Annotated in this window: 77 protein-coding genes and 1 tRNA gene (1 of these 78 running past the window's edge); 17 read left to right on the top strand and 61 right to left on the bottom strand. The window is 67.9% G+C overall.

Annotation, left to right across the window (positions count from 1 at the left end; all coding sequences use genetic code 11):
- Together ASG95_RS22400 and ASG95_RS20855 are read right to left on the bottom strand one after the other, a co-directional pair.
- A partial coding sequence (locus tag ASG95_RS22400) for a methyltransferase domain-containing protein (RefSeq protein ID WP_200961968.1) occupies window positions 1-150 on the bottom strand: 150 nt, incomplete at its 3' end.
- Between the two features lie 50 nt (window positions 151-200).
- Window positions 201-1,094: HAD family hydrolase (locus ASG95_RS20855; protein WP_157582468.1), on the bottom strand; the 894-nt coding region annotated here is incomplete at its 3' end.
- 148 nt (window positions 1,095-1,242) lie between these two features.
- Between ASG95_RS20855 and ASG95_RS09955 the strand changes: the two genes are divergently transcribed.
- Both ASG95_RS09955 and ASG95_RS09950 read left to right on the top strand, forming a co-directional pair.
- Window positions 1,243-1,707, top strand: coding sequence for a cupin domain-containing protein (locus tag ASG95_RS09955; RefSeq protein WP_057377350.1), 465 nt, complete (start codon window positions 1,243-1,245; stop codon window positions 1,705-1,707).
- A gap of 167 nt (window positions 1,708-1,874) precedes the next feature.
- Window positions 1,875-3,191 carry an NTP transferase domain-containing protein gene (locus ASG95_RS09950; protein WP_082592471.1) on the top strand — a complete coding sequence of 439 codons (1,317 nt, stop codon included), beginning with the start codon at window positions 1,875-1,877 and terminating at the stop codon, window positions 3,189-3,191.
- A gap of 140 nt (window positions 3,192-3,331) precedes the next feature.
- Here the strand turns inward: ASG95_RS09950 and ASG95_RS09945 are convergent, their stop codons facing one another.
- Window positions 3,332-4,795 (bottom strand): phospholipase D-like domain-containing protein, encoded by a 1,464-nt coding sequence (locus tag ASG95_RS09945; protein ID WP_057377348.1) that lies wholly within the window; start codon window positions 4,793-4,795, stop codon window positions 3,332-3,334.
- Window positions 4,796-4,977: 182 nt separating this feature from the next.
- Here ASG95_RS09945 and ASG95_RS09940 point away from each other — a divergent pair, with 182 nt between their 5' ends.
- Window positions 4,978-5,394, top strand: a complete 417-nt coding sequence (locus tag ASG95_RS09940) for a hypothetical protein (RefSeq protein WP_157581912.1) — start codon at window positions 4,978-4,980, stop codon at window positions 5,392-5,394.
- A 358-nt stretch (window positions 5,395-5,752) separates the two neighbouring features.
- Here ASG95_RS09940 and ASG95_RS09930 read toward each other — a convergent pair whose 3' ends face one another.
- The 4 genes from ASG95_RS09930 to ASG95_RS09915 form a co-directional block, all read right to left on the bottom strand.
- Complete coding sequence (locus ASG95_RS09930) at window positions 5,753-7,357, bottom strand: SulP family inorganic anion transporter (RefSeq protein WP_235543718.1); 1,605 nt, start codon at window positions 7,355-7,357, stop codon at window positions 5,753-5,755.
- A 101-nt stretch (window positions 7,358-7,458) separates the two neighbouring features.
- Complete coding sequence (locus ASG95_RS09925) at window positions 7,459-7,794, bottom strand: helix-turn-helix transcriptional regulator (RefSeq protein WP_057377344.1); 336 nt, start codon at window positions 7,792-7,794, stop codon at window positions 7,459-7,461.
- A gap of 565 nt (window positions 7,795-8,359) precedes the next feature.
- Window positions 8,360-8,776, bottom strand: a complete 417-nt coding sequence (locus ASG95_RS09920) for a hypothetical protein (protein ID WP_157581910.1) — start codon at window positions 8,774-8,776, stop codon at window positions 8,360-8,362.
- A 155-nt stretch (window positions 8,777-8,931) separates the two neighbouring features.
- Window positions 8,932-9,090 (bottom strand): hypothetical protein, encoded by a 159-nt coding sequence (locus ASG95_RS09915; protein ID WP_157581907.1) that lies wholly within the window; start codon window positions 9,088-9,090, stop codon window positions 8,932-8,934.
- A gap of 71 nt (window positions 9,091-9,161) precedes the next feature.
- On the opposite strand from ASG95_RS09915, the gene ASG95_RS09910 reads away from it, so the two are divergent.
- On the top strand, window positions 9,162-9,446 hold the full coding sequence (locus ASG95_RS09910; protein WP_157581904.1) for a hypothetical protein: 285 nt from the start codon (window positions 9,162-9,164) through the stop codon (window positions 9,444-9,446).
- A gap of 166 nt (window positions 9,447-9,612) precedes the next feature.
- Here ASG95_RS09910 and ASG95_RS09905 read toward each other — a convergent pair whose 3' ends face one another.
- The 5 genes from ASG95_RS09905 to ASG95_RS09880 all read right to left on the bottom strand — a co-directional run bounded on the left by ASG95_RS09905 (window position 9,613) and on the right by ASG95_RS09880 (window position 24,920).
- Window positions 9,613-11,115 carry a hypothetical protein gene (locus tag ASG95_RS09905; RefSeq protein WP_057377340.1) on the bottom strand — a complete coding sequence of 501 codons (1,503 nt, stop codon included), beginning with the start codon at window positions 11,113-11,115 and terminating at the stop codon, window positions 9,613-9,615.
- A 643-nt stretch (window positions 11,116-11,758) separates the two neighbouring features.
- On the bottom strand, window positions 11,759-14,203 hold the full coding sequence (locus ASG95_RS09895) for an AAA family ATPase (protein WP_057377339.1): 2,445 nt from the start codon (window positions 14,201-14,203) through the stop codon (window positions 11,759-11,761).
- Window positions 14,204-14,360: 157 nt separating this feature from the next.
- On the bottom strand, window positions 14,361-22,259 hold the full coding sequence (locus ASG95_RS09890) for an AAA domain-containing protein (protein ID WP_162259387.1): 7,899 nt from the start codon (window positions 22,257-22,259) through the stop codon (window positions 14,361-14,363).
- A 505-nt stretch (window positions 22,260-22,764) separates the two neighbouring features.
- Window positions 22,765-23,619 (bottom strand): hypothetical protein, encoded by an 855-nt coding sequence (locus tag ASG95_RS09885; protein ID WP_057377337.1) that lies wholly within the window; start codon window positions 23,617-23,619, stop codon window positions 22,765-22,767.
- A complete protein-coding gene (locus ASG95_RS09880) occupies window positions 23,616-24,920 on the bottom strand; it encodes a hypothetical protein (RefSeq protein WP_157581901.1) in 1,305 nt (434 codons plus the stop codon). The genes ASG95_RS09885 and ASG95_RS09880 overlap by 4 nt, the downstream gene beginning before the upstream one ends.
- A 147-nt stretch (window positions 24,921-25,067) precedes the next feature.
- Between ASG95_RS09880 and ASG95_RS09875 the strand changes: the two genes are divergently transcribed.
- The gene (locus ASG95_RS09875) at window positions 25,068-27,431 is read left to right on the top strand and encodes a hypothetical protein (RefSeq protein ID WP_057377335.1); all 2,364 of its coding nucleotides are present in this window, start codon (window positions 25,068-25,070) and stop codon (window positions 27,429-27,431) included.
- 533 nt (window positions 27,432-27,964) lie between these two features.
- Here the strand turns inward: ASG95_RS09875 and ASG95_RS20850 are convergent.
- The 6 genes from ASG95_RS20850 to ASG95_RS09845 form a co-directional block, all read right to left on the bottom strand.
- Window positions 27,965-29,590 carry a serine/threonine-protein kinase gene (locus tag ASG95_RS20850; protein WP_162259386.1) on the bottom strand — a complete coding sequence of 542 codons (1,626 nt, stop codon included), beginning with the start codon at window positions 29,588-29,590 and terminating at the stop codon, window positions 27,965-27,967.
- Window positions 29,591-30,067: 477 nt separating this feature from the next.
- The gene (locus ASG95_RS09865) at window positions 30,068-34,279 is read right to left on the bottom strand and encodes a sacsin N-terminal ATP-binding-like domain-containing protein (RefSeq protein ID WP_057377333.1); all 4,212 of its coding nucleotides are present in this window, start codon (window positions 34,277-34,279) and stop codon (window positions 30,068-30,070) included.
- A gap of 93 nt (window positions 34,280-34,372) precedes the next feature.
- On the bottom strand, window positions 34,373-35,428 hold the full coding sequence (locus ASG95_RS09860) for an endonuclease NucS (RefSeq protein ID WP_057377332.1): 1,056 nt from the start codon (window positions 35,426-35,428) through the stop codon (window positions 34,373-34,375).
- Between the two features lie 337 nt (window positions 35,429-35,765).
- Window positions 35,766-37,016, bottom strand: a complete 1,251-nt coding sequence (locus tag ASG95_RS09855) for a hypothetical protein (protein WP_057377331.1) — start codon at window positions 37,014-37,016, stop codon at window positions 35,766-35,768.
- Window positions 37,013-38,902, bottom strand: coding sequence for a sigma factor-like helix-turn-helix DNA-binding protein (locus ASG95_RS09850; RefSeq protein ID WP_057377330.1), 1,890 nt, complete (start codon window positions 38,900-38,902; stop codon window positions 37,013-37,015). Before ASG95_RS09850 ends, ASG95_RS09855 begins: the two co-directional genes overlap by 4 nt.
- Window positions 38,903-39,003: 101 nt before the next feature.
- Complete coding sequence (locus ASG95_RS09845; RefSeq protein WP_200961898.1) at window positions 39,004-43,860, bottom strand: type ISP restriction/modification enzyme; 4,857 nt, start codon at window positions 43,858-43,860, stop codon at window positions 39,004-39,006.
- A 235-nt stretch (window positions 43,861-44,095) separates the two neighbouring features.
- On the opposite strand from ASG95_RS09845, the gene ASG95_RS09840 reads away from it, so the two are divergent.
- Entirely contained in the window at window positions 44,096-46,768 is a 2,673-nt protein-coding gene (locus tag ASG95_RS09840) for a hypothetical protein (protein ID WP_235543709.1), read from the top strand.
- A gap of 6 nt (window positions 46,769-46,774) precedes the next feature.
- Window positions 46,775-48,292, top strand: a complete 1,518-nt coding sequence (locus tag ASG95_RS09835) for a hypothetical protein (protein ID WP_057377328.1) — start codon at window positions 46,775-46,777, stop codon at window positions 48,290-48,292.
- An 887-nt stretch (window positions 48,293-49,179) separates the two neighbouring features.
- Here the strand turns inward: ASG95_RS09835 and ASG95_RS22395 are convergent.
- The 8 genes from ASG95_RS22395 to ASG95_RS09800 form a co-directional block, all read right to left on the bottom strand.
- Window positions 49,180-49,614 carry an HNH endonuclease signature motif containing protein gene (locus ASG95_RS22395; RefSeq protein WP_157582467.1) on the bottom strand — a complete coding sequence of 145 codons (435 nt, stop codon included), beginning with the start codon at window positions 49,612-49,614 and terminating at the stop codon, window positions 49,180-49,182.
- 64 nt (window positions 49,615-49,678) lie between these two features.
- Entirely contained in the window at window positions 49,679-50,212 is a 534-nt protein-coding gene (locus ASG95_RS09830; RefSeq protein ID WP_057377327.1) for a DnaB-like helicase C-terminal domain-containing protein, read from the bottom strand.
- A gap of 11 nt (window positions 50,213-50,223) precedes the next feature.
- Window positions 50,224-51,438 carry a hypothetical protein gene (locus ASG95_RS09825; protein ID WP_057377326.1) on the bottom strand — a complete coding sequence of 405 codons (1,215 nt, stop codon included), beginning with the start codon at window positions 51,436-51,438 and terminating at the stop codon, window positions 50,224-50,226.
- 85 nt (window positions 51,439-51,523) lie between these two features.
- A complete protein-coding gene (locus ASG95_RS22390) occupies window positions 51,524-52,237 on the bottom strand; it encodes a recombinase family protein (RefSeq protein ID WP_157581898.1) in 714 nt (237 codons plus the stop codon).
- A gap of 195 nt (window positions 52,238-52,432) precedes the next feature.
- Complete coding sequence (locus ASG95_RS09815; protein ID WP_057377324.1) at window positions 52,433-52,702, bottom strand: hypothetical protein; 270 nt, start codon at window positions 52,700-52,702, stop codon at window positions 52,433-52,435.
- Between the two features lie 95 nt (window positions 52,703-52,797).
- Window positions 52,798-53,067, bottom strand: coding sequence for a hypothetical protein (locus tag ASG95_RS09810; protein WP_057377323.1), 270 nt, complete (start codon window positions 53,065-53,067; stop codon window positions 52,798-52,800).
- Window positions 53,068-53,595: 528 nt separating this feature from the next.
- Complete coding sequence (locus ASG95_RS09805; protein ID WP_157581895.1) at window positions 53,596-54,045, bottom strand: hypothetical protein; 450 nt, start codon at window positions 54,043-54,045, stop codon at window positions 53,596-53,598.
- Window positions 54,042-54,224, bottom strand: a complete 183-nt coding sequence (locus tag ASG95_RS09800) for a hypothetical protein (RefSeq protein WP_057377321.1) — start codon at window positions 54,222-54,224, stop codon at window positions 54,042-54,044. The genes ASG95_RS09805 and ASG95_RS09800 overlap by 4 nt, the downstream gene beginning before the upstream one ends.
- A gap of 765 nt (window positions 54,225-54,989) precedes the next feature.
- Here ASG95_RS09800 and ASG95_RS21605 point away from each other — a divergent pair.
- Window positions 54,990-55,424, top strand: coding sequence for a hypothetical protein (locus ASG95_RS21605; protein ID WP_162259384.1), 435 nt, complete (start codon window positions 54,990-54,992; stop codon window positions 55,422-55,424).
- Window positions 55,417-55,713: a helix-turn-helix domain-containing protein gene (locus ASG95_RS22385; protein ID WP_369820373.1), complete on the top strand. Its 297-nt coding sequence runs from the start codon at window positions 55,417-55,419 to the stop codon at window positions 55,711-55,713. Before ASG95_RS21605 ends, ASG95_RS22385 begins: the two co-directional genes overlap by 8 nt.
- Window positions 55,714-55,841: 128 nt before the next feature.
- On the opposite strand, the gene ASG95_RS09795 is transcribed toward ASG95_RS22385, so the two are convergent.
- The 23 genes from ASG95_RS09795 to ASG95_RS21595 all read right to left on the bottom strand — a co-directional run bounded on the left by ASG95_RS09795 (window position 55,842) and on the right by ASG95_RS21595 (window position 79,603).
- Complete coding sequence (locus ASG95_RS09795) at window positions 55,842-56,720, bottom strand: hypothetical protein (RefSeq protein ID WP_157581892.1); 879 nt, start codon at window positions 56,718-56,720, stop codon at window positions 55,842-55,844.
- A 24-nt stretch (window positions 56,721-56,744) separates the two neighbouring features.
- The gene (locus tag ASG95_RS09790; RefSeq protein ID WP_057377319.1) at window positions 56,745-58,013 is read right to left on the bottom strand and encodes a site-specific integrase; all 1,269 of its coding nucleotides are present in this window, start codon (window positions 58,011-58,013) and stop codon (window positions 56,745-56,747) included.
- Between the two features lie 151 nt (window positions 58,014-58,164).
- A tRNA-Leu gene (locus ASG95_RS09785) sits at window positions 58,165-58,247 on the bottom strand.
- A 69-nt stretch (window positions 58,248-58,316) separates the two neighbouring features.
- The gene (locus tag ASG95_RS09780; protein ID WP_057377318.1) at window positions 58,317-58,883 is read right to left on the bottom strand and encodes a hypothetical protein; all 567 of its coding nucleotides are present in this window, start codon (window positions 58,881-58,883) and stop codon (window positions 58,317-58,319) included.
- 7 nt (window positions 58,884-58,890) lie between these two features.
- Window positions 58,891-60,117 carry a hypothetical protein gene (locus tag ASG95_RS09775; protein WP_057377317.1) on the bottom strand — a complete coding sequence of 409 codons (1,227 nt, stop codon included), beginning with the start codon at window positions 60,115-60,117 and terminating at the stop codon, window positions 58,891-58,893.
- The gene (locus tag ASG95_RS09770; RefSeq protein ID WP_162259382.1) at window positions 60,114-60,854 is read right to left on the bottom strand and encodes an ATP-binding cassette domain-containing protein; all 741 of its coding nucleotides are present in this window, start codon (window positions 60,852-60,854) and stop codon (window positions 60,114-60,116) included. Before ASG95_RS09770 ends, ASG95_RS09775 begins: the two co-directional genes overlap by 4 nt.
- A complete protein-coding gene (locus tag ASG95_RS09765) occupies window positions 60,851-61,297 on the bottom strand; it encodes a hypothetical protein (RefSeq protein WP_057377315.1) in 447 nt (148 codons plus the stop codon). The genes ASG95_RS09770 and ASG95_RS09765 overlap by 4 nt, the downstream gene beginning before the upstream one ends.
- A gap of 252 nt (window positions 61,298-61,549) precedes the next feature.
- A complete protein-coding gene (pyk, locus tag ASG95_RS09760; protein ID WP_056923297.1) occupies window positions 61,550-63,001 on the bottom strand; it encodes a pyruvate kinase in 1,452 nt (483 codons plus the stop codon).
- Window positions 63,002-63,095: 94 nt separating this feature from the next.
- Window positions 63,096-64,550: a glutamate synthase subunit beta gene (locus tag ASG95_RS09755; RefSeq protein WP_056923298.1), complete on the bottom strand. Its 1,455-nt coding sequence runs from the start codon at window positions 64,548-64,550 to the stop codon at window positions 63,096-63,098.
- Window positions 64,543-69,117, bottom strand: a complete 4,575-nt coding sequence (gltB, locus tag ASG95_RS09750) for a glutamate synthase large subunit (RefSeq protein ID WP_369820372.1) — start codon at window positions 69,115-69,117, stop codon at window positions 64,543-64,545. Before gltB ends, ASG95_RS09755 begins: the two co-directional genes overlap by 8 nt.
- Before the next feature lie 110 nt (window positions 69,118-69,227).
- On the bottom strand, window positions 69,228-70,115 hold the full coding sequence (lgt, locus tag ASG95_RS09745; RefSeq protein WP_235543706.1) for a prolipoprotein diacylglyceryl transferase: 888 nt from the start codon (window positions 70,113-70,115) through the stop codon (window positions 69,228-69,230).
- Window positions 70,112-70,891: a thioredoxin domain-containing protein gene (locus ASG95_RS09740; protein WP_057377313.1), complete on the bottom strand. Its 780-nt coding sequence runs from the start codon at window positions 70,889-70,891 to the stop codon at window positions 70,112-70,114. Before ASG95_RS09740 ends, lgt begins: the two co-directional genes overlap by 4 nt.
- The gene (locus ASG95_RS09735; RefSeq protein ID WP_235543691.1) at window positions 70,888-71,400 is read right to left on the bottom strand and encodes a DoxX family protein; all 513 of its coding nucleotides are present in this window, start codon (window positions 71,398-71,400) and stop codon (window positions 70,888-70,890) included. Before ASG95_RS09735 ends, ASG95_RS09740 begins: the two co-directional genes overlap by 4 nt.
- A gap of 1 nt (window position 71,401) precedes the next feature.
- Window positions 71,402-72,220: a tryptophan synthase subunit alpha gene (gene trpA / locus ASG95_RS09730; protein WP_369820371.1), complete on the bottom strand. Its 819-nt coding sequence runs from the start codon at window positions 72,218-72,220 to the stop codon at window positions 71,402-71,404.
- Entirely contained in the window at window positions 72,217-73,488 is a 1,272-nt protein-coding gene (gene trpB / locus ASG95_RS09725; RefSeq protein ID WP_057377312.1) for a tryptophan synthase subunit beta, read from the bottom strand. Before trpB ends, trpA begins: the two co-directional genes overlap by 4 nt.
- A complete protein-coding gene (gene trpC / locus ASG95_RS09720; protein ID WP_057377311.1) occupies window positions 73,485-74,276 on the bottom strand; it encodes an indole-3-glycerol phosphate synthase TrpC in 792 nt (263 codons plus the stop codon). Before trpC ends, trpB begins: the two co-directional genes overlap by 4 nt.
- 108 nt (window positions 74,277-74,384) lie before the next feature.
- On the bottom strand, window positions 74,385-74,645 hold the full coding sequence (locus ASG95_RS09715) for an HGxxPAAW family protein (protein ID WP_200961328.1): 261 nt from the start codon (window positions 74,643-74,645) through the stop codon (window positions 74,385-74,387).
- An 82-nt stretch (window positions 74,646-74,727) separates the two neighbouring features.
- Window positions 74,728-75,327 carry a Trp biosynthesis-associated membrane protein gene (locus ASG95_RS09710; protein WP_057377310.1) on the bottom strand — a complete coding sequence of 200 codons (600 nt, stop codon included), beginning with the start codon at window positions 75,325-75,327 and terminating at the stop codon, window positions 74,728-74,730.
- Window positions 75,324-76,877, bottom strand: a complete 1,554-nt coding sequence (locus ASG95_RS09705; protein ID WP_057377309.1) for an anthranilate synthase component I — start codon at window positions 76,875-76,877, stop codon at window positions 75,324-75,326. Before ASG95_RS09705 ends, ASG95_RS09710 begins: the two co-directional genes overlap by 4 nt.
- A complete protein-coding gene (hisI, locus tag ASG95_RS09700) occupies window positions 76,874-77,239 on the bottom strand; it encodes a phosphoribosyl-AMP cyclohydrolase (RefSeq protein WP_056923306.1) in 366 nt (121 codons plus the stop codon). The genes ASG95_RS09705 and hisI overlap by 4 nt, the downstream gene beginning before the upstream one ends.
- 94 nt (window positions 77,240-77,333) lie before the next feature.
- On the bottom strand, window positions 77,334-77,906 hold the full coding sequence (locus ASG95_RS09695) for a hypothetical protein (protein WP_057377308.1): 573 nt from the start codon (window positions 77,904-77,906) through the stop codon (window positions 77,334-77,336).
- The gene (locus ASG95_RS09690) at window positions 77,890-78,531 is read right to left on the bottom strand and encodes a CDP-alcohol phosphatidyltransferase family protein (RefSeq protein ID WP_057377307.1); all 642 of its coding nucleotides are present in this window, start codon (window positions 78,529-78,531) and stop codon (window positions 77,890-77,892) included. The genes ASG95_RS09695 and ASG95_RS09690 overlap by 17 nt, the downstream gene beginning before the upstream one ends.
- Window positions 78,518-79,603 (bottom strand): hypothetical protein, encoded by a 1,086-nt coding sequence (locus tag ASG95_RS21595; RefSeq protein ID WP_057377306.1) that lies wholly within the window; start codon window positions 79,601-79,603, stop codon window positions 78,518-78,520. Before ASG95_RS21595 ends, ASG95_RS09690 begins: the two co-directional genes overlap by 14 nt.
- A 166-nt stretch (window positions 79,604-79,769) precedes the next feature.
- Between ASG95_RS21595 and ASG95_RS09680 the strand changes: the two genes are divergently transcribed.
- Together ASG95_RS09680 and ASG95_RS09675 are read left to right on the top strand one after the other, a co-directional pair.
- Window positions 79,770-80,915 carry a sensor histidine kinase gene (locus ASG95_RS09680; protein WP_057377305.1) on the top strand — a complete coding sequence of 382 codons (1,146 nt, stop codon included), beginning with the start codon at window positions 79,770-79,772 and terminating at the stop codon, window positions 80,913-80,915.
- Complete coding sequence (locus tag ASG95_RS09675; protein WP_057377304.1) at window positions 80,912-81,550, top strand: response regulator transcription factor; 639 nt, start codon at window positions 80,912-80,914, stop codon at window positions 81,548-81,550. Before ASG95_RS09680 ends, ASG95_RS09675 begins: the two co-directional genes overlap by 4 nt.
- A gap of 70 nt (window positions 81,551-81,620) precedes the next feature.
- Here the strand turns inward: ASG95_RS09675 and ASG95_RS09670 are convergent, their stop codons facing one another.
- The 6 genes from ASG95_RS09670 to ASG95_RS09645 all read right to left on the bottom strand — a co-directional run bounded on the left by ASG95_RS09670 (window position 81,621) and on the right by ASG95_RS09645 (window position 89,584).
- The gene (locus ASG95_RS09670) at window positions 81,621-82,052 is read right to left on the bottom strand and encodes a phage baseplate assembly protein V (RefSeq protein WP_057377303.1); all 432 of its coding nucleotides are present in this window, start codon (window positions 82,050-82,052) and stop codon (window positions 81,621-81,623) included.
- Window positions 82,053-82,155: 103 nt separating this feature from the next.
- Window positions 82,156-84,228 carry a methyltransferase domain-containing protein gene (locus tag ASG95_RS09665; protein ID WP_082592460.1) on the bottom strand — a complete coding sequence of 691 codons (2,073 nt, stop codon included), beginning with the start codon at window positions 84,226-84,228 and terminating at the stop codon, window positions 82,156-82,158.
- A gap of 58 nt (window positions 84,229-84,286) precedes the next feature.
- The gene (locus tag ASG95_RS09660; RefSeq protein ID WP_057377302.1) at window positions 84,287-85,099 is read right to left on the bottom strand and encodes an LLM class flavin-dependent oxidoreductase; all 813 of its coding nucleotides are present in this window, start codon (window positions 85,097-85,099) and stop codon (window positions 84,287-84,289) included.
- Window positions 85,100-85,234: 135 nt separating this feature from the next.
- Window positions 85,235-85,831, bottom strand: a complete 597-nt coding sequence (locus ASG95_RS09655; protein ID WP_057377301.1) for a DUF6529 family protein — start codon at window positions 85,829-85,831, stop codon at window positions 85,235-85,237.
- A 136-nt stretch (window positions 85,832-85,967) separates the two neighbouring features.
- The gene (locus ASG95_RS09650) at window positions 85,968-87,749 is read right to left on the bottom strand and encodes an ABC transporter ATP-binding protein (RefSeq protein ID WP_057377300.1); all 1,782 of its coding nucleotides are present in this window, start codon (window positions 87,747-87,749) and stop codon (window positions 85,968-85,970) included.
- Complete coding sequence (locus ASG95_RS09645; protein ID WP_057377299.1) at window positions 87,746-89,584, bottom strand: ABC transporter ATP-binding protein; 1,839 nt, start codon at window positions 89,582-89,584, stop codon at window positions 87,746-87,748. Before ASG95_RS09645 ends, ASG95_RS09650 begins: the two co-directional genes overlap by 4 nt.
- 63 nt (window positions 89,585-89,647) lie before the next feature.
- Between ASG95_RS09645 and ASG95_RS09640 the strand changes: the two genes are divergently transcribed.
- Both ASG95_RS09640 and ASG95_RS09635 read left to right on the top strand, forming a co-directional pair.
- Window positions 89,648-90,292 (top strand): TIGR03085 family metal-binding protein, encoded by a 645-nt coding sequence (locus tag ASG95_RS09640; protein ID WP_056923317.1) that lies wholly within the window; start codon window positions 89,648-89,650, stop codon window positions 90,290-90,292.
- 48 nt (window positions 90,293-90,340) lie between these two features.
- Window positions 90,341-90,634: a DUF1905 domain-containing protein gene (locus ASG95_RS09635; RefSeq protein WP_235543689.1), complete on the top strand. Its 294-nt coding sequence runs from the start codon at window positions 90,341-90,343 to the stop codon at window positions 90,632-90,634.
- A 46-nt stretch (window positions 90,635-90,680) separates the two neighbouring features.
- Here the strand turns inward: ASG95_RS09635 and hisF are convergent, their stop codons facing one another.
- Entirely contained in the window at window positions 90,681-91,454 is a 774-nt protein-coding gene (hisF, locus tag ASG95_RS09630; RefSeq protein ID WP_057377297.1) for an imidazole glycerol phosphate synthase subunit HisF, read from the bottom strand.
- A gap of 55 nt (window positions 91,455-91,509) precedes the next feature.
- Here hisF and ASG95_RS09625 point away from each other — a divergent pair, with 55 nt between their 5' ends.
- The 4 genes from ASG95_RS09625 (at window position 91,510) to ASG95_RS09610 (ending at window position 95,151) form a co-directional block, all read left to right on the top strand.
- On the top strand, window positions 91,510-92,073 hold the full coding sequence (locus ASG95_RS09625; RefSeq protein WP_057378839.1) for a hypothetical protein: 564 nt from the start codon (window positions 91,510-91,512) through the stop codon (window positions 92,071-92,073).
- A 162-nt stretch (window positions 92,074-92,235) separates the two neighbouring features.
- A complete protein-coding gene (locus ASG95_RS09620; protein WP_057377296.1) occupies window positions 92,236-92,811 on the top strand; it encodes a DUF5655 domain-containing protein in 576 nt (191 codons plus the stop codon).
- Between the two features lies 1 nt (window position 92,812).
- Complete coding sequence (locus ASG95_RS09615; protein WP_057377295.1) at window positions 92,813-93,931, top strand: aromatic acid exporter family protein; 1,119 nt, start codon at window positions 92,813-92,815, stop codon at window positions 93,929-93,931.
- Between the two features lie 23 nt (window positions 93,932-93,954).
- On the top strand, window positions 93,955-95,151 hold the full coding sequence (locus ASG95_RS09610; protein WP_235543687.1) for a CynX/NimT family MFS transporter: 1,197 nt from the start codon (window positions 93,955-93,957) through the stop codon (window positions 95,149-95,151).
- A 36-nt stretch (window positions 95,152-95,187) separates the two neighbouring features.
- On the opposite strand, the gene ASG95_RS09605 is transcribed toward ASG95_RS09610, so the two are convergent.
- The 5 genes from ASG95_RS09605 to ASG95_RS09585 all read right to left on the bottom strand — a co-directional run.
- A complete protein-coding gene (locus ASG95_RS09605; protein WP_235543685.1) occupies window positions 95,188-95,712 on the bottom strand; it encodes a PH domain-containing protein in 525 nt (174 codons plus the stop codon).
- Window positions 95,709-96,554: an ATP phosphoribosyltransferase gene (gene hisG / locus ASG95_RS09600; protein WP_056923322.1), complete on the bottom strand. Its 846-nt coding sequence runs from the start codon at window positions 96,552-96,554 to the stop codon at window positions 95,709-95,711. Before hisG ends, ASG95_RS09605 begins: the two co-directional genes overlap by 4 nt.
- A gap of 72 nt (window positions 96,555-96,626) precedes the next feature.
- The gene (locus ASG95_RS09595; protein WP_057377293.1) at window positions 96,627-96,890 is read right to left on the bottom strand and encodes a phosphoribosyl-ATP diphosphatase; all 264 of its coding nucleotides are present in this window, start codon (window positions 96,888-96,890) and stop codon (window positions 96,627-96,629) included.
- A complete protein-coding gene (ribH, locus tag ASG95_RS09590; RefSeq protein ID WP_056923324.1) occupies window positions 96,887-97,372 on the bottom strand; it encodes a 6,7-dimethyl-8-ribityllumazine synthase in 486 nt (161 codons plus the stop codon). The genes ASG95_RS09595 and ribH overlap by 4 nt, the downstream gene beginning before the upstream one ends.
- A protein-coding gene (locus tag ASG95_RS09585; protein ID WP_200961897.1) for a bifunctional 3,4-dihydroxy-2-butanone-4-phosphate synthase/GTP cyclohydrolase II crosses the window boundary here: on the bottom strand, window positions 97,369-98,267 show its 3' portion. It continues 328 nt past the right edge of the window; only the last 899 of its 1,227 coding nucleotides appear in the window; the start codon falls outside the window, past its right edge; it ends in the stop codon at window positions 97,369-97,371. The genes ribH and ASG95_RS09585 overlap by 4 nt, the downstream gene beginning before the upstream one ends.

Here is a 98,267-nt window from a genome sequence, read left to right as displayed (position 1 = left end):
CGCTGCAGCGATCGCGGTCGGCGCGAAGTCGAACCCGGTGGTGCGATATCCCAGCGAGGCAAGATACTCGGCGTCAGCTCCGTAGCCACACCCGACGACCAGTGCCTCGCGGCCACCCCCGGCCAGGTTCTGCGCCTCAGCCCACGCCACCAGCTGTGGACGAGGGGCGCCGTAGTCCCAGGGCGGCTTGGCCCCGCCTNCCGGCGTACATCCCCTCGAACATGCCGAATGGCTCGCTCGTCACCGCTCGAGACTACCGACCATGTTGTTTCAAGGCACCAGTACAGCCAGAGAGGAGGCATGAGGGACTGATCCACCAATCGGTGTCGACTCGTGAATGTTCCATACCGCCGCGAGTGCGCGGCGGACTGTGCGAACCGCCACAGGAACGCGCATTGGGTGCTGCCGGACGGCAGCCCACATTCGCTGCTCAGCGGCTTGGGGCGAGCCAGGGGTGTGCCATCCAGGGCGTTGCGGAAGGCCACCAGCGAGTCGAAGACCTGCATCACGCCGGCTTCTTGGAGTTCACCGACCGAGAAGCCGCCGGTGCGTACGCCGAGGGTAGGGATGTTGAGTTTCGCTGCCGCCTGTGCGTCGTAGATCGAGTCGCCCACCATGATGCCGCTTGCGCCCTTCACCTTGGCCAGCGCCGCCGCCACGATGTCCGGCTCAGGCTTGCTCTTCTGCACGTCGTCGGAAGTGGTCCAGGCATCGGCGAGGGACTTGCCGTCGATGAGGTCGAGGAAGGCTTCTACGTGCTCGGTCTTGCCCGAGCTGGCGAGAACAAGGCGGAAGCCGCGCTCCTTGACTTCGGCCAGCAGCTCGTGCGCGCCTTCGAAGGGTTGAATCTCACCGACGAGCTGGTCGAACTCCTCGGCCCACGCGTCGCGCAGGTCGTCCCCGTGCGCTTCCTCGACGTCTCGGCCCGCGATCGCGGAGACGAACAGGTCACCACCCATCCCGATGCCGCGGTGGATGCGCCACATCGGCCGGGTGATGTCATGACGGCGGAAGGCACGGAACCAGGCCAAGGCGTGCTGGTAGTTGGTGTCCACGAGGGTTCCGTCGACGTCGAAGATCGCCGTGTCTGCCATGGCCTCTTCCTACCCCGGCTGAGCGCTGCCACACCCGGTGGGTGGTTCCTACGAACCGAAGTCTCAGCCTTCGGCGTTACGCCGATCCGGTCTCTGGCCTCAGAGGTTGAGCATTCCGACGGGGGCAGAGCGGGGCTACGGTCAAAACATGAGCATCACAGACATCGGCCCCCGTCCCCAGGCGTTCGACCTCGAGACCGAAACGCTTGAGAACCCGAACTACCGCACCGTGGCCTGGAGCGGCACGTACCTGCAGGTCACCCTCATGTCGATTCCGGTCAACGGCGACATCGGACTGGAAAAGCACCCTGACACCGACCAGTTCATTCGACTCGACCGCGGCCGGGGTCGCGCCCAGATGGGCCCCGCCAAGGACGAACTGACTTTCGACCAAGAGGTCACCGATGGCTGGTGCGTCCTCGTTCCTGCCGGGAGCTGGCACAACGTCACCAACATCGGCGATGAGCCGATGCAGGTCTACACCGTCTACGCACCTCAACACCACAAGCCTGGCAAGGTGCACCAGACCAAGACGGTCGCCGACACCGACACCGACGACGAACCCGCCGAATGGTCTGTTCAACCACGCGCGGCGGCGGACGAGCACGCCTAGCCTGAGCTGCCGCGATGGGCGGATCTTTCCGCCGCCTCTGCACGTCACGCAGCGAGCTGCCCACTTGTGCAGCGCCCCATACGGCGTCTCGCCTGCGGCTGTAGAGGCGGGGATCTCCCCGCACCCGGCCCCGTCGCGCACCTGCGTGCTGCTGCATACTGCGAGCCATGCACCCGCGCCCGGCGACCGATCCCCAACCACGGGCGACGACCGCGGTCGTGATAGCCGCGGAGTCGAGGCACCGGTCCGGCGCACTCCAGCCGACAGTATTGCGGCGGGTAGGCGGCGTGACTCTGCTCGACCGCACGGTCAAGGTTCTGCGCGAGGCAGGATTGACCCGGATCGTGGTGGTGGCCGGCCACCGGAGCGAGGACGTGGCGGCGACCATCTCCTCCCATGGCCTCCCGGTCGAATTGATAGTCAACCCGGACTGGCAGCAGGGCACGTCGACCTCGGTGCTGGCTGGCCTCCAGCAGGTCGACGAGGAGCGGTGCCTGGTCGTCATGGGCGACCACGTGTTCGAGGCCGACGACGTACGGCGATTGATGGCCGCACCGGGTCGCAACGTGCTGGCCGTCGACCGTGACCCCCAGCGCCAGGTGGGTGGCCTGGGAGGGGTGGCGCCCGTCCGGGTGCGGACCGCGGCCGACGGCCGACTGCTCGAGCTGGCAGCCGACCTGAAGGAGTATGCCGCGGTCGACGCCGGCCTCAGCTGCGTCCACGTCGCCGACGTCATGGCCGTGATCGCCGACGCACCGGCGATGCCGTGGGCCACCGTGCGGCGGCGGATGCTTGACGACGGATTCGAGATGACCACCTGCGACTTCACCGGGCTCTGGGCGGCCGTCGATACACCCGATGGAGTGCGGGCCCTGGAACGGGTGATGTGGCGCCGGTACGGCCCCAAGCCGACCGACCAGATCATCGCCCGAACCGTCAACCGGCGGATCTCGGGACCCCTGACCCGCCAACTGCTGCGGACCGGACTCAGCCCGCATATGGCCACGTTGCTGGCCTTCGCCACCACGCTTCTCGCGTCCGGCCTGATTGCGGTCGGCGACCGGTGGGCGATGGCCGCGGGCGGGCTCGGCGTCCTGCTCGGCTCCGCCCTTGACGGCGTCGACGGGGAGCTCGCGCGAGTCAGCGGTCGGGCCTCGCGCCGCGGCGCCGCGCTCGACACGCTGCTGGACCGCTATGCCGACCTCGCCGTCGTGGTCGGCCTGGTCATCGGCGCCGGCCACACCGAGACCGCCTGGGCCTGGGGGTTCGCCGCCGGGTGCGGCTGCCTGCTGATCTCCTACGTCCACGCGGTGGGTCGAGACACCGAGGTGCGGTTGCTCTTCCGGCGCGAGGTCCGGTTGCTGGTCTTCGCTCTGGCGGCGATCAGCGGCCTACCTCTTTGGGGGCTGGCGGTCGTCGCCGTCGCGGCCAACCTCGACACGGCGCGCGGCGTGGTGCTCCTCCTGCGCGCGATGCACACCTGACAGCGTCGACCTCAAGGGCGGACTTGGACGTGTGTGTATCCGTCGAGAGTCAGAGCAGGTTCCCTGGCTACGGCAGACTCGGGTCGCCTGTTGAGAAGGGCGTCGGCGTGATGCCCATTCCGCGGTGTGTCGAGGTCCAGTCAGAACTTGTCGGTAGCGCGCAGCCCCTTCGGACGACCGTCGGGGTCGAAGAGGAACCGGTACGCCGGATCGGCCCACAATCGGACAGCCCGGCGTACCGGCGTGAGGACGTGGGGCCGGATGCGGGCGCCTGGCTCTGCGGCACGCCCCGCCCAGAGGCTCGTGGCGTGATCCACGTCGAGGAGCCGAGGGTCGTCCGGAGGTATACCGAGGTGCTCGGCCCACAATGTCGCACGGAACTCGCGCGGCAGGCGGCCTTCGGTGTCAACGACGGCGCAGGTGACTTCGGAGTCGTGGGTCCAGGAGCGCAGGTTGAGGTTGTCGGACCCGCAAGTCATCCATTCGTCGTCGACGATGCAGACCTTCGCGTGCACGTAGACGGGCGTGCCTACGGCGTTCTGGAGGTCATACATGGCGAACCGCGCTCCGCCCACCTCGTGGAGTAGGTCCTTGGCACGTTGCTGGCCAAGGCGCGTCGGTGTGCCGCTCGTCGCGTTGTCCTGTTCGGGGAACCGCGGGACCACGGCGATCACCTGGAGTGCGGGTTCGCGGCGGAGAGCGTCGGCGAGCGTGCTGGTCACGACTGAGGACCAGAAGTACTGGTCCTCGACATAGATGAGGCGTCGCGCGCGGGCAAAGGCGTGTTCGTAGGCCTGGGCGATCGTCCGTTCGCCATCCGGGGCGAACGGAAAGGGTGGTCGCTTCGCGGGATAGGTGCGTACGACCTGCACCAGGTGCGGACCGCAATCGGGTGGGGGGTCCCAGCGTTCCGGCAGGGGCTCTGGGTGCCTCGGCATCCGGGCTGCCTTCTGGATCAGCGCGCGGTACGGGTTGCGATGATCCAGCGGCGTGGGGTCGTCCCAGCGCTCGGAGAAGACGTCGAGCACATGGCTGACCGCAGGACCACGTATCTCCAGGGCGGCGTCGTGCCAGGGTGGGTGCGGACCGTAGCGGTCGTCGAGTGGAGCCGGCTGCGGATCGCCCAGATGCTCGGTGTCGTCTCGCCGCTCGTGACACAGGTCGATCCCGCCGACGAAGGCCACGTCCTCATGCGAGCGACCCTGACGGCGCACGACGAACAGCTTCTGGTGGTGCGACCCGCCACGACGTACCCGCTCGTCGAAGAGCGCTTCGCCACCCGCCTCGTTGATGACTGCGCCGAGATGGCGGTTCTCCTGCGCGTTGAAGCGAATCTTGTCGCTGTGCGAGCGCCACAGGAGAGCGCGCACCTCGACACCACGGCTGGCGGCGTCGGTCAGCAGGTCGCCGATCGTCGGGCCACCTTCCGCCAGCAGCTCGTCGGCGTCGCCTCGCCAGTCGGTGAAGAAGATCCGGTCCCCTTCGCGCGTGGCCACGACGACCTCGACCAGACGCGCGAAGTATTCGGCGCCGTGCACGCGCGGCACCACGAGGTTCCCGGCCGTCCACGGGCGATCCCGCTCCGGCAGGAACCAGTCGCTCATCCCTACAGGCTGCCACCCAGACTCCGTGCGAACCAGCGCCGAGATCGGGCCCGCGCAAGCTCCTCTCATCCGAGATGGCGCGATGTCTGACGCGTGTCATATCGCCGCCTGTTGGCCGCCACGGACCGCCCTCTCATGCCGATGAGCGGACGGCTGCACAGGCCGTGTGGGATTGTGTGGCCGTGGACGAGGGCCAAAGCACCTACGGGTTGCCGACGGCCGTGCTGATGACCGCGAGTTCCCTTCTGCTCGTCGCCAGTTGCTCGCTGCTTCGTGGTGACCCCGTCCAAGAACAGTGGCAGGAACGGTCGGCGCTGCCCAGTTGCGGCGAGTTCACGCTTGAGGTGGGTGAACGACTAGAAGCGAGCAGCCGAGCCGAGGTGGCATGCCTTGCTGATGCATGGGCAGCCGGTGATGGTGCAGAACTGCTCGTTCGCTACGGCACTGTTGAAGGCGACCCCATCACGGAGTACTACCGCGTCGTTCCGGGGGGCGGAGCGGAAGTGTTCATCGACGCGACGCAAGACAAGTTCGGCAGCCAACGCTGGGAGTTCAGTCGCTGCGACACCCCAACCTCTGCCCTGGACGTGAGCTGCTAGCGCGAGCCAACGACCGCTCATGCCGCGGAGAGTGGAGTTGCATTGTGCCGATGCGCGCTGGCGCTATGGCTCGGCACGTCGCCGTCCCTCGAACTTCTCGAGCACCCGCGTTGCCCAAACGACCAAGCCCAGCCAGACGACCATCCCCGCGAAGACGCCGATACCCATCCCGATTGCCGGGTCACCTGTCAACAGCCACCCGAGTAAGCCACCCACTGCTGCGCCCCCGACGCAGATCGCAAAGGCGTAACCGTGGTAACTCCCGTACGTCGCCGTGACGACCCACCAGTCTCTCTGGCCGCCGGTCATCGTTGAGACACTCGACGGCCTCGGCCTCGGCCTCGACATCGCGCCCGTCTCAGGACGGACCGTTCGGGCTGTGCATCACCCGGGCGGCGTGCAGGCGCGCATGCGCGATCGCGTCGGACGTTGTAGCGAACAGGTGCCTCTCGTGGGCGAGGTGGCCGTAGACGCCGAGCTCGTGCAGCACCCGCTCGTGCTGCGGCTGGACCCCCGACAACAACACGGTCACGTGGCGCCTCTCGAGGCGGCTGATCGTGTCGGCCAGGATACTGGCGCCCGTGGCGTCGATGGCCGTCACGCGGGACATTCTGAGCACCACGACGCGCACGGTCGTGACCTCGGCGAGCTCCAGCAGGAAGTCGTGGGCGGCGGCGAAGAAGAGTGGGCCGTCGATCCGGTAGGCGATGATGTGCTCGTCGAGCAGCCGGCGCTCCTCATCGGTGTGGTCACCCTCGTCCAGGGGGACCTCCTCCACCCGCGCCGCCCGGGCCGCCTGCTGCAGTGCGAAGAAGCCCGCCACCACCAGGCCGACCAGCACGGCGGTGACGAGGTCGAAGATGACCGTCGCCAAGGCCGTGAGCACGAGGACGACGCAGTCTCCGCGAGTGGATCGCAGGAGTGCGTGCAGGCTGGACACCTTGACCATCTGGACCGCGGTGGCAATGAGCACGCCAGCGAGTGCGGCCAACGGGATCTGGGCGACCCAGCGGGCGGCGACGAGGATGACGAAGAGCAGTACGAGGGCGTGCGTGAGCGACGCCAGCCGGGATGTCGCGCCGGAGCGGACGTTGACGGCGGTGCGCGCGATGGCCGCAGTGGCCGGGATCCCGCCGAACAGCGGTGATGCGAGGTTGGCCAGTCCTTGGCCGAAGAGCTCGCGATTGGGATCGTGTCGTCGCCCGACGCTCATGCCGTCGGCGACGGTGGCGGAGAGCAGGCTCTCGAGGGCTGCCAGCGCGGCGACCGCGATGGCGGGCAGGACCAGCGCGCCCAGGTCACCCAGGGGCACGCCCGGCAGCGACGGCACGGGCAGGTTCGACGGGATGCTGCCGATGGGTGTGACCCGCCAGCCGAGGACGGCGTTCCCGACCGTGGCGCCGACCACCGCGATGAGCGAACCGGGGAGCGAGGGCCGGATCCGTGACAGCAGGAGGACGACCATCCCGACACCGGCGGCCACGAGCAGCGGTGCCCACACCGGGGACCTGGCCCACTCGGCGATGGCGTGTGCGGCCACGACGAGCACCTTGTCCGCGTCGACTCGCACGCCGAGAGCGGACGGGACCTGTTGGAGGGCGATGATGACGGCGATGCCGAGGGTGAAGCCCTCGACCACCGGGATGGGCACGTACCGGATGAAGCGCCCGGCACCGAGGTAGCCGAGCCCGATGAGGACTGCTCCAGCGAGCAGGCCGACCACCAGAACCCCGTCGGCTCCGTGGGTGGCAACAATGGGGACGAGGACGACAGTCATGGCGCCGGTCGGGCCACTGACCTGGACCCGGCTCCCACCGAACACCGCCGCGACGGCCCCCGCGACGATGGCGGTGACCAACCCGGCGCTTGCGCCCAGTCCCGAGTTGGCACCGAAACCGAGGGCCAGCGGCAGGGCCACCAGTCCGACCATGAGGCCCGCGGTCAGGTCACGCCCCGGTCGCACGCCCGACCAGTCCGCCTTGCGTGGAAATAGCTGGCCCGACCTGGCCGAGAACTGGCGCAAGGTTGTCGTGAGAGACGCCGGCCCCCCGGGGTCCGGGGCGCTCACGGACGGGTGGACGGAGAAAGTTCGGCCTCCAGCGCGCCCTGTGACGCGATGACGCCGGAGAGGATGCGGCGAGCCGCCAGGAGCAGGTCTCGAACCTCCGGCACGCTGATCGAGTAGACGACCTCCCCAGCGCGCCGGAGAGACACGACCAGACCCGCCCGGCGCAGGACGGCCAGCTGCTGGCTGAGGTTGCTGGGCTCGATCACGATCAGCTCGAGCAGCTCGTGCACAGCGTGGTCACGCTCGGAGAGCAATTCCAGGATGCGGATCCGCGCGGGGTGACCAAGTGTCTTGAAGAACTCTGCCTTCGCTTGGTACAGCGGAACGCTCATCGAGCCTGCCCCTCATTTCCGATCGTCGCGAACTGGCGCCTTCAGGCGTCCACATGAAGGTTACATCAATTGCTAACTTCTTCATGCAATGTCGCGCCCACGCATCTGGCCACGGTGCGGATGCGCGGCTTGAGCCGGCGACGGGTGTGGACGGCGCCTGGAGGCCGCCCCCCACAGGGGGTCGTTTCCTCAGGTCAGTTGGGTGCCGAAGGCGGGACTTGAACCAGTAGGAATGCTGCTCAGATGCCTGACCAGCGACACACAGTATGGCTCAATATGGGCCCACATCGGCGTAGCCGTGGACATGTGCACGCGCTGGCACCGGCGCCATCGCTTGGTGCAGGAACCAAGCCGCGCATCCCGCTGCCGCCTCGCGGCTTTCGCCCAGAAGGACACTTCTCCGCTGTGCCCAACTGCGTCGACGTCGGTGAGCCCAACGAAGTCTGGATGCCCCCCGTCCAGTACACCAAAGGCACATCTTATGCCGTCCACCTGCCGGTACGTGCCAATGCCGCTGCTAGACAATGGAATTGGCTTCCGATTTCCGCCTAGCGGCCTCGGCTCGCTAGGAGTTGAGGTAGTCCTCGTACCTAGCGGCTTCTCGCATTAGCTCGTCGTCGGTAACAAACGAGTCGTCAGGGAGGAGGTAGGGGCGATCTCTGCTCACTCCGTCAGTGCAGAGAACGTCGTCGTGCCAGTCGTTGTTCATCGTGGGGTCATACGAGCAGACCCACGTAGCCGGCATGTCGTGGTCGTCATACCTGTCCGGGTACTCGTCCGAAAGATCTGGAGTCGGGTCGGGAGGGTCGTAGTGACCCTGGCCACTGCTAGGAGGGGTGTACCGGAAGGCGTCCACCATCGGCCCGATCATCACGAACCAGACCATCGCCGCGACGACCGCAACCACGATCGCGCCGCCGAAGAGGGCCGCGAAGAATCCACCCCATTCCACGCCTTCGCGATCGCGATCGGAGACGCCCATGCTCCGCAGGCTACGGGTCGGCATGGCTAGGTGGTGTCGGTTCGGCGTATCAGGACAACCGTGTTAGTCAAAGTTGTCTAGGAAGGGCCGGACCAACCGTGCCTGATCCAGAGCACCCGGGCGAGACTCATAGCCACACCCGGTCCGGACGGCGTTCAGATCCGGTCGGTCACCGGGCGCAGGTGGCCCCGCGCCGTGTGCTTGACCGGCCGTCGCACCGCTCCCCACGCGGGCAGGGTGGGCGGGAAGTCGTCGGCCAGCAGACCCGCAGCCGGTGCCTTTTCGTCGCCGTGGTTGTGCGCGACGAACTCCACGACGGCACGCTCCCGGGTGCTGGGACCGACTGAGCCGGTCAGCCGAAGGCATCGGTGCATGGCGGGCAGGTGTGGCCGCAACCACTCGCGGCGAAGAGGGACCACCGAGCGAGGTCGCGGGGGTGGTGATCCGCTCCCACACCGAAGACGTGGCAGCGCCGCGCCCATCCCGTCGGGAGACCTCGATCGCGGCCATGTTCACCGAGCCGACGCCGCAGAGCAGGCAGCCCCGGCTCGGGCAGGCCAGCGCCACCGGCGGCTTCTGCGGCAAGCCCGAGCCCGACGACCTCGGCCTGCTGCTGCCCCGCATGTATGCCGCCGGGGCTGGCGTCCGGTTCCGCAGCCCCTCGCCCTGACCCGCGACCTGTGGCTCTCTGGCTCCGTTGGCTGCTCCCCCCCGACCCACCCTCCCGAGGGGTGGAGACTCTGGGCGACTAGTTCGTGCCGCTCTTTCACTGCGGAACGAGAAGGCCCAGGCAGGTATCGATGCACGTGTCCAAGGGACGTCACTCTGGGAGAAACTCAGAAGCCAAACAGTTTACCGAGCGCTGAAAAGACGGCGTCGAACGTCTTTGCAATCGGAGTGCTGGGTCCGTCAGCGCTGGACTTCTGCCAGAAGAACGGGTGGAGGCCAAGGAACTCGTCGTCGACCAGTGGGGTTGTGCGCCGCAGGTACGGCCAGAACACTTCGGTCCGATTGACACCTACGGTCAAGCGAGAGTCGAACCCCATCACCAGGTTCTGTTCCATCCTGGTGGACCCGCCCCCGGGGTTGGTCGCCACAACATCTCCGCTGCCCTGAACGATCAGACTGCCGGTGCCAACGAACATGATGTAGCGCACCTGCCACGTCGCCAAGGCTTGGATGCCCCACCGCCAGCGCGTCTGCAACTCCGGCGCACCGATGACGCCCACAACGTGCTTCGGATGCATCACGAGCCCCGGGTGGTCCTTGAAGTCGATGCGCATCAGGTACGAGTTGGGGTCATCGGGCGTTGCCAGCGTCGCCGAGCTGCCGCGCTCGTCGCCGATGATCCGGCTCAGTCCGTGAAGCCCGGCCGCGAAGCTGATGAACGGCGACGTCCAGTCGTACAGAAGTTGGCTGCGTATCTTTCCTTGCACCGGACGGACGTGCTCCGACCTCGCGGACAACATTTCACCGGCGCCAAGCTTGATCGTCAGGGTCCGCTGCGCATCCGTGGTGCGAAGGTCGGCAGCCGCGTTCTCAGACCCCGCTGCCAGATGGATTGGCGCGTGCATCCGCTTCACCATCGGCATCAGCAGGAAGTAGCTGACGATTCGCAGGGCTACGGGCAGGACTAGTGCGAGCAGCGCAATGCCTGCCAGCCACTTCCACGACTCGGCCCACCGGTTTACCACCCATCCCAGACCGGATGCCTGGGCTTTCTTCAAGCTCTCCTCTTCGGCCTTCTTCTGGACCAGCTCCGATTCCTCGTTGTCGATCTCTCTCTCAACCGGTGCCTGGTCTGCGCCGCCACCGAGTTGACTGAGCTTTTCCTGATTGGTCAGGTCAGGGTCGCGAAGGACAGCGGCGTCCTTCTCAGCCTGGCCCAGGCTTCGTTCGAGGGTGTCCAGTGCTTCGTCCGCCTTCTTGACCGCCATTTCAGCGGTTTCACACGCGCTGCCGGGTGTCACCAAATCAATGAGATCGCGAACAAAGCCGCAGACGTCTTGCTGATCGTCACGCAGACGCTCGATTTCCGCCCTCTTCTCGGTGACGTTGCGGCGCCCCTTCTCGATCTCAGCGTTGATCTCTTGCTCAAGAGACGCGATCGCTGTGCTCTGGCCTTGCGCGGCTGCGCTCTTCAGTTGCGCCAGGTTCTCCTCAAGAGCCGCTCGCTCCTCAGCCACCTGTTGCAGTCGATCCCGGTCCGCAACGGCTTCCCGGAGGCTTGGGATGACGGCTTGCATGACCAGAGAGACGAGAAACAAGGACAGCACCAGCGCCACAAGCAGACCCAACTTCCTCAGCACGAAGCCGAGAACTGACGACATCAGACGCATGCGCGCGATCCTAGGCCCCGCGGCTCCGCCGGCACTCGCTCACGCCACTCGACCGCAGATGAAAACAACCGCCGACCTCTTGCACGAGCGGTGCGCGCCTCGCCCGCGCCCAACCACTCCGATGCGCGGAGGTCGAGGTGTTCCGCGCGCCGATGTGTACGACTCGGCGAGGTGGGATCCGCTGGTGCAGTTGCGGTGGATTACCTCAGCCACGCTGTTGGTCACCAATTCTCCTGAGGCGGACGGGGCCGAATGTAGAACAACCCTCACAGAGCTGGGCGGTGACACCCAGCTGACGTTCAGGTCGTCTTGGTGGCCACGCGGCGGACCGCGTCGATGAGGCGCTGTGCTTCGATGGCTGTCGGACCCAACTCAAACGCGTGTTGGTGACATGCATTCGACAAGCCGGCCCAGGAGTACTCTGCGTCGTCTACGAGGAGGGGATCGTCGCTGTATGCGACCTCGAAACAGGTAAGCAGGCTTCGCATCGCCCCCGATCCCGGTGGCCGGCCCTTGACGGCAAGGCGAGCGCGTACCGCCTCCTCCAAGGCGGCTCGCGCGATCCAGCAGGCCATCCGGTTCCGTGCCGAAGAGGCGCCATCGAGGACCGCCTGTGCTTGATCGAGCAGAGCTACCGCGGCCACTACTTGATACCCATCCTGAGGTCCTTCACCAGGTTCTCCACGGCGCGGCACGCGTCGGTGGCGGTGGCTGCGTCCTTCAGCCCATCGTGCATGGCTGTGGTCGCGACACCCAGACCGAACTTGCGGTATCCCCGCACCAGCCAAGGATCGAGACTGCGGACCTCGTCGTATAGGGCGAGGCTCACCCGCTGACGAGTGGCGTGAGCGCTTGACCATGCCTCCTCGACGTTCGCCAGAGTCTCGCCGCGAGACAAACGCCTCTCGAAGAGGGCGTCTCGCGCAGCCGACTCAATAGCGAATCGAAGCATCCCAGGAAGGGTTCGGCGCATGGACTCTTCGGGTAGCCCTTCGTCCTGCGTCAACGCGTAAGCGTCGTTCAAGTACCGCTGGGCGGGGTCGATGCTGGTGGCGATTCGAACTGATGAGCCCGTGCCGCGTGAAAGTTCGAGGATTCGAGCACCTACCCGAGCTCGACGAGCGGCGGCAGGAAGGCGATCATCGTGCGACAGCACGATGACCTGTCGGGACTTCGCCAACCGTGCGAGAAGCTGCAGCAGCCCGTCCACTTTGGCCGGGTCCATCGCTTGCACTGGGTCGTCCAAGATGACAAAGCGGAACGGCGATTCGGGCAATGACGCCCTCGGCAAGAAGAGGGCCAAGGCGAGCGCGTGAAGCTCGCCCTGGCTCATCACTGCCAGCGCGCCCGCATCCTTGCCGTCGACAGTGGACTCTATGCTGACACGGCGCCTGGTTGCGCTGCCTTCCAACGTGAGGGTGCCGAGGTCGACGTTGCTTTCCTGCCGCATTAGCGCCCAGGCTTCGCGGGCGCCATCGCTGATCGGTGCCAGGCGCTCGTTCTTCAGGCGAATGTCGTTGGCCTTTAGCCACTTCACGGCTGTAGCCAATTCGTCGACGATCCCCTTCGTCGACATCCACCGGTCCCAGTCATCGCAGAAGGCGACGGCCCGTGTAGCGATCGGGGTCCAGACGTCATGACGTGATTGGAGTTCCGCAGTGACGGCCGCTCGCAGTGTCGCCAATGCCGCGTCGAAGGGCGGCCAGTGCCGTTGCAGGTGATCTGCGACATCCAGGTCATCGTCTGGGGCTGCAGCCCAGGCGTCCCAGGCGTCACGGGCGGTACGTACGACGGCGTTGAGTTCGGGCATGGGCGAACTGTCCAAGGCGGCTGGGCGTGGCGTCAGCAGACGGTGTGCGTTCGTACGGGCCCGTCCGAGGCCGTCACGCGCGGACTGAAGCTCCGCCATGTGACGCGATCGTCGGCTGATGTCTTGGCGGGCTGACTCGGCCCAAGCGTGATCAAGATGGGCGCCAGCGCAGACAGGACAGATCATGTCACCGAACTGTTCGTGCACTCGTACTGCTTGGCGGCGGACATCCAGCCTGGCGGCGTCGCGCGCTAGCTCGGCCTCTCCTGCCTTCGCCATGTCCGCGACGGCTCGTCTCAGTGCCTCGGATGCTTGGATCGCGTCGGCCTGCGCCGGTGCTCGCAAGCTTTCGAGCACCCGCAGGTGACTAAGTGGGCCGCCGTCGGTGAGGACCAAGCCCATGACGAGGGCCCTGATCGCGGTCGTGTCGGGGTGCGTCTTCAGCAGGAGTGCCGAGAGCGTCGCGGCTCGCTCGTCGTCGATGACCGTCGCGTCTGAGTGCAGTGATTTACGGCTAGCTGCCAGTGCGTCCCCCGGCGCTTTCAGCGTTTTGTGCTGAGTCTCGAGACGGCGGATGCCATCGGCGATCTGTTCGACGCCTAGGGCTCGGGAGAGTGCGTCGTACAGCGCGCTGGGCACGGCTTCCAGCATGCCGCCGAGCTCGTCGTAAGACATCATCGGCCGGAAGGTTTCCAATGCGCCCGACCAGCCCAGAGCGCCCGTTCCCACCAAGCGTTTTTGGCCGGGGCGCTGGACCCAGGACGATACGGCGCCGACGTCGGTCGTTGTTTCGGGCCACAAGCACTCGATGGTCGTTACGCCCTGACCCTCTTCAGCGACCTTGACAAGAATTCGTGATCTTGTCGCATGGTGCAGGTTGCGCCATTGCTCCTTCCACTGCACCGACTTGTTCTTCCATCGATAGGTAGAGCCAGTGAGTGCTACCTCAAACGCCTCGGCCAAGCTCGACTTCCCTGATCCATTCCGCCCCGCGATGATTGTCAGGCCCGGTTGGGGGGAGAACTCGACTACAGCGGGAGCACCGATTCCGCGAAACCCCTCGACCTCAATCGACTTCACAAAGATCCCGACCGTGGGTGCTGCGGGAACGGATCGGGTGTCCTCAAATACCTGTGGCGTGGAGGTCTCGCCGGTAAGTGCCTCAACCAGGGCGCCATCGCTCTCCAAGGCGGCCAAAACGAGCAACCCGGCCTCGGTCGACAGCGCCGTATCAGCATCGATTCGATCAGCCACAAGGCCAGCGAGATCCTGGGTCATAACGCGCACAGTATCTGCGCCAGTCTCAAACACACGTGATCCGCACTGGCCATGCCATCTTGGTGGATGACGCTGGGACGACTGCGTGGCGCCCATGCAGTTGCGCCGCGCGCGGTGTTCAGAGGTCCCAAGAAACTACGTTGGCGAACCGATCGAGTCATTGGAGTGACGGAGCCAGATCGGTGAGGATCGGGTCGTCTGGGCCCAATAGGACGTCTTTGCGATTCTCCCGTTCGATGCGGTCCATGACCGATGTAGAGACCCCCAGCATGCGCGAAATGGAGGCTCGCGTCTGACCCTGCGCCGCCAATCTCCGGACAGCGGTGGCGTAGCGCGCCTCCCGCTTGAGACCCAAGTCCTCCCCCTCGAACCGAGACATCCAGTAGACGACGAATCGTCGCCGGCTCTCCTTGACGTGCGAGATGTACGGCTCGGCCAACTGAAGGCGCTTGGCGTTCCTACTCGTGAAGCCGTACATGTCCCGATCGAGAGGTGACATGGCACGAAGGGCCATTCGCGCCTCGCGTTGCAATTCCTCCTCGACCTTCGCGATGAGGCCACTTTCGTAGGCGTACTGGTTGAGTTGCTGCTGAACAAGTGCCACGAGTCCGGGCCTTGTGCCTGTCATCCGGCTAGCTACGAAGTCGCTGATGTCTGCTTCCCAAGGAAGCGGATCGAACTCGGGGTCCGCGGCCAGGTGAGTGACCAGCATCTTTGTTACCCGGTCAAGCGCTTTTCCTACGGTCTCGCGCCACACCATCCGCGCTGCGTAGCCGACCGACTCGGCGTCTTCGGCCGACAGGTGGGCAGTTCGTGCGTCCGCAACAGGGCTGGGGTTGCGCCCGTCGTAGTCCGGGTCCAGCACCAGTTGATCGACCAAGCTCTTCAGGTCGCGCCCAAGCTCTCGGTCACGGGCGTAGTCGTAGTAGAGGTAGGCCTCGACCCTGCCCAGGTCCGGCCGAATGGTCTCGGCTTCTCGTGCAAGCTGCTGAACGACCGGGTCGGGTGGTCGAGCGACAGGTACCTCCGGAGTCGGCGTCGATATCGGCCCTACATGCGGCTGCTGAGGAGTTGCCCGCTCAGGCCCAGTGTCAGCAGCCGGCGCGGGTACATGGCGACCGGGTGGCTCAGCCACTGGGGCGGTCGCCAACGCGGCGGGTGCGTCCGATGGAAGCATTTTGTAGACGGCGTCGAGCCGCGAACGGACGTTTGCACCAAGGCGGAGGATGCCGAAAAACTCTGCGGTCCGACGAAGGATGTCTTCGCCGCTCGCACCCGGGTACTCCGCCCGCACCGCGAGCATTGCATTGGCGATCTCCTCCGGGGCTACCTCGTCCAGGGAACGAGTGGCATCGGCGTCGACGTAGCGGATTCCGGTCCATGTCGCGGGGTCGAGGTTCGCCGGCCACGCGAATGAGCCCAGACGCCCCTTCCTGAGTTGCGCCCTGGGGACGAGGCGGGCAATGTCGTCCGCCCGAGCCGCCCGCACTGCATTGAGGCCGAATCTCCGTGCGACTATGCGTGTGAGCCTCGCCAACTCAATCGGGCCCTCAGCCTCGATCACGTCCAGGAGCTGCTCCCCAACGATGGCTGCCGCTGCCCGATCGGGCAGTGCGTCCAGAACCAGGCGGGCCCCGACGACGTTGGCGTGGGCGGCCACGAACTCACTGATCGACCCAGCATCGTCCGCTGCTGAGTGACTCCCGCCCGACGGACGCTGATCACGCTCACTGGCGCGGACGGGCGACTCGGACTCGACTGGTGGCGCGACACTGGCAGTTGCTGTCCCCTGTGCCTGCTCCAGCGGCGGCTCGAGGGCGCTCGGAGACTCAACGGATGGTTGCGGCGCAGCAACATCCACTGGAGAGGGAACCACCTCCAGCTCAGATTCAAAGGACTTTGCACCGGACGTAGCCGCGACCATCAACGACCTGTCCTGACCTTCCGGGCCAAGGGTCGCGGCCTCCGACGCCGAGATGGCCTCGGGAGGGCCATCCTGCCCCGGTTTGGCGACCCCGCCCTTCAGTGCGATTTCTGCCCTGTCCACTTCGGCAAGGATGCGAGCGAGTACCTCTTCGCGGTTCTGCAGCCACATCGGCCACCAGATGCGAGCAACTGTCGGCCAGCCCATGAGGTTCTCAAGCACCTCCACCGGAAGGACGTCACGATCGGAGACCGTGTTGCGCTTCATCCAGCTCTCACCGTCCAGCAGAACGGGGAGGATCGGCCGCTGCGGGTTCTCGGGTCGCGCGAGAACGAGGTCGAGCCTGAAGTTGGACATGCCGACATCTGACATCACGTGAAGGCCCGCGTCTCGCAGTGCCGCCGCGATGTCGTCACGGTGCCGATCCCGTATTGCGATGCGGTGCGCGATCTCGGCCCCGTTGCCCTGAGAGCCCGCTGCCTGCGCGTCCATCAAGAACTGCTTGAGGTCCTTCGGTCCTTGGTAGGTCGATCCGGTGACGTCGAGCTCGTTAGAGGCTGGGTTGAAGGAGCAGAACACGACGTTCTTGCGGCGCGCGCGTGTGACGGCGACGTTCAGCCGTCGCTCACCACCGGCATTCGAGAGCGGGCCGAAGTTGGTGGGGACCTTGCCGTTCGCCTGCTTGGAGAACGCGATGGAGAAGATCACGATGTCGCGCTCGTCGCCTTGGACCTGTTCCAGGGCCTTCACGAAGAGGGCCTCGCCTCGGCCCATCTTGGACTCGTCGAGGACGTCGGCCACCTTGGGATCACCATCGGCGAGAAGGAGATCCTCGATGAGCTGCCTTTGCTGCTCGTTGAACGTCACGATGCCGACCGAGGGCAGGGTCGGCGCTGCATGGACGAGGTCGCGAACGTACTTCACGATCTCGGCTGCCTCGAATGGGTTGGTGTTGGAGCCCGCAACGATCCCATTTCCGAGGTCAACCTTCGGGGCGCCCGCACGGAGGTACATGCCCTTGTCGCCGTTCTCCGTCCAGCGCACCGGACGGAACTCAAGACCCGTCTCGGACGAGAGCAGCGTGGGTGTCGGGAAACTGCTCAGGTCGCCTCGGTAGTACGTGCGGTTGCTGAAGGCAATGAGGGCCTCGTCCTGGCTGCGGTAGTGCCAGTTGAGACTGAGCGTGGGAACGCGAGCGAGCTCGCACTCGCTGAGGATCGACTCCTGGTCCTCGAGGATCTCCTCCGCATCCGGGTCGTCGATCTCGTCGTCGTCGACTGAGCCACCGCCGACCTTGCGGGTGGGCGGCATCTGCTTGCTGTCACCAACGACGATCGCGGCGCGGGCCCGACCAAGCGCTCCAACTGCTTCGGGGACAGTGATCTGCGAAGCCTCGTCGAAGATGACGAGGTCGAACTCCATGACACCCGGTTCGATGAGGTCGACGACAGACGACGGGCTGCAGAGCACGAGGGGCGTGAGTTCCTGGACAGCTTCGCCGTACTTCCGCAGGATGGGGCGGGTTCCGAGCTTCCTTGTGGTCTTCTCCAGTTCCCGAGCGAGTCCTCCAGTGCGCGAACCAAGGCCGCCGCCACCCCTGCGTGCCATGATCCGCGCCGGCCCGTCGGTGACCCATTGGTTGCGCACCTGCGTTTGGGACTCGGAGTAGGACGAAACGCGTTGGTCATGCGCAACAGCGTCGAAACGGTCGAGTCCCTCGGTGGTGATGCGTTCGGCGAGCGACGCCCGTGCGACACCGCGCGCGAGCGCATCTTCAGCGGTGTAGGCCGGCAGAGCGCCTTCGAGGATCTCGACTCTCGCTTGGTCGAGGCCGGCGGACCTCATCGGCTCAAGTTTGCGTACGAGAGTGCACCACCGCTGTAGCGGCACGAGCCGCTCGTGGTCCACATCTCGCCGCCAGGTCTCCTCGACCCGGCCCACTGCCGAGATCAGCGTCGCATCGTTTCGCCAAGCCTCGAAGTCGGCGACCTGGATGGCCAGTTCGGTCCAAAGGTCGCTCCACGCGGCCGCATAAGCGACCAAGGCCTCGGACTGCCCAGCCAAGTGGCCAGCAACTGCAAGGTCGTTGACACGTTGCGTCCACTCGCCCCCATCACGGAGGCTGGCAGTCGCATGAGTGAGTTCCTCGACCGCTACGCGAGCGGCCGCGAGCGCACCGGGCATGAACGCGTTTGTCGGCACAGTCCCCGACAGGCCCGGCGTGGCGGCGATCGCGGTCCGGACTTGTTCGCCCGCATCCATCGCAGCAACGAGGTCGGCCAAGAGCGCCCGAGCGTTGGCCGGGTTGAGGTCCATGCCTGCGGGGGCCACGGCTGCGAGTGGAGCGATGGCTGCTGTCTGGCGGCCCTTGCGTCCCATGAAGCCCGACCCCGTGGCGGCGTCGAACTGCTGTGCGACGCTGCGCAGGTCGAGCCCGAGTACGTCAGGAGCGAACCCGCTCAGCTTGCGGGTCCAACCTTCGACTGCTCGCTCACAGGCAGCGAGCGTTTCGGCGGAGCGTGCCGGCCAGCTCGAGTCGAGCACTCCGACCAACTCATCCCCAGATGGGAAGGTGGGGTTGGCTGCTGCCGCCAGAGTGTTGAGTTGTGCGGGCCGGGTCACCGAGTCGAGGGCCTCGCGCAATGCCCCGGTGTGCGAAGCTGACCACGATACGCCCGTGAGGATGCCGCGGACTGCGCCACTTACGCGCTCAAGGTCAAACGGGTCGCCCTCCCCAACCCCGGCGAGCCGCCAGGGATGGTCGGGACGAACGCCCGCTGCCGCGGTCCACCGTTGGAGGTTCTCGAAGAGGCTCTTGAGCGCGCCGATCTGCTCGGCGTTGTGTGCGACGAGGGTCGTTGGAATCGGCATCGACGGGCCGTCTTGGAGCACGAGCAACTCATCGTGCGCGCTGTAGGCCGAGAGTCCTGCTGCGTTGGGCTTGTGGAGTTGTTGCGGGTACTGGGTCAGCTCGAAGCGCGCGTTCCTTAGCTGACGACGAGCACTCTCCATTGCCAGGTTGTCTGGAATGACCGTTGCCGTCAGCGAGCGCTTGAGCTGGGCGCGTACCTCGCCTGCGTTGGAGCCCTCGTGGTGAAGGTTCAACGTAAAGGGGCCGAGACCAATTGCGTCCAATCGCCGCTGCACCACGGCCAAGGCGGTGCCCTTCTCAGCCACGAAGAGAACACGGAGACCGGTGAGTAGGCATTCGGCCACAATGTTTGTGATGGTCTGCGATTTGCCGGTTCCGGGGGGCCCTTGGAGGACGAAGGTGCGCCCTTGCCTCGCCCAGAGGACGGCTCGCTTCTGAGTGGAGTCGGCCGGGATGGGGGCTTCCAGCCGCTCCAGCTCATCGTCGAAGGCATCGTCATGGGCAGCGTCGCCAGCCGCCTCGATCGCGGGGTCCTCGAAGGTCTCGGTGGGCGTGTGGACGAGGTGCTTCACGAGGGGGCGTTCGAAGAAGTGGTCCGCATTGACGTTGAGGTCCTGCCACATGCGGAACGCAGAAAGATCCAGCGTGGCGAGGCGAGCCTCCGCTGCGACATCGAATGGTAGGCCGCGATCGGCAACGGCCTTCCGCACCTCTGCTAGGACGCCGTCTACGTCGATACCGGCGCGGTCAGCCAGGGGCTCAGCGAGTCCGGGGATCGTGAGTCCGTGCTCCCGCCGCAGCCACTCGATCAGAGCCGCGTTTGGAGTGGTCTGCTGAGAGGAATCGAGTGAGAGCGTGAACTCCTGACGCCCTCGAGAGGCGGCGATGTTCACCGGAATAAGGATCAGCGGCGCTTCGGCGAAAACACCCGCCTTGTAGGGCCAACGGAGGAGTCCGATGCAGAGGAAGAGGGGGTTCATCCCTCGCTCATCGCGAGCAGTCTTGGCGCTGTGCGCCATTGACCGGATCTCCTTTGCGAAGGTCGCCGAGCCGAGGGGCCCGAACTCGCCTCGCACACGGCCGAACCTCTGAACGAAGATCTTCCGATTGCCGAGCTGCGCGACGAGCTCTCGCCGGTCGTCCGTCTCCCCCGACTCCACGAGTTGCAGGGCGTTGGCTATGTCTCTTGCACGCCATACCTCAGGGACGTCGTAGCCGCTGTGCAGGCTGAAGGAGACGTCCTGATTGAGCTTGTCCTCTAGGAGGCCGAGCGCCTCGCGCGGGAGCACGAGGGGCTGGACGCGCGCGTTACTGCCGAGGTTGAGGAGTGAGTTGGTGGCGTTGAGGCTGAAGAGTGATGACTTCCATGTGCGGTATCGCGCGGGGTGGCTGTCTACCTGGCGCTCGGGGAGGACTGCGTCGAGGGAATCGGTGGCGACCTCCGTCACCGCAGGCGCACCGCCAGCCCGGTATTCGATGATCTCTGTGACGCCATCCGTGCGCTCATTGATGGCAGGGAGCGGCGAGACTCCCTCACGCCTCGCAGCGGCCACGTCCACAAGCCCGATGAACCCCGCTTGGAGCCCCCTCGCCAGGTTTTCGTAGCGAGCACGGCTGCGCGCATCTCCAGCAGACACGTTATTCCCAGCGGTGAATGTCGTCGTTTCGATGATGCCAAGCCAGCCGCCCTCTACGAGGGCCATCACCATTCCTGGGTTCGAGACGACTGGCGTCCCCGGGTACCACTCCGGCTTGGAGCCTCGCCGCTCGAGCTGCGGGTCCCGCCGCCAGTAGCCGGCGAAGATGTGCCCCGGGATGAAGACAAGGACCGGGTGGAGGCCGACCTGTTCGATAACCGCTGCCATGAGCACGGTCGTATCCATGCAGGTGCCAAGTCCGGCCTTCGCAACCTCACCGTGGTCCCGGATGCGTTGACCCGCAGTTGTGTAGTCCCACCCAGGCGGCGGCTCCGAATAGGAGATGGAACGAGCTTGGAGCGCTTCATAGATGGCCGCCACCGTCGCGTCGGCACGTTCCTCTGCCTGGGCGATGTCTTCTATCTGGAACGCATGAAAGGAAGAGTCGCCAGTGGCTTTCCCGAGGAAGTCGGCAGCCTCACGCGAAACGGCCGAGATCTCGGGGTGATTTGGCCGTACGAACGAGGCCAGCAACGACTCGCCTAGACTGGTCCGGCCCTCACGGACGTTGATGGCGTGCTTGAGCGCCTCAAGCTCCTCGAGCATGTCCGCGATGTCGGGATGCTCAGGATCCTCCTGGACGAGCCCCACGAGTTCACCAAACCGGCGCTCCATACGCACCCGCTGGTCTGAACGACGCGGATCACCCTGCCAGAACCAAAGGTCCCGCGGCTGGATGTCTAGCTCCTCGTCATATCGAGCAAGCACACGACCGGAGCCGGCGTCGTCGAGGGTGATGACGCACTCGGCACCCCGCCGCTCCTCCACCTGCGACATGACCCGAGCGGAGAGTGGCACATGGACACTGCCAAGGACGGAGGTGCCTGCGTTCAGCGAGCCCTCGAAGGCGAGCTTCGTGCCGAACTGCACGTCCGCGTCGCGCACTACAACGCTGATTCGAGCGTGCTCGATTGGCTCTACGACAGCGACGGTTAGATCCGAGATCTGCGGGATGCGTGCGGCGGACGACGCCCACGACCATTGATCGCTGATATCCGCGCGAAGGCGCACTTCTACAGTCCGGACGACCTCAGCCGTGGATTCGTCGGCCGGTGCATCGATCGCCTCTTCGGAGAAATCGACCTCCGCTGTCTCGTGTGCCGCTATTGGCTCTTCGACAACCGGAGCTGCCGCGGCTGCAGGTGCCGGGGTGTCGGCGGACTTGGTCCAGTAGTCCAACGCCGCGCGCATCAAGTCGATGACTTGGCCGCGGTCGGCGTGGCTGTGCAGGGCTGACACATCAGCCACCAGCTCGCGCTCACCATCGAGCCACGATGGCCTGATCTCATTGACGAAGGAACGCCCCCGAATCGCCTCCGAGTCCCCTACGAACGGAACGATGCGGAGTTCGGTTCCCTCGGCCTCGACGAATGTGATCGTGCTGGACGTCTCTTCGACCGCGAGCCAGCTTTGGTTGTCTCCGCGCACGATCTCGGCGCGCGACCCAGCGTCACGCGCAAGCGCCTCTGCGAGGTCCGTGACCAGAGGGTGCAAAGTGGCGCGGGCCTCTGAGGTCCGGTCGGTGGCCATTGCATACCCCTCGTTCGTCTTGATCCCCGTCATCCAGACCTTGTATACCAATCGGGCCGACATAGCGCGTGGAGAGCACCAACTCAAGCACACGGTTTCCGCCGCGAGACATGTAGGCCGTGAGAACTTTCGACCGGATGAGGACCGCTCGCCATTGTGACGGAGACATCGCTGCGTTGCCCCGGTTTCGGATGCGTTGACACGCCACCCACCGGACATTTCGCCGTGCGACAGCGCCGTAATGGACGGATACGCTCGCTGTCCAGAGCCGAGCGTGAGCGGGATCGCGGATACCTAGGACCCATTGTGGAGGGGCGCTATCGCCTTACTGGGGGCCGACCAGGCCGAGGATCGCTCCTAGTCTGACAGGCGACTGCTTGACTGCCCACGATCGTTTGTCAGACGGCGGCCGTCGCGGTTGGTTTAGGAGTGGGACGGAGTATGTGGACGGGTCCTGCCGGCACGGTTCGCCAGGCCTAGCCGGCACAAGCGACGCCAATAACGAGTGTCGATCTCGCATGTCGGGTCAGGGCTTCGCTCATCGTCTGATGTTGCGGTCGCTCAAAGCCAGGATGTATTTGCCTGCGAATGCTGTCCCGCCGTCGGGGTGCTGTCGGGCGACGGTCTCGGCTCGCAATTCTCGAATAGTGACGGACTTCGTGTCGCTGAATACGGCTCGAAACTCGGCGAACCGTCGCCACATCGCCTCGTGCTGGACCGGCGCGCACAACGCGAAGACGATCTCGTCCGCTTCCCCCTCAGCGACCAGCATGTGCGCCAGGGCAAGGTTCCGCATTGGCTGGCTGCGGCCAGCGCGCACCCAGCACCCACCGTCATCGGCGCGTGGGGAGGGTGGGACGAGCTCGACCCCCGCGAGGTACTCGGCGTACCGGCGGTGTCCGTATCCGTGGTTGTTGACCTGAAAGCAGCGGCCCGGGTCGCCGCCGAAGAGCCCTGGCCGGCCACACACGTCGCGGTCGATGTTCTCCGGACTGGCAAACGCGCTGCAGGTCCCGAAGTTTGGCTCGCCTAGCTTGACCTCAATCAGGGCCGCGACCCTACGGCCGTCATCGGTGGCGCCACGCAAGAGCACGTCGACCTGGGTGCGGTGCGGGCTCCGTTTGGACGCCTCGGCGAGTCGGTCGAGGGTGTCCTCGTACTCAAAGAACGGAGCCTCCACTTCCTCGACAACGAGCCCCAGGTGGGCAAACACGGTCCGAACACCGTCCGCTTCGAGCGGTGCGAACAGGTTGAGTGCGAACGCTTGGGAGCTGCGCACATGGCGCACGTACCGGTGCGCCAGACCGCGGCTGCGGATGTCGGTCAGTGCCGAGAGCGCGCCCGGCAGGACTGCGGCGGCGTCATCGGGATGAAACAGGATCGGTCGGCTCACCCGGTTCCCTGCCCGAGCCTCGACGTGAGCTCCCCTGGCCACCGCGGTCCGACGACCGGCTTCGAGACCAGCGCGCTCGGCTCCCATATGTCACGCGCCGGAACCTTGGTCAACGACAGCGTGTCCGCGGTCGGTTCGGCCGTCAGGTAGACGCTGACGCGACAGTCTCCGGCCAGGGCCTCGATCTGCCCAGCCAAGTAGCCGTTGAAAGCGGTTCCCGACTCCCCCGCCCCCAGAACCAGGTGGATGGGTGCCGGCGTTCCTCCAGCCGGGGGGTACCCCAGAGGCGTCGGGATGATGTGCCCCGCGTCCTTCAGTTGGGAACGGATCGCTGCATCGTTCGCCCGCACCCAGATCGCGTAGTCAAGCGCCTGCAGGACCACCTTGGGGTCGTGACCGATCTTGGTCTCCACGACATGCAGAACCCCCGCGGCATCGACACCGAGGAAGTCAATGAAGCCCGACCTTCCGAACGGAGGCACCGAGGACGTGATCAGGCCGCGCCACGCAGGGAACTCGCGCCACAAGTCCGTCAGGCCAAGCGCCTCGGGCTGACCCTTGAGGGTGGCTTGGAGCTTGTGTTCCCGCATCTGCGAGGTCAAGCTCCCGCCATCCTCGATCGCAAGCGCGACCTTCGCATTGATGACCGCGATCTCACCGAGGGTCGGGGCACCGGTGAACGTCTTGTCGAACACCTCCCGGCCCGGCTGCGGTGTCTTGTACTGGACCCCTGCCCGAATGCGCAGCCCGCCCTTGGTCTCGGAGGCCTGCAGCACCTGGAGACCTTCGTGGTGCCAAGAAAGGTATCCCCCGCGATCATGGCCGACCAGCCCGATCTCCTGAGTGTGGATGTTGTCGAGCCACGAGTCGTGGCCAGCCTTCAACGCGCCCTTCTTCGGCATGCGCTCGGGCAGTTCAGCCATAGATTCCAGGATGGCGAAGCGACCAGGACTACGCACCGGCTGGGGAACGCTGTCCTCCATGCCGGCGAAATGGAACACACGAACCTCGGTCTCGAGCCAGCCAATGCGGGAGATCGCCTCGATCACCATGTTGTCAGGCACGACCAGCAGCAGGTCCCGGTTGTGCTGCCACGCCAGACCGTACGCGAGCACCTCGTCGGTCACGGTCGGCTTCTCGCCAGGGGTGATGACGGCAACGAGGCTGCCGTGCTGTGGATCCTCAAACCAATGGGCGTACTTGCTCATTCGTGCCGGCGCAAACGGCGTCGGCTCAACTTCCAAGACATGCGCAGCCGCGCGATGTGCCGTCTCGGCGTACGCCGCCCTGTGGTCCCTCATGACACCCACCCTTCCGCCACCCACCGACATGTCTCTTAGAAGGTAGGCCCAACGGCGGGGGCCCTAGGGTCGAACCGAATGTTTGAGCCTGATAGCTGACGCCGGTAGTGGTGGAGCTCCTGGCTGGCCTCGGCTAGTTTTGGGGACGTGAACGCCTCTGGGCTCCGCGTTCAGAAGCAGGCGTCGCAGCCAGGTGAGCAGTATGCGGCCCTGGTGTCTGCCGCATGGGTGCCACCGAGCGTCGTGTTCCTGGTGGCCAGTCGCTACGGCGCGTTCGCTGTCATGTCGCCGGAGCTGTCGCAAACCATCGAACGAGCCGAGTTGGGGGCAGTCACTGGGGCCTACCGTGTGGGGGCGGCCGTCGCGGACGCGGTGAACGTGACCACGATGGTCTTCGCCGAGGATGGAGCGGTCGGAGTCGGTGAGCCGACTCGTGCTGCACCTGCCGAATCGCCCCCCGGCTGGCTCGAGGCTGCGTCGGCCACGTTAATGGACCACGATGACGCGGTCCGCCGGAGGATTCGCGCTCAGCTTCAGCGGACGGAGGCCGCCCGGGAACGCGCGGCTGTCAAGCTCCTGGCGCAATGTCAGCGCCCCGTCGGGGAGCGAGCGCCAGCGGTAGAGAGCTTGACATTGAGGGTCTGGGGACAGCAGGGCGACTCACGAGTGCTGTTGAAGGCAGACCGAGACATCATCGGGCGCCTCTACCTTTCCTCCCACGTCCTGGCGACCGACAACCAGGACGCCAGGCACGCGGCTGCCATGTTGCTCGAGGCCAATGGGCACCATGTCCTACCGCCACTTCGTGGCTGGGACTCGTCACCGACCGCGAGTGCTCGAGTCGACGGCCTTGGTGGGGGTCGCGAATTGACGGTCCGCCTGCTTCCGGAGCAAATGCACCTCGAGCCAGCGGTCGCGGGTGTGCTCTTCCCTAATGGCCAACTCATGTGCGCCGCCAACGCTTGGCTCGACACGGTCACCGAGGTCCTCGAATGGCATGGGCTTGAGGTTTCGGAGCTGATCGGGTTCGAGGCACCACACGGGTATAGGCCTGACCTCTACCACAAGCTGTATCCTGACCTGCCACCGCCGCCGTCCGGCGGCAGTCGGCTGCCAAAGTCCTACACAGTCGATCGCACGGATTTCGACCCGGCAGATCTTGTCAGGGTTCTGCCGCGGCGGCGGCCAAGACGGAAACTGACTCCTGAAAGTCGCAGACTGGTTCCCCGCCTTGTGGCCGCCGGGGTCGAAGCGTGTCTTCGCGGCTCTGGCCCTTCGCGGTTCGAGGAGAGCCATAGCGCGCACAAGTGGTGGGGGCATCGCTCCGGTGTGTGGACGGCCTGGCAGCTGGGAGCCATAAGCGAAGCGATCGCCCCGACTCCGTTGCCGCCGTCGGCGGCCGCTGCTGTCACCTGGGCTGCGGGTATCTCACAGATCCACGCCCCCGTTCTAGCTTCCATACGGCTTCGGACGGTTGACCCCGCGTGGTGGGGTGACCTCCCGTGGGTGGACGGCCCCCGCAGACGTCGCGGCAGTGGCGGATCTAGGCCAGGGCACCAGCTGCACCAGCAGTTCCTCGCGGAGATGTCGTCCGCTCAGCTCGCTTCGTGTGGGCAGCCTGGACTGAAGGACCTGCTCACGGATCGGAGCCGACGTCGGGCCCTGACCGAGCCGGACCTCCCCGTGGCATTCTCCCAAGATGACCGCGGCAGGCTTCTCGTCGCCACGTCCGCCCTGATTCACGCCGGCCTACTCGACATGGAGCCGGACACGCCGCAGACAGGGCGCTGCGTCACATGTGGCCGGCTGTTCCTCTTCGACTCACTGTTCATCCGGTCTCTGTTGTTCACCGGGTCGGTCAAATACTGCGCCGAGTGCGTCGAAGATGCGCTCGCAGGGAGTATGAGCCCGTGGACGGAGACTAGGAGCCGCGGCGCCCTGGAATCGATCCGTCAGCTCGCAGCAGCAACCGGGGGCCCGCCGGCGCGGGAGATGCTCACGGCGCCGTTGACCGGCCTGCCCGCCGATGAGGTCACCCGGCAGCTGCTCCTCCGCATCTGCCTTCCGCGCCCCGGTTCGGATGAAGGGCCGCGCTGGTCGTGGACCGAGTGGCTTGAGAAGAGCGGAGTGATGACCGACGGCTGGAGGCCCTCCTACGGCCTGTATTCGACCGCGGAGGACGGGCATCCGTGTCGGTCGCTGCTCGAGCGGTACATCGACGACTACTTCTTCAGCCGCGGCATGCCGCACGAGGTTGAGCCCAGCTACCCCTACGACAGCGAACTCAACCCGAACGGCCGCCGAGCGGACTGGCTGGTCGCCGGGGTATACGTCGAGGCCGCAGGTATGGCTGGCGCGCCCACCTACGACGCGAAGATGCTGGCGAAGCGCGATCTGGCCGACCGGCACGGCCTCGAGCTGATCGTGATCAGGCCCTCCGACGTAGCTGACCTCGACGCCGTCCTCGGACACCTCAAGTCCCACCACGACAACCCGGAGGTCCAGCGGTGACGGAGGAGAGCCCCCAAATGCCAACGTTTGCTCCTTGGGCAGCGCGACCGTCGCCGTGCCCACAGTTTGCCGACGAGGGTTCAGAACCGATTTGGGTCCGTTACGACGCGAGCCACCCGTACTGGCAGACGCTAAGGACCCGAACCATGACCTCTGCCTTCGGCGCGTCCGCTCGTCACGATCACGGGCATCTCTGGGTCCCGCTACTCATCAATCCTGAGCTTCCCGGTCCGGCCCTATCGACGACCTGGTGCGCCAAGCCGAGTCCCTGCGTAGGCTGATCCGCGAATAACCGCCATCCACCAAGATCACGCTCACCTGTGAGCGATTCGCATGCGCGCTCGTCCGTGTGAGCCGCAGGTAGGAAAGTTTAGGACATTTCGGGGTCTGTCCTGCGGGCGCCTCCGTCGATGGTGCGCGGTCAGTAGTCGAGCCCCTTCCTCTGCGTCGCAGATCCCATTTGAAGCCTGCTGGCAGTCGATGGCACACACGTAGTCGGGCGCGGAGGGCGGACTGGTCCACTCGCATTCAAGTCAGGCCGTGAGTAGCGCAAGGCTTGCGCGCCTCACCTCATCTCCTCTCTCCTGCCACCACTCGCGAAACGGCGCGCGAAGCCAGTCGGCCATCTGGGGCAAGACCCCATCGGGCTCGTCAGCCAAGAGGTCTGTCAGTTTCGTTCGAGGCCACCCCCAGTCCGGGGTGTGGCCGGGGATCCCAAACGCCATGAGCAGCGACATCGCGTCTCCATTGCGCGCCCGCTCCGCAAAGGCCCGTTTCTCCCGATCAAGCCTGGCCAGTCTGTCTGGCTCCTTGTAGCGCAGCTCTTCCGAAAGGGCCAGACGCGTATTTGCCGCTCCCTCCAAGATGTCTGCAGGAGTCAGGCCCGCGGCCGCCGCCAGTTCGATCATGGGGCCACGCAAAGCACCTATCCGTGTATGGGTGGCGAACCTTGACAGCGTGTCCTCCAATTGGTGCAGACACGCATACCCCTTGGGGCAGTAGACCGGCTCAACATGGCGCTCTGGCCGCAACTCCGGGCGGCGGGCAGTCCTCCAGTTCCCGGCAGTCAGCAGCAGCCCGGCGCCACAACTGGGACATTGGGTCGGAGGTTCCACTACTTCTCTACCGGGGGGCTGTAGCTGACGCCGATCCATCTCTTCCCATTTGGAGCCAAGCAGTCTTCGACTCCACGGGGAGCGAAGTAGGAGATCGCCGACAGCGACCTCAGGGGAGACCGTTGGCCAAGCCCAGATCTTGTCGGCGCTTTCGCCACGGAGTCGTGCGCGGCGAAGTAGGAGGCCGTCAGCCCCAACCGTGCATCCGATAGACATGACCCGTCGAACTGTCCCGCTGCGGCGCAGTTCGGTTTCATCGCGGCCCATCGTCCAAGAGAGCCTCTGAGCAATCTCCTCAGCCGATGGGCGGCTCCGGGGATCCTTCCTGAGGCAGGGAAGCACGATGTGGGCCATGAATGTCGGCAGTGCCTCAAGATTCGGAACGCCGTCAAGAACGCGCTGCATGCTCGCTGGCCCGCTGCCGAACGGCATGTGGCCGGTCGCCGCCACTGCTAACGCCACACCAAACTGCCAGACATCCGATGCCGGACCCCCGCCTGTCGGACCGATCAACTGCTCGGGCGAGAAGTAACCAAATTTGCCAAAGACCTCACGACTAAGGCTTGAATCCATGCCTGTCTTGGCGGCTCCGAAGTCGATGATCATTGCCGAGTTGCGATTAGTGACCATCACGTTGTCAAGCGTTAAGTCGCCATGCGAAAGCTGTGGGATCGACGCGGTGGAGACACTATGAATGTCCGCCAACCCGTTCGCAACATCGCGGAATATCGAGAGCAAGTCGACAGGGCTGATTTCCCTGGTTGTTATGGCTACGTCCAAGGGATCGCCAGGTACCACCTGATAGGCGATAAAGGGGGGATCAGTTGAGAGGTCGTAGTCCCAGACCCTTGCAACAAAGGCACTTTCGACTTCACGGGCGCCGTCAAGTTCGCGCCGGAACCTGACGACGTTTCCAACCAGTGGCACCTTCAGCGCGTACTGATATCCGCGGTCATCCTCCGCCAGAAAGACGTGCCCTTGCCCTCGTGCGCCCAGCATTTTGAGTAGCCGATAGCCGCCGACCACCTCCCCTATGCCAACCAACGCAGCTCCTCCCCCGCAGTTCCAGCGCAACTTCCCAAGCTCAGGCGTAGAACGGTCTGGGCGCGCACAACTTCGTGCTCCAGACATCCTGTCCGATACATCCCCGGCCAGCGCGTGTCTCGATGGGCGACGACTTCACGGACAGTGACCTCAGCCCCCACTGGCCGTGGGGGCTGAGGTTGACACTAACCACCTCCGCCCGCCGTGCGTTCAAACCCTCGCCATGAGCTCGCTCCGGCGACGCCAAGTCCGCAACGGTGACTTGTGGAGATTGATGATGGGCCCAGCTGCCTTGGTGACGATGTCAAGGTCGATGGGGGCACCGGATATCCCTTCTCGAGGTAGCAATAGCCGCCGGCGCGACCCGGCGCGGTGGAGGCCGGCGTCGAAGGGAACTGACTCATTCGTGGCTGATGCACCTCCCGTGCTCTCTAGCCTGACAGGGTTCAGCGCGTAGTGCAGGAGCCTGAGGCCAGATCAGGATGCCGGTGGTTCCGCGTCGGTGACGGTCTTGTCGATGCCCAGCCGCATCCGGGCGTCCTTGAGGCCTGCGTCGGCTTTGCCACTGGCGAGAAGGCCTGCTGGGTCCTGGTATCTGAAGATGGATGGTGTGGCTGTGCTGACGCTGGTGACCCGGTAGATGTAGTAGCGCGACCGCTCGCGCACGGCTGTCAGCAGCTCGGCCTTGCTGATGGGAAATGCCTCGGTCGGGTCCGCGCTGGTGGTGGATTTCACCTCGATGTAGATCCGCTGTCCGTCCGCGTCGACGCTTTCGATGTCGTAGGGGGCAAAGGGGTTCTGCTGGGAGACCCACACCACTAGGTCGTCGTCGCCGAACTGCCGGACCCGCGCCTTCTCCCGCTCGAAGGCGACCTCCTCGCCGCGGTGCCCAATGGTCCTTTTCAGCTCGTCATCTCGGGCGTGGTCCACGGGCCCGGAGGGCCCGAGTGACCCCGCGGTGGTGCCTGTCGTTGCGGGCCTGTCCGTCCGCTCGACCGCGTCGGGGTCGACGCTGTGGATCTCGACGCTCTCCAGGTCGATCGGCGGTAGCGCCTGTGGCGCAGACCCTGCCGTGGCAGTCTTGGCGGGCGTTTGGAAGCCGCCTTGGACCCCTTCCGTGTCAGGGGCAGGCGGCTCGCCCACGGGCTGCTCCAGGACGCTCACGGTCTCAGGCAGGAAGTCGACGAGTGCCTCGAGGTCGTCCTCATCGGCGGGCAGGTCGAGTTCCTGTCTGAGTCGGTCGATCTCCGATGGGTTGATGCGGCGCGCGGCCAGGTAGCGCCACCGGTCCGCGTCGGTGCTGGTCATGAGCACGGCGAAGGCGTCTCCTTGTGCAGCGACGCTCAGGTAGTTGGCGAGCTGGGGCCCGAAGACATACCAGTCGGGCGCTGCCGTGGCTGGGTCGAGTTCGAGGTATGCCGTGGCAACGTTCCGACGGATCGCCCCCCGGATCGTCTCGGTCCGGACCGCCATGTGGGCCACCGCCTCGGGGCGCTCGACCACGATGCCCTCGTAGGTGTAGCTGAGGATCAGTTCCTCGCACAGCACGAGCTCTAGAAGGTTCAAACCGCGGATGACCTCGCGTTCGCGCGAGGGAGCTGTGGCGATGGCTGCGGCAGCAAGGAACGGCTTCACGCGATTGAGCAGCGCGCGGACCCCCGGCAAGGCATCGGGCCGAACGCGTCTGGGTAGCGGTGTAATGGCCACGCCGCCGCTGGGGTCGTCCAGAACTCGTAGCCCGAGCGCCGCGAACAGCCGACGCAGGTCCCGGTCCCCGTCGAACACCGGGAAGTGTTCCTCCCACGTCTCGGCCAGCAGTGGGTCGGCGGTCACCACCGGCGAGGAGTCGAACACGGTACGGCCGGCCCGTCGCGCGAGCAGCGGCACCTCCCCTAGGTCCACGTCCGTCCCGTCGTCGAGTACGTCGTTGAGCCTGCGCATCGCCCAGCGCGCCGCCTGGCTGATCTCGCGCTCGTCCGGGTCGGGGGCCTCGTGGTCGCGACGCAGCCGGCGCAGCAATCCCGCCAGATCGGGCCCAGAGGGTCTGGCGGCATCGGTCACGCCCAGGCGAGTCGCCAGCTCGACGCCGGGGCCAATGACCATCTGCCTGGCCAACAGCGGGACGCGCCGCGCGACCCCGCCAGGCGTCTCTGGGGCAAGTCGCCAAGCTTGTCCAGGAGCCACGAAGGCGACGTCGTCGCCCAGCCTGGCGGGGACCCATTCGGGCCGAGTTAGCTGATACATCAGCAGCGAGGGCGCAGTGCGGTCACGGAGGCCAGCATGTCCTTGGTGCTGACAGTGGAAGGTGGCCCGTGTCGCTGCCTGATAGTCCGATGCCCAGTTCGCCGCCAGCGCACTCCACAGCAGCAACAGGCGGGCCGGATCTTTGGTGGCGGCCAGCGCCTCGACCCGGTCGAGCGCGTACGAGGCACGGAGCTGCTGGCTATAGGAGTGCCCCTGCTCGCATCGTGCGGCCGCTTGCGTGCGCTCCTCTCGCCACCAACCGTCCCAGCTGGTGACTCTGTGATGCGGGTGGCGAACCACGTTTTCGACCTTGTAGGTGTCACGTGCCTCGGTCTCGGCTTCCAGCACCTTTGGAGATCCACTAACACCCATCCAGGTGAAGAAGGCCATGTCCAGGGACCGCTGCTCGGACTCCTCCGGAGGCAAGGAGTCGAGGAACTCATGCTGGCCGAAGGGGCCGTAGAGACGCTCCAGATCGCTTGATCCGGTCCACTCGGTGCCGTAGTACAGGCGCTCGGCCGCCACTAGCTCCGGTGCCCCGACCCGCGTTGATGACCTGGCCGGGAGGAGCACAGACCGGATGCGCCTGAGCAGCGCATGGTCACCCCCGCGCTGGGTCTGGTGGTACACCCGCAGACCGCTCAGCGCTTGGGTCCTCAATTGCGGCTCGGTGCCAGGGTCGAGTAGCAGCGGTAAGAGGTAATCATTGAGCAGCTCGCGCCATTCGAAGTCGCGGACGCCCGTTGCCCGCAACAGCTCCTCGAGCCCTTCGACCGGTGGAACGTCGAGAATCGGGACGGGTAGTTCGGGTGGCACGGCGATGTCTTCGCGCCGGCGTGGAAAAAACACCTTGTTGGAGGGTGCGATCCAATGGCCGGCAGCAGTCCGGACTACGGGAACCTTCGACAGCGCCGCGGCGAATGGCCGGACCCCTGCGCGTTCGGCCCATTCCACCAACAGGCGATAGAAGTCAGCCGCGCCCGCCTCGTCGGGGTGCCGCAGCCGCGCCAGCGTGTCGGCCAGCGCGTGCACCCGCGAGCCCAACGTGGCCGACAAGAAGCTGGCGGCACCGGGGTCGGACTGGATGGGCAAGGCTACCAAGTCGGCCCAGCCGGTGAGATCGAACCGGTCAGCGGCGCCGAGTTGGTCTGGAAGGCTAGTCGGCAGCAGCGCGCCCGCACGCGGCGTCAGGTAACCGCCGGTTGTGTCGCCGACGAACGCAACATCGCCCAGCTTCTCGAGCATGCTGGCCTGCATCACCGCCCCAAGTCCCACTCCGTCCTTCTTCGGGGCCAGAGCCACCACAGCCGCAGGGTCTGACGGGAACCGTCGCGCAAGGGCAGGGGCGACGACAGCAGCCGCCAGATCCGCTGCCTCGTCCAACAACCAGGCGTTGTAGGGCGATGCTTCGGGCGTGGTGGCCAGCCGGCGGCGGTCCAGTTGCAGGCTGAAGTCCCCGTGCATCAATATCGGCAGCCCTGTGTCCTCCTCGGTGGGGAAGTAGACATGGAGCGGATAGGAACGCCCCGTGGATGGCCGGGAATCCTCGCCCAATGGCACCGCGACCGCGACGCCGACGGTCTCCACCTCGCGCCAAGCGTCCTCGAGCCGGTCAAGCAGTTCCCTGCGAGCGACCAGACTGCGTCGATACACCAACCAGTGCTCGATGGACGCGCCTACCTCGAGCAGTACCTCCTCATGATCGCCCTCGGTTGTCCGGGTCGCGACAGCCGTTACTTTGGGCCCAGCACCGACAAGTTCGAGCTGTCCAATACCTGTCAGCAACACGAGTAGACGAGGGGTCAGGCTCTCGAGCAACTGCCTCGACACGTCAGCGCGACGCACATCGGGTCGGAACGGAAGCCGCAGAATGGTCGTGAAGCCATCCGCGTGTGCGTCATCCACCACGCCTTCGTCCGACCCGAGATCAGCGTGGTCGAAGAGGTACGGAAACGCGTACACCGGCAGCCTTTGGCTGGGGTCAAGGTCGCCGGCGATAGCCGCGACATCGCTGCGGACACGCACCTGGTCAAACCCGAACTGAACCCCGTCGGAAAGGATCTGCGGTGTCGCAGATATCTCCCCGACAGACTTGAACCCAAGACCCTTGTACCCGACGGACTTCCGTGGGTCCTTCGACGAACGCCCTAGGCCGCAAATCGCGCGAATCTGATCAGGGCCAAAGCCTGTCCCGTTGTCCGCCACGATCAATGACTCAGGCGTCAGGACGAAGCGGACCCGCCCCTCCCGGCCTGCTTCGACGGCCGCGTCGCTGGCGTTCTGCAGCAGCTCGAACGGATACCGCCCGGCATACTGCCCGCGGACAAGATCCTGAGCCCCACCCCGCTCGTCCAGCGTCTTGAGAATGTGCCCCCGCCGGCCGGCCTGGACCTCAGATCGGAGCGACTCGAGCTCATCGGCGCGAAGCCGCTCAACAAGACTCATGTGTCTGGCCCAACGTTTTGTGGTGGTGCTTGTAGCCGGCAGGTTCCATCCGCTGTCATTGGGATCCCTCCCGCGTGGCACATGAGGACTCCGTCAGATCTCATTGGCAGCGCGGTAGCCAAAGCCGGTCGGCGCAAGGTCGAGCAGTCGGTCGAGGACCTCCTCCGTCTGCGTACCCCACATCTTGCTCAACAGCCAGGTGCTGTCCTCATCCACAAAGGGAGCCTCGGAGAACCACCTGCGCCCACGCCCCTCGGTTTGAGCGTGTTGCTGGGAGAACTGTTCCCAGAGAGTCTCGCCTTCAAGGTGCCCAGGCACGGCCATCATCTTCTTGGCACCGACGGCCCCCGCGATTGTCTTCGCAGGGGTTCCGTGGTCATGGAGGGCCCGGGCGAGTTTGAGGATGGCCTGCCGCTTCGGCAGCGGCTCGGTCTCTCCCTCGGGCGTCCTGACCACGTACTTCGTGAGGTCTCGAGTATCTGTTGACTTTGCGTCCCGAGCCGCAGCTTCGCGCTTGCGGAGCCGGACCATGAGCTCCTCGGCTTCGGGAAGCGGAATCACCTGCTGCACGTCCAGAAGGAGGCGACCCTCGTGACGGTACGGTCGGAGGCGAATGCAGGTGATGTCCATGCCATAGAACTCGTTGAGCCACAGAACCGTCGTGGTGATCTCCTGACTGAAGTTCGCAGCCGCGAGGATCACCCCGACCTCACGACTGACGACAGGTTCGTCCAACTCCACAGCGTCCAGCCACTCGATCAGCCTTGCGCGGGCAGCATCGACGTTGTGCTCGGCATCTCCAATGGCCTTCAGGTGGCGGGCGAACGTCGCCGTCAGTTCGTCGAAGGTCATGATCGAGACCATCGCCGCGTACCGAAGGGCCTGAAGCTCCATGTGCCCACCGTCTTCGGTGCGCTTCAGTTCAACGACCACCAGTCGGGCGCCTCGGTCGACACACAGGAGGTCGATCCTGCGGTGGGTGTCCTCGAACTCGCCGAACTCCTCGGCCACCACGAGGAGCCCCTCGTCGAGGACTCTGATGTTGTCGCGAATCGCCGCTTGCAGGTGCGCTCGCTCAAGGACCTTCTCCGCCGCAAACGTTGTCTTGGGCACGGCGACCAGCGCCCCATCGGTCATGTCAAACAGCATCGTCGGTTCCCCTTTCGCGACAGCTAGGGTCCCGTACGGTCCCAGCGTCGGACATCCCAGACCAGGCCGGATGGACGCCCAGCCTCCGGCTTCCCGACCCTAGCCGGTAGACGCATCGCCGGGGGCCCACTCCCCGGGTAGGCGGTAGCTCNCCGCCACGACGCCGCGACCAGACCCGCCGGCTCGATGCGGCGGGCGCTGCTGCTCACCCGCCACCTATTGATCGTCGGCGCAACTCCCACCGACGACATTGTCTCCCAGCTCGCACGCGAGGTTGATGTGTGCCACTGCTAAGCCCTGACTAGCTGTTCGACCTCCTCGGGTCGTGAAGGACGAGCTACTCGTTGGCCGACGGCGAGGGAGGGCTCGAGCGGCGCACTTTCTTGGAGGCGTACTTCGCGCCCATGGCTGTGGCTTTCCCAGTGAGACGAGCCACCTCGACCACGTCGTCCTTCGCGTCGAGAGCCTTTCGTTTCGCCTCGGCCCGGGTCTCGGACAGAGCCGGGCGGGTGAGGTCACGCCCGATAGTCGGGACGGGTGCACGTGCCGCCTCCGCGAACGCTTCCAGCTCGTCAAGGGCACGGTTGGACGCGACCTCCATGCTGGGGATGGCGATGAGGTGGTGGACCTCGAGGGGGTCGATGGTGCGGACTCGCTCGATCCGCTCTACTGCAGCTGCCACGAGCCGTTCGTCATGAGCCCTCTGGGACTTGAGAGACGAGCGGGCCTCACCCAGTGCTGACTCGACGTGACCCGGGTCGGTCTGCCGCACGCGCTCCAGACGGAGGTACTCCCACAGGTGGAGCGCCTGCTCTGCTACCAGGATGAGCTTCAGAGTGCCCCCTACTCCATCGGTAGCGCTGAGGCCCTCGACGGCGGCCTCCCGCTTGGGCAGCCGGGCGTCAGGATCGATCGCATTGACGGTCTTGATGACGTAGGCGCGCATCGACTCCAGAGCGCGATCCAGCTCGATCCCGGCGCCGGCTACGGCGTCCCAATCGGCATCCAGCAGGTGTCCTCGAGTGGCCGTCGCAGCCACCACTCGGTCCAGGCGACGGTAGGCGCCGACCACATCGCCCACCTCCCTTGCGCCGAGTCTGCGCTGGAGGTCCGAGACCCTCTCCTCCACCTGCTCGACGGCGGCCTCGACGTTCGCGATGGCCGTCCGCAGCGCCATGGTGACGGCGGCAGTCTGGAGGGCCAGCGCTTGCTCGGCTCCGAAGGAAACCGTTTCGAACGAGAGGTTCCCAGCGAACCGGCCGTTGTCGCGAACGTAGCCCCGCAGAGCTCCGGAGCTGTCCGTCTGGGCTCCGAGGCGGCTCAGCTTCTCCAAGCTGGCGGCGGTTGGTCGCAGGTACTCCTGTGCGGTTACTGCAATCGCGGCCACGCTTGCGCCTGCGGCCGTGACGTCAGCCACGCGGGACGCGACCTGGCGGTGCGCCTCGATTTCAGCCGGTGTCAACAGTTCTGCAAGCACCGTGTCCACCGCTTGGGAGCTGCCGCGGACGAGCAGTCCGCCGTCCTCGTCCAGGAACAAGGTGACCTCAGCGACAGAGTCCTCAGCGAGCCGCTCACTGCCCTCCATCACGTCAGAGCTCCTTCATTGAGTGCGGCGCCAACGACATCGGCGATTTCGTCATCACCTCTTTGGCGAAGCTTCCGTTCCACTTCTTCGGGCGCGACATCCATTGAGCGTCCTAGTTGCTCGATCAATGAAGTCGAGGTCGCGACTCCATCGGGGGCGATTTCGAGAAGCTCAGCGATGCCTTCAGCACCACCGAGGGTCTTCGGGGCGAGGGACACATCGGCGGTACAAGCAGCGCCGTCAACGACGATTCGGAGGCGATCTCCCTTGTCCGCTCTCAACTCTTCGGCGTGGGCACGCAGGCTGCTGATCGTAGGACCCATGTGCGTGGTCGCAGTCCAGGTGATACGGATGTCCCGGATGGGGGTCGCCAAGGTCTCGCTGCGGCCGGGGTACACGCCTATCGCAGTCGCCACCTCAGAGGGGCAGAAGCGCCCGCTACCCCGGAGCAGGTCGTGGTCCACCGGAAGGTGCCAGACGAACTTCCTCGGCCCAAGCCGGTATAAGCCCTTGACGTCGGAAATGTTCAACGACGGCGTGTACGGCTCGTCGGCACGCCGTATTCGCAGGAGGTCGCCCTCCCGGATGAAGATGGGCGCGCTCGCATACGCCGAGACTGATCCCGCGTTGATGGAGTGGCGCTCTTCGAGGTACCGGGCGAGTTCCCCCACCGTGCAGGAGCCTTGGTCCTCGAGCCGCTGCACCATGGAGGCAACAATCCCGCCGTACTCTGGCAGCCCCCAGGCAGTCAGCGCGAAATCACTCTTGGTGACCCGTCGGAACCGGTCGTCTTCCATCAGCCTGTTCCTCAGTCCTCGAACGCTGATGTCGCGATCCAGGCGATGGGCGATCTCGGTGTCGCTCATGGGCACGCCACTCACGCACAGGACCGCAATGCTCTGGTCGACCATGTTGGCGGGCCAGACCACGAGAATGCCAAGGTGTCGGTTGAGGCCCTGGACTTGGCCAACGGCCCATTCGAGGTGGTCATTGACGACCCCTCGGCTTTGAAGCAGAGCGCGCAGACCGCTCTCCGCGACCACTGGACCGCCGTCGACCAGTGGAATGTCTTGGATAACGGGCCAGACGAAGTTCCGCCGGCGAATCACACCTTCGTCCCGTTCCCAGACCATGTCAGCCAGGTACAGGAGCAGACCGAACTCCTCCGAGTGGCCGCCATCCTCACCAACGAGCGGAACCTCCGAGTCGGGGGCACAGGCACCAAGGCCTCCGTCCAAGAGGTGCAGCGCCCACCTCACGCTTCGTCCGTCATCCGAACTCAACCACTGCTGAAGGCGGCCCTTGAGTTTTCCCTCGAGCTGTCGGATGCGTTCGCGCGTGACACCGAACTCGCTTCCGATCTCGTCCAACGTCGAGTTCTCGAAGCGAACCAGCCGACGCTCGAGCACGACGCGATCACGAGCGTCCAGAGTGCCAATCCACGACCGCAGGTCGCCCAACGGATCGAGGTCCACGGGAGGCAACGGGCTCTCAAGGATTTGGCGAACCGAATCGACGACGTCTTCCGGCCCAACACCAGCGGCCAGGCAACGAACGAGATCCCCCACCGTCACGGCCCCGGACGAAAGACGCGCCCACCCAACCAAGGAGGTGAGGTCCTGCACAGAGTCCGCCAACAGCAGCGCAGCGCCCTTGGGCTGAGTCGCGGAACCGTCCAGCAGGAGTCGCTTACCGAGCAGGTCCGTGGCCGCGGCATCCAGTCGGCGCGTGAACATGGACAGCCGTTCCACTTTGGTGACGCCGAACCCGCTCCACGTCGCGATGTCCTCGGGTCCGATCGCAAGCAGGTCTGCCACTGTGTGGATGCCATGACGCTCGAGCCACTCCAGTTCGAGCCGTTCGCCATGGGTACGGATGAGCGGAGCCACCTCGCGACCCGAAAGACGCCATGACGCAAGGGGCCGCAAGCCGGGGAACTGTTCCCTGAATGGCGGCTCCGGCGCAACTTCGGAGGTGAGCTCTATCCCACTCACGATTGCTGCGTTCTGTGCGACTGCTGGTCTTCCAGGATCGCCAGCGGCGGCAGGTTGTCGACTATCTGCATCGTCTCGAGGCTCACGGTGACGATCCTTGCGAGCAGATCGATGATGTAGCGCGGGTCTCCGACTTCGCGGCTCCAGTCGTTGGGGTCGTTGACGATCCCGGACGGCTTGTCGGTCTTGACCTGGTAGCGGTCAATGATCCACTCGACCGCGGAGCGCGACCCGAGCATGTAGCGGTGCGCCGCCTCCGGGATCCCGCTCAGCGTGATCCGGTCGTTGTAGATCACCGTCGACTTGTCGGCGACGAGCTTCTTGCTCTCCGGGTCGCGCTGCTTCGCGAACGCCATCTTTTCGACCCTGAAGATTCCGTATGCCGTGTCGTTCTTCGGCGCATCCACGTCCAACCCATCGAGGGGGTAGGGAGTCGCTGACTCGTACCCGAGGTGCAGCTCGGACAGCCGACGGCCGGCGTCCACAAAGGGCTGGGCGTCGTCAACCAGGGGGATGCGCGGCAGCATCTTCTTGAGGTCGGATGCGTAGGTCTCGCGGTACTCCGGTGAGTGCAGTAGCCCGTACACGTAGAAGAAGATGTCGTCCTTCGTGAACGACTCGTCGTATGCCGCCCGAAACCTCCCCAGCGCCTCGTCCGTGATGTTGTCGATCCGCCGATACCCATCGACGGTATCGCCGTCGTTGGAGTCAAAAAGCGCTCCGTGCTCGTCCACCTTCTGGTATTCCCAGCGAGCCATGAACTGGCCATTTGTTTGCCCGCCATACAGGGCCTGGTCCGGAATCCGACTGGTCATGAGAGCAGTGAAAGGCATGGCTGCACTCGTTCCTGTCACATAGAAGCCGAAGTTGTCGGTTGCTAGGCTGGGAAATGTCCTAGACATGGAACCGGGACGGTGGATCCAGCGCGGGTCGGCGTGTAGGTAGCTTCGCTCGAATGGCCGGTATTGACCCACCGTGGCCACATCATCTCGGTAGTCAATCGGCTCCCGACGAACTAGGCGTGCCTCAAGAGAGGACGACCACTTGATCCGCGATGGATCGTTCGTTCGCTTGCCATCTACGGCCGCCTGATACTCGTGACTGGCACTACGCATTGCTGCCGCCAATCGCCCCAACGAGGCGTTGTAAACCCAAGAGTCGCGGTTTGTCTGTACACCCGGTCCCGAGTATCGGAACAGGGCCGAAGCTACGGGCCCGCTTGTGGGCAGGAACGACTCGAAATCGTCGCGACGTTGGTTGAGCCAATCGCCGTGCTCGTTGGAGGTAAGGGAGGACGCGAGTTCGATTCTCGTCACCCCGCCGAGCTCGGCGACTTTGGCGAGCTTCTGCTCGCGAGTGAGGTAGTCGCCGATGTCGGTGTAGTGGATCGTTGCCGGGCCAGACTGTTGTGGGTCCTTGACGAGGACTGTAATGGCGACCGTGGCTCGCGAGCCGGCGTCGAAGACCTTGCCCCCCTCCCTGCGTGACTGCTCTCCGGCTGTGCGCTGGTTGCCGCGAAGATTGAAGACGTGGATCGCGGAGAACTCGTCCGCAAGCGACAGACGCATTCCGTCGGCGGTATTGGAGTCGAGCCAGCCGCCGTTCGTGACAAAGGCGATGACGCCACGGTCCTTGATCCGCAGTGAGCCCCACTTGATCGCCCGAATGTAGGAGTCGTAGAGCGAGTTCTTGTTCGTCGCCGTCGACCGTGCCGCATACGTGTCGCGGATCGCAGTGTCGAGGGTCTCGTACTTCTCGTTGGCGTTGTTGTCGTTGGCGCTGTCCTGGCCCGATGAGTAGGGCGGGTTGCCGACGATGACGGTGATGGGGAGCTTACGCTGGCGGTTGATTCGCTCGTTGTTTTCTGGGAAGACGCCCAGGTCGTCCTCGTCCCCTTGCTCGTACGACTGGAACGTGTCGGTGAGGACTAGCCCGGGGAACGGCTCGTAAGCCGCCTCCTCCTCCAGCGAGCCACGCACAAGGTCCTGATACGTCGTCTCGATGTTGACCGCGGCGATGTAGTACGCGAGAAGCAGGATCTCGTTTGCGTGCAGCTCGTTCGCGTACTTCCGAGCCAGGTCATGAGGCTTGATCAGCCCGGACTGGAGGAGTCGAACCATGAAGGTGCCGGTGCCCGTGAAGCCGTCGAGGATGTGCACGCCCTCGTCGGTCAGTCCCTGGCCGAAGTGCTTCCGCAGGACCTCGTCAGCGGAGTTCAGGATGAAGTCGACGATCTCGACGGGGGTGTAGACGATGCCGAGCTTGTCGACGGTGCGCTTGAATGCCGTCGCGAAGAACTTGTCGTAGAGCTCGACGATGATCCGCTGCCGGCCCTCGGCGTTGTCGACACCCTCAACCCGTCCGCGAACCGAGTTGTAGAACTTCTCGAGCTCGGAGTTCTCCGCATCGAGGGAGTGCTCGTCGAGGACGCCCAGCATCCGCTCCATCGTCTGGGCAACGGGGTTGTGCGCGGCGAAGTCGTACCCCGCGAACAGTGCCTCGAAGACGGGGCGGGTGATGAGGTGCTGCGCGAGCATCTCCACCGCGTCGATCTGAGTGATGCCGTCGTTGAGGTTGCCGCGCAGGCCGGTGAGGAAGATCTCGAACTCCTTGGCGGCGGTCGACTCCGAGTCCGCGAGCAGGCCCGTGATGCGGACAATGTGCTGCTCGGCGATCTTGGAGACGTCCTTGGCCCAGGTCTCCCAGTAGCGACGTTCGCCGACCTTTTTGACGATGCGCGCGTAGATGGCGTCGCGCCACTCCTCGATCCCGAACGGGAGCGTGAGCTGCGTCGTGTCGTCTCGTGGTGGTCTTGGGGTCGGGTCAACGAAGATGATCTTGCTGTTCCTCTTCGTGTTGAGATCGAGCTGGTTGACCATCGCGTTGAAGCGGTCGTCGTGAGCGCGGAGAGCCTGAAGCACCTCCCACACCGCTTGGAAGCGCTTGTTGTCCGACAGTGCCGCCTCGGGCGACATCCCGGACGGGACGACGACGGGCAGGACGATGTAGCCGAGCTTCTTGCCGGCCGCCTTGCGCATGACCCGGCCGACGGACTGGACGATGTCGACCTGCGAGCCGCGAGGCGTGAGGAACATGACCGCGTCGAGCGCCGGCACGTCCACGCCCTCGCTGAGGCAGCGCACGTTGGTGAGCACCCGGCATACGTTGTCGGTCTCTTCCGAGCCGGACTTGAGCCACGCCAGCTCGTTGCCACGCTCGACCGCGTTCATCGTCCCGTCGACATGGCGGATCTCGACCTGCATGCGGTTGCGTTCGCGGGCATCACCGGAGTCTTGCTCGTCGGCGTAGGTCGAGATGAGACGGTCCACAATGCTGGGGAAGGCCTCTCGGGCTGCCTTGCTCGCCTTGATGTTGGCCGCAAACGCCACGGCGGTCTTCATCGGGGTGAGGTCGTCACCATCGAGGTCGTCGGCGGTCGCGGCATCACCGAAGCGCTTGGCCAGTCCGTTCCAGCAACCGATGAGCTTGGCGGCATCCTCGAGCTTGATCTCCCCGGACTGGGCGAGCTCGGACTGGAACGACTCGGCCACGAAGCTCTCGTCGACCTTGAGGACAAGCACCTTGTAGTCGGTGAGCAGGTCCTTCTCGACGGCCTCGCCGAAGCCAAGGCGGTGGAGCACCGGCCCGTAGAGGCTCTCGTCGTCCATGGAGACGAGAACGGCGTCGTTGGTGGTGGCTTTCTCCTTCACCTTGGGGTCAAAGAGGCGGGGCGTCGCCGTCATGTAGAGGCGCTTGGCGGCATCGATGTAGGAGTTGTCGTGGACCCGGACGAACTGGGACTCGACAGTGTCTGCCAGCGTCACGCCGGTCGTGCGGTGTGCTTCATCGGCGATGACGAGGTCGAACTCAGGCACACCATCGCGCTGGGCCTGGGCGACGACATCGATCGACTGGTAGGTCGAGAAGATCACCGTGAAGCGGTCGTTCTCGTGCGCCTCCTTGACCTTGGCGGCCAGCGCCTTGGTGTCGGTCGTCGCAGGGATGATGAGGTCCGTGACGGCGATGTCCTCGGGGTCGTCGGCGGGCTTCGATCCGCCCTTGCCGACTTTGACGTCGGAGCAGACAGCGAAGGCGCGGAACGGGAGCTCGGTCTCCTGGGCCCATTCCCGGAAGGTCTGGTTGACCAGCTGGATGCTCGGGACGAGGAAGAGGACTGTTGTCGCCTTGGCCTTATTGTCCGTGGCGAGCTGCTCGGCGATCTTGAGGCTCGTGAAGGTCTTACCGGTGCCGCAGGCCATGATCAGCTGGCCGCGGTCCTGGGTGGCGAGGCCGCTGATGACGGCGTCTTTGGCGATCTTCTGGTGAGGTCGGAGCTGTTTCTTGCCCGTGAGCGGCAGGTAGGTCTGCGGTTCCTGCCAGTCGATCTGGCTCCAGTCCACCTTGCTCTCGAGGAGGTCGTTGACGCCGATCCGCGTCACAGGGATTGTCAGACCGTCCAGCTGCCTTTCAGCCGTCGGCCCCCAGTCCTTCGCCGTGGAGAACATGATCCGGCCCGTGTACTGGGGCTTGGCCGACGCCGCGATGAAAGAGTCGATGTCACCCTTGGAGATGTGGTGCTGCGGGTCGTAGAACTTGCACTGGATCGCGCACCAGCCGCCGTTGTGGATGTCGCGGGCGACGATGTCAATGCCGTGGTCGTGCTGCTTGCCCTTGTCCGGCCACTCGTCCCAGAGGTAGACCTCGCCGAACCGATCGGCAAACTCCGGTGCCGTGCGCAGGTAGCTCGCCATCAACCGCTCGAAGGCCGAGCCCTTCCCCGTCTTGTCTTCCCCATAGGTCGTCCAGATCTGGTCGAGCTTCTCCAGCAGGTACTCCAAGGTCGACTCGACCACAGTCAGTGCTCCCCTTCGAACTTCGTTTGACGGTGTCCACACCCTAACCAGCCGCCTTCGGCGCGGATCGCCCCTATTGTGACTTTTCGCAGGTCATCGTGGTGGGTGTTTCGTCAGGGTTGAGGAGGTACGCGACGTGGGTGGGCTGAGCACGGGGGGTGGCAGCAGCGCCGTCGCCGCCTCCGCACACGCAGGGTGCGAACGATTCCGCCACACGGATCCGCTCGTCATTGGCATGAGCCGACGAGCCCTCGCCAAGGAGCTCAAGAACCCCGATACCTCCGCCGGCATCCCTGAGGCGCGATGGATGCGTGCCATGACGTTCGAACGCCTGGTACGCCACGAACAGTTCGTCTCGGAGCTGCTCACGACTGCCGTGGGTGCTCTTCAATTGTCCCGGCCGACGGCGGTGCGGCGAGCTGACGGCAAGGTCAACGTTGCCACGACCGCCAGGGCATTGGCCGCTGCGCATCTCAAGGCCGTCCACGAGGCGACTGCGACGATGGTGACCAGCATGGCTGTCCCCTTCGCCGGCATGGAGGGCGTGCAGGGCGCCACACCGGTGAAACCCGACTTCGCGATCGTCGCTCCGCGACGGGCGAAGGGTGTCAGTGGCACCGAGGCCGACGGGACCGGGCAGGTGATCGGCTCCTGGCTGGTGATGGGTGACGCCAAGGACTACGAGCGGGTGCGGTCGCGTATCGATGACGGTCGGATGCTCAAGGGCTTCCTCCAAGTAGCCCTGGGCGCGGAGTCGGTCACGCAGTGGAGCAGCTTGCCGAAGGATATGGAGGTGCATACCTGGGGCGCCCTCGCGGTGCCGCGCAACGCCTATCTGCAGCCCGAAGCTGTCGTGGAGTGCCTCGACGACCACCGCGACGAGGTCATGGAAAAGGTCGCCGAACGCCAGCGTCTCCTGGCCGCCAGCGGCGGGGCCGACGTCCCCTTGTCGGACGTCGAGGACTTCGTCGCCCACTTGGAGGCGACCTTTGATCCCTCGAGCTGCGCTTCGTGTGCTCTCTTCAACCACTGCCGTTCGGAGATTCGGGCGTCGAAGGAGCCCCTATCCCGATTGATCGAACTGGGGATCCGACCGGAACAGCGGCCGGGGCTCCTCCCCCTCCTCGAGGGGGTCGAGCCCAGCGACGGCTCCCCCGCGTCCTTGGTTGCCACGGTGCGTGCCACCATGAGTGGCTTGCCCGAGTTCACCGGTCAGAAGCGCGTCGACGCCGCCGGGATGCCCGGCACCGTGAACATCGTCGTTGCGAAGTCGGACGCCGCGGCCCTGGGTCTCCACGGCATCGCGATCCAGACGATCGGTCCGCACGGTCCCGGTGCGTGGCAGCACGAGGTGTTCGAGGACCCACAGTCCCCACTCACTCGCCTGCGGGTCATGGAGGCCGTCGGCGGCGCGCTCGACTTGGCGCTCAGCACCGCCGGAGACGCAGCTGCGCACCTGGTGCTGCCAGACGCTGTGACCGGGGACGTCCTCGTCTCCATCGCCGACTCCTTGGCGGGCGTCGAGATCAGCCGGCTGCGCTGGCAGCGCGACCTGGACATGGGCCGGCCGGCCCTGACCTTCAACGGTGATCCCGCGAAGGTTCCCGACCCACTGACGGCGAGACAGCGTCTGGCCGTCAGCTTCCTCCTTGAGGCCGACCGGTCGAGGGCCCTCGTGCTGCGCAGCGCACTTGTCGACCTCCGGTCGGTGCTGGCCGGCCACGTTGTGCCAGGTGGACCACGGTCGGACGCGGGGCGTCTGGACTACCTCGTCCGCTGGGCCCTCGCCGACTCGGCCCTTGACCACAGGACGGTGTCCGACGATATCGCGACCCACATCTCCACACCAGGCGCTCGCCTATCGAACGCACAGTCTGACGCGATCCACCGCGCCTCGCGGACCGCGTCGCGAGAGGCAGCGCCAGATCGAGCCAGCCGCCGAAGTCGCGGAGGTGAGCACGCGGCATACGAGGATTTGGTTCTCGAAGAACTCGCCTACAAGTGCGAAGTGGTGGACGCCGCCATCGGCGTCCTCAACGCGCTGCCCGTCTCAACCATGCGGGAGGCCTACCTGGCACTCGAGGCCGAGTCGCAGCGGGTATGGCGACGCCGCGAACAGCTCCACGCCTCGGACCTCGTCCGTTTCGGACGGGTGTCGTGGGTGTGGCGCAACGACCAGGTCGACCAGCTCGACGCGGATCGCCGACTCGACTCGCAGCTGCGTGCTCTGGCCAACCCGCAGGTCGCGCGCGAGATGGCCAGCAACGCTGGCACCCGTGAGGTGGCCCGAGCCACCGTTGCATCGGTCAACCCGGTGAGGTTGATCGTGCACTCACGACGCATTGGTGATGAGTCGACGATCCACGTCGCCCACAGCCCCGCGGGCCCCTCCGTGGATCTGCCCGGGACGGCGCTCAAGACGCTCATGGGGAGCTTCAAGCTCAGCCAGCAGCCGGTGGGCGTCCTCGAGGCCGATGAGCAGACCGAGGTTGACGGCTCGCTGCTCTGGCACTTCAAGGTCTGCCCAGAACTCAAGGTCGGCGACGACCTCGTCGTCCTCGACGGCGAGTGGATCGGCGCCACGTTCAAGTCTGGGCACGAGATCAGCATCGCGCGACCAAGCCTCGATCAGACGAGTGCGCCCAAGGCATCCTGTGAGGAGGGGGACTATTCCGACGACCCGGATGGCCATCGCTGGTGCTGCCGACCCCACGAAGCGAGCGAGGCCGACACAGCCGACTGGATCGCTGAGCGACGTGCGCTGGGAGAGCTCAACCCGCAGGTCTGGCCGCCGGTGGTCGACGAGGACCAGTTCGACACGGTCGCGACAGGCACCCCCACAGAAGGTGACGAGAACGGCGATGAGGCACGCGCCCCAGATTCCCTGACGATCGACGACCTGGACTGAGCTGCCATGACCGTCACATTCACTCAGCCGGCCCTCGACAACGGAACTGCCGCTCACCACTCGGCCGCGGCCATCCTCAACACCGACGTCACCACCCAAGCCATCGGTGCTCTTCAGTCGGTCCTCGACGGCGAGGAGTCATACGAACGGATCCTGCTCAAGGCCGCTGCCGGCGCGGGCAAGTCGCATGCCCTTCGTCGCATGGTCGCGGAGGCGGTGTCCCACCCATCGACCAGTCGGATCGGGGTGACCGCGTTCGCCAACAAGCAGGTGTTCCCGTTGGCCGGCGAACTGGGAACCGAATTGGGCAAGGACGCCGTCTGCCTGCTCGTGAGCAAGAAGCGGTTCGTCGATGTCCCGACGTCAGTGCGACAGACCTGCACCGTCGTCTCGTCGTACACCGAGGTACCGCCCGAGGCGTCCGTCGTGGTCGCGACGACCCACATGATCCAAGCGGTCGGCTGGCGGATCAAGAACGCGCAAGGTCCCGGGAAGAACGGTGAGCGGCTCTTTGACGTGCTCTTCATCGATGAGGCCTGGCAACTCCCGTTGCACCGGTTCCGGCGCATCGACAACAACGCGCCGGTCATCGTGGGCGTGGGTGACGTCGGTCAGCTGCCGCCCCTTGACGCGTCGCAGAACCCTTGGCGCGGCGACGCGGGATACAACCCCTACAGGGCGTGGCCAACCGCCTACGTCGGGGATGAGGCGACGTGGGCGATGGACATGCCGACGGTATGGCGCCCAACCGCGGCACAGCTGCCGCTCTGGCGGGCCTTCTACGCGGACTGGGATCGGCTCGACTGCGTCGCAGCGCCGGGCGATCGAGTCCTCGATATCGGCGCGATGCCAGCGACCTCATCGGCCGTATGGGAGCAAGTTGCGTCTGGGGTGCCCACCCTCCTCGAGGTCTCCGGATTGGCAGAAGCAGAGGCTGCCGACATCGACATGCCGCTGATGTCCGTGCTTGAGTCATTGCTCCACGACCTGATCGCCAGCGGTGTCCTGGCAAGGCAGGCGTCCTATGACACGCACGGGACTCCCGATGGTGACTGGCGGGTCACGTCGAAGGACCAACCGCAGAACGATCCGATGATCGCTGTGCTGGCGACGCGCAACCAAGCGGTCGATGACGCGCAGGACGTCGTCGACCGCCTCGTCGAGGCGCACGACCTTCCCGAGGGTCTCGTCGTGGCATCAACCGTGGACTCATGGCAGGGGCAGACCAATGCCATCACGGTGGCGATTCATCCCCTGTCCGGGGCAAGCGCGTTGGACGACTTCAACTCTGCCTTTGGACGCTTAGCCGTCACCTGCACACGGGCTACACATGGCCTGCTTCTGTTGTCACGGGCTGGCCTCGACGACCTGCTGGCTACGGCACCAGCTCGACCCGGAACGCCACTGGGTGAACCGGGGACCCGTCAGCTTCCCCGCCAGACACACCGACGTATCCTCTCCGCCTTTGCGCGTGGGACTCTCGCGACGCCTGCAGCGCCAGCAGGAGTGGACGCCACATCCTGACCTACCGAGAGCCCCGGGCGGCGGACTCTGGTGGGCGACCTGTTGCGTGCCGACAGCGCTGCTCGCACTGGGCACGATTGGCCAAGTCGCTTCATGCCTGGTGGCAGGGCGGCTACGATCACGCCGATCGTCGAGGAGGGGCTTATGGGAAGTGATCCGCTGCGCGCCCGCTGTGACGCCTGCGGCAAAGCCGTGGTTCTGAATGCCAAAGGGCTGTTTCCTCGGCATCAGAGGAAGGGCGGCGCCTTCTGCCGAAACGTCGGCACCAAGGCGCGGACGTCCGCCAAGTTGGCAAATGGTCAATCGCCGAAGTCCGCAAAGCCGGCGACACGTCAACAGTCGGGGCCCGCCAGCACGGGGCAGAAGTTACGCAGTTCCAAGCGCCGTGTGCGAGTGATTCGCCTCGGCCGGGGGCCGATGGGCGCAGAGGCTCCCATTCGTGGCACGGACTCAACAGCGGCAGGCGAAGGATTCTGGCGGCCAGGGCGCGATTGGCACGCCCAGCGGCCCGGTGAGGAATGACGGTCCGCGATCCCCAGCCTCACCAGCAGAGGTCGCCAGGAACGAGCGGATCCTCCTGAAAGTCCAGATCAAGATTCAGGCTCGACCCCAGCCCGGCGCAGGCACCGACCCACGAGGCAACCTTGACTCTGAATGTCTGGAGGCGCGATCGGGCGCAGCTCGAGGATCGATTGATCTACGTCGACCGCCAGGTGACCGCTACCTCGAGCTTTGGCTCGTGCGTGGAACGAAACGGATCACCTATCGCTCCGAGGAGGCATTGTCGGCTCATTGCACGGGGCACAGCGGCAACCGGAGGCCGAAGGGGATGTACGCGAGTCGTGGGCACCTATCGGTCGGCCGTTCCGCATCCCGTGACGTCCTTCTCACGAACGCGAAGGCGGTCGAGCGGCAGAGGCCATTTCGTAATGGTGGGCAATAGTGGGTTTCAACCAGTGACCTCTTCCCGCGTCAGGAGGAGGTCGCTGGCCTGTCGAGTCTGGTTCGCGAGCGCTTCGACGACTCTGGGCTGCGCGGCAGGTTCGGCATCCCCGCTTGTTCTTGTAGAGGTAGGTGTTCGCGGCGTCGTAGACATGACCCCTTGGACAGCACTTACGGGCAGCATTCTCTCGACGAGTGTTCTCAGCGCGCGTTACTAGTTCAAGATGGTCGGGACGCACACAGACCCTGTTCCGGCACAGGTGGTCGACCGTGATCCCCTCGGGGATTGGGCCTCTCAAGAGCTCCCACGCCAGTCGATGAACGTAACCGAACCGGCGAAGGTGCCCATAGCCACTCCGATTTACCGGCCCGAGCCACATCCAGCAGGCCCCATCGAAGTCGACTCGATCCCACAGCCGGTTCGGGTCGCGCAGCGGGGCGTAGCTAGACACGATTCCGGACCGCGCTCTCCCGTGACGAGACTGTGCAGTTCTTCAGAACCTCGGACCGGACCGTGCCGTCGACCGCGTCCCCTTGACGGTCGGCGTCGCTCGGCCGGTACAGGCTGAGCAAGATGTCTGCGGTGTCCTCGATGACACCGGAGTCGCGGGCGTCGGTGACGCCAACGGGCGTTCCACCCGCAGCGGAGCGGCCGGCCTGGTGGGGCACGATCACCGCCACCCCACACGCCTTGGCCTCCTCCTTCAGGCCGATGACGGCCTTGGAGTTGGGCTCGTACGGGGAGCCGCCCGGCACGCCGTTCGCGTAGTAGCCGAGGTAGTCGACCATCACCAGGTGCGGGTGCTCCCCCGTCTCGTCCTCGAACTCCTCGACCAGCCGGCCCATGTCCCCGAGCTGCATCCGCTGGTCCACGATCCGCAGCCGTGCGAACTCGTGGGTGATGTCGTCGTCGGTGGCCAGCGGGTTCCAGAACTGGGCGATGCGACGGAGCCGGTTGTAGACCTCGGGTGCGCTCATCTCCAGGGAGATCAGCAGGGTCGGGTGGAAACCGACGATGTAGGCGACATTGGCCAGGAGGTGCCGTTGTGGGTGAGGACGTGGTCGCGGCCCACGACGTAGAGGCCGTCTGGTGCGGCCACGCTGAAAGAGCGGATGCGCCCCTCGCCATGGGGCTGCACCCCAACGATTGCCCGCCGTGGTTGTGTGACCTTCTGCGGTACGCCACGCCGTTTCGCCGAGGTGTGGAACGGCTCGATGATCCTTGGCAGCATCAGGCCCATGGATGCCTCCGGCCGGCGACCGGGCCGCGTGTACCAGCGGGCGCTGGCCGTTCCGCCAAGGCTGGTTACCAGTTCCCTCATTTCGCGCACGAGTGCCTCACTGGACGTGAAGTACAGCACGGAGGCCCGCCGTGCCCCTCGGCTTGCGCCGTCACCGTCCATCAGGCCCTGGAGCAGCGCCACTCGTTGCTCGACATCGCCGCGGAGGTATGTCGCCGGGATGAACTTGTCCGCGCTGTGCACGTCAAGCCCGAGCCGGCGGATCGATGCGATGGTTCCCCGCACGGTCCCGCGCGCGCAGACTTCACCCGGGGCGCTGGGCCGCCAGGCAGGGATGGCGTAGTGCCGGCGGATGCGCGTCACGACCTCGTGGTCTGGTGTCGTCAGGGTGGCGCTGCTTCCCGTAAGGCCACCGTTGGCAATGAGCGCCCCCAGCGTGTAGGGCTCGACGGGAAGATCCATGGTCGGGTACTGAATCGGGCCAGCCATCGGGATGGTGAAGCGCCAACCGCGCGAGCGACCGTCCGCATACGTAGGAGCCTGCAGGTTGGCCAACAGCAGCTCGGCGGTGGTCATGGTCAGGTCTCGCCAGTCCGCATACTTGCCTCCCCGCTGGCGAAGGAGCCACGGCTGGTCACCATCCACCACCGAGTAGGACCCGTCACTGAAGCGGACGCGGTAGGTCGGTTGGCGGCCGCGTTCGTAGGCGTCGGTCACAACGGTTGTGCGCCCATCACTGCCGAACACCTCGTCGCCAACATGCAGCTCGCCCCACGGCCGCCAACCTTGAGGAGTGGCGATCTCTGGTTCCGGGGCGTCCTCGATACTGACCCGGCTCGGTGAGGAAGCCGGCGGCCGGGAATCGAGCACGTTGAGGCCGGCCCTTGCACCGCCCGTAGAACTGAACACGTCCCGATGACCCAGGTCGACGGTCTGTTCTTCCTTCCAAGCCGCGTCGCGCATGCCGCCTCATCGGCACGGGGACGGAGAAACCAGGTGGCGGCTCGAACGGAGTCCGGCCTTATCGCTTGGTTCCTTCGCCGCGCCGCTAGAGGTGCCCAGGGGCCGTGCCCTGAGCTGGCAGCCCAGCCAAGATCTGTCTGCCGGTGAGGGAATCTAGAAGCCCCTGCACGGACGAGGTTCGCCATGGACTGCCGCCTCGTGCGGTCGGGACGCCGTCTGAGGTCAATCCCTCCGCGATGCCTCGCAGGGTGGCCCCAGATGCGCGTTCGTTCACGATTCTCGCTATCACCCACTCTGGGACAACGCGGGGGCGTCCCAGGTTCACACCCTCGAGGCGACGCTGGGCCATGCCCTCGCGGGTTCGGGCGGCGATGAGATCTCTCTCGTACTCCGCGGCGGCGGCCAGGACGTGAGCGGTGAACTTGCCTGCCGCGTCCTCCGTGTCGAGTGCCGGATCGAGCAGCACGACCCGCCAGGACCGACGACGGGCTCGTGCCAACAGGGCTGCGAAGTCAGCCACCGAGCGAGATAGGCGGTCCAACCGGAGGGCGATCAAGACTTGCGCATCGCCGATGTCCAAGCGCTCCAAGGCAGCACCCAGGGCGGGTCTTCGCATGTCCTTGCCACTGAATCCCGCGTCCAGAACCATCTCGACGTCCCACCCCCGGCGCTCCGCCGCGGCACGAAGCATCGTCTGCTGCGCTTCCAGACTTGCACCGTCAGTTGCTTGACCGGCTGTCGATACCCGCACGTAGCCCAGGGCGAGAGCGCGAGCCGGCTGACCTGTTGGCGATTTCATCACTGGCCCTCCCGGTGTCGCACGAGAATCCACCCCTTTTCGTAAAAGGTGCCGTGTAAACGTCCGTTTCCATGCCTCGCACGGTTCGCACTCTCAAAACGCGCGTTTCGGAGCTCCTCAGTGCCTTCTCTCGTTCATCGCGCACGCACACCGGAACCGCTTCACGTAAATCCAGCCACCCTGCGGGCGTTCACGTCACGCTGTTAGCCAGGTCCACATCTCCCCCATCACAAGAAGGCCGACCAAGATCACAAAGATCCTGATGCCGAACTGGAGACGAAGGGCAGGATCGCCGTCATCGACGTCATTCGCGATGCTGCTACCAGAGCTATCGCCGCCGCACGGAACATCATGCTTGCAATGGCCACCCCAGTTGATGATGTTGAAGCGGCACTTGGCATCCCAAGCAAGGCATGTGAGCGCCGCCGGAAGAAGTGTGTAGAGGAGCAGGAGCAGCAGGGTCATTGATTTCCTTCAGGAGTGCGCAGAGAGTGTGGATGACGCTTCGACAGGTGGACGGGGATTCGTGCGAGTGGCGGTTGCAACCGGATGGGCCGGCGTCAGACCTCGAAGCGGCTGAGCAGCACCCCCATGAAGATGAGCCCCAACACGATGAGCGCGACCTTGTCACGGAGGCTCCGATGGGTCTTGCTCTGGCGCTCGAACTCCCCGTCGGCCGATGGGCAGCTGTCCCCTGGGCCGCACGAGTGACCGTCGTGGAAGCCTTCGGGCAGGTAGCCCATCGGGGTGAGGACGTTGTAGGTGCAGAAGGCTTCCCAGATCAGCCAGGTGAGCGTGACGGACAGGATCGGTAGAAACAAAAGGGTCATGGGTTTCCTTGGTGCCACAGGCATGGTCGTTTGAGGGCGAGAGATGGAGGGTGCGCAGTGCCTGGCCTCTACGGAGGGGCGCGAGAACGCACCTCACGGGTGCGCGTGACTGATTCGCCCTCGCGAGCACTACGCCGTAGGCACGCACGTTGGGGCGTTGCACTTTGCGGTGGGTTCGAAGAAGCGATGAGTCACAAGTCCCTGCAAGGCAGGAGGCGATCCTGGATCACAGCGGTCGACGGCACTGAGGAACGCTGGAGACGGGACGGCTCCCCTAGCCAGCTATGACTGGCTTGGACAGTCAGTCACCTGACCGCATGTGTCCACCTGTGGTGGTTGATGAAAGGAACCCTAGGGCACGGGTTTGGGGAAGGGAAGGGGCATAGAAATATGCACTGCTGCATAGGGATTCGCGTGTGTGGCGGCGAACTGCCCACGCACCGAGAGGCAGTGCCCATCGCTGGAAAAGAGGCCTTGCAAACGTGCGTTCTGCAAGGCCGCAGAGATCAGTCCAGCCGGCCATGCCGATCAGACGAACCGACCGAGCAGCATCCCTAGGGCGTCGATCTGGCCCTGTGCCTGCGCCATCCGCCGCTCCGCCTCGCGCTTCCACTCCACCAGCCCGCGATACGAGTCCACCCACACCTTCAGCTGCGCGGCGCTGGGACGCTCACCCGACGCCGCCTGTTCGCCTATCTGGCGGGCTAGCAGGCTCGTCGCCAAGGAATGGCGCGCGAGATCCAGGATGTCCTGCGTACGGGCCGGCATCGCGTCGTAGGCGATCACCACAGGGTCCTCCTTGGTCTCGCCGTCGTCCAACATGGCCATGATCGTGCCGTCGAGGTGCAGGGTCTCTGTTCGCGTGGTCGCCTTACCGGAGAGCCACATGCCCGAGGACTGGGTGCGCAGCATCGCGATCCTGCGGAGTCCGTCGGGCGTCACTTGTTCTGTCACCCGAGCGCGGACCTTGGTCGTCATTTGAGCCTCAGCGATCGGGCCAGCTTGCCGTCCTCGTAGTCCACAGCGTTGCTCTCGCGCAGCTTCTCCAGGTGCCAGACAACGGCCGTCCTGGGTATGGCAGTCTCCTCGGCCATCTCCTTGATGGAGGGCATGTAGTGGTGCTTCCGCTGGAAGGTGCGCAAGTACTCAAGGAGCATCGCGCGATGAACCTCACCCTCCGGCTGTCTTCGTCCCGTCACGCTTCTCCTGTCTCTGTGACAAGAAATCGTAGATGTTCGTTGCTGCTGTGACAAGACACATCCCAACAAGTCCTGCACGTGTGAAACCTCGAAGAGAACATCGAGCGAAGCTCGACCCCTCCGGAGGAGCCGCCGGAGGCACATGCGAAACAAGTCGATGCGAGGCGCGAGGACGCAAGCTTGCTTCCAGAAGCTGGCGCGAGAAGCGCTGCGTGTTCTGAATAGCTGCCGGTCTTGGTCAGGATGAGAATCCTGACCCTGTCAGAGGAAGCTCCGAGTTCTGTGTCGAAGGAGCTGGCGCAGTAGAAGAGTCATAGAGATCGAGTGCATTTCCGCAGGTCAGAGGCTTGAACGTAATCATCCCTTGCAGACCAGCGTCACCAGCAAGCGATGACACAGCCTTGCGGCCGATCCACTGCCCGGCGACTCCGGTCCGGGATGCAGTACCTCACGTGAGCGCGCTGCTCCTGGCCCACTCCGAGGATCTGTCGCCATCTTGGCGACGTGCTGCGGAGTGGGGTGGCCCAGCCACTCCTGATCACTCGAGGCCCCCACCAGCACAGCGCTACGACGATCGAGGGACCCGGATGACGAGCGGGAGGGTGCGTTCGCTGCCTACCCCTGATCACACGGGCCACAAGACACTTGGATCGCTGGCGGAAACACCGACACGCTCAATGATTCGCCTGGACAGCCGGTGAGCGCCCAAACAAGGAGATCGTCATGAGCCTTCGTCAGCCCTATGCCATGCACCGGCAGCAGGTGTGGAAGGAACGCGCCGGGTCACCTGTCCTTCCCGCCTGGGTACGCGTGGCTGCCCTCGCGTACGGCGGACACGGGCTCAATGGGCATGCGGACTTTTCCCCCGGTGAGATCGCGTCGGTCCTTGGGATGGACCGCAAGACCGGCGAGGTGGCTACGCCGATGGCCCGGCAGAATGTCCATCGCGCCATCCGTACAGCCATTGACTACGGCTGGCTGGCGGAAGGCTCGTCCGCGACTTGTCTTGTCGTTCCGAGCCACGCGATCTGGGGCGGAGATCTGCGGAAGGGACGAGAGACGAAGCCCTGTTCCGCCCATCGGCCCGGCGCTCGGCCGCTCAAGGTTCCCTCCATGCCGAAGATCCCGACTGACCAAGGCTGCGGCGACAATGCGTGATTCAGGTTTCCCACGTGATCCTGCAGGGCTTCACAGCGATGCGAGCATCGGCAGCATCCCAGCCACTGTGTTACGGCTATACACGATCGCCGAGGTGTCCGAGCTAACGAGGATGAGCGAGTACTGGCTACGTGAGCAGTGCCGTGAGCGCCGCATCGCCCATCACCGGCTTGGACGGAGCTACCGGTTGTCGGAGTCGGATCTTGGGCAGCTGGCGGCCGAATCGCGGGTCGAGCCCCGCGTGGGGTCCCTCACACCCACTCGGCATCGTCCGCGACACGGTGCGTAGAGGCGGTGGGCCCTCGCAAGGGCCATGCAGCGAATCCCTGACGGGGCCGCCAGATGCGCCGAAAAGGCCTCTACACCACCCGATCAGCGAGCGTGGCTCTGAAGGCGGCTACCTAGGGTCGCCCTCGGCTACATGTGGGACTCGGCGACCCGAGCAAACGCGTCGTGCTCTAAGCCGGCGGTTTCAGCCCATGCCGCCAGAGCCATTTTCGCTGAGATGGTGACCGAAGTCGTGTCAAGGCCGTAGGCGCGCATCAAGCTCAGCCCAGCCCGGACGACGCTGATGGGTGCCGCTGCGTGACGCAGCGCGATACTGACGTCGTCCAACTTAGCCTCGCTCGCGAAGTAGCCTTCCGCCCCGCCCGGCACCTCCCGCCGGTAATGCATCAAGCCCTGCGGTGTCGCGTGCGCGGTCGCTGAGAGCATGCGGTAGACGACCTTACCGAGGTCGTCGCGGAGCATCACCCTGTCCACCCGGGCAGCGATGTGCTCGGGACGGTCGCCCAAGAAGGGAGGCTCCCAGTTGCGTCGCGGTCGTGTGACAGCCAAACCGAGACGCATTCCGATGCCGATGCCTTCCTCAATGGTGCGCTCCAGCCCTTCCCGATCGGCGACCTCGTCGGGGGCGAGCTTCAGATCAGTCAGGGCGGCGAACATCTGGTTGAGGAATCGTCGTGCCTGTTCGTTCGGCGAGGCATCGCTGTCCAGTAGGTATGCCGACGCGGCGGCCGCCTCGACGGTGCCACGCGTAACGGTGGCCAAAGGTGCAACGACTTCCGTGTTGAGGAGCTGCCCCAGCGCCCGGAGGTGGTCGGTGGCGCTGTCGAAAGCCAGGAGGGCTGCGACCGCACCCTCTTCGAGGACCCCAGCCAGCTCGCCGTCGGCCGCAGCGATGCGCGCGGCTACGGAAGAGCCGGGCTTCCAGCGCATGCCCGAGGGATTGATCGAGACGACGAAGGTCTCACACAAGTGGTCGCACGCCTTGGCGAGTCGGGGACGGCCCTTCATGCAGGACACCCTGCCCTAGGACTGCTAACCGGTGTCAGTGCTCCTGACTATTCGCAGGTGCGACTTGCCGGGCGCGAGACCCGAGATCGGAATGCGGTCTAGAGAGCTGCGCATCTGCTCGTCCATCTCCGGGAGCAGATGGCTGTACCGGGCGTCGGTGGTGGTGATGCTGGCGTGCCCCAGCCGCCGGGAGACGGCATACATCGAGTTGCCCTCGGCAAGCATGAGCGAGGCGTGGGAGTGCCGCAGGTCGTGCAACCGGGGTCGCTGGGTGAGGCCCTTGCTCATGGCCTTGATGATCGCGGGGTTCCACTGGTGGGCATGGAACGCCCCGTTCTGGATCCGTGACCCACGGGTGTTCACGAACACGAGGGCAGGCTCCCCCAGCGTCCTCGGGCGTGACCCGGCCGCGTTCAGCAGGGGTGTCACCATCTCGGCGACACCGTCGTTGAACGTCACCGTGCGAGCGGCCCGTGCCGTCTTGGGCGGTCCGAGGTAGGTGTGCCGGACGGAGTCGTACTTCCAAGCCCGCTCGACCCGGACGGTGCGGTGCAGGAGGTCGAAGTGCTCCGGCCCCAGGGCGGTGATCTCGCCGAATCGCAGCCCGGTGGCGTAGAGGAAGGTCAGGAACGGGTGGTAGTGCTCGATGAAGGCCTCCCTGAGGAGGACGAACTCCTCCGGGGTGAGGCAGACCATCTCCTGCGCTGGGGTACGCGGCATACCGCGCAGCAGCCCCGAGAAGGGGTTGCGTGGGGCAAGGCCGTCCCGGACGGCGTCGTTCATGGCCCCGGAGACGTGGCCGTGGACGTTGTGGATGGTCTTGGTCGATACGGGCTGCCCGGCGTGGGCTCCGGACCCGCCGCGGGGCTGGGTCCGGAGCTGGTTGACCCACAGGCCGGCCTGTTCGCGGGTGATTCGGTCTACTGGAGTGTCAGCGAGCCATGCGGGGACGTGCCGGTGGAAGTCGCGGCGCATGTCCTGCTTGCTGCGGTCGTTGGCCGTTGTCCGGGCCGCCACGGCCCGCTCGAACCACTCGGCCAAGGAGAGCGTCGGCGCAGAGCCGAGAAGGGATCCGGTGGCGGACCGTGGGCCCGGTCCTGCGGCCGCTGGCCCGCCGGCCGCGGTGAAGCCGGTGCCAGGGACCCAGCCCTCGGGGTACTGCTCCCCCGCCGCCATCACCATGCCCTGGAACCGCCGGGCCTGGGCTCGGGTAGGGAACGTCTCGGCCACGGCCCGGCCGTGCTCGCGCCACCGGACCTGGAAACGACCGTTGCGCTCTCGAATGCTCGCCATGGGGGAACCGCCTTCCGTCCCTCCGACGGTCGGCATGGCGGCAACGAAACCGACTACCCGGGCTCACGGTCCGCGGCCTGAGCCGTGGACCGGTGTGGACAGTGTGTGGACACTGACCACCAACCGGGATCGTTTCCGCTGGTCACGTGGGTGCCGAAGGCGGGACTTGAACCCGCACGCCCTTTCGAGCAGAGCATTTTGAGTGCTCCGTGTCTGCCATTCCACCACTTCGGCCGTGGCCACCTCAGCGGCCTCGGAAAGGATAGCGGTGCGCTGCTCCCGGACGACAAGGCGGCACCCGGCTCAGAGGGGTGCGCCCCGCGGGGGGTTGGCCACGTAGAGCACGCCACACGCCAGCACCACGATCGCCGCGGCCACCACCCCAGCATCACCGACCGGGGCGTGGGCCAGCGGGGCCCACCAGCGGGCAGGCTCCCCGCGCGGGGAAAGGACGCAGCTGGCGAACAGCAGGAAGCCGTAGAGCGTCGACCCACCCTCTGAGACCAGCGCGAGGAGACCGGAAAGCCCTGCGCCCCAGCCGATCACGAAGACCAGTCGTCGGGGTGCGAGCTCGAACCCCGACACCGACTCCGCGACCGCGACCACCAGGAGGAGCTGGATCACGAACCACAGCAAGCGATACCGCGCGCCGGACCGCACGCCCAAGGCAGCTGCGGCGCGCGACCGCAGGCTCAGCGCGAAGCCGACACAACTGCACAGCATGGCGAGCAGGCCGACCGTGATCCCTTGGTACGACTCGCCCAGCGGGCTGGCGAGGACGGGCTGACCGGTCACGAGGGCGAGCCCCCCGAGCGCCGTGGACAGCACCGCCAGACGCCAGTCGTGGTCGGCCAGCCAGCCGCGGATCACCGCGCCACTACTGGTTGCTGAACGATGGTGGCACCTTGGCCAGGTCGCACTCCTGGAGCGCCGTCGCTGCCTGTGTGACCAGCGCCCGCGACTGCTCGGCTCCCTTCGCGGTGAGGAGCCGGCCGTAGGGCTCGGTGATCCGAGCGGTCAGCTGGCTCATGACGAAGGACTCGACCAGCGCCTTGCTGTAGAACCACGAGTACGGTGGCGGCTCCGGGCCGGACCACAGCCCGCACGACAATGGGGCCACCACTCCGGCCACGACGGTCTGCAGTGTCAGGGGCGCGCGGAACGTGCCGGGGTCGACCAGCATCAGGTTGTCCAGGTGGTCCCGGCCGGGTTGCCACATGACGAAGCGGCCGGGTGAGGTCACCCCGAGCTGCCGCAGCACCGCGCCGGTCTGACCCGCCATCTCGGCGGCCCGGACCGCACGATCGCGGAACTCCGGCGGTGCACAGACGACGACCGGCGTGGCCGTGCAGGTGTCTGCGCGCTCCGGCCGGATGCCGTAGCTGTCGTTGGTCGGGAAGGTGAGCTGTCCCGCGACCAGGGCAGCGCCCAGCGCGACGAGCAGACCTGTCCTGCGCCGCGGAACGGTCACCAGGAGAGCCACGATGAGGGCGCCGACGAACGTCATCCAGACCAGCCGGGTCGCGAAGTAGGCCGGGTTGGCGACGGCCCCGAGCATCGTCCCGCTGGAGGTGTACTCGGCCAGGCCGGTGGCGATCGCCCCCATCCGGTCGAGGATGAGCACCGCGACCGTGAGCAGTGCCGCGACCACCGACCCCAGCCAGGACCTCAGCACGACCCCGAGGGCGTACCCGACCACGAAGACGAGCAGCGCGCCGCCGGTCTGGGTGAGCGCCGGCCACGGCGTGGCGTTGGGGATCGACGGCTCACTCCACTGGGAGGCCACGATCACGAACAGGTTGGCCACGGCATACAAGGCCACGACGGGGATCGCCCACGCCGCGAACGTCACCCGGAAGTGCCGCCACCGCTGTCGGCCGGCGGGGATCAGGGTGAGGATGCCCCCGACGTCGCGCCAACCGACGACGGCCGCACCACCGGCCAGCAGTGGAAGGACGAGCACCTGGGCGACCCCGATCGTCTCCTGTCCCCAGAGCGCGTCACCCATCCAGTCGGCGTCGCGCAGCGACAGCGTCGTCGCCATCGCCGCCAGCATCAGGCCGGTCACCAGCCACACGAGGCGTCCGCGCAGCTGCGCCCTCATGCGCTGCGCTCCTCGGGCTCGATCAGGCCGAGGAGGAAGCTCTCGGCCGACTGGGAGGCACGACCGAGGTCGGCGCGCAGCAGGTCGCCCTCGAGCGGCGGGCCGACCACGCCGGCCTGCACCGTGACCATCTGGTCGCAGAACTCGACCGATGCGGACGCCTCGTGGGTGGCGACCACGACCGGCAGCCGCCCCGCGAGCTCGCGCATCAGCTCCCAGATGCTGCGCGCTGCCCCGACGTCGAGCGAGGCGGTCGGCTCGTCGAGCAGCAGCACCGTCGGCGAGCCGAGCAGGCACTGACCGACCAGGGCCCGCTGCTGCCAGCCGCCACTGAGCTGCCGCATCGGGATGACGGCGTGCTCGACCAGCCCAGCCAGCTCCAGCGCCGACTGCACCTCGGGCTCACGATCGGGCCGGCGGACCCCACGCAAAGCAGCGAGGTAGCGGTAGAGGTCGACCACCGACGACGCGCTGGACAGCCGGGCGACCTGGGGCAGGACGTTCGTCCGGTCGGCGAGCTCGACCTCGCCCCGCGTGGGGCCGAGCTGCCCGGAGAGCAGCTGCAGCAGCGTCGACTTGCCCGCCCCGTTGAGGCCCACGACGGCAGTCAGCCCGGGCCGGGTGCGCCAGTCGGGGCAGGCGAGCACGAAGCTCCCGCGCCGGACCGTGACGTCCCGCAGCCGAGGACGGAGGTCACCCTCGTCGCCCTCGGCTGCGAGCCGATGGTCGGCAGTCACCACTTCTGGTTGGTCCAGGCGCTGCCCTTGCAGGCGTCGGGACCGGCCTTGTCGTTCTGGCAGGCCTCGCCACGCAGCTCAGCGGCGTCGTACTGGGTGTTGAGGTTGCCGTTGACGAACTTGTCGACCCAGGAAGACGTGGCGTTGTCGACCCCACGGGCATCGTGCGGACCGTCGAACTGCGGGACCGTGTAGTTGTAGTGGATCTTGGCGTAGGCCGGACTACCACCCGGTCGCGGGTCGGACGAGGTGGCGTGTCCCCCGATCACGTCGAGCCCGTAGTCGACGCCCACCGTCCCCTTGCCCTGCGCCACCAGGGTCGAGCCCTCGTAGGCGTTGACGATGCCCCAGTTGTAGTAGTTGGCGAAGGCCGGTGCCGCCAGCACCGTCAGGCCGAGACCGCAGACCACCGGGACCGAGGCCCAGCGCTTGATGGGTGTCATGAGTTTCCCCTCTCCATGGATGTGACCACCGGGAGGCAGGCATGCCCCACCGGCAGGGACGCATCCACGAAGAGCCACGCCGCAGCCACCGACCCGTCGGCACCTGCGGGCGGCTCAGCTCACCCCTGAGACCCGCCCCGTTCGAACGCGGCCATACAACCACACCATGCTAGGTCTGGCTAGGTTTCTTCCACAGCCTTCGACGATAAGGGGTCAGCCAAGCACGGAAGCAGCCAACCACCGGCGCCGGGGTCAGTCGGCGAGGTCCTCGTAGGCCGGCGCCACCTTGTTGATGGCGTCGCCCATCTTGTGCACGCGCAGCGCGTTCGTGGAGCCGGGGATGCCGGGCGGCGAGCCGGCGACGATGACGACGAGGTCACCTTCCTGGGCGCGTCCGGAGGCGAGCAGCGACTTGTCGACCTGCTGGGCCATCTGGTCGGTGTGGCGGGCCATCGGCACCAGGTAGGTCTCGATGCCCCACGCCAGGGCGAGTCGCGAGCGGGTGTGCGGCTCCGGTGTGAAGGCCAGCATGGGGATCCGCGGACGGATCCGCGACATCCGCTTCGCGGTGTCGCCGGACTGGCTGAAGGTGATGAGGTACTTCGCGCCGAGCAGCTCGCCGATCTCGACGGCGGCGGCCGCCACGGCCCCACCCATCGTGTGCGGCTTCGTGCCCAGCGGACGGATCCGCTCGAGCCCGTGCTCCTCGGTGCTCTCGATGATGCGGGCCATGGTCTGCACGGCGAGGATCGGATAGGCACCGACGCTGGTCTCCCCCGAGAGCATCAGCGCGTCGGCACCGTCGAGGACGGCGTTCGCGGCGTCGGAGGCCTCGGCGCGGGTCGGGCGCGGGTTCTCGATCATCGACTCGAGCACCTGGGTGGCGACGATGACCGGCTTGGCGTTGCGGCGCGCGATCTCGATGGCTTCCTTCTGGACGATCGGCACCTCCTCGAGCGGCAGCTCGACGCCGAGGTCACCACGGGCCACCATCACGCCGTCGAACGCCTCGATGATCTCGACGAGGTTGTCGACCGCCTGCGGCTTCTCGATCTTGGCGATGACGGGCAGCCGCACCCCGACCTCGTCCATCACCGCGTGCACGTCGTCGAGGTCGGCGGCCGAGCGCACGAACGACAGGGCGATCATGTCGGCGCGCAGCCCGAGCGCCCAGCGCAGGTCTTCCTTGTCCTTCTCCGACAGCGCCGGCACGGAGACCGCGACGCCGGGAAGGTTGATCCCCTTGTTGTTGGAGACCGTGCCGCCGACGGTGACGACGCACTTCACGTCGGTCTCGCTGACGTCGGTCGCCTGCAGGCAGACCTTGCCGTCGTCGATGAGGAGCAGGTCGCCGGGGCGGACGTCGCCGGGCAGGCCCTTGTAGGTCGTGCCGACCTCGGTCACCGACCCCTCGACGTCGCGGGTGGTGATGGTGAACTCGGCGCCGTTGACCAGGTCGACCGGGCCGTCCTTGAAGCGCGCCGTGCGGATCTTGGGACCCTGCAGGTCGACCAGGACGCCGACCGCGTGACCGGTCTCGTCACTGGCCCGGCGGATCTCCTGGTAGATCTTCTCGTGGTCGGCGTACTCGCCGTGCGAGAGGTTGAGGCGGGCCACATCCATCCCCGCGTCGACGAGCTGGCGGATCCCCTCTGGGGTGGATACAGCCGGGCCCAATGTGCAGACGATCTTGGCGCGACGCATGTCCTCGACCCTATCGGTCGACCCATCCCGAACGTGACCCCGGTCACCCTGCGGACACCGGAGTTGGGGGTATGCCGCGTGCCGCCTTTTCGGGTCAGACGACGAGCGGGCGGTCGTTCGGGTTGATCGGGCGGGGCAGCGCCGTGGCGCCGGTGAGGAAGCGGTCGACACCGGCCGCCGCAGAGCGGCCCTCGGCGATGGCCCACACGATGAGCGACTGCCCACGACCGGCGTCACCAGCCACGAACACGCCGGGGACCGACGACATGTAGTCCTGGTCGCGCTTGACGTTGGAACGCTCGTCGAGCTCGACCTCGAGCTGCTCGACGACGCCCGGGCCCTGCGGCCCGAGGAACCCCATCGCGAGCAGGATCAGCTGGGCCGGCAGCACGCGCTCGGTGCCCTCGACCTCCTCGAAGCCCTGGTCGCCCATGCGGACCTCGACGACCCGGATGCCGGAGACCTTCCCGTCCTCGCCGAGGATCTCCTTGGTGGACGTGGCGTAGACGCGCTCCCCGCCCTCCTCGTGGGCCGACGCGACGCGGAAGAGCATCGGGTAGGTGGGCCACGGCTGACCTGCGACCCGCTCCTCGCCGGGCTGCGGCATGATCTCGAGGCTGGTGACCGAGCGGGCGCCCTGGCGGTGCGAGGTGCCGATGCAGTCGGCGCCGGTGTCGCCACCGCCGATGACGATGACGTCCTTGCCCTCGGCGGTGACCTGTCCCTCGACGGTCTCGCCCAGGGCGACGCGGTTGGCCGGCGGGAGGAAGTCCATCGCCTGCATGACGCCGTCGAGCTCGCGCCCGGGCACCGGCAGGTCACGCGGGACGGTCGCCCCGATGGCCAGGACGACAGCGTCGTAGCGGTCGCGCAGCTGCTTGCCGGTCACGTCGCCACCGACGTCGACGCCGCTGCGGAAGCGGGTGCCCTCGGCCTCCATCTGGGCGATGCGGCGGTCGAGGACCGACTTCTCCATCTTGAACTCGGGGATGCCGTAGCGCAGCAGGCCACCGGGCTTGTCGGCCCGCTCGTAGACCGCGACGGTGTGACCGGCGCGGGTGAGCTGCTGGGCCGCGGCCAGTCCCGCCGGACCGGAGCCGACGACGGCGACGGTCTTGCCGGAGAGCCGCTCGGGCGCCTGCGGCTGGACGTAGCCGGCGTCGAAGGCACGGTCGATCGTCGTGACCTCGATCTGCTTGATGGTCACCGCGGGCTGGTTGATCCCGAGGACGCAGGCCGTCTCACACGGTGCAGGGCAGAGCCGACCGGTGAACTCCGGGAAGTTGTTCGTGGCGTGCAGCCGCTCGATGGCCTCGCGCCAGTCGCCCTTCCAGGCCAGGTCGTTCCACTCGGGGATGAGGTTGCCGAGGGGACAACCGCTGTGGCAGAACGGGATCCCGCAGTCCATGCAGCGCCCCGCCTGCCGCTGCAGCTGGCCGAGCTCCTGCTCCTCGTAGACCTCTTTCCAGTCCCTGATCCGGACCGGCACGGGGCGACGGGCGGGCAGCTCGCGCTCCCGCGTCTTCAGAAAACCTTGGGGGTCAGCCACGGGAGGCCTCCATGATCCGCTCCCAGACCTCGGAGCCGTTGACGTCTAGTCCCTCCGCCTCGGCGGCGGCGCGCACGTCGAGGACGCGCTGGTAGTCACGCGGGAGGACCAGGGTGAACCGCGACCTCGCGGACTCCCACTCCTCGAGCAGCCGGGCCGCGATGGGCGACTCGGTCTCCGCCACGTGTTGGGCGAGCAGCTCGCGCACGACCGTCTCGTCGTCGGGGCGGAGCCCGGAGACGTCGACGAGCTCGGTGTTGACCCGGCTCTCGTCGAGGTCGAGGACGTAGGCCACTCCCCCGGACATGCCGGCCGCGAAGTTGCGCCCGGTCGGGCCGAGCACGAGGACGGTGCCGCCGGTCATGTACTCGCAGCCGTGGTCCCCGACACCCTCGACGACGGCGGTCGCGCCGGAGTTGCGGACGCAGAAGCGCTCGCCGACGAGTCCGCGCAGGAAGATCTGGCCCGTGGTGGCGCCGTAGCCGATGACGTTGCCGGCAATGACGTTCGCCTCGGCCTGCAGCGGGGCGGCGCGGTCGGGACGGACCACGACGCGACCACCGGACAGGCCCTTGCCCACGTAGTCGTTCGCGTCACCCACCAGGCGCAGCGTGATGCCGCGCGGCAGGAACGCGCCGAGCGACTGGCCCGCCGAACCGGTCAGGGTCAGGTCGATCGTGTTGTCGGGCAGCCCGTCGGGGTGCGCCTTGGTGACCTCGTGTCCGAGCAGCGTGCCGATCGTGCGGTTGACGTTGCGGACCGCGACCTCGCCGACCACCGGGGTGCCGTCGTTGATGGCCTCCCGCGCGATGGTGATGAGGTGGTGGTCGAGGGCCTTCTCCAGCCCGTGGTCCTGGGTCGTCGTGTTGCGCCGGGCCGAGCCGTCCGGGCTCTCCACGTCGGTGAAGATCGGCGCCAGGTCGAGCCCAGCGGCCTTCCAGTGGTTGACGGCGCGGGTGGCGTCGATGGCCGACACCTGGCCGATGGCCTCCTCGATGCTGCGGAAGCCCAGCGCCGCCAGGTGCTCGCGGACCTCCTCGGCGACGTACTCGAAGAACGTCTCGACGAACTCGGGCTTGCCGGAGAAGCGCGCGCGCAGCTCGGGGTTCTGGGTGGCGATGCCCACCGGACAGGTGTCGAGGTGGCAGACCCGCATCATGATGCAGCCGCTGACGACCAGCGGAGCCGTGGCGAACCCGAACTCCTCGGCACCGAGCAGCGCGGCGATGACGACGTCGCGGCCGGTCTTGAGCTGACCGTCGCACTGCACGACGATCCGGTCGCGCAACCCGTTGAGCACCAAGGTCTGCTGGGTCTCGGCGAGGCCGATCTCCCACGGCCCACCGGCGTGCTTGAGCGAGGTGAGCGGGGACGCGCCGGTGCCACCGTCGTGACCGGAGATGAGGACCACGTCGGAGTGCGCCTTGGAGACACCCGCCGCGACCGTGCCGACGCCGATCTCGGAGACCAGCTTCACGTGGATCCGAGCCTCGGGGTTGGCGTTCTTGAGGTCGTGGATCAGCTGGGCGAGGTCCTCGATCGAGTAGATGTCGTGGTGCGGCGGCGGGCTGATCAGGCCGACACCCGGCGTGGAGTGCCGGGTCGTGGCGATCCAGGGGTAGACCTTGTGGCCGGGCAGCTGTCCGCCCTCACCGGGCTTGGCACCCTGCGCCATCTTGATCTGGATGTCGCCCGCCTTGGTCAGGTAGAGCGAGGTCACGCCGAACCGGCCGGACGCGACCTGCTTGATCGTCGAGCGCCGCTCGGGGTCCATCAGGCGGTCGATGTCCTCGCCCCCCTCACCGGTGTTGGAGCGACCGCCGATGCGGTTCATCGCGATGGCCAGCGTCTCGTGGGCTTCCTGGCTGATCGAGCCGTAGGACATCGCCCCGGTGTTGAACCGCTTGACGATCTCGCTGATCGGCTCGACCTCGTCGATCGGGACCGCGGGGCGCGGCGACGGGCCGCCGAGCGTGAATAGGCCACGCAGCGTCATCAGCCGCTCGGACTGCTCGTCGATCCGCGAGGTGTACTGCTTGAAGATGTCGTAGCGCCGCTGCCGCGTCGAGTGCTGCAGGCGGAAGACGGTGTCGGGGTCGAACAGGTGCGGCTCACCTTCGCGCCGCCACTGGTACTCACCGCCCACACCGAGCTTGCGGTGCGGGAGCCGCACCCCGTCCGGAGGGTATGCCGCGGCGTGCCGGGCCGCGGTCTCCGCGGCGAGCACGTCGAGGCCGACGCCACCGAGCTGGCTCACCGTGCCGGTGAAGTAGCGGTCGACGAGCTCCTGCGAGAGCCCGAGGGCCTCGAAGACCTGGGCGCCGCGGTAGGACGCGACCGTGGAGATACCCATCTTCGACATCACCTTGAGGACGCCCTTGCCGAGCGCCTTGATGAGGTTCGCGACGGCCTGGTCGGCGGTGACGCCCTCGATGGCGCCGGAGCGCACCAGGTCCTCCACCGACTCCATCGCGAGGTAGGGGTTGACCGCGGCCGCGCCATAGCCGATGAGCAAGGCGACGTGGTGGACCTCGCGCACGTCGCCGGCCTCGACGACGAGCCCCACGAGGGTGCGGGTCTTCTCGCGGATCAGGTGGTGGTGCACCGCCGAGGTGAGGAGGAGCGACGGGATCGGCGCGTAGTCGCGACCGGAGTCACGGTCGGAGAGCACGACGAAGCGGGCACCCTCGGCGATCGCTGCTGACACCTCCGCGAAGATCTCCTCGAGCCGCGCGGTCATCGCAGCGGCCCCACCGGTGACGTCGTAGAGCCCGCGCACGACGTGCGTCGCGTAGCCCGGCAGGTCGCCGTCGGCGTTGACGTGGACGATCTTGGCGAGGTCGTCGTTGTCGATCACGGGGAACGGCAGGACGACCTGGCGCGCGTGCGCAGGTCCCGCCGCGAGGGCGTTGCCCTCCGGACCGATGACGGTGCCCAGCGAGGTGACGAGCTCCTCGCGGATCGCGTCGAGCGGCGGGTTGGTCACCTGCGCGAACAGCTGGGTGAAGTAGTCGAAGACCAGCCGCGGACGGTCCGACAGCACGGCGATCGGGGTGTCGGTGCCCATCGAGCCGAGCGCCTCTCCCCCTGTCCTGGCCATCGGGGTGAGGAGGATCTTGAGCTCCTCCTGGGTGTAGCCGAAGGTCTGCTGGCGCCGGGCCACCGAGGCCGCGGTGTGCACGATGTGCTCGCGCTCGGGCAGGTCGTCGAGGTGGATGAGGCCGGCGTGCAGCCACTCGTCGTAGGGGTGCTGGGCGGCCAGCGACGACTTCACCTCGTCGTCGGACACGATGCGGCCGTGCTCGGTGTCGACGAGGAACATCCGCCCCGGCTGGAGCCGGCCCTTGCGCACGACCCGCGTCGGGTCGAGGTCGAGGACCCCCGACTCGGAGGCGAGGACGACGAGCCCGTCGTCGGTCACCGAGTAGCGACCGGGACGCAGGCCGTTGCGGTCCAGGACGGCGCCGATGAGCGACCCGTCGGTGAAGGTCACGCAGGCGGGGCCGTCCCACGGCTCCATGAATGTCGAGTGGAACTCGTAGAAGGCCCGTCGGGCCGGGTCCATCTCGGTGTTGTTCTCCCACGCCTCAGGGATCATCATGAGCACCGCGTGGGGCAGCGGGCGTCCGCCGAGGTGCAACAGCTCGAGCGCCTCGTCGAAGGAGGCCGAGTCGGAGGCCTCGGGGGTGCAGATCGGGAACAGTCGGTCGAGGTCACCCGGGATGACGTCGGAGACCAGCTGGCTCTCGCGGGCGCTCATCCAGTTGCGGTTGCCCTTGACGGTGTTGATCTCGCCGTTGTGGGCGATCAGCCGGTAGGGGTGCGCGAGCGGCCAGCTCGGGAAGGTGTTGGTCGAGAACCGGGAGTGCACCAGCGCGAGCTGGGTCTCGAACCGGCGGTCGGACAGGTCGGGGAAGAACGGCTCGAGCTGCCCGGTGGTGAGCATGCCCTTGTAGACGAGCGTGCGACAGGACAGCGAGGGGAAGTAGACCTCGGTCTCGCGCTCGGCGCGCTTGCGCAGGCAGAAGGCGAGCCGGTCCAGCCCCAGCCCGACCATCCGGCCGACCGCGGCGGACACGAACAGCTGGCGGAAGAACGGCATGCAGTCGCGGGCGGCCTGGCCCACGAGCTCGGCGGCGACCGGCACGTCGCGCCAGCCCAGGACGGTGAGCCCCTCCTCGGCGGCGAGCTCCTCGATCCGGGCCACCACCTGGGCCCGCTCGGTCTCGTCGGTCGGCAGGAAGGCGGTGCCCACGGCATACGCGCCGTTGACCGGGAGGTCGAACTCGACCACCTCGCGGAAGAACGCATCGGGGATCTGGGTGAGGATGCCGGCGCCGTCGCCGACCAGCGGGTCGGCGCCGGTGGCGCCGCGGTGGTCGAGGTTGCGCAGGGCGGTCAGCGCGTGGTCGACGATGTCGTGACCTGCACTTCCCCGCATCGTCGCCACGAGGGCCACGCCGCAAGCGTCGTGCTCGTGCTCGCGGCGGTAGAGGCCCGTGTCGGCGGGCTGGGCGGAGAAGCGCGCAGGAGTCACGTTCGGGTCACCGTCCTTGGGGGGAGTCAAGTGCGTTGTGGAACCCAAGTTGGGCACACCATTTCACGCGCGTGGACGGCCTTGGCCACGGCTGCAGGAAGGATAGCCGGTGGGCCGTTTGTCCCGCCATGTGAGCCGACCTATTCCGTATGTTGAGACGTGACCTCTCGGGGGACCGCCACCTCGCGGCGCCTCCCGAACCAGACGATGGCGATGCCGAGCAGGAAGACCAGGATGCTGGTCCATACGTTGACCCGCACGCCGAAGATCGTGTTGGCCTCGTCGCTGCGCATCAGCTCGAAGACGATCCGGCCCATCGGGTAGCCGATCACGTAGAGGCCGAAGAGCTGGCCCTTGCGCAGCGCCCAGCGGCGGTCCACGAGCACGAGGACGAGGGCCAGGAGCAGGCACCACAGGGACTCGTAGAGGAAGGTCGGCTGGAAGGTGCCGAGCACGATGGCCTTGCCGTTCGCGTCCCGCACCGCGTGGCCGGCGGACTGGTCCCACTCGTGGATGGTCAGGCCCCAGGGCAGGTCGGTCGGCCGGCCGTAGAGCTCGTTGTTGAACCAGTTGCCCCAGCGGCCCAGCGCCTGCGCGACGGCCACCCCGGGGGCTGCGGCGTCGATGTAGTCCAGGAACGGCACCCCGTGACGGCGGGCGCCGATCCAGGCGCCGAGCGCACCCAGGGAGATGGCGCCCCAGATGCCCAGGCCGCCCTCCCAGATGTACAGCGCCTTGAGCGGGTGACCGCCCGCGCCGAAGTAGGGCTCGGGCGTCGTGATGACGTGGTAGATCCGGCCGCCGATGATGCCGAACGGGACCGCCCAGGCCGAGATGTCGACGGCCTTCTCCTTGGCGTGCCCCCGGTCGACGAGTCGCCGACCGGTGATCCAGACGGCGACCACGATGCCCGCGAGGATGCACAGCGCGTAGCCACGCAGCGGGAAGGGCCCGAGGTGCCAGACACCGGAGGACGGGCTGGGCAGCGACCCCGGGAGGCCGCTCGGCAGGGTTGCCAGCGAGATCACTTGGTCGCGGCCTTGACCTCGGCGGCGAGCTTGTCGCGGGTGAGGCCACTGAGGTCGACGACCTTGCCGTTGAGCTTGACCGTCGGGGTGCCGTTGACGCCGTCCTTCTCCGACTGGGTCTGCACCGACTCGACCCACTGGTTGTGCGACTTGGCCGCATAGCACTGCTCCCACGTGGTGAGGGTGGGACCGTCGAGCCCGGCCTGCACGGCGAACCTCTTGAGGTCGGCGTCGGTGTAGCCGGCGCCCTCGGTCTTGGGCTGACCCTGGAAGGTGGCGGCGTGGTACTGCAGGAACTTGTCGGCGTCAGCGGCACACGAGGCGGCGTTCGCGGCGCGGTTCGAGGAGTCGTTGCGGAGGTTGTCGTCGAGGAACGACAGGGGGTGGGCGACCAGCTTCACCTGGTTGGCCTTGACCAGGTCGACGATCTGGAGCCCGAAGATCTCCTCGAACCGCGCACAGACCGGGCACTGGAAGTCCTCGTAGAGGTCCAGGGTGGGCACGTTCGCGGGCGCAGTGGGGTTCACGACGATGCCGGCGCCCATCGCCGCGACGTTCTTGGGAAGGGCCGACCCGCCCGCCGTAGTGGCCTCCTTCTTGTCGCTGCTGCCCAGGATCACCGCCGTGATGACCGCTGCGAGCACGACCACCACGACCACCGTCGCCACCACGATGCGGTTCGCGCCGCCGTTGCCCCCGCTCTTGGCGTTGCGGATGCCGCCCTTCGGGGCTGCGGCCTGGATCTTGGCCTTGCGGCTGGCGCTGGTGCTGGTCATGCGTGGGGCTGCCTCTCGTGGTCCGAACTGTGCTGGTCGCCGAACAGGGTCCGCTCGAGGCTGAGGACCGACCGAGGTCGCACCGTCAGCCACAGGGCGCAGGCGAGCAGCCCGACGTCGCGGGCGATCTCCTGCGGATACTGCGTCTGGGAGGCCGCAATGGTTCCCCCCTTGCCGAAACAACCGCAGTCGATGGACAGGCCACGGGCCCAGGCCGAGGCGATCCCGATGATGAAGACCACCATCAGGAAGCCGCCCACGACGGCACTGAACCGGGTGAACAACCCCAGGATCAGCAGCACGGCGATCGCGACCTCGAGGATCGGCAGGCCGTAGCCGAGGTAGCCGGCCATGTCGTAGGGCAGCAGCTGGTAGGCCCGGACCGACCGCGCGGAGGTCTCGAGGTGGCCGACCTTGAGCAGCCCGGCCACGAGGACCACACCACCCAGGATGAGCCGGGCGAGCAGCCCGATGACGTCGCGGACCCGCGGGGTCGACAGCAGGCTCACCTCAGCGACCGCTCCGGACGCCCTCGGCCAGCTCACCGACCAGGGCGCGGAGCGAGGCGAGGCCGGCGGCCGGGTCGTCCGCCTCGGTGAGGCACCGCACCAGCGCAGAGCCCACGATCACGCCGTCGGCGTAGGCGGCGACCTCGGCCGCCTGCGACCCGCCGGAGACCCCGAGGCCCACGCACACCGGCTTGTCGGTGACCGCCTTGGTGCGGTTGACGATGACTGCCGCGGCGTCGCCCATCGACGTCCTGGCGCCGGTCACGCCCATGTGCGACACGGCATACACGAAGCCACGGCACTGGGCGGTCACGGCGGCGATGCGCTGCTCCGTGGAGCTGGGGGCGACCAGGAAGACGCGGTCGAGGCCGGTCTCGTCGCTCGCGGCGATCCACTCGGCCGCCTCGTCGGGGATGAGGTCGGGCGTGATGATGCCCGCGCCACCGGCGGCCGCGAGGTCACGCGCGAAGGCGGTGGGCCCGTGGCGCAGGATGAGGTTCCAGTAGGACATCACGAGTGGCGGGGCCCCGGCGTCGCGGACCGCTCGCGTCGCGGCGAAGGCGTCGGCGACGTGGACCCCGCGCTTGAGCGCCTGGTCGGCGGCGTAGGCGATCACCGGACCGTCCATCAGCGGGTCGCTGTAGGGGATGCCGACCTCGACGATGTCGACGCCCGCCTCGACCATCGCGACCATCGCCTCGATCGAGCCCGCGACCGAGGGGAAGCCGACGGGGAGGTATCCGACGAGCGCGGCGCGGTTCTCGGCGCGGCACTGCTCGAGGACGGCGCCGACCCCGATGCCCGTGGTCGTGGGGCTCACAGCTGGGTCCTTCCGTCGCCCTCGGCGCGCGGCTCGTCGGCCGTGCCGCTCCGGACCGGGTCGGTCTCGATGAGGCCGAACCACTCGGCGGCCGTGTGCATGTCCTTGTCGCCGCGCCCCGACAGGTTGACCAGGAGCAGGGCGTCAGGGCCGAGCTCGCGACCGACCTCGATCGCGCCGGCGAGGGCGTGCGCCGACTCCAGGGCCGGGATGATCCCCTCGGTGCGGCAGAGCAGCTCGAAGGCCTTCATGGTCTGCTCGTCGGTGGCGTAGCGGTACTCGGCGCGACCTGTGTCGCGCAGGTGGGCGTGCTCCGGGCCGACGCTCGGGTAGTCGAGCCCCGCCGAGATCGAGTGCGACTCGAGGGTCTGGCCGTCGTCGTCCTGCATGAGGTAGCTGAAGGTGCCGTGCAGCACCCCCGGCGAGCTGGCCGCGAACCGCGCGGCGTGCCGGCCGGACTCGATGCCCTCTCCCCCGGCCTCGATGCCGATCAGCCGGACCGCGGCGTCGTCGATGAACCGGTGGAAGATGCCCATCGCGTTGGATCCCCCACCGACACAGGCGATCACGGCGTCGGGGAGTCGTCCGGTCAGGTCGAGGACCTGGGCGCGCGCCTCGACCCCGATCACGCGGTGGAAGTCGCGGACCATCTCGGGGAACGGGTGCGGCCCCGTCACGGTGCCGAGGATGTAGTGGGTGTTGCCGACGTTGGTGACCCAGTCGCGCAGGGCGTCGTTGATGGCGTCCTTGAGGGTCGCGCTGCCGGTCGGGACGGCGACCACCTCGGCACCGAGCATCCGCATGCGGGCGACGTTGAGGGCCTGGCGCTCGGTGTCGACCTTGCCCATGTAGATGACGCACTCGAGGCCCATGAGGGCGGCCGCGGTGGCGGTCGCGACGCCGTGCTGACCGGCACCGGTCTCGGCGATCACCCGCGTCTTGCCCATCCGCTTGGTCAGCAGGGCCTGCGCCAGCACGTTGTTGATCTTGTGCGAACCGGTGTGGTTGAGGTCCTCGCGCTTGAGGATGATCCGGGCGCCACCGGCGTGGGCGGCGAACCGCGGCACCTCGGTGATGATGCTCGGACGGCCCGTGTAGGTGCGGTGCAGGCGCTCGAGCTCGCCCATGAACTCGGGGTCGACCATCGCCTTGCGGCGCGCCTCGTCGAGCTCCTCCAGCGCGGGGATGAGGGCCTCGGGCACGTAGCGGCCGCCGAAGTCGCCGAAGCGTCCGGGGCGGGCCAGGGGCTCAGGGGTCAGGCCGGTCATGGTGTGGCTCCCGCCGCGATGAGTTCGTATGCCGCGCGGCGCGGGTCGCTGCCCCGCACCAGTGCCTCGCCCACGAGCACGGCATCGGCGCCTTCACCCGCGAACCGGGCGGCGTCCTGCGGTCCTCCGACCCCGGACTCGGCCACCTTGACACAGGAGTCCGGGATCAAGGGGGTGAGTCGAGCGAAGGTGTCGGGGTCGACGGCGAGCGTCTTGAGGTTGCGGGCGTTGACCCCGATCACCGAGGCGCCTGCGTCGACGGCTCGACGGGTCTCGTCCTCGTCGTGCACCTCGACCAGCGCGGTCATGCCCAGCTCGTGGGCCAGCCCGTGCATCCGGACGAGGTCGTCCTGCCCCAGCGCCGCGACGATGAGCAGGACAAGGTCGGCGCCGTGGGCCCGGGCCTCGAAGAGCTGGTAGTCGTCGACCATGAAGTCCTTGCGCAGCACCGGGATCCGCACCGCCTTGCGCACCGCGTCGAGGTCGTCGAGCGAGCCGTGGAACCGGCGGCGCTCGGTGAGGACGCTGACCGCGGTGGCTCCGCCCGCCTCGTACTCCGCAGCGAGGGCGGCGGGGTCGGCGATCGGTGCCAGCGCGCCCTTGCTGGGGCTGGCGCGCTTGACCTCGGCGATCAGCGCCAGGCCGGGACGACGGAGGGCTGACTCGGCGTCGAGGGCGGGGGCGGCTGCTGCCGCCAGCTCCTCGATGCGGTCACGGCCGACGACCGCCTGCGCGCCGGCGAGGTCTTCGCGGACGCCGGCAACGATGTCGTCGAGCACGGTGGGCATGTCGACAGGCTATCCAGCGGAACTGGGAGCTCCCTGTAGGGGTCAGCCGGTGGACGGGTGGCCGCCCTACCGCACGCCGGCCCGGCGACGCCGGGCATGCGCCGCCGGCTACTTGATGCCGACCTCGGGCTTGTTGCTGTCGGGGGTGTCCGGGCCGTCGAGCGTGGTCGCGCCGTAGCCGGCGAGCGACAGCACCTTCCCAGCCACGGCACCGATGACGCAGATGACCATGCCGATGACGAACACCGCGACGTTGGCGATGGCGACACCCCAGGCAGCGATGGCCGACCCGAGGAGGATGACGCCGACTCCCGTCCACGCGGCAACGCTGTGCCCGTGGTCTTCTTCGTGGATCTCTTGGTCTGCCATCGGCTTGGCTCCTGCTGGTGGTTAGTGGTCGTGCGCGGTGGGCCGGTGACTGCGGGTCGTGGCCGGGTCGGCGCCCATTCTGTCAGGTGCTCGCGCCGCCGTCGCGCAGCGTGGGGTCGTCCCCGGCATCCAGTCGGTCCCAGTCCGTGGCGACGCGCTGGCCCCGCGCTCCGGCGGAGCTGGTCGGGGCTTCGTAGCGGGCGCCCAGCCCCCGCCACCGGGAGGCACCCAGCCAGCCCGCGACCGAGGCGAGCAGCAGCAGCGCGCCGGCCACGACACAGATCCACGGCCACGCGGTGATCGTGGCGTGCGTCTCGATGGTCCCCGTGCGTCCGGCGGCCTTGGCGGCGATGGCGCCGAGGGGGTCCTCGGGCGCCAGGGCGACGCGGGCGGCCACGACCGCCTCCGCGATGCCGGCCAGGGCCAGCACGCCCAGGGTGAGCCGGCGGACCAGCGCACCGCTGGTCGCACTGGCCAGGGCAGCCGCGGCTCCCACGAGCGCCAGGGCGACGACGCCCGAGGCCACCTCGGTGCCGGTGCCGGAGATCCTGCTCGCCCCGAGCACCGCATCGTCCACGGTGCCGTTGACCCACACCCGGCCACCACTGGACAGCAGGATGCCGGAGCCCACGAGGGCCAGCAGCACGACCGCGAGCTTGGAGGTCAGCCGAGAGCGGTTCACTCGACGGTCCTCAGCGCTGCGGCCGTGGCCACCGCGCGCAGGGCTGCCGCAGCCTTGTTGACGGTCTCCTCGAACTCCGACGTCGGCACCGAGTCGGCGACGATCCCGGCGCCGGCCTGCACGTGGGCGGTGCCGTCCTTGATGACGGCGGTCCGGATCGCGATCGCCATGTCGAGGTCGCCGTGGAAGTCGAGGTAGCCGACGACCCCGCCGTAGACCCCGCGACGGCTGGGCTCGTAGTGCTCGATCAGGCTGAGCGCCCGGGGCTTCGGCGCGCCGGACAGCGTGCCGGCCGGGAAGGTCGCGACCAGCACGTCGTAGGCGGACTGGTCGGGGCGGATGTCGCCCACGACGGTCGACTCGAGGTGGGTCACGTGCGAGTAGCGCCGGACGTTCATGAACTCGACGACGTCGACCGTGCCTGCGGCGCACACGCGCTGGAGGTCGTTGCGGCCCAGGTCGACGAGCATCACGTGCTCGGCCCGCTCCTTGGGGTCGGCGAGCAGGTCCTCGGCGAGCCGCTGGTCGTCCTCCGGGGTCTTGCCCCGCGGGCGCGAGCCGGCGATCGGGTGGGTGATGGCGCGACGACCGGTCACCTTGACCAGGGCCTCCGGCGACGAGCCGACCACGTCGTAGGTCGTGCCGTCGCCGGCCGGGAGCCGCAGGAGGTACATGTAGGGGCTCGGGTTCGAGGACCGCAGCGCGCGGTAGACGTCGAGGGCGTCCGCGGGGCACGGCGTCGAGAACCGTTGCGACAGCACGACCTGGAACACCTCCCCCGCGCGGATGTCCTCCTTGGCCTGCTCGACCATCTCCTCGAAGTCGGCCTGGGTCAGGTTGCTGCGCACCTCGTCGCGGGCCGCGGCGAAGGCGGCCCGGTCGACGGTGGCCACCGTCGACGCGGCATCGGCGGCCAGGTCGCTGGTCATGGCGTCGAGCCGGAACACGGCGTCGGCCCAGGCGTCCTCGACCCGCTCGTCGGTGGCGTCGTAGTTCACCGCGTTGGCCACGAGCAGCACCGAACCGTCGGCATGGTCGAGCACCGCGAGGTCGGTCGCGAGCATCATCGAGATCTCGGGCAACCCCAGCTCATCGGGCAGGGTGGCCGGCACCTTCTCCCACCGACGGACGGCGTCGTAGGTGATCGCGCCGACCATGCCGCCGGTCAGCGGGGGCAGGCCCTCGATGGGTTCGGTGGCGAGGGCCGCCACGGTGTCACGCAGCGCCTCGAGGGGGTTGCCGTCCGTGGGGACGCCCACCGGCGGCTCACCCACCCAGTGCGCCCGGCCGTCGCGCTCGGTCAGCGTCGCCCGGCTGGCGGCGCCCACGATCGAGTAGCGCGACCAGACGCCGCCGTGCTCGGCGGACTCGAGCAGGAACGTGCCGGGCGCGTCCTGGGCGAGCTTGCGGTAGAGGCCGACCGGGGTCTCGGCGTCGGCCATCAGCCGCCGCACCACCGGGATGACGCGACGGTCCTTGGCCAGGATCTGGAAGGTCTCGAGGTTCGGCCAGGTGGTGCCGAACGACAGGTCGGGGCTGACGTCCGTCACGGCTCGACCACGCTCGCCCCGAGGTCGCCGGCGTCGAAACAGGTGCGGTCTCCGGTGTGGCAGGCGGCGCCGACCTGGTCGACGCGCACGAGCAGGGCGTCACCGTCGCAGTCGAGCGCCACCGAGCGCACGTGCTGGACGTGGCCGCTGGTGTCGCCCTTGCGCCAGTACTCACCTCGACTGCGCGACCAGAACGTCACGCGACCCTCGCCGAGGGTGCGGCGCAGCGCCTCGTCGTCCATCCAGCCCAGCATCAGCACCTCACCGGTGTCGTGCTGCTGGACGATGGCCGCCACGAGGCCCTGCGCGTCACGCTTGAGGCGCGCCGCGATGGCCGGGTCGAGGACTGCTGGCGAGGTCACCCCGCCATTCTGCCGTGCGTGGGCCCGAAGGGTCCGGCCCGCCCACCATCCGACGGGTATGCCGCGTGCTCACGTGCGCTGCCCGCGTACGTCCTCAGGTGACGAGGTGGGCGACCGGCCAGGCGATCAGCGCGAAGCGAGCAAGCCGTCCGGTCAGGCACCCTGCGATGAACAGGGGCAGCCGCAGCCGCGCCGTCCCGGCCACCACGCTGACCGCCGCCAGTGGAGGCAGGCCGACCGTCGCACTCAGCAGGACGACGGAGGTCCCGGCCAGCGGCCGGGCGAGCAGCCTCAGGAGGTGTTCCGGCCGCAGCCACGAGGGAGTCCGTGCCGCGAGCCCTGCCACCCACCGCGGGCGGGGCCGGATGCTGCGGGCACGGGCGCGGGCGCGGGCCCTGGAGCGGACGCGGTCCACGAGCCGGCCGACCCGGCCGTCCGAGTGGAGACGTTGCGGTCCCTCGCGAGCCGTGAGGTAGATCAACACCTTGGCGAAGCACTGCCCGACCGTGAGGCTGACGGCCAGGCCCAGCCAGAGGTGCGGGTTGCCTGCGGTGGCCGCCGTGAGCACCGCCTCCGCGTTGATGACCGGGACCAGGCCAGCGGCCGTTCCGGCGCCCAGGACCCCGAACAGGAGTCCAGCACTCCCCAGCTCAACTGCAGCGCTCATGGCTCAGGTCCATGGCGGTCGTCCTGACCAGCAGGTGCAGGCGGAAGCAGGACCACACCTTCGCCACGAGGACGGCGACGGCGAACACCGTCGCCAGCCCCACCTGACCGGCCAGGCAGGCCAGCACGATGCAGGAGGTGTTGAGCGCCTTCGCCGGCCGGGACCAGTTCCAGCGCCAGAGGAGCAGGTCGACGCCGTGGAAGTCGTTGGGGCCCAACACCTCGAAGGCGAGGAACCCCAGGGACAGCATCGTGTCCACGACCGCGAACTCGATGACGTAGATCGCCATGGGGATGGCGAGCCGCGGATCGAGCGCGACGAAGCAGGCCGCGCAGGTGAGGCTGTTGGCCCGGTCGGCGACGATGTCGAAGACTGCGCCGATCCGGGTCTCGAGGCCCATCCGCCGGGCCACCTCGCCGTCGGCCATGTCGCCGACCCAGTAGACGAGGTAGGAGGCGACCAGCAGACCGGGACTCGAGTGGGCCAGGGCGGCCATGGCGAGGACGAGCGAGAGGACCGTCCGCAGGACAGTGATGGCGTTCGGTGCCGTGAGGACGGGGTCGTGGTCGACCCCTCTGGGACTGGGGGCCACCGCAGCGGGTGACCACACCTCAGCCCAGCGCACGAGACCACTCCCCCAGCTGGGCGGCGGGTGCCGACGGGCGGGCGAACTGGCTGACCGTGCCGGAGGCGTCGACGAAGGCGACGACCCCCTCGTCCCACGCGTTCTGGTTGCCCCTGTTGGCCGCGGCGTCCAGGAACCAGACCGCGGAGAGGGGCACGGCGGCATACCCGACGGGCACCCCCAGGTCGCCCACCTCCGACTCGATCTCGGCCACGGGCCGCGGGTTGAACTTGTCGCCGGTGGGGTCGCTGACCAGCCCGAGCAAAGGAGGGTGCGAGGCGTTGCGCGCGATGAGGGGCTTCAGCCGCTGCACGGTCGCAGACACCTGGGGTCCGGTGCCGACGACCAGGACCAGGGGCTTGCCGCGGTAGTCCGCCCAGGCCAGCTCCCCGCCCCCGAGTCGCTCCACCGTGAAGTCGGGGACCGTGGAGTTGTCGAGCGCGTCCGGACCACCGCCCAGCTCGTGCGACACCTCCTGTCCCGGGGTCGTGCCGCAGACCTCGTCCATCCAGCCGGCCACCTCGGGGGTCGGTGGCGGGAGCGACCCGACCGGCGACGCCTCCCCCACCCGCCTCAGGGTGGCAAGTGCCCGGACGGCCGGCCGGATCCCGTCGCCGTCGGGACGCTCGCGGAAGTCGGAGACGGTGATGACGAGCTCACCGGTGACCAGGGTGAGCTCACCCATGACCACGCCGGCGGGCACGCCGAGCTGTGGGTCGAGGCGCTGGCAGGTCAGCCCGTCGACGTCCGGTCGCCAGTCGTTCGTGGAGACCACGACCGGGTCGGAGCACCCGCCGTCGCCGGAGGACTCGCAGGTGCCGTAGTCGGCCTGGACCTGGAAGGCGGGGGCGTTCTCCTCGACGAGGTCGAGCCAGGTCAGCGGGAGGTCGTCGTAGGACGAACCCAGGTAGTAGGCCGGCTTGCCGGTGGCCGCTATCTGGTCCACCGCGGCCCGGAAGTCGTTGCTGCTCAACGCTTGTCCGGTGCCGAAGCTGCTGCCCGCGCCGCAGGCCGCGAGGGCCAGCACGAGGGCGACGGCAGTCGTCACGGGGAGCAGGGTGGGCGGTCTCATCGAAGATCCTCTCGTAGCCCCTGCTCTGGGTGGATGGCTGCAGCGTGCCGCTCAGCGGCTCACGCCCGCGTCGGCGGTGCAGCCCGACTTCGTCGTCCCCAGGGGTGGTTCGCGTGTGGACCACAGGACGACGTCCCGAGGCCACCCACCCGCGTAGCCTTGGTGCATGTCGGGGCTGGTGCGCCGCCTCACCTGGCGGGACTGGGCGGTCCCTGCGGCGCTCTGGGCCGCGGGGCAGGTCGAGCTGTGGGTCGTCGGCCCGCAGACGGTCGCCGTGCACGGCCCTCGGTGGCCGTTCGCGGTCGCGCTGACCGTCTGTGCCCTGGCCGTGTGCTCCCGCCGTACGTACCCGGTCCCGGCCCTGTTCGTGGTGGTCGGCGCCCTCGCCCTCACGACGAGGGAGGACCTGCACGCGTTCCTGCTGTCGGGCCTCTACCTGTTGGTCGTCGCCGTGTTCGCGTGCGGGCGGTACGGGCGAGGCCCCACCCGGTATGCCGCGCTCGTGCTTCCCGAGGTGCCGGTCCTGTTGTGGACGTCGGTCATCCCGGAGATCGAGGTCGGCAACGCCTGGGCGTGGGGACTCAATGCCTGGTGGGTCTTTGCCCTCGGAGCCGCCTTCCAGCACGAGCGCCTGCTGCGGGAGCACGTCGCGCAGGCCGTAGCCGCCCAGTCGCAGGCCGAGTCGGCCGAACAACGCCTCAACCTGGCTCGCGAAGTGCATGACGTGGTCTCGCACGGCCTCAGCGTCGTGGTGGTGCAGTCGGAGCTGGCGCGGCTGTTCATGACCTCCGACCCAGCCCGCGCCGACGAGGCGATGCGACGGGTGCAGGACACCGGCCGCGAGGCGCTCGGGGAGACGCGCCGCCTGCTGGAGTCGCTCCGGGACCCCACGCAGGGCGGACAGACCGCACAGGCACCCACCTGGCCGGACGTGCCGGAGCTCGTCCGGCGGATGCGGGAGTCCGGACTGGAGGTCACCCTCGACGCTCCCGGCGACGCACCGACGCTGACCCCGGAGGCGTCGGCCACGGCATACCGCGTCGTGCAGGAGGCCCTGACCAACGCGCTGCGCCACGCGCACACCTCACCGACGTCCGTCGAGGTGACGCAGCAGGCCGACCTGCTCGTCATCGACGTGCAGAACGAGAGTGAGCTCACGAGCCAGGCCACTGGGTTCGCGGGTTCGCCGGGCTACGGCCTGTCGGGGATGCAGGAGCGGGTGGCCGCGTGCGGTGGCCTGCTGACGACGGGCCCTCGACCCGGCGGTGGCTACCGCGTGCGAGCAGTCCTTCCCCTGCGCGGCACCCCGTGACGACCATCGTCGTCGTCGACGACCAGTTCCTGATCCGCGACGGGGTCGCCGCGATCCTCGACGCCGAGGAGGACTTCACCGTCCTCGGCACGGCGGCCGACGGGGCCGAGGCGATCGGCCTGATCGCGACGCTCGCCCCGGACATCGCCCTGATGGACATCCGCATGCCGGAGGTCGACGGGATCGAGGCGACCCGTCGGGTGATCGAGTCCGGCTCGGCGACGAAGATCCTGATCCTCACTACCTTCGGCGCAGACGACTACGTGCTCGCCGCGCTCCGGGCCGGCGCCAGCGGCTACCTCCTGAAGGACGCTCCGCGCGAGTCACTCGTCGCGGCGATCCGCGCGGTCGCGGCGGGCGACGTCGCCGTGGAGAAGCAGGTGCTGGCCCAGCTCGTGCGCGGCCAACCCGCCCAACGGCACCCGGAGGCGGTCGCGGCGGTGGGTCGGCTGTCCCCCCGGGAGTCGCAGGTGCTCGAGCTCGTGGCACAGGGCGCGACCAACCCCGAGATCGCGACGAGCCTGTTCATCGGGGAGACCACGGTCAAGACCCACGTCTCGCGCATCCAGGCCAAGCTCGACGCCCGTGACCGCGTGCACCTGGTCGTCATCGCGCACCGAGCGGGGCTCGCCTGACGGGACCGGCGGCCCCTCACCCCCGGGCGCGCCCGGTCGGCTTCAGGCGCCCGGGCGCGCCCGGTCGGCTTCAGGCGCTGACGCCCTCCCCCAGCCAGACCGGCCGTGACGCGTCACCTGCCTCGAACGCGACCCAGACGTCGGCGCCGATGGCGGGGACGACAGGGGCTGACGCGGGGAGGCAGGCCGCGGCCCACACCGACTCGTCTCCGCTCACGTCGGGCACGCGGACGAAGAGCCGACTGCGCCCGAGTGGGTCCGCGTTGTCGACCACGGTGGCCCGGTGCACCCCATACCTCCGCCGCTCGCTGCCCAGATACGCCTCGGACCCGATCTGCTCGGAGTAGCTGCTGAGCAGGTCACCGACGTAGGCGAACAGCTCCAGCAGCGCCACGCCCGGATCATGCTGGTCGGCGTCCGTCCAGTCCCTCAGCTCGATGCGGGCGCGCTGGACCAGGTCCTCGAGCGCGGGCCGATCACGCCGACCCCGGTCTCGGCTCATCGATGCAGCCTTCCGCGCATGAGGGCCATTTTCCACGGGTTGCCCGCCCCCAGCCAAGGCCCTACGGAGCAGGCTGACGGGCGACGCCGCCAGCTCGGCCGCCTCAGGCTCGGCTGGCGACGAGGTGCTTACGGCCGGTGAGCAGTGCGGCCCCGTAGAGGACCGCCACCACGATCAGCAGCGCGTTGAAACCGAAGATCAGCGCGAGGTACTCCAGTGCCCCACCCACCATGGCACCGAGGAGGTTGGCTCCGAAGGCGACGGTGCTGGAGCCAGCGCCCTTGAACCGCACGGCAAACAGCAGGTTGGCGATGAAGATCGGGGCGAAGGCGATGGTCACCCCGGCCAGGAACCGCGGCACCAGCGACAGGTCCAGCAAGGCGTCCTGCGGGATCAGCCAGGCGGCCGCCAGCGCCGCCAGCAGCGCGGCATACAGGAGGATGGGGCGACGGATGGTGACGCGTCGCGCCACCTCGATCGCGGCGAGGACGCTGAGGAGCACCCCGGCGAAGACCGCCGCGTTCACTGCCCAGGTGGTGCCGAAGAGCAGCGCGAACTGGAGGACGTTCTTGGTCTCCAGCAACAGGAACGCGGCGCCCATGAAGAACAGGTCGACGTAGGGACGCATGGTCCGCAGCGGACCCGCGACGGTGCGGACCCCCACCACGGAGGCCAGCAGCACGAGCCCGAGCATCCAGAGGTAGAACGACGGGATCGTGCGGGACCCGAGGTAGGGGAACGGTCGGTCGTCGACGGACGGCTCGAGGGCGGCGGTCCGCGGCGACCACGTCGTCGTGCAGCCTCCGGTGCTGGCGTCCTTGCGCAGCGTCAGCACCGCCTGCTGCCGCGGTCCGTAGCTCGGGCCGAGCTGCACGCACGGGGCCGCGTCGTAGACGGTGCGCACGGTGTTGGCGTAGCGGTCCAGCAGCCACGGCTCGTAGTAGTTGTACATGGCGAACGTGCCGTCGGGCTTGAGCAGCGAGCGGGCCTGCGTCAGCGCCTGGGTGGTGAAGAGGTAGTTCTCCAGCCGCAGGGCGGACTGACCGGTGACGATCGTCGCCGAGTCGGGCAGCGCGAGGAGGATCAGGTCGTAGCGGCGGTCGGTGCGCTCCATGAACGCCCGTCCGTCGTCGACGTGGGTGGTCACCCGCGGATCGGCGAAGGGACGGTCCGGGTGGTGGTCGCGGCCGAGCTGCATGATCGCGGGGTCGATCTCGACCGCGTCCACGCGCTTGGCGCCCTGGGCCAGGGCCACCGCCACGTCGTTGCCGGTGCCCGCCCCGATGACGAGCACGTCGTCACGCGAGCCCGCGTAGGTGTACGGGTAGAGGTAGAACGGCGAGTCGCGCCGGATGTCGGCCACCGGGAGCGCGGTCTGGAGCGGGGTGTTGTTGACCTCGACCCGGAAGAGCCCGCCGGCCAGCTGGGTGGTGTGGATCTTGTAGTACGGCGACCACTGGAAGCTGCCCACGACCGACTCGGCGCCCAGCATCAGCACGAGGGCCGCGAGGGCGATCGCCGGCCCGTGGCGGAGCAACCGCACCCGACGGCCGAGGAGGACGACGAAGCAAGCGACCCCGACCAGTCCCCAGCCGAGCGGGGGCAGCCGCAGGAACGACAGGGCCGCGAAGCAGGCGATGCCGGTGAGGCTCCCCATCACGTCGAGCCGGTAGGCCTCCAGCGGCTCGAACCGTGCGAAGGTCCGGGCGACCTCCTGTGCCAGCGCCATCAGCGTCCCCACCGTGAGGACGAAGATGACAGTCAGGCTGAGCCAGCGCGGAAGGGGCGCCCAGTCGAACGACCCCACCAGCTCCCACCGGCCGCCGCGTCCCGTCCCCGTTCGGACGGGGAACGCGAGGACGAAGCCCACCAGCGTGGTGAGGAGTACCGGCGCGAGCGGGAACAGGTCGCGGGTGGCCCTGGCGCGCAGGAAGCCCATCCCGATGCCGAGGAAGCTCGCCAGCAGGACGAAGTTGGTCATGTGGACGAGGTAGAGGTTGTTGGACGAGGTCCACCGGATCAGCGCCAGCTCCACGAACAGCATGAGCGCGCTGGCCAGGACCAGCCTCGTGCGGTCACGGGGTGCGAGGAAGCGCGCTGCGCCACCGGCAGGGCGCGCCTCTGCCACCACCGCTGTGGGCTCAGCGGCGTGGCCCACCTCGTCGCCCAGCTGCATCGCATCCCCCTCGTATGCCGGTCGGCACTGACCGGGGGAACGGTAGCAACAGCGCGTGCTACCTGCCCGCCAGAGCGGCCACCACGGGGGCCATCACCTCGGCGAAGTCGGCCCCGATCACGACGTAGGAGAACCCCAGCTCCTCACGTCGTCGCTGGACCTCCTCGACGGCCGCGGCTGGGTCGTCCGGGAGGACGAGCATCGAGTCGGCGTCGTGGAGCGCGGCCGGGTCGATCTCGCGCGCCGACGCCATGAACGCCGCGATCCCGTCACCGACGACCGGCACGTGGAGGGCCAGCTCGACGTCGCGGGTGGACGTGAAGCCGCGGGCCAGGTCGGCCACCTCGTCGCGAGTGTCTGTCGGTCGCAGGACGAAGGTGACCGTGTCCGCGACCTCGCTCGCCAGGGCCTGCGCCTTCGGTCCACGGACCGCCATCACCACGGGCGTGTGGACCTCGGGTCCGTCCAGCTCGCGGAGCTGGGACACCGCCTCGCGCACCTCGCTCAGCCGCTGGCCCGGCGAGGTGACCGGCATGCCACGCTCGCGCAGCTCGTCCTCGATACCGGGCCGGCCGGTGCCGAGGCCCAGCTCGAAGCGTCCCTCGGTGAGCGTCGTGAGCGAGTGCGCCTCCCAGGCGAGGTTCCACGCCGGGCGGAACGGCGCGGCATACACCCAGGTCCCGACCCGAAGGTCCGGTGCGACCGCGGCAGCAAGGGCGAGGGTCGGAGCAGGGGCAGGCTGCCAGAGCGGGACGTCGGGCATGAGCAGGGTCGAGTAGCCCAGGTCAGCGATGTGGCGCACCCGCTCCCGCCAGGTCGGCAGGTCGGTGAGCACCGGGGCCACTACCCCGAACCGGAACGGTCTCGTCATGTCGGTGATCCTCCTCGCGGGGCACGACGCGCTCCAGCGCGTCACCACAACAGACCCGGGACTCCCACCGAACTCATCGCGCCGGTGCCCCCGTCGTGGTCAGACGCCGACGCCTCCCTCACCGTTGCCACAGTGTCAGTAGCCGCTGGCCGGCCATCCCTTGGCGCCCAGGTACCAGACCGCCGAGGACAGGACCGCTGCCATGAGCAGCGTGAAGAGCAGCCCACCCGCCACGGGGAGGAACCACCCGGGCGCGCGCCTCGACCGCACCGCGACGACCTTGGTCACCAGGGCGCCGATCACCAGGCAGCCGAGTATGCCGTGCAAAAGCGTCCGCGCGGACACGGGCTCTCCGTCGGGCAACGTCCCGTACTCCAGGCCGAGGGCCCAGAGGCAGTGGTAGGCGACGAAGACGATGAGCACGACGCCGATCGAGCCCGAGACCCGGTGGGCGGTCCCGAGCCACGCAGGCGCCTTCACACCCAGCTTGCCGTAGAGCACCAGCGCACCGAGGAGCTGGAGCACGGCGAGGACCCCGATGGCGACGGTGGCGACCACCTTCATGGCCAGCACCGTCCGGAAGCCGAGGGTCGTGGTGCCCGCCAGCGTGGGGTCGTGCACCCTGCCGAACACCCCGACGAGCACCGCGACGACCGCGCCGACGGCGAATCCGGTCAGGGGGACGGCCACGCTCCCGGAGGGCGTCGGCGCAGCCAACGAGCTCTCTGCCATGAGGTCAGGATGCTCCTGCGCCTCCACCCCCGCCCTAGTCTGCGGGAGCCAGTCGTCGCCGCACGGAGGTGTCGGACCTCGCGCCTGCAGGCTGGGGCACGGCGATGTTCATCGTTCGTTCGAGCTCCGAGACGCGCTAGCCGCGTTGCTGGGCCGCCCACGAAGCGTGCAGCGCGGCATACACCCCGTCCTGGCGGACCAGGTCGCGGTGCGGTCCGCGCTCGACGATCCGGCCACGGTCGACGACGACGACCTCGTCGGCGGCCTCGGCGGTGGAGAGCCGGTGGGCGATGGCGATCGAGGTGCGGCCGCGGGTGAGTCCCTCGAGGGCCCGCTGGAGGCGGACCTCGGTCGAGGGGTCCACTGCGGAGGTCGCCTCGTCGAGGACGAGGAGGTCGGGGTCGGCGAGGTAGGCGCGGGCCAGGGCGACCAGCTGGCGCTCCCCGGCGGACAGCGACTCGCCGCGCTGGCCGACCTCGGTCGCCAGGCCCTGTGGGAGCCCGGCGAGCCAGGCGTCGAGACCGAGCTCGGTGATGGCGAGACGCACGTCCTCGTCGGTGGCGTCGGGGCGGCCGAAGCGGACGTTCTCGCGCAGCGTCGCGTCGAAGAGGAAGCCCTCCTGCGGCACGAGCACGACGCGCTCGCGGAGGGAGGAGAAGCGCACGTGGCGCAGGTCGACCCCGTCGATGTGGACGGTGCCCTCGGTGGGGTCCATCAGCCGGGTCAGCAGCTTGGCCAGGGTGGACTTGCCCGACCCGGTCTCCCCCACGATCGCGACCCGCGACCGCGGGGCGATCGACAGGTTCACGTCGTGCAGGACGGTGTCCCCGCCGGGGTAGGCGAACGAGACGGCGTCGAAGTCGACGGTGATCGGTCCACGCGGCAACGTCTGGCCGTCGTCACCCGGGTCGGCCACGTCAGCCGGGGTGTCGATCACGCCGATCACCCGACGCCAGCCGGCCACGGCGTTCTGCAGCTCGTTGAGGATCTCGGTGGCCTGCTGCACCGGCTGGGTGAACAGGTTGACGAGGAAGAGGAACGCCAGCAGCTTGCCCAGCGTGAGGTGACCGCCGCTGGCCTGGATGGTGCCGACGACCAGGACCACCGCGAGCGTCAGCCCGGCGACGAGCTGACCGGAGGAGAAGGCCACGACGGAGCGCACCTGCGCCCTGATCGAGGCCGCGCGGTGCGCCTCGATGGCCGCGTCGATGCGGGTGGCCGTGCGCTCCTCGACGCCGTAGGCGCGGATCGTCGCCGCGCCCACGACCGACTCCGACACTGCGGCGAGCAGATCGCCGACCCGCTCGCGGACGATCGTGTAGGCCCGGCCGACGATGGCCTGGAACCGGCGGATCACGAACAGCAGCGGCACGAAGCAGAGCCACACCACGCCAGTGAGCAACGGGCTGTAGAAGAGCATCAACCCCGTGGCGACCGCGATCTGCCCGAGGCTGAGCACCAGGATGATGCCGCCGAACTGGACGAACTGGCTGATCGTGTCGACGTCGGACGTGACCCGGCTGACCATCGAACCGCGCCGCTCGGTGTTCTGGGTGAGCATCGACAGGTCGTGGATGTGGCGGAAGGCCTTGAGCCGCAACGATGCCAGCCCCGCCTCCGAGGAGCGGAAGAGGCGCACGTTCACGGCATACGCACTCGCGGCGGTGATGGCCACGGCGATCAGTGCGAAGAGCACGTAACGGGTCACGAGGCCGGGGTCCGGGCCGTCCTTGCCGAGCAGCCCGTGGTCGGTGGTCTGCTGGACCACGAAGGGCACGACGATCCGGCCGACGGTGGTCACCGCGGCGAGGCCGAGGGTGATGCCCAGGCCGCGGCGCAGCTCGGGCGACAGGTCGAGGCCGCGCTTCAGGGTGGCGACGGTGCCCAGCGACGACGTGGCGTCGATCGAGGTGCTCACGCGTCCACCTCCTCGTCCGCGGCGACGGCAGCACGCTCGGCGGCCTCACGCGCGTAGGCCGTGACCAGCCGCTGGTAGCCGACACACCGCTGCTCGAGCTCCTGGTGGGTGCCGTGGTCGACGACGCGTCCGCCCTCGACGTAGACGATCTGGTCAGCAAGCGTGATCGTCGACATGCGGTAGGCCACGACGAGCACCGAGGTGCCGGCACTGGTCTTGCGCAGCCCGGCGAGGATCGCCTGCTCCACAGCCGGGTCCACGGCGCTCGTGGCGTCGTCGAGGACCAGCAGCCGTGGACCGCGGATCACGGCGCGGGCCAGCGCGATCCGCTGCCTCTGCCCACCCGACAACGAGGTGCCCCGCTCCCCGACCCGGGTCTCGATGCCGAGCGGCAGGTCGGTCACGAAGCCGGTGGCCTGGGCGACGTCGAGCGCCTGCCAGACCTCCTCGTCGGTGTAGTAGCCGCCGAGCGTGACGTTGCCGCTCACGGTGTCGTCGAACATGAAGGTCTGCTGCGGCACCAGCGCGGCCACCGCGGACACCCCGCCGCGGGCGACCTCGCGCAGGTCGAGCCCGTCGAGGGTCACCCGGCCGTGGTGCGGGTCGACGAGGCGCAGCGTGAGGTTGGTCAGGGTGGTCTTGCCCGAGCCGGTGGGTCCGACGAGGGCCACCGTGGAGCCGGCCTCGACCTCGAGCGAGACCCCGTGGATCGCCTGGAACGTCGACTCCTCACCGTGCTCGTCGACGATGTCGTAGGAGTAGTCGACCCGGTCCAGGCGGGCGTGCGACGCCCCACGCGGCTCGAGCTCCTCGGACCCGAAGGCCAGCTCGCCGCGCGCCTTGAGAACGGCGTCGACGCGGTCCCAGCCGACGACGGTGCGCGGCAGCTCGCCGAGCACCCAGCCCAGCGCGCGCACCGGGAAGGCCAGCACCGAGATGAGGTAGGCAACCTGGACGACGGCGGCGGGCGTGAGGGCGCCGTTCGCGACCTGGTGCGCCCCGACGGCGAGCACCGCGAGGGTGCCGAGGGTGGGGATCGACTCGATGACAGGGTCGAAGGTGCCCCGGGTGCGGCCCACCTCGACGTTGGCCGCCTGCAACCGTCGGGTCACCTCCTCGAACCGGTCGGACTCCTGCTGCTCGCGACCCATCGACTTCACGATGAGCGCGGCCTCGAAGCTCTCGTGGGCGACCTCGCTGACCTCGGCGCGCAGCTGCTGGGCGCGCGAGACCCGAGGCGACATCGCCCGCTGGAAGACCATGTTGGCGAGGAACAGCAGCGGGAAGACGGTCAGGCCGATGATCGCCATGACCGGGTCGACGAGCACCATCTGGACGATGCCGGCCACCAGCATGATGATCACGCCGATGGCCATCGGCAGTGGCGCGAAGACGTTCCAGGTCGCCTCGACGTCGGCGTTGGCGTTGGAGAGCAGCTGCCCGGACGGGTGCCGGTGGTGCCACGCGAGCGGGAGCCGCAGGTACTGCCTGGTCACCTCGCGACGGAAACCGGCGGCCACGTTGTACATCGTGTAGCCGGCCGCGATGCGCCGGATCACGACGCCCACGACGTTGATGACGACGACGCCTGCGATCCAGCCGAAGACGGTCCACAGCTGGGCTGCGGTCGCGTGCCCGGCAGCCACGGCCGGCTGCACCTGCTCGCGGGTGACCTTGCCGATCGCCCAGGCGGTCAGCACCGTCATCACGCCGTAGAGCGCGCTCCCCGCGACGGCGAAGGCGAACCAGCGGGGCTCGCGCCGCACCCCCACCCACACGATCTGCAGGCTGCGCTTCAGCGACGGCGCAGCATCGGCTGACGCGTCGAGCGACACTGCTGACCTCCGAGGGCTGGGTGGGGAATCCCAACCCTCTCACGGGGCAGGCATGATGACGTCATGACCCACCTCGCCCGGACCGAGCGCGAATCCCTCTGCGACACCTTCGAGGCGGTCGGCCCCGACGCACCCACGCTGTGCTCACCCTGGACGACGGCCGACCTCGCGGCGCACCTCGTCGTCCGCGAGCGTCGCCCCGACCTCGCACCCGGGATCTGGATCCCGCCGCTGGCCGGCCGGCTCGAGGACGGCCAGGCCGACTACGCCGCGAAACCGTGGCCCGAGCTGGTCGACCTGGTCCGCTCGGGACCCCCGTCGTGGGCGCCGACCCAGCTGGCCTCGGTCGACGACGCCGTGAACTTCGTGGAGTTCTTCATCCACCACGAGGACGTCCTGCGTGGGGACGGCCAGGTCGGACCGCGCCGCGAGGTGCCGCTCCGTGAGCAGAAGGCGTTGTGGAAGACCCTCAAGCGGATGGGCAAGCTGTTCTTCCGGCGCAGCCCGGTCGGGGTGGTGCTCGAACGGACCGACGGCAAGTCGCTCACCGTCCGGGGCGAGACCGAGCTCGGCACCGTGACCCTGCGCGGGGAGGCGACCGAGCTCGTCCTCGCCGCCTACGGTCGCCGTCGCGTGGCCGACCTCCAGGTGACCGGCAGCGACGAGGCCGTCCAGGCGCTCTGGGACGCACCCCTCGGGCTGTCCTGAACCGGCGGAGTCCTGGCAACAGAAGGCATGGGGCAGGAAGGAGGAGCCGTGGGAGAGCAGGTCGAGTTCACCGCCCCGTTGTGGGAGTGGGGCGCCCGCGACTCCTGGTACTTCGTGACCCTCGACGAGGAGGCCAGCGAGGTGGTCAGCGAGCGACCGCCTCCCGGCCGTGGGTTCGGGTCGGTGCGCGTGCGGGTCACGGTCGGCGCGACGACGTGGACGACCTCGGTCTTCCCCGGCGACGACGGCCGCTTCGTCCTCCCCGTCAAGAAGGCCGTCCGCGTGGCCGAGTCCATCGAGGAGGAGGACCCCGTGACGGTGCTCCTCGAGGTGCTCGACTAGCTGTAACAGCCGACCGCGCGGGCCGGCTCGTCGATCGGCTGGGTCCTCAGCGGACCGGTATGCCGTCCTGCCGCAGTGCGTCCTTGACGTCACCGATGGTGAGCTCACCGAAGTGGAAGACGCTCGCAGCGAGCACCGCGTCCGCCCCGGCGCGGACCGCCGGGGCGAAGTGCTCGACCCGGCCGGCGCCCCCACTGGCGACCAGCGGGATCCGCACCTCGCGGCGCACCAGCTCGATCAGCTCGACGTCGAAGCCGTCCTTGGTGCCGTCGGCGTCCATCGAGTTCAGCAGGATCTCGCCGGCCCCCAGCTCAGCGGCACGGGCGCACCACTCGACCGCGTCGAGGCCGGTGCCCTGTCGGCCGCCGTGGGTGGTGACCTCGAAGCCGCCGCTGCGGTTGCCCGCGTCGTCGACCCGCCGCCGCACGTCCGCCGAGAGCACGAGCACCTGCGAGCCGAACCGGTCCGCCACCTCGGCGATCAACTCGGGTCGGGCGATGGCGGCGGTGTTGACGCCCACCTTGTCGGCCCCCGCCCGCAGGAGCCGGTCGACGTCGTCCACCGTGCGGACTCCCCCGCCCACGGTCAGCGGGATGAAGACCTGCTCGGCGGTCCGGCCGACGATGTCGCAGGTCGTCTCGCGGTTGCCGCTGCTGGCCGTCACGTCGAGGAAGGTCAGCTCGTCCGCGCCCTGCTCGCCGTAGAGCTTGGCGAGCTCGACCGGGTCACCCGCGTCGCGCAGGTTCAGGAAGTTGACCCCCTTGACGACGCGCCCGGCATCGACGTCGAGGCAGGGGATGACGCGGGTTGCAACACTCACGCGGCGAGCCTAGCGATCTAGTCTGGAGCCCATGCCCGTCGACCAGAGAGCGACCATGCCTGTCGACCAGAGAGCGGTGGTGGCGACGATCGTCGCCCTCGTCGACGCCAGCCGGCCGCTCTGTGGCACGACGCACCTGGTCTGCATCGACGGTCCGAGCGGTGCCGGCAAGACCACCCTGGCCAACGACGTGGCCGCCGACCTGGCCGCCCCGACGGTGCACATGGACGACCTCTACCCGGGCTGGGACGGCCTGCGGGCCGGCACCCATCGCGCCCAGGAGTGGGTCGTGGGCCCGCTCACCGAGGGCCTGCCCGCCCGGTACCGCCGGTGGGACTGGGCGGCCGGCCGGTATGCCGAGTGGGTGCAGCTGCCGTCCTCGGAGGTCGTCGTCCTCGAGGGCTGCGGCGCCGGAGCGCTGCCCGCCGGCAAGGCCGCCTCGGTGCTGGTCTGGGTGGAGGCCGAGGAGTCGGTGCGCCGGGCCCGAGGGCTGGCGCGCGACCCCGGCTACGCGCCGTTCTGGGACCGCTGGTCCACGCAGGAACGCCGGCTCTACGAGGCCGACCGCACCTGGGAACGCGCCGACCTCTTCCTCGACACGACCCACGACCGCCGCTAGCCCGTCTTTCGCCCCAGCTTTATCGGGTCTAGGGAGAAGCTTGACCTTCACCCCACTTCGAAAGTCGAGTGAGGGTCAAGCTTCCTGCTTGACCCGATAAAGCTGAGGTCAGGTCAGGTGGGAGGAGGGCGGGCTGGGCACCCGGCAGACATAATCGGGGCCATGGAACCCGCAGACATGATGGCCGCGGTCAGCGAGTCGATGTTGGCCCGCACCGGTCACACGCTCGACGAGTGGCTCGTGCTGGTCGACGGGTCAGGGGTCGACGCGCCGGACCAGCGGGCCGTGCGGGCCTGGCTGCGTGACGTGCACGGGGTGCCACAGAACTCCCAGTGGGCCATCGCCGACGCGGCCGCCACGGCTGCCGGGTGGAAGCGACCCGACCCCGACGGCTACACCGATGCGCTCTATGCAGACGCGAAGGCGCACCTGCGCCCGATCCACGACGCCATCGTCACGCTCGCGGAGGGACTCGGCGACGACGCCCACCGCGAGGGCCGCGGCACCTACATCCCGGTGGTCCGCCGCACCCAGTTCGTGGCGGTGGCTCCCGGCCCCCGCGACACCGTGCGCGTGGGCTTCCGGTTCCGCGGTGCCGTGCCCGACGACGAACGACTCTCGCCGGCCAAGGGATTCGCGCAGGCGACCCACTGGCTGCACCTCTCCGCCGACGCGGACGAGGACGACCTGCGCTCGCTCGGGCCGCTGCTCGAGGCCGCCTACGCGCAGAACGGCTGACGTGTCCACCGTCGACCTCGCCCGCGCGGCGCGGCGCTCGCGCCGTGAGGCGCGGGTGCGCACCGACCGGCTGGTCAGCCGGATGTTCTTCATCGTGCAGTGCGGCCTCGGCGCGGCCACCGCGTGGTGGGTGGCCAGCGACGTGCTCCAGCACGACCGGCCGTTCTTTGCCCCCGTCACGGCGATGATCTCGCTCGGCATGTCCTTCGGGCAGCGGCTGCGCAGGGTCACCGAGGTGATGCTCGGGGTCGCGGTGGGGGTCTTCGTCGGCGATGTCTTCGTGCACTTCTTCGGGTCGGGGTTCTGGCAGATCATCGTGGTGGTCGTGCTGTCGATGAGCGTGGCTGCCCTGCTCGGCGCGGGCATGCTGCTCATCACCCAGGCCGGCGTGCAGTCGGTGATCGTCACGACCCTGGTGGCCGGCTCGGGGCAGGCGTTCACCCGCTGGCTCGACGCCGTCGTGGGCGGCTGCGTGGCGCTGGCCTTCACGCTCGTGGCCCCCGCCGCTCCCCTGCGCCGGCCGCGTCAGCAGGCCTCCCTCGTCGTCCACGAGATCGGGGAGATCCTCGCGGACACGGCGCGCTCGCTGCGCACCGGCGACTCCGACCTCGCCTCGGCCACGCTGTCCCGCGCCCGGGACTCCGAGGCCATGCTCGACGAGGCGCGGGCACTGTCCGCCGAGGGCATCGCGGTCGTGCGGCTGTCGCCGTTCCGGCGCCGTCACCTCCCCGGCGTGCAGGCCATCGCCGACCTCCTCGAACCGCTCGACCGCGCGATCCGCAACCTGCGGGTCCTGGTCCGCCGGGCCGCGATCGCGACCTGGCGCGAGGAGGCGGTCCCCACGGCATACCTGCGGTTGCTCGACGCACTGGCCGAGACCTGCGAGGACATCGCCCGCGAGCTCGGCGAACGCCGGCTGCCCACCAACGCGAGGGTCGGCCTGCAGCGGATCGGTGAGGCCAGCGCGGTCATCGACCCGTCGGCCGGGCTGTCCGGTGAGGTGATGCGCGCCCAGATCCGGTCGATGGTCGTCGACCTGCTGATGCTCACGGGTATGCCGCTGGACGAGGCACGCGACATGGTGCCCGAGTCGATGACCACCGGCCCGCAGGACGACTGAGCGAGGCTGCGAGACTGGCGGCGATGTCCACTCGCCGCCACCCCCATCTCCCCCCGGTCTGGCTGATGGCGCTCGCGCTCGTCGCCGTCGCTGCCAACCTGCGCACCGCGATGGCCAGCGTGCCGCCGCTCACCGAGACCATCGCCGACGACCTGGGGCTGTCCAACACCGCCCTCGGCGCGCTCACCACGCTGCCAGTGCTGTGCATGGGGCTGTTCGCCCCCAGTGCGCAGCGGATCGCCGCGCGGCTGGGTGCCGCGGCCTCGGTCGAGCTGTCGATCGTGTGCGTCGCGGTGGGGCTCGGCCTCCGTCTCGCGGGCGGCGCCACGTGGCCCTTGTATGCCGGGACGTTCCTCGCCGGGGTCGGTATCGCCATCGGCGGCACGCTGCTCCCCGGTCTGGTCAAGGAACTCTTCCCACCCCAGCGCGCGGGGCTGGTCACCGGCCTCTACATGCTGGCGATGATGGGCGGGGCCGGTGCCTCGTCGGCGTTGTCGGTGCCGCTGGAGGGCTGGCTGGGCTCGTGGCAGGCCTCGCTCGCGTCCTGGTCGCTGCTCGCGGTGGTGGGCGTCCTCGCCTGGGTGCCGGTCCTGACGGGGCACGCGCGGCACCGTGCCGCGAACCCGACCGTCGTCGCCCCCGCCCGGCTCCCCTGGCAGCACGCGACGGCCTGGCTGGTCGCCGGCTACCTCGCCATCCAGTCGGTGGAGTTCTACTCCACGCTGGCCTGGCTCGCCCCGTCCTACACCGCCCGCGGCTGGGACCCGACCGACGCGGGCTACCTGCTGTCCGTCTTCACCGCCGCCCAGCTCGTCTCCGGGCTCCTGGCCCCGGCGCTCACCGACCGCATCCACGACCGGCGCGTGCTGCTGCTCTCGGCGTCGGTGCTCGGGCTCCTCGGCCAGGCCGGTCTGTGGCTGGCTCCGCACGGTGCGCCCTGGGTGTGGGCCTCGGTCCTGGGGTTCGGCCAGGGCGCGTCGTTCGCGCTGGGCCTCGTCCTGATGGTCGACTACGCCGGCTCTCCCGCCGCCAGCGCGCGGCTGGCCGGGATGGCGTTCCTGTTCAGCTACACGATCGCGTCGTTCGGTCCCGCGAGCATGGGTGCCCTGCGCGACCTCACCGGCGGGTTCACCGCGGTCTGGGGGACGCTGACGGTGCTGATGCTGGCCCAGGTCGGCTTCTCGGCCCTGCTCCGCCCGGGCCTGCGCAAGGTGGAGTGACCCGAGGACGGCCCGTCGAGACCGCGCCGGACCAGGTCAGTCGAGGGTGACGTCGGGGCTCGTGGCCGACGGGCCGAGCGCCTGCACGAGCGCGGCCAGTCGTCCGGCCTCGGCCCGCCCGAACTCGGCGTCGGCCTTCTGGATCGCCATCACCGCGAGCGTGTCGGTGTCGGACAACGCGAGGCTGACCCACGGGTCGCCCCCGGAGAAGCGCACGTCGAGCACCTCTCGCCAGGACAGCGTGCGGGTCGTGAAGAGGTTGCGCACCGTCAGGCCGTCACGCGTCGGCACCGCCCGGATGGCGGCGAACCTCCACAGCATCGCCGCGATCGCGACGCCGACACCCACGAAGAAGATCTTGTCGCCGGTGCGCCAGGTGCCACCCTCGGCAGGGCCGGGCAGCAGGACGGCGATCACCGCGAACAGCACCAGGGTCAGCGCAGCGAAGCCGTAGGCCACCTGTCGCCCGCGGCGCGGACGGAACACCGCGAAGGCCGCCTGCTCGTCCGCGCTCCCGGCGGCCGAGTGCGGGGTCCGACCCGACGGGGTCACGGCCGTCACAACCGGCAGGCGGCGATGTCGGTCACCAGGATCGCCCGCGCGCCCAGCTCGTAGAGCTCGTCCATGATCGCGTTGGTCCGCGCCCGCGGCACCATGGCGCGCACTGCGGCCCAGTCCTTGTTCTGCAGCGCCGAGACGGTCGGCGACTCCAGCCCCGGGGTGATGGCGCAGGCCGCCTCGACCAGCGCGACGGGCACGTCGTAGTCGAGCATCACGTAGTGGCGCGCGGTGACGACACCGGTCAGTCGCCGACGCAGCACCTCGACGGCCGCGGTCTCGTGCGAGCCCTCGCGCCGGATCAGCACCGCCTCGCTGCGCAGGATCTCCTCGCCGAAGATCTCCAGGCCCTGCTGGCGCAGCGTGGTGCCGGTCTCGACCACGTCGGCGATGACGTCGGCCACGCCGAGGGTGATCGCCGTCTCGACGGCGCCGTCGAGGCGCACCACCTCGGCGCTGACCCCCTGGTCGGCGAGGTGCTTGCCGACCAGACCCGGATAGCTGGTCGCGACGCGATGACCCGAGATCTCGGCGACGCTGGAGCAGGTGCCGGGCTTCGCGGCATACCGGAAGGTGGACCCACCGAAGCCGAGCGTCATCACCTCGATGGCGGCGCTGCCGGCGTCGAGCAGCAGGTCACGGCCGGTGACCCCGCAGTCGACCGTGCCGGAGCCGACGTAGACCGCGATGTCGCGCGGTCGCAGGTAGAAGAACTCCACCTCGTTGTCGGTGTCGGTGAGCACGAGCTCCTTGGTGTCGCGGCGCGTGCGGTAGCCCGCCTCGCGCAGCATCTCGACAGCCGGCTCGGACAGCGAACCCTTGTTGGGGACGGCGATGCGCAACATCTGCGTGACTCTCTGGACGTGGTGACTGGCTGTGGTTGCTGGCGGGCGGTGGTTGCTGGCGGGCGGTGGTTGCTAGAGGTGCGTGTAGACGTCGTCGAGGGAGATGTCGGCCGCGACCATGAGCACCTGCAGGTGGTAGAGCAGCTGGCTGATCTCCTCGGCCGTGCGGTCCTTGCCCTCGTGCTCGGCAGCCATCCAGACCTCGGCCGCCTCCTCCACGATCTTCTTGCCGATGGCATGCACGCCTGCGTCCAGCGCGGCGACGGTGCCGGACCCCTCGGGTCGGCTCACCGCCTTCTCGGCCAGCTCGGCGTACAGGTCGTCGAAAGTCTTCACGCGCCAAGGGTACGGGGAGCGAGGTCGCCGAGGGTGACCGCGGTCGCCACGGCGGCCATCGCGGCCTCGTGCCCCTTGTCCTCGCTGGACCCCGGCAGCCCGGCACGGTCGAGCGCCTGGGCGTCGTCGTCGCACGTGAGCACCCCGAACCCGATGGGGATCCCCGTGTGCACGCTCACCTGGGCCAGCCCGTGCGTGACCCCCGAGCAGACGTAGTCGAAGTGCGGTGTGCCACCGCGGATCACGACCCCCAGCGCGACGAGCGCGTCGTATGCCGGGGCGAGACGCGCGCACGCGACGGTGAGCTCCACCGTGCCCGGCACCCGCACGAGCGGCACGTCGACGACGCCGGCCTCGGCCAGGGCTCGCTGGGCACCCGCGACCAGCCCGTCCATCACCTCGGTGTGCCAGGAGGCGGCCACGATCGCGACCCGCAGGCCGCTGCCGTCCGCGGTGACAGCAGGGGCACCGTGTCCGCTCACGCGCTGGCTCCCTGGTCGCTCGCGTCGACCACGAGGTCGTGGCCCATCCGGTCACGCTTGGTGCGCAGGTAGTCGCGGTTGGCGGAGTTCGGCGCGATCGAGAGGCGCTCGACGGCCGCCACGGCGATGCCGTAGCGCGAGAGCGCCTCGACCTTGGCGGGGTTGTTCGTGAGCAGCCGCACCGACGACAAGCCGAGCGCGGAGAGGATGGCGGCACCGGCGGCATACTCCCTCGCGTCGACCGGGAGGTCGAGCTCGAGCTGGGCGTCGACGGTGTCGAGCCCCGCGTCCTGGAGCGCGTAGGCCTGCAGCTTGGAGACCAGCCCGACGCCGCGCCCCTCGTGGCCGCGCAGGTAGACGAGCACGCCACCCTCGGCGGCGATCCGCTCCATCGACCGCTCGAGCTGCGGCCCGCAGTCGCAGCGCAGCGACCCGAAGGCATCGCCGGTGAGGCACTCGGAGTGCAGTCGCACCAACGGGTTCGGGCCCTCAGCGCCCTTCGGGCTGACCAGCGCGACGTGCTCGTGGCCGGTCAGCCGGTCGCGGAAGCCGACGGTCGCGAACTCGCCGTGCCGGGTGGGCAGCGTGGTCTCCGCAAGCGTCTCGACCCGGTCGTGCAGCTGACGCCAGGCGACGAGCTGCTCGATGGTGATGACCGGGACGTCGTGGACGGCGCCGGTCGCGAGCACCTCCGGCAGCCGCATCATCGTGCCGTCGTCGTTGACCAGCTCACCGATCGCGCCTGCCGGTGCGAGCCCGGCGAGCCGGCACAGGTCGACGGCCGCCTCGGTGTGACCCGGGCGCTCGAGGACGCCGCCGTCCCTGGCCCTCAGCGGGATCACGTGTCCCGGCCGCACGAACGAGTCGGCGGTCGACAGTGGGTCGGCCAGGAGCC

Source organism: Phycicoccus sp. Soil803 (assembly GCF_001429685.1).
Classification (GTDB): Bacteria; Actinomycetota; Actinomycetes; order Actinomycetales; family Dermatophilaceae; genus Pedococcus.
The sequence above is the reverse complement of the archived record's forward strand: the minus strand, read 5'-3'. Positions and strand labels throughout refer to the sequence as shown.

Coding starts and splice junctions, on each gene's coding strand:
- ASG95_RS09890 (WP_162259387.1), bottom strand. CDS start 22,259: ATGACGGGGATCAAGACGAACGAGGGGTATGCAATGGCCACCGACCGG.
- ASG95_RS09740 (WP_057377313.1), bottom strand. CDS start 70,891: ATGACCAGCACCAGCGCCAGCCGCAAGGCCAAGATCCAGGCCGCAGCC.
- ASG95_RS09660 (WP_057377302.1), bottom strand. CDS start 85,099: ATGACGAGACCGTTCCGGTTCGGGGTAGTGGCCCCGGTGCTCACCGAC.
- ASG95_RS09945 (WP_057377348.1), bottom strand. CDS start 4,795: ATGAGCGACTGGTTCCTGCCGGAGCGGGATCGCCCGTGGACGGCCGGG.
- ASG95_RS09695 (WP_057377308.1), bottom strand. CDS start 77,906: ATGAGCGCTGCAGTTGAGCTGGGGAGTGCTGGACTCCTGTTCGGGGTC.
- ASG95_RS09955 (WP_057377350.1), top strand. CDS start 1,243: ATGAGCATCACAGACATCGGCCCCCGTCCCCAGGCGTTCGACCTCGAG.
- ASG95_RS09620 (WP_057377296.1), top strand. CDS start 92,236: ATGGAACCCGCAGACATGATGGCCGCGGTCAGCGAGTCGATGTTGGCC.
- ASG95_RS09925 (WP_057377344.1), bottom strand. CDS start 7,794: ATGAGCGTTCCGCTGTACCAAGCGAAGGCAGAGTTCTTCAAGACACTT.
- hisG (WP_056923322.1), bottom strand. CDS start 96,554: ATGTTGCGCATCGCCGTCCCCAACAAGGGTTCGCTGTCCGAGCCGGCT.
- ASG95_RS09860 (WP_057377332.1), bottom strand. CDS start 35,428: ATGCTGTTTGACATGACCGATGGGGCGCTGGTCGCCGTGCCCAAGACA.
- ASG95_RS09610 (WP_235543687.1), top strand. CDS start 93,955: ATGTCCACTCGCCGCCACCCCCATCTCCCCCCGGTCTGGCTGATGGCG.
- ASG95_RS09905 (WP_057377340.1), bottom strand. CDS start 11,115: ATGCGTCTGATGTCGTCAGTTCTCGGCTTCGTGCTGAGGAAGTTGGGT.
- ASG95_RS09790 (WP_057377319.1), bottom strand. CDS start 58,013: ATGGCGAGCATTCGAGAGCGCAACGGTCGTTTCCAGGTCCGGTGGCGC.
- ASG95_RS09880 (WP_157581901.1), bottom strand. CDS start 24,920: ATGAGGGACCACAGGGCGGCGTACGCCGAGACGGCACATCGCGCGGCT.
- ASG95_RS09895 (WP_057377339.1), bottom strand. CDS start 14,203: ATGACCCAGGATCTCGCTGGCCTTGTGGCTGATCGAATCGATGCTGAT.
- ASG95_RS09865 (WP_057377333.1), bottom strand. CDS start 34,279: ATGAGTCTTGTTGAGCGGCTTCGCGCCGATGAGCTCGAGTCGCTCCGA.
- ASG95_RS09775 (WP_057377317.1), bottom strand. CDS start 60,117: ATGAGGGCGCAGCTGCGCGGACGCCTCGTGTGGCTGGTGACCGGCCTG.
- ASG95_RS09670 (WP_057377303.1), bottom strand. CDS start 82,052: ATGAGCCGAGACCGGGGTCGGCGTGATCGGCCCGCGCTCGAGGACCTG.
- ASG95_RS09800 (WP_057377321.1), bottom strand. CDS start 54,224: ATGCTCCTTGAGTACTTGCGCACCTTCCAGCGGAAGCACCACTACATG.
- ASG95_RS09810 (WP_057377323.1), bottom strand. CDS start 53,067: ATGACCCTTTTGTTTCTACCGATCCTGTCCGTCACGCTCACCTGGCTG.
- ASG95_RS21595 (WP_057377306.1), bottom strand. CDS start 79,603: ATGAGACCGCCCACCCTGCTCCCCGTGACGACTGCCGTCGCCCTCGTG.
- pyk (WP_056923297.1), bottom strand. CDS start 63,001: ATGCGTCGCGCCAAGATCGTCTGCACATTGGGCCCGGCTGTATCCACC.
- ASG95_RS09765 (WP_057377315.1), bottom strand. CDS start 61,297: ATGACACCCATCAAGCGCTGGGCCTCGGTCCCGGTGGTCTGCGGTCTC.
- ASG95_RS09920 (WP_157581910.1), bottom strand. CDS start 8,776: ATGGGCGTCTCCGATCGCGATCGCGAAGGCGTGGAATGGGGTGGATTC.
- ASG95_RS09825 (WP_057377326.1), bottom strand. CDS start 51,438: ATGCGCGACGCGGCTTGGAAGGAAGAACAGACCGTCGACCTGGGTCAT.
- trpC (WP_057377311.1), bottom strand. CDS start 74,276: ATGCCCACCGTGCTCGACGACATCGTTGCCGGCGTCCGCGAAGACCTC.
- ASG95_RS22390 (WP_157581898.1), bottom strand. CDS start 52,237: ATGAAATCGCCAACAGGTCAGCCGGCTCGCGCTCTCGCCCTGGGCTAC.
- ASG95_RS09625 (WP_057378839.1), top strand. CDS start 91,510: ATGCCTGTCGACCAGAGAGCGGTGGTGGCGACGATCGTCGCCCTCGTC.
- ASG95_RS09950 (WP_082592471.1), top strand. CDS start 1,875: ATGCACCCGCGCCCGGCGACCGATCCCCAACCACGGGCGACGACCGCG.
- ASG95_RS21605 (WP_162259384.1), top strand. CDS start 54,990: ATGAGCCTTCGTCAGCCCTATGCCATGCACCGGCAGCAGGTGTGGAAG.
- ASG95_RS09815 (WP_057377324.1), bottom strand. CDS start 52,702: ATGACCCTGCTGCTCCTGCTCCTCTACACACTTCTTCCGGCGGCGCTC.
- ASG95_RS22395 (WP_157582467.1), bottom strand. CDS start 49,614: ATGTGGCTCGGGCCGGTAAATCGGAGTGGCTATGGGCACCTTCGCCGG.
- ASG95_RS09805 (WP_157581895.1), bottom strand. CDS start 54,045: ATGACGACCAAGGTCCGCGCTCGGGTGACAGAACAAGTGACGCCCGAC.
- ASG95_RS09830 (WP_057377327.1), bottom strand. CDS start 50,212: ATGAGCGCACCCGAGGTCTACAACCGGCTCCGTCGCATCGCCCAGTTC.
- ASG95_RS09835 (WP_057377328.1), top strand. CDS start 46,775: ATGACCGTCACATTCACTCAGCCGGCCCTCGACAACGGAACTGCCGCT.
- ASG95_RS09840 (WP_235543709.1), top strand. CDS start 44,096: ATGAGCCGACGAGCCCTCGCCAAGGAGCTCAAGAACCCCGATACCTCC.
- ASG95_RS09680 (WP_057377305.1), top strand. CDS start 79,770: ATGTCGGGGCTGGTGCGCCGCCTCACCTGGCGGGACTGGGCGGTCCCT.
- ASG95_RS09655 (WP_057377301.1), bottom strand. CDS start 85,831: ATGGCAGAGAGCTCGTTGGCTGCGCCGACGCCCTCCGGGAGCGTGGCC.
- ASG95_RS09795 (WP_157581892.1), bottom strand. CDS start 56,720: ATGAAGGGCCGTCCCCGACTCGCCAAGGCGTGCGACCACTTGTGTGAG.
- ASG95_RS09715 (WP_200961328.1), bottom strand. CDS start 74,645: ATGGCAGACCAAGAGATCCACGAAGAAGACCACGGGCACAGCGTTGCC.
- ASG95_RS22385 (WP_369820373.1), top strand. CDS start 55,417: ATGCGTGATTCAGGTTTCCCACGTGATCCTGCAGGGCTTCACAGCGAT.
- trpB (WP_057377312.1), bottom strand. CDS start 73,488: ATGACCGGCCTGACCCCTGAGCCCCTGGCCCGCCCCGGACGCTTCGGC.
- ASG95_RS09665 (WP_082592460.1), bottom strand. CDS start 84,228: ATGCAGCTGGGCGACGAGGTGGGCCACGCCGCTGAGCCCACAGCGGTG.
- ASG95_RS09640 (WP_056923317.1), top strand. CDS start 89,648: ATGACCCACCTCGCCCGGACCGAGCGCGAATCCCTCTGCGACACCTTC.